This window comes from Phenylobacterium sp., from assembly GCF_041913825.1.
In the GTDB taxonomy this organism is placed as follows: Bacteria; Pseudomonadota; Alphaproteobacteria; order Caulobacterales; family Caulobacteraceae; genus Phenylobacterium.
This window is the reverse complement of record NZ_JAYSEO010000015.1, coordinates 1-110312: the sequence shown is the minus strand read 5'-3', so window position 1 is coordinate 110312 and position 110312 is coordinate 1. Positions and strand designations below refer to the sequence as shown.

Annotated in this window: 100 protein-coding genes and 2 tRNA genes (1 of these 102 running past the window's edge); 54 read left to right on the top strand and 48 right to left on the bottom strand. The window is 70.8% G+C overall.

Annotation, left to right across the window (positions count from 1 at the left end; all coding sequences use genetic code 11):
* The 7 genes from ACE3Q8_RS14355 to ACE3Q8_RS14325 all read right to left on the bottom strand — a co-directional run.
* Nucleotides 1–654, bottom strand: partial view of a TonB-dependent receptor plug domain-containing protein gene (locus ACE3Q8_RS14355; RefSeq protein ID WP_374470966.1) — the 5' portion only. It extends 2010 nt beyond the left edge of the window; the window shows 654 of its 2664 coding nt (coding positions 1–654); the start codon lies at nt 652–654; the stop codon falls past the left edge of the window.
* Between the two features lie 583 nt (nt 655–1237).
* A complete protein-coding gene (locus ACE3Q8_RS14350; protein WP_374470965.1) occupies nt 1238–1564 on the bottom strand; it encodes a copper-binding protein in 327 nt (108 codons plus the stop codon).
* A gap of 26 nt (nt 1565–1590) precedes the next feature.
* Complete coding sequence (locus ACE3Q8_RS14345; RefSeq protein ID WP_374470964.1) at nt 1591–2709, bottom strand: copper resistance protein B; 1119 nt, start codon at nt 2707–2709, stop codon at nt 1591–1593.
* Entirely contained in the window at nt 2706–4448 is a 1743-nt protein-coding gene (locus ACE3Q8_RS14340) for a copper resistance system multicopper oxidase (protein WP_374470963.1), read from the bottom strand. Before ACE3Q8_RS14340 ends, ACE3Q8_RS14345 begins: the two co-directional genes overlap by 4 nt.
* A 127-nt stretch (nt 4449–4575) precedes the next feature.
* Nucleotides 4576–5151, bottom strand: a complete 576-nt coding sequence (locus tag ACE3Q8_RS14335) for an RNA polymerase sigma factor (RefSeq protein ID WP_374470962.1) — start codon at nt 5149–5151, stop codon at nt 4576–4578.
* Nucleotides 5148–5588: a Spy/CpxP family protein refolding chaperone gene (locus tag ACE3Q8_RS14330; RefSeq protein WP_374470961.1), complete on the bottom strand. Its 441-nt coding sequence runs from the start codon at nt 5586–5588 to the stop codon at nt 5148–5150. The genes ACE3Q8_RS14335 and ACE3Q8_RS14330 overlap by 4 nt, the downstream gene beginning before the upstream one ends.
* Nucleotides 5585–5908, bottom strand: coding sequence for a hypothetical protein (locus tag ACE3Q8_RS14325; RefSeq protein ID WP_374470960.1), 324 nt, complete (start codon nt 5906–5908; stop codon nt 5585–5587). Before ACE3Q8_RS14325 ends, ACE3Q8_RS14330 begins: the two co-directional genes overlap by 4 nt.
* 74 nt (nt 5909–5982) lie before the next feature.
* Between ACE3Q8_RS14325 and ACE3Q8_RS14320 the strand changes: the two genes are divergently transcribed.
* From ACE3Q8_RS14320 to ACE3Q8_RS14305, 4 genes are all read left to right on the top strand, one after another.
* The gene (locus tag ACE3Q8_RS14320; RefSeq protein WP_374470959.1) at nt 5983–6453 is read left to right on the top strand and encodes a DUF411 domain-containing protein; all 471 of its coding nucleotides are present in this window, start codon (nt 5983–5985) and stop codon (nt 6451–6453) included.
* 287 nt (nt 6454–6740) lie between these two features.
* The gene (locus ACE3Q8_RS14315; protein WP_374470958.1) at nt 6741–7010 is read left to right on the top strand and encodes a hypothetical protein; all 270 of its coding nucleotides are present in this window, start codon (nt 6741–6743) and stop codon (nt 7008–7010) included.
* Nucleotides 7011–7122: 112 nt separating this feature from the next.
* Nucleotides 7123–8103: a tyrosine-type recombinase/integrase gene (locus ACE3Q8_RS14310; RefSeq protein WP_374470957.1), complete on the top strand. Its 981-nt coding sequence runs from the start codon at nt 7123–7125 to the stop codon at nt 8101–8103.
* A gap of 88 nt (nt 8104–8191) precedes the next feature.
* Nucleotides 8192–8806: a hypothetical protein gene (locus ACE3Q8_RS14305; protein ID WP_374470956.1), complete on the top strand. Its 615-nt coding sequence runs from the start codon at nt 8192–8194 to the stop codon at nt 8804–8806.
* Nucleotides 8807–9195: 389 nt separating this feature from the next.
* On the opposite strand, the gene ACE3Q8_RS14300 is transcribed toward ACE3Q8_RS14305, so the two are convergent.
* The gene (locus ACE3Q8_RS14300) at nt 9196–10110 is read right to left on the bottom strand and encodes a 3'-5' exonuclease (RefSeq protein WP_374470955.1); all 915 of its coding nucleotides are present in this window, start codon (nt 10108–10110) and stop codon (nt 9196–9198) included.
* Nucleotides 10111–10245: 135 nt separating this feature from the next.
* On the opposite strand from ACE3Q8_RS14300, the gene ACE3Q8_RS14295 reads away from it, so the two are divergent.
* Entirely contained in the window at nt 10246–10548 is a 303-nt protein-coding gene (locus ACE3Q8_RS14295) for an excalibur calcium-binding domain-containing protein (RefSeq protein ID WP_374470954.1), read from the top strand.
* A 94-nt stretch (nt 10549–10642) separates the two neighbouring features.
* Here the strand turns inward: ACE3Q8_RS14295 and ACE3Q8_RS14290 are convergent.
* Nucleotides 10643–10716, bottom strand: a tRNA-Gln gene (locus tag ACE3Q8_RS14290).
* Between the two features lie 142 nt (nt 10717–10858).
* On the opposite strand from ACE3Q8_RS14290, the gene ACE3Q8_RS14285 reads away from it, so the two are divergent.
* The 3 genes from ACE3Q8_RS14285 (at nt 10859) to ACE3Q8_RS14275 (ending at nt 14324) form a co-directional block, all read left to right on the top strand.
* Nucleotides 10859–10935 (top strand) — tRNA-Pro (locus tag ACE3Q8_RS14285).
* 121 nt (nt 10936–11056) lie between these two features.
* On the top strand, nt 11057–12829 hold the full coding sequence (gene sppA, locus ACE3Q8_RS14280; protein ID WP_374470953.1) for a signal peptide peptidase SppA: 1773 nt from the start codon (nt 11057–11059) through the stop codon (nt 12827–12829).
* A 10-nt stretch (nt 12830–12839) separates the two neighbouring features.
* Nucleotides 12840–14324, top strand: coding sequence for a putative 2OG-Fe(II) oxygenase (locus ACE3Q8_RS14275; RefSeq protein ID WP_374470952.1), 1485 nt, complete (start codon nt 12840–12842; stop codon nt 14322–14324).
* Between the two features lie 108 nt (nt 14325–14432).
* Here ACE3Q8_RS14275 and ACE3Q8_RS14270 read toward each other — a convergent pair whose 3' ends face one another.
* The 3 genes from ACE3Q8_RS14270 to ACE3Q8_RS14260 all read right to left on the bottom strand — a co-directional run bounded on the left by ACE3Q8_RS14270 (nt 14433) and on the right by ACE3Q8_RS14260 (nt 22110).
* Nucleotides 14433–17465, bottom strand: coding sequence for a TonB-dependent receptor plug domain-containing protein (locus ACE3Q8_RS14270; RefSeq protein ID WP_374470951.1), 3033 nt, complete (start codon nt 17463–17465; stop codon nt 14433–14435).
* Between the two features lie 336 nt (nt 17466–17801).
* The gene (locus ACE3Q8_RS14265; RefSeq protein WP_374470950.1) at nt 17802–18974 is read right to left on the bottom strand and encodes an aspartyl/asparaginyl beta-hydroxylase domain-containing protein; all 1173 of its coding nucleotides are present in this window, start codon (nt 18972–18974) and stop codon (nt 17802–17804) included.
* 154 nt (nt 18975–19128) lie between these two features.
* Nucleotides 19129–22110 (bottom strand): TonB-dependent receptor plug domain-containing protein, encoded by a 2982-nt coding sequence (locus tag ACE3Q8_RS14260; protein ID WP_374470949.1) that lies wholly within the window; start codon nt 22108–22110, stop codon nt 19129–19131.
* Between the two features lie 328 nt (nt 22111–22438).
* Between ACE3Q8_RS14260 and ACE3Q8_RS14255 the strand changes: the two genes are divergently transcribed.
* From ACE3Q8_RS14255 to ACE3Q8_RS14240, 4 genes are all read left to right on the top strand, one after another.
* Nucleotides 22439–22978, top strand: coding sequence for a hypothetical protein (locus tag ACE3Q8_RS14255; protein ID WP_374470948.1), 540 nt, complete (start codon nt 22439–22441; stop codon nt 22976–22978).
* A 72-nt stretch (nt 22979–23050) separates the two neighbouring features.
* Complete coding sequence (locus ACE3Q8_RS14250; RefSeq protein WP_374470947.1) at nt 23051–23458, top strand: TIGR01244 family sulfur transferase; 408 nt, start codon at nt 23051–23053, stop codon at nt 23456–23458.
* Nucleotides 23455–24348 (top strand): MBL fold metallo-hydrolase, encoded by an 894-nt coding sequence (locus ACE3Q8_RS14245; RefSeq protein ID WP_374470946.1) that lies wholly within the window; start codon nt 23455–23457, stop codon nt 24346–24348. The genes ACE3Q8_RS14250 and ACE3Q8_RS14245 overlap by 4 nt, the downstream gene beginning before the upstream one ends.
* A complete protein-coding gene (locus ACE3Q8_RS14240; protein WP_374470945.1) occupies nt 24345–24503 on the top strand; it encodes a hypothetical protein in 159 nt (52 codons plus the stop codon). The genes ACE3Q8_RS14245 and ACE3Q8_RS14240 overlap by 4 nt, the downstream gene beginning before the upstream one ends.
* 38 nt (nt 24504–24541) lie before the next feature.
* Here the strand turns inward: ACE3Q8_RS14240 and ACE3Q8_RS14235 are convergent, their stop codons facing one another.
* From ACE3Q8_RS14235 to pdxH, 3 genes are all read right to left on the bottom strand, one after another.
* Nucleotides 24542–26188 (bottom strand): long-chain-fatty-acid--CoA ligase, encoded by a 1647-nt coding sequence (locus ACE3Q8_RS14235; RefSeq protein ID WP_374470944.1) that lies wholly within the window; start codon nt 26186–26188, stop codon nt 24542–24544.
* 86 nt (nt 26189–26274) lie between these two features.
* Nucleotides 26275–27762, bottom strand: coding sequence for an AAA family ATPase (locus tag ACE3Q8_RS14230; RefSeq protein WP_374470943.1), 1488 nt, complete (start codon nt 27760–27762; stop codon nt 26275–26277).
* Nucleotides 27759–28424, bottom strand: coding sequence for a pyridoxamine 5'-phosphate oxidase (gene pdxH, locus ACE3Q8_RS14225; protein ID WP_374470942.1), 666 nt, complete (start codon nt 28422–28424; stop codon nt 27759–27761). The genes ACE3Q8_RS14230 and pdxH overlap by 4 nt, the downstream gene beginning before the upstream one ends.
* Before the next feature lie 80 nt (nt 28425–28504).
* Here pdxH and ACE3Q8_RS14220 point away from each other — a divergent pair, with 80 nt between their 5' ends.
* Genes ACE3Q8_RS14220 through ACE3Q8_RS14210 form a run of 3 tightly spaced genes read left to right on the top strand, consistent with a single transcriptional unit; the run spans nt 28505 to nt 30647 of the window.
* Entirely contained in the window at nt 28505–29203 is a 699-nt protein-coding gene (locus ACE3Q8_RS14220; protein WP_374470941.1) for a DnaJ domain-containing protein, read from the top strand.
* A 48-nt stretch (nt 29204–29251) separates the two neighbouring features.
* Complete coding sequence (aroC, locus tag ACE3Q8_RS14215) at nt 29252–30376, top strand: chorismate synthase (RefSeq protein WP_374470940.1); 1125 nt, start codon at nt 29252–29254, stop codon at nt 30374–30376.
* Nucleotides 30377–30434: 58 nt separating this feature from the next.
* Nucleotides 30435–30647 (top strand): hypothetical protein, encoded by a 213-nt coding sequence (locus ACE3Q8_RS14210; protein ID WP_374470939.1) that lies wholly within the window; start codon nt 30435–30437, stop codon nt 30645–30647.
* On the opposite strand, the gene queD is transcribed toward ACE3Q8_RS14210, so the two are convergent.
* The 3 genes from queD to queC are packed head-to-tail and all read right to left on the bottom strand — an operon-like array spanning nt 30644 to nt 32425.
* Entirely contained in the window at nt 30644–31018 is a 375-nt protein-coding gene (queD, locus tag ACE3Q8_RS14205) for a 6-carboxytetrahydropterin synthase QueD (protein WP_374470938.1), read from the bottom strand. The two genes, ACE3Q8_RS14210 and queD, sit on opposite strands and share 4 nt — an antisense overlap.
* Nucleotides 31019–31049: 31 nt before the next feature.
* Nucleotides 31050–31682, bottom strand: coding sequence for a 7-carboxy-7-deazaguanine synthase (queE, locus tag ACE3Q8_RS14200; RefSeq protein WP_374470937.1), 633 nt, complete (start codon nt 31680–31682; stop codon nt 31050–31052).
* The gene (gene queC, locus ACE3Q8_RS14195; protein WP_374470936.1) at nt 31679–32425 is read right to left on the bottom strand and encodes a 7-cyano-7-deazaguanine synthase QueC; all 747 of its coding nucleotides are present in this window, start codon (nt 32423–32425) and stop codon (nt 31679–31681) included. The genes queE and queC overlap by 4 nt, the downstream gene beginning before the upstream one ends.
* A gap of 336 nt (nt 32426–32761) precedes the next feature.
* On the opposite strand from queC, the gene ACE3Q8_RS14190 reads away from it, so the two are divergent.
* The 6 genes from ACE3Q8_RS14190 to hisC all read left to right on the top strand — a co-directional run bounded on the left by ACE3Q8_RS14190 (nt 32762) and on the right by hisC (nt 44614).
* Nucleotides 32762–35305 (top strand): TonB-dependent receptor, encoded by a 2544-nt coding sequence (locus ACE3Q8_RS14190; RefSeq protein ID WP_374470935.1) that lies wholly within the window; start codon nt 32762–32764, stop codon nt 35303–35305.
* Between the two features lie 272 nt (nt 35306–35577).
* Nucleotides 35578–38418 carry a TonB-dependent receptor gene (locus tag ACE3Q8_RS14185; protein WP_374470934.1) on the top strand — a complete coding sequence of 947 codons (2841 nt, stop codon included), beginning with the start codon at nt 35578–35580 and terminating at the stop codon, nt 38416–38418.
* A gap of 361 nt (nt 38419–38779) precedes the next feature.
* A complete protein-coding gene (locus tag ACE3Q8_RS14180) occupies nt 38780–41266 on the top strand; it encodes a TonB-dependent receptor (RefSeq protein WP_374470933.1) in 2487 nt (828 codons plus the stop codon).
* Nucleotides 41267–41418: 152 nt separating this feature from the next.
* Entirely contained in the window at nt 41419–42528 is a 1110-nt protein-coding gene (locus tag ACE3Q8_RS14175) for a response regulator (protein ID WP_374470932.1), read from the top strand.
* A gap of 99 nt (nt 42529–42627) precedes the next feature.
* The gene (locus ACE3Q8_RS14170) at nt 42628–43434 is read left to right on the top strand and encodes a chorismate mutase (RefSeq protein ID WP_374470931.1); all 807 of its coding nucleotides are present in this window, start codon (nt 42628–42630) and stop codon (nt 43432–43434) included.
* Between the two features lie 49 nt (nt 43435–43483).
* Nucleotides 43484–44614, top strand: coding sequence for a histidinol-phosphate transaminase (gene hisC, locus ACE3Q8_RS14165; RefSeq protein ID WP_374470930.1), 1131 nt, complete (start codon nt 43484–43486; stop codon nt 44612–44614).
* Here hisC and ACE3Q8_RS14160 read toward each other — a convergent pair.
* Together ACE3Q8_RS14160 and ACE3Q8_RS14155 are read right to left on the bottom strand one after the other, a co-directional pair.
* Nucleotides 44601–45347, bottom strand: coding sequence for a prephenate dehydrogenase/arogenate dehydrogenase family protein (locus ACE3Q8_RS14160; RefSeq protein ID WP_374470929.1), 747 nt, complete (start codon nt 45345–45347; stop codon nt 44601–44603). The genes hisC and ACE3Q8_RS14160 overlap by 14 nt on opposite strands.
* 40 nt (nt 45348–45387) lie before the next feature.
* Entirely contained in the window at nt 45388–48192 is a 2805-nt protein-coding gene (locus ACE3Q8_RS14155; RefSeq protein WP_374470928.1) for an ATP-dependent DNA helicase, read from the bottom strand.
* A 188-nt stretch (nt 48193–48380) separates the two neighbouring features.
* On the opposite strand from ACE3Q8_RS14155, the gene ACE3Q8_RS14150 reads away from it, so the two are divergent.
* Nucleotides 48381–49292, top strand: a complete 912-nt coding sequence (locus ACE3Q8_RS14150) for a hypothetical protein (protein WP_374470927.1) — start codon at nt 48381–48383, stop codon at nt 49290–49292.
* Between the two features lie 3 nt (nt 49293–49295).
* Here the strand turns inward: ACE3Q8_RS14150 and ACE3Q8_RS14145 are convergent, their stop codons facing one another.
* The 4 genes from ACE3Q8_RS14145 to ACE3Q8_RS14130 all read right to left on the bottom strand — a co-directional run bounded on the left by ACE3Q8_RS14145 (nt 49296) and on the right by ACE3Q8_RS14130 (nt 52357).
* A complete protein-coding gene (locus ACE3Q8_RS14145) occupies nt 49296–50198 on the bottom strand; it encodes a methyltransferase domain-containing protein (protein ID WP_374470926.1) in 903 nt (300 codons plus the stop codon).
* 73 nt (nt 50199–50271) lie between these two features.
* Nucleotides 50272–51432, bottom strand: coding sequence for a P1 family peptidase (locus tag ACE3Q8_RS14140; protein WP_374470925.1), 1161 nt, complete (start codon nt 51430–51432; stop codon nt 50272–50274).
* Nucleotides 51433–51475: 43 nt separating this feature from the next.
* Entirely contained in the window at nt 51476–51676 is a 201-nt protein-coding gene (locus ACE3Q8_RS14135) for a hypothetical protein (RefSeq protein WP_374470924.1), read from the bottom strand.
* A gap of 129 nt (nt 51677–51805) precedes the next feature.
* Nucleotides 51806–52357, bottom strand: a complete 552-nt coding sequence (locus ACE3Q8_RS14130) for an OmpA family protein (RefSeq protein ID WP_374470923.1) — start codon at nt 52355–52357, stop codon at nt 51806–51808.
* Between the two features lie 160 nt (nt 52358–52517).
* On the opposite strand from ACE3Q8_RS14130, the gene ACE3Q8_RS14125 reads away from it, so the two are divergent.
* Both ACE3Q8_RS14125 and nhaA read left to right on the top strand, forming a co-directional pair.
* Nucleotides 52518–53294: a hypothetical protein gene (locus ACE3Q8_RS14125; RefSeq protein WP_374470922.1), complete on the top strand. Its 777-nt coding sequence runs from the start codon at nt 52518–52520 to the stop codon at nt 53292–53294.
* A gap of 154 nt (nt 53295–53448) precedes the next feature.
* Complete coding sequence (nhaA, locus tag ACE3Q8_RS14120; RefSeq protein WP_374470921.1) at nt 53449–54675, top strand: Na+/H+ antiporter NhaA; 1227 nt, start codon at nt 53449–53451, stop codon at nt 54673–54675.
* Nucleotides 54676–54685: 10 nt separating this feature from the next.
* Here nhaA and ACE3Q8_RS14115 read toward each other — a convergent pair whose 3' ends face one another.
* Both ACE3Q8_RS14115 and ACE3Q8_RS14110 read right to left on the bottom strand, forming a co-directional pair.
* Nucleotides 54686–55282: a carbonic anhydrase gene (locus ACE3Q8_RS14115; protein WP_374470920.1), complete on the bottom strand. Its 597-nt coding sequence runs from the start codon at nt 55280–55282 to the stop codon at nt 54686–54688.
* 281 nt (nt 55283–55563) lie between these two features.
* A complete protein-coding gene (locus ACE3Q8_RS14110; protein WP_374470919.1) occupies nt 55564–55839 on the bottom strand; it encodes a hypothetical protein in 276 nt (91 codons plus the stop codon).
* Nucleotides 55840–56134: 295 nt separating this feature from the next.
* Between ACE3Q8_RS14110 and ACE3Q8_RS14105 the strand changes: the two genes are divergently transcribed.
* The gene (locus ACE3Q8_RS14105; RefSeq protein WP_374470918.1) at nt 56135–57094 is read left to right on the top strand and encodes a hypothetical protein; all 960 of its coding nucleotides are present in this window, start codon (nt 56135–56137) and stop codon (nt 57092–57094) included.
* Between the two features lie 187 nt (nt 57095–57281).
* A complete protein-coding gene (locus ACE3Q8_RS14100) occupies nt 57282–57716 on the top strand; it encodes a helix-turn-helix domain-containing protein (protein WP_374470917.1) in 435 nt (144 codons plus the stop codon).
* On the opposite strand, the gene ACE3Q8_RS14095 is transcribed toward ACE3Q8_RS14100, so the two are convergent.
* Both ACE3Q8_RS14095 and ACE3Q8_RS14090 read right to left on the bottom strand, forming a co-directional pair.
* On the bottom strand, nt 57713–58423 hold the full coding sequence (locus ACE3Q8_RS14095; protein WP_374470916.1) for a class I SAM-dependent methyltransferase: 711 nt from the start codon (nt 58421–58423) through the stop codon (nt 57713–57715). The genes ACE3Q8_RS14100 and ACE3Q8_RS14095 overlap by 4 nt on opposite strands.
* An 86-nt stretch (nt 58424–58509) precedes the next feature.
* Nucleotides 58510–60825: a TonB-dependent receptor gene (locus tag ACE3Q8_RS14090; RefSeq protein WP_374470915.1), complete on the bottom strand. Its 2316-nt coding sequence runs from the start codon at nt 60823–60825 to the stop codon at nt 58510–58512.
* Between the two features lie 285 nt (nt 60826–61110).
* On the opposite strand from ACE3Q8_RS14090, the gene ACE3Q8_RS14085 reads away from it, so the two are divergent.
* Both ACE3Q8_RS14085 and ACE3Q8_RS14080 read left to right on the top strand, forming a co-directional pair.
* On the top strand, nt 61111–62370 hold the full coding sequence (locus ACE3Q8_RS14085; protein ID WP_374470914.1) for a hypothetical protein: 1260 nt from the start codon (nt 61111–61113) through the stop codon (nt 62368–62370).
* A gap of 13 nt (nt 62371–62383) precedes the next feature.
* Nucleotides 62384–63514, top strand: a complete 1131-nt coding sequence (locus tag ACE3Q8_RS14080; RefSeq protein WP_374470913.1) for a DUF892 family protein — start codon at nt 62384–62386, stop codon at nt 63512–63514.
* An 18-nt stretch (nt 63515–63532) separates the two neighbouring features.
* On the opposite strand, the gene ACE3Q8_RS14075 is transcribed toward ACE3Q8_RS14080, so the two are convergent.
* Complete coding sequence (locus tag ACE3Q8_RS14075) at nt 63533–64684, bottom strand: trans-acting enoyl reductase family protein (protein WP_374470912.1); 1152 nt, start codon at nt 64682–64684, stop codon at nt 63533–63535.
* Between the two features lie 108 nt (nt 64685–64792).
* On the opposite strand from ACE3Q8_RS14075, the gene ACE3Q8_RS14070 reads away from it, so the two are divergent.
* Both ACE3Q8_RS14070 and pdeM read left to right on the top strand, forming a co-directional pair.
* Nucleotides 64793–67258, top strand: a complete 2466-nt coding sequence (locus tag ACE3Q8_RS14070) for a ligase-associated DNA damage response DEXH box helicase (RefSeq protein WP_374470911.1) — start codon at nt 64793–64795, stop codon at nt 67256–67258.
* Between the two features lie 20 nt (nt 67259–67278).
* A complete protein-coding gene (gene pdeM / locus ACE3Q8_RS14065; RefSeq protein ID WP_374470976.1) occupies nt 67279–67983 on the top strand; it encodes a ligase-associated DNA damage response endonuclease PdeM in 705 nt (234 codons plus the stop codon).
* On the opposite strand, the gene ACE3Q8_RS14060 is transcribed toward pdeM, so the two are convergent.
* Genes ACE3Q8_RS14060 through ACE3Q8_RS14050 form a run of 3 tightly spaced genes read right to left on the bottom strand, consistent with a single transcriptional unit; the run spans nt 67980 to nt 72529 of the window.
* Complete coding sequence (locus tag ACE3Q8_RS14060) at nt 67980–68735, bottom strand: TIGR02186 family protein (RefSeq protein ID WP_374470910.1); 756 nt, start codon at nt 68733–68735, stop codon at nt 67980–67982. The genes pdeM and ACE3Q8_RS14060 overlap by 4 nt on opposite strands.
* A complete protein-coding gene (locus ACE3Q8_RS14055) occupies nt 68735–69658 on the bottom strand; it encodes a sulfite exporter TauE/SafE family protein (protein ID WP_374470909.1) in 924 nt (307 codons plus the stop codon). The genes ACE3Q8_RS14060 and ACE3Q8_RS14055 overlap by 1 nt, the downstream gene beginning before the upstream one ends.
* A gap of 36 nt (nt 69659–69694) precedes the next feature.
* A complete protein-coding gene (locus tag ACE3Q8_RS14050; RefSeq protein WP_374470908.1) occupies nt 69695–72529 on the bottom strand; it encodes a peptidoglycan-binding protein in 2835 nt (944 codons plus the stop codon).
* A 168-nt stretch (nt 72530–72697) separates the two neighbouring features.
* Here ACE3Q8_RS14050 and ACE3Q8_RS14045 point away from each other — a divergent pair, with 168 nt between their 5' ends.
* Nucleotides 72698–72901, top strand: coding sequence for a hypothetical protein (locus ACE3Q8_RS14045; RefSeq protein ID WP_374470907.1), 204 nt, complete (start codon nt 72698–72700; stop codon nt 72899–72901).
* Here ACE3Q8_RS14045 and ACE3Q8_RS14040 read toward each other — a convergent pair.
* Complete coding sequence (locus tag ACE3Q8_RS14040) at nt 72898–74568, bottom strand: GNAT family N-acetyltransferase (protein ID WP_374470906.1); 1671 nt, start codon at nt 74566–74568, stop codon at nt 72898–72900. The genes ACE3Q8_RS14045 and ACE3Q8_RS14040 overlap by 4 nt on opposite strands.
* A gap of 136 nt (nt 74569–74704) precedes the next feature.
* On the opposite strand from ACE3Q8_RS14040, the gene ACE3Q8_RS14035 reads away from it, so the two are divergent.
* The 4 genes from ACE3Q8_RS14035 (at nt 74705) to ACE3Q8_RS14020 (ending at nt 79743) form a co-directional block, all read left to right on the top strand.
* Nucleotides 74705–75919 (top strand): acyl-CoA dehydrogenase family protein, encoded by a 1215-nt coding sequence (locus ACE3Q8_RS14035; RefSeq protein WP_374470905.1) that lies wholly within the window; start codon nt 74705–74707, stop codon nt 75917–75919.
* Nucleotides 75920–76003: 84 nt separating this feature from the next.
* Entirely contained in the window at nt 76004–77209 is a 1206-nt protein-coding gene (locus ACE3Q8_RS14030; protein ID WP_374470904.1) for an acyl-CoA dehydrogenase family protein, read from the top strand.
* A gap of 163 nt (nt 77210–77372) precedes the next feature.
* Nucleotides 77373–78581: an acyl-CoA dehydrogenase family protein gene (locus ACE3Q8_RS14025; RefSeq protein ID WP_374470903.1), complete on the top strand. Its 1209-nt coding sequence runs from the start codon at nt 77373–77375 to the stop codon at nt 78579–78581.
* A 73-nt stretch (nt 78582–78654) separates the two neighbouring features.
* On the top strand, nt 78655–79743 hold the full coding sequence (locus ACE3Q8_RS14020; protein ID WP_374470902.1) for an acyl-CoA dehydrogenase family protein: 1089 nt from the start codon (nt 78655–78657) through the stop codon (nt 79741–79743).
* A 377-nt stretch (nt 79744–80120) separates the two neighbouring features.
* On the opposite strand, the gene ACE3Q8_RS14015 is transcribed toward ACE3Q8_RS14020, so the two are convergent.
* Entirely contained in the window at nt 80121–81152 is a 1032-nt protein-coding gene (locus ACE3Q8_RS14015) for a LysR family transcriptional regulator (protein ID WP_374470901.1), read from the bottom strand.
* A gap of 62 nt (nt 81153–81214) precedes the next feature.
* Here ACE3Q8_RS14015 and ACE3Q8_RS14010 point away from each other — a divergent pair, with 62 nt between their 5' ends.
* The 3 genes from ACE3Q8_RS14010 to ACE3Q8_RS14000 all read left to right on the top strand — a co-directional run bounded on the left by ACE3Q8_RS14010 (nt 81215) and on the right by ACE3Q8_RS14000 (nt 83386).
* A complete protein-coding gene (locus ACE3Q8_RS14010) occupies nt 81215–81544 on the top strand; it encodes a nuclear transport factor 2 family protein (RefSeq protein WP_374470900.1) in 330 nt (109 codons plus the stop codon).
* Nucleotides 81541–82329 (top strand): SDR family oxidoreductase, encoded by a 789-nt coding sequence (locus ACE3Q8_RS14005; RefSeq protein ID WP_374470899.1) that lies wholly within the window; start codon nt 81541–81543, stop codon nt 82327–82329. Before ACE3Q8_RS14010 ends, ACE3Q8_RS14005 begins: the two co-directional genes overlap by 4 nt.
* 310 nt (nt 82330–82639) lie before the next feature.
* Nucleotides 82640–83386 carry a hypothetical protein gene (locus tag ACE3Q8_RS14000; protein ID WP_374470898.1) on the top strand — a complete coding sequence of 249 codons (747 nt, stop codon included), beginning with the start codon at nt 82640–82642 and terminating at the stop codon, nt 83384–83386.
* A 12-nt stretch (nt 83387–83398) separates the two neighbouring features.
* Here the strand turns inward: ACE3Q8_RS14000 and ACE3Q8_RS13995 are convergent, their stop codons facing one another.
* Both ACE3Q8_RS13995 and ACE3Q8_RS13990 read right to left on the bottom strand, forming a co-directional pair.
* Nucleotides 83399–85027 carry an ABC-F family ATP-binding cassette domain-containing protein gene (locus tag ACE3Q8_RS13995; RefSeq protein WP_374470897.1) on the bottom strand — a complete coding sequence of 543 codons (1629 nt, stop codon included), beginning with the start codon at nt 85025–85027 and terminating at the stop codon, nt 83399–83401.
* A gap of 137 nt (nt 85028–85164) precedes the next feature.
* Nucleotides 85165–85356: a hypothetical protein gene (locus ACE3Q8_RS13990; protein WP_374470896.1), complete on the bottom strand. Its 192-nt coding sequence runs from the start codon at nt 85354–85356 to the stop codon at nt 85165–85167.
* Between the two features lie 134 nt (nt 85357–85490).
* Between ACE3Q8_RS13990 and ACE3Q8_RS13985 the strand changes: the two genes are divergently transcribed.
* On the top strand, nt 85491–86630 hold the full coding sequence (locus ACE3Q8_RS13985; RefSeq protein ID WP_374470895.1) for a zinc-binding dehydrogenase: 1140 nt from the start codon (nt 85491–85493) through the stop codon (nt 86628–86630).
* A gap of 85 nt (nt 86631–86715) precedes the next feature.
* Nucleotides 86716–87177 carry an FKBP-type peptidyl-prolyl cis-trans isomerase gene (locus tag ACE3Q8_RS13980; protein ID WP_374470894.1) on the top strand — a complete coding sequence of 154 codons (462 nt, stop codon included), beginning with the start codon at nt 86716–86718 and terminating at the stop codon, nt 87175–87177.
* Here ACE3Q8_RS13980 and ACE3Q8_RS13975 read toward each other — a convergent pair.
* From ACE3Q8_RS13975 to ACE3Q8_RS13945, 7 genes are all read right to left on the bottom strand, one after another.
* Entirely contained in the window at nt 87174–87563 is a 390-nt protein-coding gene (locus ACE3Q8_RS13975; protein ID WP_374470893.1) for a hypothetical protein, read from the bottom strand. The genes ACE3Q8_RS13980 and ACE3Q8_RS13975 overlap by 4 nt on opposite strands.
* 86 nt (nt 87564–87649) lie before the next feature.
* Complete coding sequence (locus ACE3Q8_RS13970; RefSeq protein WP_374470892.1) at nt 87650–88447, bottom strand: polysaccharide deacetylase family protein; 798 nt, start codon at nt 88445–88447, stop codon at nt 87650–87652.
* Between the two features lie 62 nt (nt 88448–88509).
* Entirely contained in the window at nt 88510–88698 is a 189-nt protein-coding gene (locus ACE3Q8_RS13965) for a DUF3606 domain-containing protein (protein ID WP_374470891.1), read from the bottom strand.
* Nucleotides 88699–88756: 58 nt separating this feature from the next.
* The gene (locus ACE3Q8_RS13960) at nt 88757–89890 is read right to left on the bottom strand and encodes an NAD-dependent epimerase/dehydratase family protein (RefSeq protein WP_374470890.1); all 1134 of its coding nucleotides are present in this window, start codon (nt 89888–89890) and stop codon (nt 88757–88759) included.
* A gap of 462 nt (nt 89891–90352) precedes the next feature.
* Nucleotides 90353–90661 (bottom strand): hypothetical protein, encoded by a 309-nt coding sequence (locus ACE3Q8_RS13955; protein WP_374470889.1) that lies wholly within the window; start codon nt 90659–90661, stop codon nt 90353–90355.
* A gap of 69 nt (nt 90662–90730) precedes the next feature.
* Nucleotides 90731–90928, bottom strand: coding sequence for a hypothetical protein (locus ACE3Q8_RS13950; protein ID WP_374470888.1), 198 nt, complete (start codon nt 90926–90928; stop codon nt 90731–90733).
* 112 nt (nt 90929–91040) lie between these two features.
* Nucleotides 91041–91286: a hypothetical protein gene (locus ACE3Q8_RS13945; protein WP_374470887.1), complete on the bottom strand. Its 246-nt coding sequence runs from the start codon at nt 91284–91286 to the stop codon at nt 91041–91043.
* A gap of 89 nt (nt 91287–91375) precedes the next feature.
* On the opposite strand from ACE3Q8_RS13945, the gene ACE3Q8_RS13940 reads away from it, so the two are divergent.
* Nucleotides 91376–92149 carry a DUF2243 domain-containing protein gene (locus ACE3Q8_RS13940; protein WP_374470886.1) on the top strand — a complete coding sequence of 258 codons (774 nt, stop codon included), beginning with the start codon at nt 91376–91378 and terminating at the stop codon, nt 92147–92149.
* Here ACE3Q8_RS13940 and ACE3Q8_RS13935 read toward each other — a convergent pair.
* Nucleotides 92130–92750: a hypothetical protein gene (locus ACE3Q8_RS13935; protein ID WP_374470885.1), complete on the bottom strand. Its 621-nt coding sequence runs from the start codon at nt 92748–92750 to the stop codon at nt 92130–92132. The genes ACE3Q8_RS13940 and ACE3Q8_RS13935 overlap by 20 nt on opposite strands.
* Nucleotides 92751–92851: 101 nt before the next feature.
* On the opposite strand from ACE3Q8_RS13935, the gene ACE3Q8_RS13930 reads away from it, so the two are divergent.
* Nucleotides 92852–93040, top strand: a complete 189-nt coding sequence (locus ACE3Q8_RS13930) for a hypothetical protein (RefSeq protein WP_374470884.1) — start codon at nt 92852–92854, stop codon at nt 93038–93040.
* Nucleotides 93041–93149: 109 nt separating this feature from the next.
* Nucleotides 93150–93437, top strand: coding sequence for a hypothetical protein (locus ACE3Q8_RS13925; protein ID WP_374470883.1), 288 nt, complete (start codon nt 93150–93152; stop codon nt 93435–93437).
* A gap of 40 nt (nt 93438–93477) precedes the next feature.
* On the opposite strand, the gene ACE3Q8_RS13920 is transcribed toward ACE3Q8_RS13925, so the two are convergent.
* Nucleotides 93478–94374: a type I secretion C-terminal target domain-containing protein gene (locus ACE3Q8_RS13920; RefSeq protein WP_374470882.1), complete on the bottom strand. Its 897-nt coding sequence runs from the start codon at nt 94372–94374 to the stop codon at nt 93478–93480.
* A gap of 113 nt (nt 94375–94487) precedes the next feature.
* Between ACE3Q8_RS13920 and ACE3Q8_RS13915 the strand changes: the two genes are divergently transcribed.
* The 9 genes from ACE3Q8_RS13915 (at nt 94488) to ACE3Q8_RS13875 (ending at nt 104050) form a co-directional block, all read left to right on the top strand.
* On the top strand, nt 94488–95282 hold the full coding sequence (locus ACE3Q8_RS13915; protein ID WP_374470881.1) for a CAP domain-containing protein: 795 nt from the start codon (nt 94488–94490) through the stop codon (nt 95280–95282).
* A 36-nt stretch (nt 95283–95318) separates the two neighbouring features.
* The gene (locus ACE3Q8_RS13910) at nt 95319–97013 is read left to right on the top strand and encodes an amidohydrolase (protein WP_374470880.1); all 1695 of its coding nucleotides are present in this window, start codon (nt 95319–95321) and stop codon (nt 97011–97013) included.
* Between the two features lie 261 nt (nt 97014–97274).
* A complete protein-coding gene (locus tag ACE3Q8_RS13905) occupies nt 97275–97820 on the top strand; it encodes a DUF4402 domain-containing protein (RefSeq protein ID WP_374470879.1) in 546 nt (181 codons plus the stop codon).
* A gap of 88 nt (nt 97821–97908) precedes the next feature.
* Complete coding sequence (locus tag ACE3Q8_RS13900) at nt 97909–98187, top strand: hypothetical protein (protein ID WP_374470878.1); 279 nt, start codon at nt 97909–97911, stop codon at nt 98185–98187.
* Nucleotides 98188–98261: 74 nt separating this feature from the next.
* The gene (locus tag ACE3Q8_RS13895) at nt 98262–99581 is read left to right on the top strand and encodes a SulP family inorganic anion transporter (protein ID WP_374470877.1); all 1320 of its coding nucleotides are present in this window, start codon (nt 98262–98264) and stop codon (nt 99579–99581) included.
* 56 nt (nt 99582–99637) lie between these two features.
* Nucleotides 99638–100135: a pyridoxamine 5'-phosphate oxidase family protein gene (locus ACE3Q8_RS13890; protein WP_374470876.1), complete on the top strand. Its 498-nt coding sequence runs from the start codon at nt 99638–99640 to the stop codon at nt 100133–100135.
* Between the two features lie 296 nt (nt 100136–100431).
* On the top strand, nt 100432–101124 hold the full coding sequence (locus ACE3Q8_RS13885; RefSeq protein ID WP_374470875.1) for a Crp/Fnr family transcriptional regulator: 693 nt from the start codon (nt 100432–100434) through the stop codon (nt 101122–101124).
* 110 nt (nt 101125–101234) lie between these two features.
* On the top strand, nt 101235–103364 hold the full coding sequence (locus tag ACE3Q8_RS13880) for a M13 family metallopeptidase (RefSeq protein ID WP_374470874.1): 2130 nt from the start codon (nt 101235–101237) through the stop codon (nt 103362–103364).
* Nucleotides 103365–103603: 239 nt separating this feature from the next.
* A complete protein-coding gene (locus ACE3Q8_RS13875) occupies nt 103604–104050 on the top strand; it encodes a hypothetical protein (protein WP_374470873.1) in 447 nt (148 codons plus the stop codon).
* Here the strand turns inward: ACE3Q8_RS13875 and ACE3Q8_RS13870 are convergent.
* Nucleotides 103983–104450: an NUDIX domain-containing protein gene (locus ACE3Q8_RS13870; protein ID WP_374470872.1), complete on the bottom strand. Its 468-nt coding sequence runs from the start codon at nt 104448–104450 to the stop codon at nt 103983–103985. The genes ACE3Q8_RS13875 and ACE3Q8_RS13870 overlap by 68 nt on opposite strands.
* Before the next feature lie 166 nt (nt 104451–104616).
* Here ACE3Q8_RS13870 and ACE3Q8_RS13865 point away from each other — a divergent pair, with 166 nt between their 5' ends.
* Entirely contained in the window at nt 104617–104937 is a 321-nt protein-coding gene (locus tag ACE3Q8_RS13865) for a UrcA family protein (protein ID WP_374470871.1), read from the top strand.
* Nucleotides 104938–104976: 39 nt separating this feature from the next.
* Here ACE3Q8_RS13865 and ACE3Q8_RS13860 read toward each other — a convergent pair whose 3' ends face one another.
* Nucleotides 104977–105456 (bottom strand): RidA family protein, encoded by a 480-nt coding sequence (locus ACE3Q8_RS13860; RefSeq protein WP_374470870.1) that lies wholly within the window; start codon nt 105454–105456, stop codon nt 104977–104979.
* A 21-nt stretch (nt 105457–105477) separates the two neighbouring features.
* The gene (locus ACE3Q8_RS13855) at nt 105478–107085 is read right to left on the bottom strand and encodes a flavin monoamine oxidase family protein (RefSeq protein ID WP_374470869.1); all 1608 of its coding nucleotides are present in this window, start codon (nt 107083–107085) and stop codon (nt 105478–105480) included.
* A 581-nt stretch (nt 107086–107666) separates the two neighbouring features.
* On the opposite strand from ACE3Q8_RS13855, the gene ACE3Q8_RS13850 reads away from it, so the two are divergent.
* Nucleotides 107667–110183 carry a TonB-dependent receptor plug domain-containing protein gene (locus ACE3Q8_RS13850; protein ID WP_374470868.1) on the top strand — a complete coding sequence of 839 codons (2517 nt, stop codon included), beginning with the start codon at nt 107667–107669 and terminating at the stop codon, nt 110181–110183.
* Nucleotides 110184–110312 lie beyond the last annotated feature (129 nt).

The window sequence follows — 110312 nt, the reverse complement described above, 5'->3', positions numbered from 1 at the left end:
CACCGCATCGGTCTTCTGCCAGGTGCCGGCGAGCGCGATGCTGCCGCGCTCGAACTGCCGGCCCCAGGAGACGTCGACCGTGCGGTCGTCGCCGTCCCACTCGTCGGAGATGGCGTAGCGGGCGCTGACCTCCAGACCGTCGAAGTTGTCGCGGGTGATGATGTTCACCACGCCCGCCACGGCGTCGGTGCCGTAGATCGCCGAGGCGCCGTCCTTCAGCACCTCGATCCGGCCGATGATGGCGGTGGGGATGGTGTTGAGATCCGGGGCGCTGTTCGCGCCGGTGCCGCCGTTCACCAGGCGTCGGCCGTTAAGCAGCACGAGCGTGCGATTGATGCCAAGGCCACGCAGGTTGACCGTGGCCGTGCCCCAGCCGCGCGAGCTCCAATAGGCGTTCGTCTGGTTGCCCCCGAACCCGGCCGCGGCCGGCAGCCGCTGCAGCAGGTTCTCGACGTTGACGATGCCCGTGGCGGCGATGTCCTTCTCCTGGACCACCGTCACCGGGCCGACGCCGGTGATGTCGGCTCGCTTGATCCGGCTGCCGGTGACGATGACCTCGTCGACGTCCCCCGCCTCCTGGGCCATGGCCTGGCCGCCCAGGGCGACCGTGGCGCAGGCGCCGGCGAACAGGAGCTGTTTGGTGAACCGCTTCATACCTACCCCCTCGTATCCCGCGACGAGGCCGGTGCGTACGCGGCGCGCCGGTCCTCGAGCGACACCACGTCCCGACCGGCGTCGGCTGTCAATAATGTCTAGACAAAAACAACCTGGCTAAAGGGGCGCCGGATTCCCGCCGACGCCGGAGAATGCCGCCTTATGGCACGAGATTCTCTGTTGCGCGGGTGAATCTTTGCGAGTTGGCCGCGTCGGCAAGCATACTCGTGGTTATTTTTAGTCACGACCGCCTCATCCGGAATCAAACGTTTCCGAGCAGCAGACGCGGGCAAGTGCGCAATTCATGGTCACGCCGCGATTCGGCACGCCTAGACGAATTGGCGCAGCTTATCTCCAGTAGCGCTGCGTCTGGATACAATCCTTGATCGCGAGGATGCGCTTGCCGCATCGGCGGAGACAGCCGACATCGCGGCACAGCGGCTCGCTGTTCTTCCGATTAAACAGCGACAGGCCGCTGACGCGCCGGCGCAGCGGTTGGGGCGGGCCCATCGTGATGGCGGCCCTCGTCTTGCGATACGCACCGGGGCGCTGCGCCCCTCAGGAATTCCGCGCGCCGATGTGCTCAGCGCTTCTTGAGCGCGACCACCCGGCCCCCCTTCAGCTCGAAGGCGACCTTGTCGCCGACGGCGGCGGCCTTCAGCAGCGCGGGGTGGGCGACCTTGAACGGCATGGTCATGGCGCCCCAGTTCAGGGCCGGGATGGGGTCGTGGGCGATGGTCACCGCGCCGCCGCGGGCGTCGATCGCCTTGAGCACGCCCGTGCCGCGCACCGACTGGGCGGCGGCCGCGGCCGGCGCGGCGTGGGCGCCGTGACCTTCGTGCCCGCCGTGCTGGGCGACAGCGGGGGTGGCGAGAGCCAGGGCGGCGGCAAGGACCGGCAGGAACTTCATCGGGAACTCCATACGAACAGCGACGATCAGAACCAGGCGCGCACGCCGACCACGAAGCGGGTGTCCTCCACCGGCTCCCCGGCCGCCCGGGCGAAGTCGGCCGTGTCGCCGAACTTCCGCTCCCAGTTCACGCCGACGTAGGGGGCGAAGGTCGGCTGGACCGCGTAGCGGAGCCGCAGGCCGAGTTCGAGGTCGCGAAGTCCCGAGCCCTCTCCCAGAGCCCGGTCGGCGCTGGCCGCCAGGTTCGCTTCGGCACGGGGCTCCAGGATCAGGCGCTGGGTGAGGCGGAAGTCGTAGGACCCCTCCACCCGCGCCGACAGGTCGCCCTCGTCCGAGAGGAAGAGGGCGCCTTCCACCTCGAACCAGTACGGCGCGACGCCGTCGACGCCGACGGTCGCGTAGGTCCGCCGCGGCCGAGGCTCGAAGTCCTGCCGCACCCCGGCGTTCAGGTTGAAGTAGGGCCCGATAGCCCGGGAGTAGAGCGCCTGGACCTCGGCCTCGTGCAGGTCGCCGTCCTCCAGCTCCCCCTCGGTCTTGAGGGTGAAGCGGTTGATATCGCCGCCATAGGAGGCGGCGCCCTCCCAGGCGACGACGTCGCCGTCGTCGGAGGGCCGCAGCTCGAAGGTCTCGGCCATCACCTTGGACCAGCGGATGTCGCCATGCTCGTGCCGGAGCTGGGCGCGGGCCGCCGCCATCTCGCCGGTGGGGAAGAACCGTTCGGCGGCATGGTCGGTAGGGGCCGGCGGCGCCGGCTCCGATCCCACAGCGACGGGCGCCATGTTGTGGCCGGCGTGCGGGTCGGCCTGCGCCGGGCCATGACCCGCGTGCGGACCGGCCGGGGCTGCGGGCATGGCGTGGCCGGCATGAGGGTCCGCTGGCGCCGCGGGCATCGCGTGGCCCGCATGAGGGTCCGCTGGCGCCGCGGGCATCGCGTGGCCGGCGTGCGGGTCAGCGGGCGCCGCAGACATCGCGTGACCGGCGTGCGGATCGGCGGGCGCCGCAGGCATGGCGTGACCGGCGTGCGGATCCGCTGGCGGTTGGGCCGCGGCAGGCGCCGGCGCATGGTGGTGGGCGTGCGGGTCCTGGGCGAACGCCGGGGCGGCGATCGCCAGCGGGGCGGCGGCGATCATCAGCAGGCGCTTCATGCCGCAGCTCCTTCCAGCGGACGCACGGTGACGACACGGAACATGCCGGCGTGCATGTGCAGCAGCATGTGGCAGTGGAAGGCCCAGTCGCCGGGCGCGTCGGCCACCAGGTCGAAGCTCGCCTTGCCCCCCGGCAGCACGTTGATGGTGTGCTTCAGCGGCTGATGGTCGCCGTGGCCGTTCACCAGGCTCATGAAGTGGCCGTGCAGGTGAATAGGGTGCGCCATCATGGTGTCGTTCACCAGGGTCACGCGGACCTTCTCGTTGAGCCGGAACGGGATCGGCCTGGTGTTTTCGGAATACTTCTCGCCGTCGAAGCCCCAGATGAACCGCTCCATGTTGCCGGTCAGGTGGATCTCCAGGCTGCGCGACGGCGCGCGCCTGTCCGGGTTCGGCTGGGTGGCGACGAGATCGGCGTAGGTGAGCACCTTGTGCGGGACGGTCTCCAGGCCAGTCGGACGGTCGGCGACGCGGTCCACCGGCATCGGCGAGATCATCTGCACGCCGGGCGTCAGCTTCACCTGCGGGGCGTTCTTCGGGTCGCGCATGGCCATGGAGCCGTGATCCATGGGCTGGCTCCCGCCGCCGTGGCCGGCGTGCGCGCCGTGGCCGCCGCCGCCCATTTCGCCCATGCCCATGTCCTTCATGGTGAGGATCGTGCGTTCGCGCAGGGGAGGGACCGCGGCCGCCATGCCGGGCCGGGGCGCCAGCGTCGCGCGCGCCAGGCCCGAGCGGTCCGAGGACTCGGCCACCAGGGTGTAAGCCCGGTCCTCCGCCGGCTGGACGATCACGTCGTAGGTTTCGGCGTTCGCGATCTGGAACTCGTCCACCTCCACCGGCCGCACATCGACCCCATCCGCCTGGACCACGGTCATCCGCAGCCCCGGGATGCGGACATTGAACATGGTCATGGCCGCGGCGTTGACGAACCGCAGCCGGACGCGCTCGCCCGGCCGGAACAGGGCCGTCCAGTTGCTCTCCGGCCCGTGGCCGTTGATCAGGTAGGTGTAGGTGGAGCCCGTCACGTCGGCGATGTCGGTGGGGTCCATCAACATCCGGGCCCACGCGACGCGGTCCTTCAGCGGCTGGTCGCGGCCGGCGAGCAGGCCGGCGATGGTCTGCTTCTGCTGGTTGAAGAAGCCCGGCTGCTGCTTCAGGCGCACCAGCAACTGGTGCGGGTGCATGAAGCTGTAGTCCGAAAGCACGATGACGTGCTCGCGATCGTAGGGATTGGGTTCGGCGCCGGCCGGGTCGATGACCATGGGCGCGTAGTGGCCCATCAGTTCCTGAAGGCCGGAGTGCGAGTGGTACCAGTAGGTGCCGGCGTGCTTCACCGGAAACTCGTAGGTGAAGGTCTGGCCTGGCTTGATCCCCGGGAAGCTGACGCCCGGCACGCCGTCCATCTGGAACGGCAGGAGCAGGCCGTGCCAGTGGATCGAGGTGTCCTCGTCCGGCAGGTTGTTGGTGACGTGCAGGCGCACGTTCTGCCCTTCGCGCAGGCGGATCAGCGGGCCCGGCACCGTGCCGTTGATGGCGATGGCGTGGCCCGGGCGGCCATCCACCTGGAACGGCGCATGACCGATGGTCAGGCGAATGTCCTCGCCCTCGAGCGCGCTGGGACGGGGCGGCAGCCCCAGGGTCTGGCTGCGGGCCCAGCTCGGCAGCAGGGCGGCGGCGGCCGAGACGCCGCCGGCGGCTGCGGCGCGGCGCAGCATGGCGCGGCGTGTGAGGTCGTTCATGCGCGAACGCATCGCAGGATGGGTCCCATTCTCGTGTAATGGCGCGGAGGTGATGCGCCTTCCCATCGTGGGAAGGTCAACGGCCTATCGGTCCTTAGGCGGGATACGCGCCAGCCCGGACGATCCCTCACCGCCGTTCAGGCCGGGCGAGGATTTCCGTGAGCTGCAGGCGCGCGCGGTAGACGCGGGTCTCCACCGCCTTGACGCTGACGCCGAGCAGGCCGGCCGCCTCCTGCTGGCTCAGCCCCTCGAACAGCGTCAGCAGCAACGGCTCCTTGAGCTTGGCCGGCAGCCGGGCGATGGCGCGGTCCAGCCGGCGCAGGTCCTCGCGCTCGGCCAGCGAGGCCTCCGGCGTCGGCGCCGGGTCGGCCCGGCGCTGCGCCTCGGGACTGTCGAGGTCGCGGTCGCCCAGGATGGCGCGGCGCACGGCCAGGCGGCGGCCGCGGTCGCGGCACTTGTTCAGCGCGATGGCCCGCAGCCAGGTGGCGAACGGGCGGCGACCGTCGAAGCGGCCGAGCGCCTTCCAGGCGGCGACGAAGCTCTCCTGCACGACCTCGTAGGCGGCGTCGGGCTCGCCGACGTAGCGGCGCACGAAGCGGTAGAGCCCCTCCTTGTGCCGGCGCATCAGGGCCGTGAACGCGCGCTCCTCCCCGGCCGCCGCGCGCCGGGCGAGGTCGAGATCCTCGCCGTCGGCGAGGTTCACGGCGTGGGTTCGGTGAGGGCCTCGGCCACGCGCGCGTCGAACTTCGTCGCCTGTTCCGGCGTCAGCACCCGCCGCACCTCAAGCACGTGGACGATGGTTTCCTTCTGGAGCTCGCCCATGGCGTGGTGGAAGCGTTCCACCGAAGCCTGGACCTCGGGCGAGTACTCGTGGCGGGCCTGGATGGCGGCGGCGAGTTCGGCGTTGGCGGCGCGCAGCTCCGCCTCGCGGATCCGCCTGCGGACGGCGAAGGACTGCTCCAGCGGGGCGAGCTTCGCCTCCTGCTGCGGGGTCAGGCGCAGCTCCTTGTGCACGAAGTCCTGCAAGGACGGCGGCGCGCGCCGGGCGTCCACGTAGCGGACCGCGCCCCAGGCGCCCACGGCGCCGGCGATCATGGTCAGGACGAGCGTCAGGAGCAGCCCGCGGCCGGGCCCCCTCATCCGCGGCCCTCGAGGAGGGTGGACGGCGCGAGCTGCGGCCCCACGGAGAAGACCGAGATCTCGCTCTGGCGCACATGGGCGGAGGCCGCGCCCAGGCCGCCGGCGGCGACGCCCAGAAACAGCGAGCCGACCACCGCGGCCACGCGCACCACGAAGGCGGCCCCCGCGGCGCGGCCGGCGTCCGGCGACTCGTCCGCCGCCGCCCAGACCCGCGGCTCGAGCTGGTCGAGCCGGCGGTCGGCAGGCTGGTCCTTCAAGGCCAGCAGGAGGTGGTCCAGCCGATCGGCCACGTGGTTCTCCGTCAGACGTGCGTCCGTCATCATATACGCAACCGCCGGCGCGGTCCCTCAATCTCAGGGGTGCGCCGGGTGGCCACGTATCCTCCCATAGAGCCATGACCGAAGCCCGACACGCCCTGCCCCGCCGCCGCCTGCTCCTGGCCGCCCCGGTCCTTCTCCTGCCGGCCGGCTGCGCCCGCGCCGCGCCGCGCGAGCTCGCCGTCTTCAAGACGCCGTGGTGCGGCTGCTGCAAGGGATGGCTGGCGCACATGACCCGGGCGGGCTTCACCGCCCAGGTGACCGAACTCGAGGACCTGGCGCCGGTTCGCGAGCGCTACGGCGTGCCCTTCCAGCTCTCCTCCTGCCACACAGCGGTCATCGGCGGCTATGTGGTGGAAGGCCATGTGCCGCCCGCCGACGTGCAGCGCCTGCTCAAGGAGCGGCCGAAGGCGATCGGGCTGACGGTCCCCGGCATGCCCCTGGGCTCGCCTGGGATGGAGCTTCCCGACGGCACGCGCGAGGCGTTCGAGACCCTGCTGCTGCTCGACCGCCAGGGCCGAACGGCGGTGTTCGCCCGCCACGCCTGAGGCGGCGCGGCTCGCCGATGCTTCGGGATGTCGGGGGAGAAAGTGGCTGGGGAACTAGGACTCGAACCTAGAATGACGGTACCAAAAGCAAGATCTACCTACAGACTAACGGGACGATAGACAGACAAACGACCTATACGTCGCAGACACGATTTCAACGGGTTAGAGCGTCGTCTGAAATCGCGAAATCGGATACATCAAACGCACTTCCATGTCAGCCCGATCGGCGCCATTCTGGCCGAGCACAACTGACATTTCGCGACTGACGATGCCGGCCAACGATAACCATGGCTCGCCCCTTGGACCGACCAATAACTCCACGCCTGCTCACTGCGAGCGAAGCCGCGGCCTACTTCCGCCTGCCCGTCACGCGGTTCAGGCGCCTGCGCCTGGGCGAGGTGAGCCTCGGCTCGAAGGTGCTCTATGACCGTCACGCCCTCGACGCCTACCTCGACCGGGTCAGCGGCCTGGACGCCGCCGGCCAGCCGGCCAGCGAAGCGGACGCCGCGCTCGCCAGGTTCGTTGCGCGTCCGCAGCGCGCTCCCCGGGATCCATAGGGTTCGCCGCCTCCGAGCCGATGGAAGCGTTGCGGAGTACTGGTATGCCTGGCGCGGCGGTCCTCGGATCCTGCACGCCTGGGCCGCCAGCGATGCGCTGCTCGACCGGGAGGTGGCCAGAGCCTTCCCCGAGGCCGCGGCCGCCTACGCCCTGCGCCACAGCGACCGGAAGGCGCCTGACCGGGCTTCGCTCTATGGCCTGATCACCCGCTACCTGCAGAGCCCCGAGTTCGCCCGCGCCGCGCCTCGCACGCGGAAGGACAGGCGAACCCTGCTCGACCGGGTGCGCAATGATCTGGGCGAGATGGAGCTCCGCGCTCTCGAGGCCCGCGGCGCACGCGCAGCCCTCCTCGCCTGGCGCGACCGCTATGCGGGCACACCGAAGACCGCGGACGAGCTCGCGGGGGTGGCCTCGAAGGTGATGCAGTGGGCGGTCGACCGTGGCGAGCTCCAGCTCAACCCGCTGGCGGGCTTTCCCCGCCTCTACCGTGTCAACCGGGCCGAAGCGGTCTGGGAGAGCCACCACCTCGCCACCCTGCTCGCCCATGCGGCGCCCGAGTTCGCCTTCGTGGTGCGGCTGGCGGCGCTCAGCGGGCTGCGGCTGGGCGACCTGATCCGCCTGCCCTGGGCCGCAGTGGGCGAGCACGCGATCGTCTGGCGGACGGGGAAGAGTCGCGGCCGCACCACCGCCGTGATCCCCATCTACGACGAGCTTCGCGAGCTGCTTGCGGAGATCCCGCGCGGCCACAGCCCCACTGTCCTCAACTCGGCGCGCGGCCGGGCGTGGACGGCGCCGGGCGTCGAGTCCGCCTTCCGGCGCGCGAAGCTGGAGGCGGCGAGGCACGCCCGCCAAGCCGGGGACGGAGCCGACGTCAGCTCCGGCATCGAACACCTGCGTTTCCACGACCTGCGGGGCACGGCGGCCACGAACTTCATCCGCGCCGGCCTCGAGCTGGACGACGTCGCCACCGTGCTCGGCTGGGTGAAGGTCCGCGTGGAGCAGATCGCCGCGCGCTACGTCACCGGCGAGGAGATCGGGCTGGCCATGGTCCAGCGCCTGCGCCGGGCGCGGGCGGCGGACGCGAGGGCCTAGGGCGGCCGCACCTCGCCCGGCGCGGGCGACAGGGCGGCGGGCGGCTTGCTACCGTCCACGACGAAGCCAAGCCCGAGGGGGAAAGACCATGGATCCTGATCGCCGCAGGGCGGCCGCGCAGCAGCCTGCCTTCGACTATCTCTTCCTGCGCGGCGAGGCCGACGCGGAGGGCGTGGCGCAGGGCCTCGCTTCGGCCGGCGCCACGATCGTCGGCCGGTTCACGCCCCAGCTGGGTTGGGCGAGCGACGAGGCCGCCCTGCTGATCGGCTGGCCTGGCGGCGCGTCCCCGGCGGTGGAGCAACGCCGCGCCGCCTGGGCGGGCGAGAGGCTGGAGCACCATGCGCTGACCCCGACCGCCCGCCCGACCCATCTCGCGCCGGCGACGCCCGGCGGCATCTATGTCCACCGCTGGTTCACGGTGCTCCCGGACGCCGTGGACGAGTTCGTGGCGCTCTCGGTGGAGGGGTGGCGGGACTTCGAGACACGCTTCGAGGCGTCCATCCATGGCCTCTTCCTCGCATCCTCGCAGGCGGCGGGCGCGCCGGCGGGCGCCCGAAACCTGCTGCTCCTGACCCGCTACGCCAGCCATCAGGTCTGGGAGGCCTCCCGGGACCCCACGACCGCGGCCATGGCGGCGTTCCGCCGGCGCCGCGCGCTCACCCTGCGCACCTGGGCGGCCAGCACCCTGCTGGCGGCGGGCTGATGCAGGCTGCAGGAGGCTGGGGCGGGCGCGGTGCGGCTATCGCTCCGCGCGCGAGCGTGCCGGCCGGCTCTGCGAGCGCGTCAAGGCCGGCTTCGCCGCCGCTTCGCGGTGGCGCCTGGCGGCGCCAGCCCTGACCCGCTCCCGCCGGCCGGCGCTGGCTCGGCGTGTCGCGAAAGCCTCTTCCCCTTCGTGAACGAAGCGGCTGCGGCGGCGGCTGGTCCCGTGATGTGGGTTGTTGCGGCTGGCGTTTTCGTCCGCCGCGGGACCCTGCCCCGTTCCCGGGTCCCGCGAAAACCTCAACACCCACAGCCGCCTGGGACCGCCAGGTCCCGCGGCCTTTCATCTTGCCCTGACCGGGTGTCTGGCTCCGTCGCAGGTCTGGCGGCTTGTCACCAACGGTCGGAGAAACGGTCGTAGGCGTCGATGCGGCGGCAGGCGATCTCCAGCTCCCGCTGGTAGATCTCGGCCTGCAGCCAGGCGAGCTCGGCCTCGCGCCCGGCTTCGGGGACCTCCGTCCACCAGGCCCTGGGCGCGCCGTTGTCGTCGCCGTTCCAGCGGTAGTTGCGCGCCTTCAGGAGGTGCTTCAGGTCGTAGGGCGCGCCTTCCGCCCAGATGCGCCAGCTGGGCGCCCTCGCCCGTTCGAGCAGCTGGGCCAGCGCCGGGCGGCCGCTTCTGGGCAGGGGGCGGGCCAGGAGCTCGATGGCGGCGTGGCAGTCGTGGGTGGCGCGGTGGCGTTCGTAGAAGAAGCCGGCGGCGCCGGCGAGGTAGGCGAGCTTGGCGCCCTCGTAGCCTTCCGCGGCCCAGTCCACCTGGCTCATGGAGCAGGCCCAGGCCTTGGTGGTGAAGCTCGCACAGAAGCGTTCGAGGAATTTGCGGTCGAAGGCGGCGTTGTGCGCCACCACCAGGTGGGCGGGCGCGACGAAGGCGGACACCGCGTCCGGATCGATGGCGTGGCCCAGGACAGCGGCGTCGTCGATCCCGGTGATGGCGGTGATTTCCGGCGGGATCGGATGCGAGGGCTCGCGCAGGCCGTGGAAGGGCTCGCCGACGGACAGCACCTGGCCATCCAGGCCATAGGTGAAGGGGACCATCGCCAGCTCGATGATCTCGTGGCGGCCGGGCTCCAGGCCGGTGGTCTCCACGTCCACGTAGAGCCCCAGGCGCGTCGGGCCCGCGGCGGCGGCGGCGGCGGCGGCGCGCGGCCGGAGGCGACGCAGCACGCGGTAGCGGCCGCTCGCCTCGAGCAGGGCCGCCATGGCCTCCAGCTCAGCCTCGTCCGGCTCCCGGGACCCCTCGCGACTCATGCGGGAATGATGGGCCTGCGCGCGATCTCTCACCAGGGCGGCGCGGGGTCGCGTTCGCCCGGGCGGGGTTGCGCGGGCGGTCGGACACCTGCCTCATGCCGGCGGGCGGGGAGAATTCTCATGGGACGAGGGCTGATGGCGGTCGCTGCGGCGGCCTTGGCGCTGGGCTGGGCAGGACCGGGCGCGGCGCACCCGGGCGGCCTGAACGCGGAGGGCTGCCACAACAATCGCAAGACGGGGGACTATCACTGCCACAGGGCTCCGCGGCCTGCCGAGGGGCGCGAGTCGTCTCGTCCGCAGGGCGTTCTGGGGGCCGGCGGCGGCGCATTTCGCAACTGCGCGGCGGCCCGGGCGGCCGGCGCGGCGCCGCTGCGGCGGGGCCAGCCGGGCTATGGGCCGCACCTCGACCGCGACAACGACGGGGTCGCGTGCGAGTAGGCGCGCGCGGGGCGCTGTAAATGAAACTGTAAAATGACGCTGTGGCGCGCTTGCCGCTCCGGCGTCATCCTATTGATTTCATTGAGGAAGAAAGTGGCTGGGGAACTAGGACTCGAACCTAGAATGACGGTACCAAAAACCGCAGTGTTACCATTACACCATTCCCCAGCAGGAACGGCGAAGAGGGGTGTCCCCTCGCGAGAGGCGGTGAGATAGCGCAGGACCTTGCGGGATGCAACGCCCCGCATCGAACCTTTTCCACCCCGCTTGCGGGGGCCGAAACACTCCCCTATAAGGCCGGCCTCCAAGTCGGAGTGTGGCTCAGTCTGGTAGAGCACCGCGTTCGGGACGCGGGGGTCGCAGGTTCGAATCCTGCCACTCCGACCATCTTCTCCCGACACCTCGAACCTCCCCATTCCGCGGCCCTTCCCGCGCGCGGGATTGTGTGCGAGAGGCCGGAGGCGCAGCCCCTCCCCGACCGCTGCGCTCGAGGTTCGATCGCGGTCCCATGAAGCAGTTCCTGATCACCGCGGCCGGCGTGTTCGCCGGCCTGATGATCTTCCTGGTGGGCGTGCCCATCGTGCTGGTCGCCATGGCCGCCAGCGCCACGGGCGGGGCGACCGTGCCGGCCCGGGCGGTTCTTGAGCTCGACCTGCGCGATCCGCTCACCGACCAGACGCCGCAGAACCCCTTCGCCGGCATCGGCCGCCGCTCGCAGTCGGTGATGTCGATCATCGAGGGCCTGCGCCGGGCCGCCGCCGACGACCGGGTCAAGGGCGTGCTGATCCGCCTGCCCGAGGATGGGCTCGAGCCGGCGGCGGCCGACGAGATCCGGCTGGCGGTCAAGCATTTCCGCGCCTCCGGCAAGCCGGTGATCGCTCACAGCCAGGGGCTCTATCCGGCCGGGGTGATCTCCTCGACCTACATGCTGGGCGCCGCGTCCGGCGACCTGTGGATGCAGCCGGGCGCCTCGTTCCAGGTGACGGGGCTGGCCAGCGAGGACGTGTTCTTCAAGCGGCTGTTCGACCGCTACGGGGTCTCGCCGAACTTCGAGCAGCGGCGCGAGTACAAGAACGCGGTCAACGGCTTCCTCTACGACGACTACACGCCAGAGCACCGCGAGGCGCAGCTCTCGTGGATGACCTCCGTCTACGAGACCGGCCTGGCGACGGCCGCGGGCGACCGGAAGACCGACGCCGCCGCGCTGCGCCGCACGCTAGAAGCCGGCCCCTACCTGGCCGAGGAGGCGCAACGCCTGCGCCTCGTCGACAAGCTCGGCCACGTGCGCGAGGCGCAGCTTGCCTTGCTGCGCCGGGCCGGCGGCGACGCCGAGCTGATGGACTTCGAGGACTACGCCCAGGGCCGGCGGGAGCGCCGCGGGCGTGGCGACACCATCGCGGTGATCGAGGGTGAGGGCCCGATCGTCACCGGGCGCGACGGCGGCGCGAACCCGTTCTCGGCCAGCGGCGCGATCTATTCGGACGACGTGTCCGAAGCCTTCCAGGCGGCGATCCGCGCGAAGGACGTCAAGGCCATCGTCTTCCGGTTGAACTCGCCCGGCGGCTCCGACACCGCGTCCGAGCAGATCCTGGCGGCCATCCGGTCCGCCAAGGCGGCCGGCAAGCCGGTCGTGGTCTCCATGGGGACCTACGCGGCGTCCGGCGGCTACTGGGTCTCGTCGGAGGCCTCCGCAATCGTCGCCGAGCCCTCGACGCTGACCGGCTCCATCGGAGTCTATGGCGGCAAGTTCGCACTCGGGGAGGCGCTGGGCCGCTTCGGGGTCGACCTGCGTCAGCTCGAGGTGGGCAGCCCCTACGCCGGCGCATTCGGCGTGTCGCGCGACTTCACCCCGGAAGAGCGGGCCGCCTTCGCCCGTTGGATGGACCGCATCTACGAGACCTTCATCACCCGCGTGGCGACGGGGCGGAAGCTCGCGCCCGAGCAGGTGCGCGAACTGGCGCGCGGCCGCGTCTGGACCGGCGCCCAGGCCCAGCGCCTGGGCCTGGTGGACGAGCTGGGCGGCTTCTATCAGGCGGTGGATCGCGCCAAGCGGTTGGCCAAGATCGAGGGCGAGCCGGCCCTCCGCCGCGTCGGGCCCATGGCTTCCCCGTTCGAGGCGCTGGAACGGATCCTGGGCGTCCAGGCGACCTCCGCGCGCACCCTTGCGGCGGCAGCCTGGGTGTTCGGCGACCCGCGCGCCGAGCGGGTGATGGACGAGATCGCGGCTCAACGGCTGCGCGAGAAGGGGGCGGCGGTGCTGGCCCCCACGCCGGCGTTCTGAGGTCCCGCCCTTGCCGCCCGCTGACCATCGGCAGGCCTACGAGCTGATCCGCCAGGGCGACGTGGAGGGCGCGCTCCGGTTCACGGCGGCCCTCCTCGCCGAGCCCGTCCCGAGCCAGGGCGCGTTCGCCGCCCGGGCGGCGGCGCTGAAGGCGGCCGGGCGCAAGCCCGAGGCGCTGGATGTGAACCGCGCCACCCTCGCCCGGTATCCCAACAGCGCCGTCGCCTGGCACAACCTCGCCTCCACCCTGGGCGATCTCGGTCAGGCCGAGGAGGCGGAGAGCGCCGCGCGTCGGGCGGTCGAACTCGGCCTGAACGCGCCGGAGACCCGGCTCGTCCTCGCCCGGGCGCTGCAGGCGCAGAACCGCTTCGACGAGGCGGAGGCCGCCTTCCGGGCCGCCCTCGACGCGCGGCCGGCCTACGAGGAGGCGCAGACCGAACTCGCCCAGCTCATCTGGATGCGCACCGCCGATCGCCGCGCGGCGCTGGCGCGCCTCAGCCGTGCAGCCGCCGAGCATCCCGGCCATCCGGGCCTGTCCTACGCCCTGGCGGTGGCCCAGGAGTTCACCGGCCAGCCGGAGGCGGCGCGCGCCACGGCTGAAGCAGGGCTCGCGGCGGCGCCGCAGGACCGACGGCTGCTCGGCCTGGCCGTGGAGCTTTGTGGCAAGCTTGACGATCCGGAGGCGGCGCTGCGCTGGGCGCGCCTGGGCGCCCGTGACGACGCGGCCGGCCGGGCGGTCCTCGCCCAGGCGCTGCTGGCGGTGGGCGACGGCGAGGGGGCCGTGGCGGCGGCGGCCCGCGCAGTGGCCCTCGCCCCGCTCGACCAGTATGCGCTGGCCCTGCTCACCACGGCGTGGCGCCTGACCGGCGATCCGCGCTACCGCCAGACCTGTGACTACGACCGGCTGGTGGCGAGCTACGACATCGTCGACCCGGACACGGCCGAGGGCGCGGGGTTCCTGGAGGAGCTGCGCGCCGCGCTGCGGCGGCTGCACCGGTTCACCACCCATCCGTTCGCCCAGTCGGTCCGGCAGGGAAGCCAGGCGCCCCTGCGGCTGGACGGGACCCACGAGCCGGTGATCGAGCGCCTGCTGCAGATGCTGCGCGAGACGGTCGCACGGCGTATCGCCGAACTTCCGCCGGGGGATGACGCCTTCGCCCGGCGCAACACCGGGCGCGCGGAGATGACCGGCGCGTGGTCGATCCGGCTGGGAGCGTCCGGCCACCACGCCGACCACGTGCACCCGATGGGCTGGATCTCGTCGGCCTTCTACGTCTCGACGCCTGACGACACGGCCGACGCCGAGGCCAGGAGCGGCTGGATCGGCTTCGGCCATCCGGGCGTGCGGACGCGCCCCGAGCTGCCGGCCGAGCGCTTCGTGCAGCCGCGGCCCGGCCGCCTGGTGCTGTTCCCGTCCTACATGTGGCACGGCACCGTGCCCTATGCCTCCGACCAGGAGCGGATGACGGTCGCCTTCGACGCCGTCCCGGCCTGACGCCTCGCCGCGGCGCCCGCAGGACGCGCCGCGCTCCAGACAGCCACAAAGAAAAAGGGCGGCGACCGAAGTCGCCGCCCTCCTCAGGCTTTGGTCTGCCGTGCGGGCTTAGAAGTCCGCGCGCAGGCCCACGAACAGGTACCGGCCCAGAGCGTCGTAGGTCTGGGGATAGGTGTTCCCGTTGCAGGGGCCCGACGGGCAGTTCGACTGGCTGACCAGCGGCGGCTCGTTGTCGAGCACGTTGTTGACGCCGAACCGCAGGGTCATGTTCTCGCGAACGCCCCAGGTGCCGGCCAGGTCGAAGTAGTTCTTGTCGGTCAGCTTCGCGTCGCGGCCGTTGTAGGTGCCGCCATCGATGCGCGCGTCGCTTTCCACATCGCCGACATAACGCCAGGTGGTGGACAGCTCGAAGTTCCACGGGGTCCGCCAGGTCATGCGGGCCTTGTGGCGCCACTTCGGCATCGGCGCCGAGGCCGGCGTCGCCGAGCTCGTGCAGGTGCCGCCGTAGTAGCCGGCGCAGTCGAAGGGCTCGTCGCCCGGCAGGGTGGTGACGAGGTAGTGCTCCAGGTAGCTGCCCTGCAGGTTGAAGGACAGGCCGCCCATGCCTTCCAGCGCGCTGGTGAAGCCGAAGTCGGCGAAGTCGAAGCGGTAGTTGGCTTCGACGTCGATGCCTTCAACTTCCAGGCCGCCGGTGTTGAAGGTGGTGTCGGTCACGTAGCCGTTCTGCGACAGCCACAGCGAGCCGGTGCCCGGCGCGCGGTTGATGAGGCCGCAGAAGAAGGCGTCGCCGGTCAGGGCGCAGCGCTCGAGCGTCACGTCCTGGCCGATCTGGCCGATCCGGTCCTTCAGCTTGATGTTGTACCAGTCGACCGACGCCGAGAAGCCCGGGATGAAGGTCGGGGTGAACACCACACCCAGCGAGTAGGTGTCGGAGGTTTCCGGATCGAGGTCCGGGTTACCGCCGGTCTGGCCGTTGTACTGCGCGGCCAGGTTCGGGACGATCCGGCCGTACTGCGCCGCGGTCACGCCCGTCAGGGCGCACTGGGCGGCCGTGAACTCGGGGGTCGCGCCTTCGCAGGGGTCGACCGTGCCGTTCAGCACCACGTTCAGGGTGGCGAACAGTTCCACCACGTTCGGGGCGCGGACGGCGCGGTTGTAGCTGGCGCGGAAGCGGAAGTCGTCGGTCGGCGACCAGTCACCCGCGATCTTGTAGGTGTCGGTCGAGAAGCCCAGCGAGTAGTCCGACCAGCGGTAGCCGACTTCCGCCGACAGGTTCTGGAAGAACGGCATGTCCTGGACCAGCGGGATCCGCGCTTCGCCGAACAGTTCGTACACGTCGTACGAGCCGTTGGACGGCAGCGTGGCGCCGCCTTGGCCGGCGAGGTCGCCGGTCTGGTAGGACAGGTCGGTGTTCAGGTCGAGCTTCTCGCGGCGGTACTCGGTGCCGAGCGCGAAGCCGACGCCGTCAGCGGCCCACGGAGCCTTGACGCCGTACTGGCCGATGTCGCCGGTCAGCGAGGCGGTGACCACCGTCTGGGTGTACTCGCCGTTCTGGAAGCCCGGCGTCTGGATGTAGTTGATCGACTCCTGCGAGGGGCCGGCCGCGCTGAAGATGTCGTACGGACGGCAGGCCGGGTCGAAGTTCGGGCCGGCGAGCGACTGCACGGCGGAGCGGCAGGCGGCCAGGCCGGTGTTCGGGTCGGTGACCACGTCCAGGGCGCGGGCCGAACGGACCAGCGAGAAGTCGTTGTAGTAGACGTTCTGGTAGACGACCACGCCGTGCTGGGCGGAGACGTCGTACTGGAAGCCGTTGGCGATCTGGCCGCGCATGCCGATCACGCCGCGGTAGTCGGTGTGGCGCAGGTCGGAGACCCGGCCGCCGCCTTCCACGTTACGACGCAGCACCGTCACCGAGGCCTGCTGGCCCGGGGTGGTCGGGTCGGCGTCGCTGTTCACGCCGAGCGTGAACGGGTTGGCCGGATCGTCGGGCAGCTGGTCGATGGTCGGGGCGCAGAACACCGCCGCCTGGGACGCCGTCAGGAACGGGTTGCCCGAGCAGTTGATGTTCATGTTCTGGCCGAAGATGCCCGACGGCGCGATCTGGGCGACCGTGTGGTCGTCCATGAACATGAGCTGGGTGTAGACCTCGGCCGCGTCGTTGAACTTGTAGTTCGCGAAGGCGCCCAGGACGTAACGCTCGTCCGGACGCTGGTAGTAGTTGTAGGGGCCGAAGTTGAACGCGTCGCGCGCGCCGACGTAGTCGCGGAAGCCGCGGCCGCCCGGAGCGCTCGGGTCGATGGTGACGTAGTCGTCACCGGCGCCGCCGCCGCTGATGAAGCCGCCCGGCGCGGTCGTGCCGGAACCCGAGCAGTTGAAGCCGCCGCCGGCCGTCGGGGCGTTGGCCAGCGTACAGGACGAGTAGTCGCGCGCGTCCTGGGTGACGCCCTGGACGTTGCGGTAGCCGACGTAGGCGGTGACGTTGCCGTTGCCGTCCGGCGAGTTCATGCCGACGACCAGGTTCAGGTCGGTGGTGCCGCCGTCCCACACGTCCTTTTCCGGAGCCGCGAAGGCGGCCGGATTGGAGGCGGTGGCCGCGCGGCGCTCGAGGATCGAGCGGACGGTGTCGTTGTTGTTGGTGTGCTGGTACCCCGAGTACTGCGCGTCGAGACGCACGCCCTCGAAGTTCTTCTGCATGATGAAGTTCACCACGCCGGCCACGGCGTCGGCGCCGTACACGGCCGAGGCGCCGCCGGTCACCACTTCGACGCGCTCGATCAGCGCGGCGGGGATGAAGTTCAGGTCAGGGGCGGTGTTGTTGGCCGTGGCGGCCGGGGTGCCGGGCTGGAGGCGACGGCCGTCGATCAGCACCAGGGTGCGGCTCGGGCCGAGGCCCCGCAGGTCGACGGTGGCGGTGCCGGTGGCGCCGTTGGCGTAGGACGAGCCCTGGGCGGCGAACACCTGCGGGAGCTGGTTCACCAGGTCTTCCGACCGGGTCACGCCGCGGGTGACGATGTCCTGGGCGCCGACGACGGTCACCGGGCTGGCGCTGGTCAGGTTCGGCTGCGGGATGCGCGAGCCGGTGACCACCACTTCAGAGACTTCGCCGGCCTCTTGGGCCGCCGCCTGCGTGGACAGGCCCAACAGGGCTGCGCCACAGATCATCGAAGACGCCAAAAGGCGTTCCCGCATGGAGATGAATTTCACGGTTTGGATCCTCCAGCGAGCCGTCGAGACGACGGCCGCTCCCCACAACAGAAAGGTCCCGGCAACAGGGCTGTCCCCGGTTACGGCGGAGTTACGAGGCTAACCAACCCAGGGTCAACGACCATTACTCGCGGATCACACTGGCGACCCGAACGTGTCGCATTCTGGTCACAGATGCCCAAGCGAGCCGCATAGCGTGCATCAATCTTGCCGCAGCCGCAGGGCTTGGCGGGGATTCACGCCTGGAGCCTTGCGCCGGCGGCGGGCCGCTGTCTACGGCGCGTAGAACCGATTCCGCGCCGTCAGGAGCTGCTTGACCAGTTCGAGCTCGCCGGGCTCGAGCAGCGGATTCCATACGTCGATGATCAGGATCACCCGCAGCGCGTCGGCGTCGTTCCAGGCCTCGTGCTCGATGGTGTCGTCGAACACCCAGGCCTCGCCGAGCTTCCACTCGCGGGTTTCCGCGCCGACCCGGAAGCGCGCGGGGCCCGGCAGCACTAGCGGCAGGTGGGCGAGCAGCCGCACATTGGTGGAGCCGGTGTGCGGCGGGATGTGGGTGCGGGCGTCCAGCGCCGAGAACATGGCCGTGGGCGCGAAGTCCGGCGCATGCGCCATCGGAATGGCGTCCAGCAGGGCGGCGGTGCGGGGGCAGCTCTCGCAGACCAGGTCCTGCCGCACGCCGTCCTTCCAGAGGAAGAGCGAGCTCCAGCGCCGCGAGTGGTTGAGCTCGCCCCACTGGTTCACCGGCACATCCGGTGGGAAGGCGATGTAGGGGGCGAACGCGTCCATGCGCCCGGAGAGCAAGGCGGCGAGTTCTTCCTGGATCGCCGGCGTGGCGGCCTCCAGCTCGCCCAGCCAGGGGAAGAGCTCTCGTGGGTAGAAGGGAATAGCCGGCAGCCGGGGATAGTGCAGGAGCAACGGCTCCTGATTGTACACACGCCGACGGCCCGAATAGATGCCGATCGCCTCGTCGATGCGCTGCACGGCCTGATCCGTTCCGGCGGTTTCCACCGGGCCGAGCTGGGCGCGGAGGAAGGCCTCCAGCTCCGCCTGGGTCCGGGCCACCACCTCCCGGGCCCGCGCCACCGGCGCCTGGAGCTGCGGCGGAAGCTTGTCGGCGTCGGGCGCGAGCTTCAGAGCGTTCTGGTAGATCCGCGCGGCCGCGCGCTCGCCGGAAAGCTTCTCCACCACCGCCCCTTTCGAGAGCAGCGCCAGGAAGTTGTACGGGTCCAGCGCCAGCGCCTCGTCAAGCGCGGCCACGGCCTGCGAGAAGGCGCCGGCCATCCGGTGGACCAGCGCGCGCTGCATCTTCAGGTTCGCATCGTGAGGCGCCATGGCCTCGGCCCGCAGGATCAGCCCAAGGGCCGTGCCGCCGTCGCCACGGCGCACGGCGGCCATGGCGTCGGCGAGCAACTGCTCGGGGGAGGACTGGACGCCGACGACCATGGGCACACCTTCGACTCGTGGAACGGGGTGGGTAACGCCGCGCTGGGAACCGTGAAATGCCGAAGGTCAAAACACAATGCGGCCGGCGCCCTTTCAGGCGCCGGCCGCATCGGGAAACTCAGAGAGGGCGGCCGCCAGGCCGCCCTGCCCGCTCCTAGAACCGCATACGGACGCCGGCGTAATAGCGGCGGCCGACGGCGTCGTAGACATCGGGGTACGTGGTCCAGCCGGTGGTCTGGCCCGGGACGAGGCCCGAGGTGCCGCCGACGAACTGGTACTCGTCGAAGATGTTGTCGACGCCGAAGTAGACGTTGGCCTTGTCCGTCACGTTCCAGCGGATCTGGGCGTTGTGGAAGGTCTTCGCCTCCAGCGGGACGTTATAATAGAAGTCGTTCACGTCCTTGGTGACGACCACGTCGCCGATGTACTGCGTCGTCCAAGCGAGCTGCACCGGGCCGTTCTGGTAGACGAGGCCCAGGGTCCACTCGTTGGTCGGCGCGCCCACCGTCCCCGCATCGCGGATCAGGTCGGCCGGATCGGCGCCTTCGTACGGGGTGGTCGTCAGCTTCTCGAGGTTGCCGTAGGCGATGCTCGCCGAGAGCTGACCCTTCTCGCCGGCGTAGACGCGGTCGAGGAAGCCGAGGTCGTTCAGGTCCTGACGGTAGCTGACCTGCACGTCCCAACCGCGCGTGTCGGTCTCGGCGAAGTTGTCGTAGACCTGGTTGACGAAGTTGAGGGCGCCGAGCTGCGGGCCGGTGCCGAAGCGGCCGATCGCCGAGCAGAACGGGTTGTCGGCGTTGAAGCCGGCCGGGCCGTAGCAGCCCGTCAGCAGCCGGTCTTCGCTGATGGTCGTGATCCGATCCTTGATCTTGATCACGTAGTAGTCGACCGACACCGACAGGTTGTCGAGGAAGCCCCAACCGCGCGGGTTGAACAGCACGCCCACGGTGTAGCTGTCGCTCTCCTCCGGATCGAGGTTCGGGTTGCCGCCGTCAAAGCCGGTGACGCCCTGCTGCTCGATCTGGGTGATCGCGAAGCCGCCGTCCCGCGCCACACGCGCCGCCACCGCCGGATCGGCGAGGCAGGCGGCGGCGGCCGCGTTGCCCACCGTGGCGGCGTTGACGCCGCTGGCCAGCACCGCGCTCGGGTCAGAGATGTTCGTGCGCGTGTTGAAGAACGCCGCCTGGCCGGAGGCTGTGCGGGTCACCCCGGCGCAGGGGTCGTTCACGCCGGGGAAGTCCTGCGAGGCCGGCGAGAACAGTTCGGAGATGTTCGGCGCGCGGGTGGCCTTGGCGTACTGCGAGCGGAACTTCAGCCACGCGAACGGCTGGTACTCGAGCGAAGCGGCATAGGAGTAGGTGTCGCCGACGGTCGAGTAGTTGGAGTAGCGGCCCGCCAGGTTCAGGTCGAGCGATCGGGCGAACGGCATGTCCGCCAGGATCGGCACGCGCACTTCGCCGTAGAGCTCGGCGACGTCGAACTTGCCACGGGTGGCCGGGGTGGCGTTGCCCGAGGTCTGGCCGAGCTGGGTGAGCAGGTCGGGGACGTCGTGCGAGCGCTCGCGGCGGTACTCGGCGCCGGCGGCGTAGCCGACGGGGCCCGCGGGCAGGGTGAACAGGTCGCCGCGCAGGAAGCCGGAGACCACCAGTTGCTCCACGAAGGCGTCGCGCGAGGTCGGGACGCTGACGTAGTCGGCGGCCTGGCTCGAGATCGCGCCCTCGCCGAACAGGTTCAACGGCACGCAGCCGGCGGCGCGGGCTGCCGGGTCACGGCAGACCACCTGGCCGTTCTCCACCACCGCGTCGAGCGCGTTGCGGAACTTCACGGCGTCGATATCGCCCGACGACTTCTGGCTGTCCTCGGTGCGGCCGTAGTTGATGGACAGCTCGTAGCTGTGGCCGCCGCCGATGTCGCCGGTGAAGCCGGTGACCACACGGAAGGTGTCGCGGTCGATGTCGTTGCCGCGGAACCCGATCTCGTTCAGGCGGCGGCGGAAGCCCACCACCAGGTTCTGATCGGCCACGCCCGGGGTGGCCGCACGGGCCGCGGCGCGGACCGACTCCGGCACCACGGCCGAGAGGATCGGCACGCCGTTGGAGCAGGTCCCGTCCTCACAGAAGGCGAAGGCGCCGTAGACCTGGTCGGAGCCCAGCGGGGTGGCCTCGATCTGGGAGGTCAGCTTGCTGCTGACGTAGTTCACCTCGGCGAAGAACTTGGCCGACGGGTTGAACTCGTAGTCGAGGTAGCCGGCGAAGTTCACCTGCTCGAGCGGCACCTGCAGCAGGCGCGCCGACTGGCGGTTGTAGCCGAGGGCGCCGGTGTACGGCACGAGGCCGCCCGGGGTGACCACGCGCAGCAGGTTGGAGCCGCCCGCCGCGGTCGGGATCTCGATCACGCCCGCCGGGGTGTAGGACGAGTAGAGACCCGCGGTCTGGCTGCGGATCAGGTCGTAGTTGGCGGGATCGCCGTCGTAGTCGTCGACCGCGTCGTAGGCGAGGCCCTGGTCCTCACGGTCGCGCGCCCAGATCGAGCCGATTTCCTGGTAGCCCAGCGAGGCGACCACCGAGCCCTTGCCGTCGTGGAAGGTCTTGCCGGCGGTGACCGAGAACTTGATCCGCTCGTCGTCCTCGCGCTCGGACAGGCCGTACTGGCCGTTCACGATCACGCCGTCGATGTTCTTCTTGGTGATGATGTTCACCACGCCGGCCAGGGCGTCGGAGCCGTAGGTGGCCGAGGCGCCGCCGGTGACGACGTCGATGCGGTCCACCAGCTCGGTCGGGATGGTGTTGAAGTCGACGACCTGGGTGCCGACGAGGCCGGCCACGAAGCGGCGCCCGTTGACCAGCACGAGCGTGCGGTCCTCGCCCAGGTTGCGCAGGTCGACGGTGGTGATGCCGTTGGAGGCGGTCTGGAAGCCCGAGTTGGTCGGCGTGATCGACGAGACGCCGGCGGCGGGAAGCTGGCGGATGATGTCGCCCGTGTTGACGGCGCCGGTCGCCTCGATGGTGCGCGTATCGATCACCGAAACCGGGGTCGGCGCATCGAGATTCGGACGCGCGATACGCGAACCGGTAACAACGATTTCGTCAACATTCACGTCCTGGGCAAGAACCGGGCTCGCCGAGAGCGCTGACATAACGCCGATCATCATCGACGAGGCCAACAGATACTGCCGCCGCAATTTCATCTTCTACGCCTAAGCTTGATCTGACCTGGAAGCAGGGTCGCGCGGACGTAGTTTCCTCGGGCGAGGCAACGTCAATTCACAGGTAACGAATGGCGCCAGACGTAACGTGGTGTGTCACATCTGCGTCACAGTTTGGGCCAGATCGACCGGGTGCGGCGAGGAGTCCCGGACGCCGCCGTTCGCCGGGCGCCGGTCGTCCGGGACCGTCGCGTGCGGGACGTTGCGCCGCCGGCCGGGCGCCGCTTGAATGCGCGCCTCATCGAGAGGGGTGCGACGCATGACCATCCACCGCGCGCGGACGAGCCTGGCCGTCCTCGCAGCCTTGGCCGTGGCCGCCGCCGGCGCGGCCTCCGCGCAGCCGAAGCCGGAGGGCCGCGCCGGGGCGCTCCAGCGGCTGACCGACTGTCGCAAGATCACCGACGGCGCGGAGCGGCTGGCCTGCTACGACGCCGCCGCCGCCGCGTTCGAGAGCGCCGAGGCCAAGGGCGACGTGGTGGTCGTGGACCGCGAACAGGCCCGGGAGGTCCGCCGCCAGGGGTTCGGCTTCCAGATCCCCTCCCTCGCCATGTTCGAGAAGGGCGAGAGCAAGGAGGAGGTGGAGAACGTCACCGGCCAGGTGGCCTCGGCCCGGATGAACGGCGCCGGCAAGTGGGTGGTCCAGCTCGAGGGCGGCGCGGTCTGGCTGCAGATCGACACCAACGAGCTGTCGTTCGGCCCCAAGCCAGGCGACCCGGTGAAGATCCGCCGCGCCACCCTGGGCAGCTACCTGATGAGCGTGAAGGGCCAGCGCGCCTTCCGCGTGAAGCGCCAGGAGTAGTCGCGCGGCTCCGGCGTTGCGCAAGCGCGCCTGCGACCCGATGATGCCCGGAGCAGTCCGGGAGCTTGAGCCATGGCCGATATTCGCCGCGTCACCGACGACCTGTCCGTCGCCCCGCAGATCAGCGTGGCCGACGTGGCCGAGGCCGCGCGCCTCGGGTTCAAGACGATCATCAACAACCGGCCCGACAACGAGGAGCCCGGCCAGCCCTCGGGCCACGAGATCGAGGCGGCGGCCCAGGCCGAGGGCCTGGCCTACGTCCACCTGCCGGTGCGCGGCGGGCCCACGCCGGAGCAGGTGGAGACCACCGCCCGCATTCTGGCCGACGCCGACAAGCCGGTGCTGGCCTTCTGCCGCTCGGGCACCCGCTCCATCGTCACCTGGGCGATCAGCGAGGCGACCTCCGGCGCCCGTGGCCGCGACGAGCTGAAGGCGCTCGGGCGGGCGGCGGGCTACGACCTCTCCGGCGTGCTGGGATGATCCCCTACGTCCGGGACATCGCCTTCGAGTACGGCCGCTGCGACCAGGTCAGCCCACTCATCCGGCGGGTGATCGCCAACAATCCCGGACCGTTCACCTACGTGGGCACCGGCACCTACATCGTCGGCCGGGACGAGGTGGCGGTGATCGACCCGGGCCCTGACGACCCGGCGCACCTGGACGCCATCCTGGCCGCCATCCCCGGCGAGCGGGTGACACATATCCTCATCACCCATCACCACGCCGACCACTCGCCGCTCGCGCGCCCGCTGCAGGCGCGGACCGGTGCGCCGATCCTGGGCTGCGCGGTGGCCGGCGGCGACGCGGACGACGGCGGGGTGAAGATGGAGGCGGGGCACGACGCGGACTTCCGCCCGGACGTCAGCCTCTGCGGCGGTGGCGAGGTGGCGGGGCCGGGCTGGACGCTGGAGGCGATCCCCACGCCCGGCCACACCTCGAACCATCTGTGCTTCGCCCTGAAGGAGGAGAACGCCCTCTTCTGCGGCGACCACATCATGGGCTGGTCGACGACGGTCATCACCCCGCCCGACGGAGACATGACGGCCTACCTGGAGAGCCTGGCGCTGATCCGCGAGCGGGGCTTCTCGACGCTTTGGCCGACGCACGGCGCGCCGGTGACCGAGGTTCGCCCCTTCATCGACGCCTATCTGGAGCACCGCCAGGAGCGGATGGACCAGATCACCGCGGCCCTGAGGGCCGGTCCCGCACGAATCCGGGACCTGACGCCGAGGCTCTACGCCGACGTCGACCCGCGGCTGTGGCCGGCCGCAGCCCGCTCTATGCTGGCGGCGATGATCCACCTGGCACGCCAGGGCGTGCTCGTCACCGACGGCGAGCCGGGCCCGGACAGCGAGTACCGCCTGGGATGATCCTTTGGGAGCCGCTCACCGCCCAGTACGGCGACCTGACGTACTGGGGCGAGTGGATCCTCCACGGCGAGACCGTCCACGTCCGCTGCGATCACGGCTCGGCCAAGGCGCCGGTGGATTTTCGCAATCCCCGAGCATGGCCGAACGGCTGCTGATCGAGCTCCTGCGGTCTCGCGGCCAGCTTTGACGCGCGTCAGGCCGTCGCCGCCTGCCTGGCGGTCGGCAGGACATAGCCCTCCATGCGCTGGCGGATCAGCTTCTTGTCGATCTTGCCGGTGGCGCCGAGCGGGATGTCGTCGACGAACACCACGTCGTCGGGCGTCCACCACCTGGCGATCTTGCCCTCCAGGTGCTGCAGGAACTCCTCCTTGGTGGCCGCCTGCCCCTCCTTGAGCTTGACGAGGAGGACCGGCCGCTCGTCCCATTTCGGGTGCGCCGCGCCGATCACGGCGCAGAGCGCCGCCTTCGGGTGGCCCATGGCGATGTTCTCGATCTCGATCGAGCTGATCCACTCCCCGCCGGACTTGATCACGTCCTTGGCGCGGTCGGTGATCTGCATGAAGCCGAACTCGTCGATGGTGGCCACGTCGCCGGTGTCGAAGTAGCCCTCCTCGTCGAGGATCTCACCCCCGTCGCCCTTGAAGTACTCGCCGACCACGAACGGGCCGCGGACCATCAGGCGGCCGAAGGTCGTGCCGTCATGCGGCAGGCGCTCGCCCGCGTCGTTGACCAGCTTCAGCTCCACCGAGACCGGCGGACGTCCCTGCTTGAGCGTGAAGCGGAGCTGCTCCTCGTCGCTCATCATGGCGATGGCGCGGGTCGGGTTGGCCAGGGTGCCGAGCGGCGAGGTCTCGGTCATGCCCCAGGCGTGGGTCACGGAGACGCCGAACTCGTCACGGAAGCCGCGGACAATGGCCTCGGGCACCGCCGAGCCGCCGATGACCACGCGCTTCAGCGTGGTCAGCTTGCCCTTGGTCTCGCGCAGGTGGTTGAGCAGCATCTGCCAGACGGTGGGCACCGCCGCGGAGAAGGTGACGCCCTCGGTCTCCAGCAGCTCGTGCACCGAGGCGCCGTCGAGCTTCTGGCCCGGCATGACGAGCTTCGCGCCGACGGCGGGCGCCGAGAAGGCGATGCCCCAGGCGTTGGCGTGGAACATCGGCACCACCGGCAGCACCACGTCAGTGGCCGAGAGGCCCATGACGTCGCGGCCCATGGTGACCAGGGTGTGCAGGAAGTTGGACCGGTGGGTGTAGAGCACGCCCTTCGGATTGCCGGTCGTGCCCGAGGTGTAGCAGAGGCCGGCCGGGAGGGTCTCCTCGAAGCCGCCCCAGGCGCAGTCGGCGGAGTTCTGCTCGACGAGATCCTCGAAGCAGAGGGCACCCGGGAAGTCGACGCCCTTCATCCCCTCGCGGTCGGTCATCACCACGAAGTGCTTCACCGTCGGCATGTTGGCGCGGTTGGCCAGCAGGATCGGCAGGAAGGTGAGGTCCGTGAAGAGGACCTTATCCTCGGCGTGGTTGATGATGTAGCAGAGCTGTTCGGGGAACAGCCGCGGGTTCAGGGTGTGGCAGACCGCCCCGATCCCCATGATGCCGTACCAGGCCTCCACGTGACGGCCGGTGTTCCAGGCGAGCGTCGCCACGCGATCGCCCTTGCCGACGCCCAGAGCCTTCAGCGCGTTGGACAGACGCTTCGCCCGGTCGTGGATCTGGGCGTAGGTGGTGCGGACGATCGGGCCCTCGACCGAGCGGCTGACCACTTCGATCCCGCCGTGCCAAGCCTTGGCGTGGTCCAGGATCCGGTCCACGGTGAGCGGCCAATCCTGCATCCGGCCCTGCATCGCACATCCTCCCAACTGACGCTTGTTAAGTTGGGGATACGCTAGTTTCTCAAGCCCTTGGACGCAAACGGAGTCGGCGCGGCGGCTCAGGAAAGCCCGGCAGCCCAGCCCTCGGCGGCGGCGGCCGCGGGCTGGGTGGCGTCGACGCGGCGCCAGCCGATGTCCATCCCCTCGACCCGGCGGAGCTGATCGCGCAGCACCTCCACCGTGGCATCGGAGGCGTCGCCGGTGCGCGCGGCGACCCGGGCCTCCAGAACCTCGGCCGGCGCCTCCAGCCAGGCCCCGTGGAAAGGCACGCCGCAGTCCCGCGCCACGGCCTCCGCCCGCGCGCGCAATGCGGGGTCGATGAAGGTGGCGTCCAGCAGGACCGAGCGGCCGGCCCGGAGCATGGCCCCGGCGTGGCCCATGAGCGCGTCGTAGGTGCGGGCATAGGCCTCGGGCGTGTAGATCGCCGGGTCCATGCGCTGGGTCGGCGGCGCGCCCAGGAGCCGCTTGCGGATCTCGTCGGTGCGCAGGATCACCGCGCCCGGCGACGGAGCAATCCGGCCCGCCAAGGCCCGGGCGAAGGTGGACTTGCCCGAGCCCGACAGGCCGCCCACCGCGACGAGCCGCGGCGGCGCGGGCGACAGGTGGGCGATGGCGGCGTCCACGTAGCGGCGCGCCGTTTCCGCGTCGGCGCTGTGCGCCAGCACGTGGGCGCGGACACCGGCGCGCACCGAGAGCATCAGCGGCAGGGCGGCCAGGCCGTCCCAGAGCTCCGGCGGGAAGCTGCGCGCCGCCTCGTCAAGGTAGGCCGACAGAACCCGCACCGCGGCGCCGCGGCGGCCACGGAACTCGAGGTCCATCAGCAGGAAGGCCAGGTCGTACTGGACGTCGAGGTCGGACAGCAGGTCATTGAACTCGATGCAGTCGAAAAGCACCGGCCGGCCATCCTCCACCAGGATGTTCCCGAGGTGCAGATCGCCGTGGCACTGGCGGGCGAAGCCGGTGGCGCTGCGGTGCGCCAGCAGCGCCGATTGCCGCTCGAACTCGGCCTCCGTCCGCGCGACGAGTTCCTCGACGCGCGCGGCGCCCAGTTCGGGTGCGAGTTCGCGCAGGAGCTGGGCGTTCGAGCCGACGGTGAAGGCCAGCGCGGTGAGCCCGCCCTGGGGCTTCAGCGGCGCCTCGCGGTGCACCCCCGCGATGGTTCGGCCCAGCGCCTCGGCCATGTCGCCGTCGAGGCGTTCAGGGCTCTTCGACAGCACCGCCTCGTCGTCGAAGCGGCGCATTTCCAGCGCATAGTCCACGACCTCGCCCGGCCCCTCCCACTCGAGTCCGCCGCCGGCGGCGCGGGTGATCGGGCGTAGGCGCCGGTAGATGTCGCAGGTGCGGGCGTTGAACGCGAGCTCGCGCTCCAGCGCCCAGAGCCGGCGCTCGGCCGTGCCGAACTCGACGTAGCCGAGGCTGACATGCCGCTTGAGCTTGTAGGCCAGGGTCTCGCCGAGGAAGACCCGGGAGATGGCCGTCTCGATAGGCGGGCCGATCTCACCCGACAGCCAGCGCACGACCTCGGCCTCGGCGCCATCGCCGCTCAAGGATAGAGCCTGTCGGTGGTCCAGCCCGCGCCCGCGCGCGTGAACACCAGCCGCTCGTGCAGGCGGAAGGGCCGGTCGCGCCAGAACTCCATGGTCAGCGGCGACAGCCGGAAACCCGACCAGTGCGGCGGGCGCGGCACCTTGCCCAGGCCGAACTTGAGCCCGACCTCGGCGATCTTCTTCTCAAGCGCCAGCCGCTCGCCCATCGGCCGCGACTGTTCGGAGGCCCAGGCGCCGATCTGGGCCGGCCGGGCGCGAGTGGCGAAGTAGGCGTCGGCCTCCTCGGACGTCACCGGGGCGACGGTCCCGCGGACGCGGACCTGGCGGCGGAGCGACTTCCAGTGGAACAGCAGCGCCGCGCGCGGATTGACGGCGAGCTGCCGACCCTTGGCGCTGCCGAGGTTGGTGTAGAAGACGAAGCCCGCGGGATCGACGTCCTTCAGCAGGACCATCCGGCTGTCCGGCAGGCCGTCGGCATCCACGGTCGACAGCGCCATAGCGTTGGCGTCGTTCGGCTCCTTGGCCAGCGCCTCCTTCATCCACTCGCCGAACAGGGCGAACGGGTCCTCCTCCGAGAGCAGCGGCGGCGGCTCGGCGGTGGTCACCTGCCGGACATAGTCGTCCTCGCTGGGCGACGGCGGGATGAGGCTGTTGTCGGTCATCGGCGCGGATATAGCGCGACCGCGGCTCGGCGCGCGAGCCGTAACGGGGCGTTCACCATGTTCGGGTGTGCTGGCGCGCCATGGCCCAGCCTTCCCGACAGATGAGCGTCCGCGGGGCGCGCGAGACCCTCGGCGTCGGGCCGCTGGCGGGGCCGGGCGAGGTCCGCCGCGCCTTCCGCGAGGCCGCCAAACGCGCCCACCCCGACCGCCCGGGCGGCTCCGCCGAAGGTTTTCGCGAGGTGGTGGAGGCCTATCGCGTCCTGCAGATCGCCCTGCGACCGCCCGAACGGATCATCCAGCCGCCGGCCAGACGCGAGGCGCCCGCGCCCGAGCTCTCCATTCCGCCGCTGGTGGCGCTGAAGGGCGGCGCGGTGGACCAGCGGCTGCCCGACGGCCGCACCATTCGCATCCGGCTGCCCGCAGGGCTGCGCACGGGCGACACGGTGCGCGCCGGCGAAACCGAGCTGCCGGTGGTGGTGCGCAGCGACGGCGACATGATCCTGCGCGGCGACGACCTGTGGGTCACCGTGAGCGTGGCTCCCCGCATCCTGGCCGATGGCGGGCGCGTGGCGCTGGAGACGCCGGTCGGCCGCCGCGTCGTCTGGGTCACCAAGAAGGCCGGCGAGCGCGGGCTCGTGCGGCTGGTCGGCCAGGGCCTGCCCGCGCGTGGACGCCATGCCCAGGGGCACCTCTTCCTGCGCCTGCGGCCACAGCAGAGCTCGACAGACAGCGCCGCCCGGAGCCTCCTGCGCCGGTTCGCCGCCGCGTGGGCCGCCTAGACGCCGGCCCGTTTGGCCGAAGGTCCACTTCACGGTAGAAGCGCCGCCATGTCGCACAACACCTTCGGCCACCTGTTCCGCGTGACCACCTGGGGCGAGAGTCACGGGCCGGCGCTGGGCTGCGTGGTCGATGGCTGCCCGCCCGGGATCCCGCTGACCGCGGAGGAGATCCAGGTGTGGCTGGACCAGCGCCGGCCGGGCCAGGGGAAGTTCGTCACCCAGCGGCAGGAGCCGGACGCGGTGCGCATCCTCTCCGGCGTGTTCCAGGACGAGCGGACGGACGGCCAGGTCACGACGGGCACGCCGATCTCGCTGATGATCGAGAACGTCGATCAGCGCAGCAAGGACTACTCCGAGATCGCCCAGGCCTTCCGGCCGGGCCATGCCGACTACGCCTACTTCGCCAAATACGGGGTGCGGGACTATCGCGGCGGTGGTCGCCAGTCGGCTCGCGAGACGGCGGCGCGCGTGGCTGCGGGCGCCATCGCGCGCAAGGTGATCGAGGGCGTACGCGTGCGCGCCGCGGTGGTGCAGATCGGCCCGCATGCCGTGGCCGAGGACCGCATCGACTTCTCCGTGACCGGCGACAATCCGTTCTGGGCGCCCGATCCCGAGATCGTGCCGGTCTGGGAAGAACACCTGGAGAAGGTCCGCAAGTCGGGCTCGTCCACCGGCGCGGTCGTCGCGGTCGAGGCCACGGGCGTGCCGGCCGGCTGGGGCGCGCCGGTCTACGGCAAGCTCGACGCGGAACTGGCCGCGGCGCTGATGTCGATCAACGCCGCCAAGGGCGTCGAGATCGGCGCCGGCTTCGCCTCGGCGGCCCTCTCGGGCGAGGCGAACGCCGACGAGATGCGGATGGGAAACGGCGGCCCGCTCTTCACGTCGAACCACGCCGGCGGCGTGCTGGGCGGCATCTCCACCGGGCAGCCGGTGACCGCGCGGGTCGCGTTCAAGCCGACCTCCTCCATCCTGACGCCGCGCAGCACCCTGAACGAGGCGGGCGAGGAGATCGAGTTGCGGACCAAGGGGCGCCACGATCCCTGCGTCGGCATCCGGGCCGTGCCGGTCGTCGAGGCCATGGTCGCCTGCGTGCTGGCCGACGCCTTCCTGCGCCACCGGGCGCAGACCGGCGGGGGCGCGTTCCAGCCGGGCGCTGCGAAAGGCCGCAGTTAGCCGCCATCTTTCCGGCGGCCCGGTCGGGCAGACTGTCCGGCAGATCCGGGGAATTCCAATGACCGCCGCCAAGTTCGCGTCCCGCGCCGCCCTTCTCGCCCTCGCCGCCGTCAGCCTGTCCGGCTGCCTGGCCGCCGCCGCCACCGGCGCGGTGGTGGGCACGGCCGTGGGAGTCACCGGGGCGGCGGTGAAGACCACCGCCAAGGGGGCGGGCATGGTGGTGGGCGCGGTCGTGCCCGGCGGCGGGGACGCCGAGCGGGAGGAGCGCTAGGCGACCCGCAGCGCGCAGCTCTCGCCGATGGTCGGACGGGAGACGACGATGCGCGACAGGCCGGGGAACTGCGGCTTCAGGCGCTCGGCGAAGTACAGGCAGATGTGCTCCAGCGTCGGCCGCTCCAGGCCCGGCTTGTCATTGAGCAGGCCGTGGTCGAGCTCCAGGGCGACGGCCTTCAGCGACTGGTCGAGCTCGGCGAAGTCCGCCACCCAGCCCACCGGCTCCTGCGTCGGGCCGGCGACGGTCGCCTCCACCTTGAACGAATGGCCGTGCAGGTTCGTGTAGGGCCGGTGCTCCGGCCCATCGGTGATGTAGTGCGCCGCGTCGAAGGTCGCGGTCTTGGTGATCTCGAAGATGGGTGCGGTCATGGATGCTCGGGCCGGGCCCGGCTGTGAGGCCTCAGGCGATGCCCAGGTATTTGTGGGTCTGGACGCTTAAACGCCAGCGAGGGTGCGCAAGGCAATAGGCGATGGCCGCGCGGGTGTTCGCCTCGCGGTCCGGGCCGTCCATCGGCTGCAGCAGGAAACGCTCGAAATCCAGGTGCTCGAACCGCGCCGGATCGATGCCGGGCTGCGGGTAGACCAGCTTCAGCTCCTGGCCCGAGGTCTGAACCACCGGCGCGTCCGCCTTGGGGCTGACGCAGATCCAGTCGACGCCGGCCGGCGCGCTGAGCGTGCCGTTGGTCTCCAGGGCCACCTGGAAGCCGCGGGCGTGCAGGGCCTCCAGCAGCGCCTCGTCCACCTGCAGCAGGGGCTCGCCGCCGGTGAGCACTACGAGCCGGCTTTCCGCGCCGCCGGTCCAGGCCCGCTCGACAGCGGCGGAGAGATCTTCCGGGCCGGCGAAGCGGCCGCCCCCCTCCCCGTCCATGCCCACGAAGTCGGTGTCGCAGAAGGTGCAGACGGCATGCGCGCGGTCCTGCTCACGGCCGCTCCACAGGTTGCAGCCGGCGAAGCGGCAGAACACCGCCGGCCGGCCCGCCTGGCCGCCTTCGCCCTGCAGGGTGAGGAAGATCTCCTTGACGGCGTAGCTCATGCCGGGGCGGCTCCCGGGCGCAGCACCGGACGGTCCTCGGCCACCCAGCCCTCCCAGCCGCGGGCACGGAGCTCGCAGGCCGGGCAGGTCCCGCAGCCGTAGCCCCAGGCGTGGCGCTCGTCGCGATCGCCGCGGTAGCAGGTGTGGCTGTCCTCGACGATCAGCTCGACCAGCTCCTCGCCGCCGAGCCCCTTGGCCAGGGCCCAGGTCTGCGCCTTTGTCAGGTACATGAGCGGAGTCTCGACGCGGAAGTCCTGGGCCATGCCGAGGTTCAGCGCCCGCTCCATGGCGTCGATGGAGTCCCGCCGGCAGTCGGGATAGCCGGAGAAGTCGGTCTCGCACATGCCGCCCACCAGAGCTTGCAGCCCCCGCCGGTCGGCGAGCGCGGCGGCGTAGGTCAGGAAGACGAGGTTGCGGCCAGGGACATAGGTGGAGGGCAGGCCCTTCGCGGTGATCTCGAACGCCCTCTCGCCGGTCATGGCGGTCTCGCCGATGTCGCCGAAGCCGCGCATTTCCAGCATGTGGTCAGGCCCGAGGCGGTTCGACCAAGCCGGGAAGTCCTCCGCGATCCGGGCTCTCACCCGCGCCCGCGCCTCGAGTTCGACGCCGTGCCGCTGGCCGTAGTCGAAGCCGACCGTCTCGACGCGCGGAAAGCGGTCGAGGGCCCAGGCCAGGCAGACGGAGGAGTCCTGCCCGCCGGAGAACAGCACGAGGGCGCCTGTGGTCTCGGTCATCGGCCCCATATGCGCGCTCGGCGGCCCCTAGGGAAGGGACCCGCCGCTCCGCAGCCGAGGCGATGCGCCTGCTGCGCGTGAGTGAACAAGAATCACTTCCGGGTTGCGCAAGCTCAAGCAAGGTGCAGCCATCCGCAGCGTCCAGATCCGCCGGTCGTAGATTTGGCAGAACGGCGTTTTAACAGGAAACCGGCCCTCCATTTGTCTGGAATAGGGCGATCCGCTCCCGCGCGATGCTTGGATTCGCGCGCACCCCCGTTGACAGAACCGCACTATCGGCTGAGCTTCTGAAGATCGGCGAAACCGGGCCTTCGAGAACCCGGCGCCCTGGGAGGAAAAATTCGGATGTCCAATACTTCGCACCTGCGGAGCCTGCTTGCTGCTGGCGTCTCCGCCGTGTCCCTGGCCGCCATCGCCGGCCCCGCCCTCGCCCAGACCGAGATCGAGGAACTGGTCGTCACGGCCGAGAAGCGCGAACAGTCGTTGCAGGACGTGCCCGTGGCGGTCACCGCCTTCACAAGCGAGCGGCGCGACGTGCTCGGGGTCAACACGGTGGAAGACCTGGCGCGGATCACCCCGTCGCTCAGCTACACCAACAACGATCGCCTCTCGATCCGCGGCTTCGGCCGCCTGACGAACTCGATCGGCACCGATCCGTCCGTGGCGCTGTACTCGGACGGCATCTTCTCGAACTCCATGGCGGACGCCTCGACGCCGCCGCTGTTCATCGAGCGCACCGAGATCCTGCGCGGCCCGCAGGGCACCCTTTATGGCCGGAACTCCATCGGCGGCGCGATGAACGTCATCGCCAAGCGCCCGACGGAGGACTTCAACGCCGAGGTGCGCGCTCAGGTCGGCAACTACGACTACTACCGGATCGACGGCCTGGTCCGCGGCCCGATCGCGCCGAACCTGCGCTTCCTGCTGGGCGGCTCGGTCGAGAAGCGCGGGGAAGGCTTCATCAAGAACATCGGGCCGGCCCGCGACACCGCCGAGGTCGACCGCTGGATGGTCGAGTTCCAGGTCGAGGCCGACCTGGGCGAGAACACCGTCGCCCGCCTGCGCTATTCCAAGTTCGATTGGGACGACAGCTACGGCGTCGGCAACACCCTCAACAACATCATCTCGCCGTATGACGCCACCTCGCCCACCGGCGTGGGCACCTCGGCGCTCTACTACAACACCGCGCTCGGCTACGCCGGGCCCAATCCGGCGGTGAACGATCCCTACCGGATCAACACCAACGCCAACGCCTACGGCTCGCTGGACAACCACCACCGGGTCCACCTGGACGTCACCCACGACTTCGGCTGGGGCACGCTGAAGTACCTCGGCGGCTACCAGCAGTACGACTACAACACCTCGTCGGACAGCGACCTGACGCCGCGCGTCGGCCCGCAGAACATCCCGCTGCCGGACCTGGACGGCCCCGGCCCGCTGACCGCCTTCACGGCGACCAACGTCTCCACCGATGCGCGCACCTTCTACGAGGAGCGGCAGAGCTGGTTCTCCAACGAGATCAACCTGTCGTCCAACGGCGAGGGCCCGCTGAACTGGATCGTCGGCGTGTTCCAGTACTATCAGGAGTACGACCAGCCGCAGGGCATCCGCGTGGTCGGCGACCCGGGCATGTTCACCCCGCTCGCGCTCACCGGAGGCCTCGCTGCGCCGAACCCGCGCGGCGCCTTCCTCTACGTGGACGGCCACCTGGAGACCAAGTCCTACGCGGCCTTCGGACAGGTGGACTGGGAGTTCGCTCCCACCCTGACCCTGACGGCCGGCCTGCGCTACACCTATGACGAGAAGGACGGCTACGACATCGCCCGCTACGTGGCGCGCCTCCCGGCGGCGGCCCTGCTGACGCCGCTCGTCGCCGCGGGCCTGCCGCTGCAGGCGGCCCAGGCGGCCTCGCTGGACCTGACTACCTTCCAGGTCTGCGGCGGCTTCACGCTGGCGGCCTGCGCGGCCAATCCGCTGACGGCCGACCTGTTCCCGAACCCGAACGGCGGCCTGCGCCGCAACCTTGCGGGGGACTGGGACGCGCTGACCGGCACGCTCAGCCTGCAGTGGGAGCCGGATCCGGACACCAACCTCTATGCGCGCTACAGCCGCGGCTACAAGTCCGGCGGCTGGCTGGGCTCGAATGGCCTGACGCCGAGCCCGTACGCCGATCCGGAATACGTCAACTCGTACGAGCTGGGCGCGAAGAAGAACTTCGGCCGCACCCTGCAGGTGAACACCGCCCTGTTCTTCTCGGACTACAAGGGCTTCCAGACGCCGCTGACCGTCGCCCTGGGCAACATCACCGGCAGCCGCTTCCTCAACCTCGACGCCGAGGTCTGGGGCGCGGAGCTCGAGGCCCAGTGGTCGCCGATCGACAACCTGCAGTTCCTGCTGAACTACGCCTACCTCAACGCCGAGGTGACGGAGGGCTGCTGCTTCGTCGACACGCCGGACCCGCGCGCCCAGGCCCCGGGCGCGCGGCCGTTCGGCCCGGCGCTGCCCAACGGCAGCCAGCCGCAGACCCTGGTGGGGAACCGCCTGCCGCTCGCCCCCGAGCACAAGGTCACGGTGGGGGCGACCTACACCTGGGAGTTCGGCGCCGGCAACCTGACGGCCAGCGGCACCTACACCTGGACCGACGACCAGCAGTCCACGATCTTCGCCAACCCGGGCTACACCTCGCCCGCGTTCGAGATCGCCGACTTCCGCCTGCTGTGGAAGGACGCGGACGACCGCTACACCCTCATCGGCTACGTGAAGAACGCCTTCGACGAGGTGGGCTACCAGAACTCCACCCTGGGCTCGCCCACGGCGGTGGGGCCGCGCCAAACGGTCATCCTGAACTTCCCGCGCACCTACGGCGTGGAACTGCAGTACCGCTTCTGAGCCAAGGCTTCGGCCAAGGCGGAAGGGCGGCGGGGCGACCCGCCGCCCTTTTTCCATGCCCGCCGGGTTTCCGCCCCGTCAGCATAGGTCGCCTATTTGCCACAGAGGCATTCATTACCGCTGTTCACCTAACGTCGTTCTGTTGACAGACTCCCGACGCTGCCGCCTGCTTTACCTCTGCTGTCGGGGGAACCGCCGCACCCTCAGCGGATCAACGGGCGGCGAAGCGACACCAACGGGCCATCAGAGCCTGAGCGTGTTGGGAGGAACAGATGGATCACGCAACGACCTTGCGTCGCCTGCTCGTGGCCGGCGCATCCGCAGCCGCCCTGGCCGCCGCAGCGGCCCCGGCCGCAGCCCAGCCCGGCTCGGGCAACGTCATCGAAGAACTCGTCGTCACCGCCCAGAAGCGCGAGGAAGCGCTCCAGGACGTGCCGATCGCGGTGTCGGCGTTCAACCAGGAGACCCTCGAGCGCGCCCGGATCGAGGGCGGCCCGAACCTGGTGCTGGCCGTGCCGAACGTGCAGTTCTCCAAAGGGAACTTCACCGGCTACAACTTCCAGATCCGCGGCATCGGCTCGAAGCTGGTGGCGGCCTCCGGCGACGCCGGCACCGGCATCCATCTGAACAACGCGCCGCTGATCGCCAACAACCTGTTCGAGACCGAGTTCTACGACATGGAGCGCGTCGAAGTGCTCCGCGGTCCGCAGGGCACCCTCTATGGCCGGAATGCCACCGGTGGCGTGGTCAACCTGATCACCGCAAAGCCCACCGACAGCTTCGAGGCCGCCGCCCGGGCCGAGTACGGCAACTACAACTCGGTGAAACTGCGCGGCATGGTCAACATGCCCCTCGGCGACATGCTCGCCCTGAGGGTGGCCGGCAACTACCTGAAGCGGGACGGTTACGGTGAGAACATCGCCACCGGCAACGACGCCGACGATCGCGACCTGTGGGGCGCGCGCGCGACGCTGTCGTTCACGCCGAGCGAGCGGTTCCGCACCTGGCTGCTGTTCGACCACTTCGAGGAGGACGACAACCGCTCGCGGATCGGCAAGCAGTTCTGCACCAAGGATCCCGGCCCGGCGAACATCGGCGGCCTCGGCTACTCGGCGATCCCGCCCGTGGGTCAGATCCAGCGGGGGCTGTTCAGCCAGGGCTGCCTGCCCACCTCGCTCTACGACCCGAGCGCCCTCGGAACCGTGAACTCGCAGGCCACGCTGGGCGGCCTGTTCGGCGCGCTCGGCGGGTTCCAGACGGGCGACGCCTACGCCGGCAAGATGCAGACGCCGGACGTCCGGGACATCGAGTCCCTCTTCGACCCGATCTACAAGTCGAAGACCGACATCTACGAGTTCAACGCCGAGTTCGACGTGACCGAAAACGTCACGATGAACTGGCTGTCGGCCTACACCTACTACAAGCTCTACACACGGCAGGACTACAACCGCTACCTCCCGTCCACCACCTTCAACACCACGCCGAACCCGGTGAACGCCTTCGCCGCCGTTCCCGGCTACGCGGCGATCTATGCCAGCCTGTTCCCGGGCGGGGTCATCAACGACCCGCAGAACGGCGCCCGCAACCGCTTCACGACGAGCGACATCTCCTCGGGCTACACCGAGCAGTGGAGCCACGAGGTGCGGTTCCAGTCGAACTTCGAAGGGCCGTTCAACTACAACGTCGGCGCGATGATCACGAAGTACAAGTCGACCGGCGATTACTACGTGATGTTCAACACCGGGACGGGCTACTACCAGATCAACAACCTGCTGCAGACCGGCAACCCGAACTGCGTCGGCCCCGCCCCCTGCGTCTCGGTCGATCCGAGCGCCGATCCCACCCGGGTGGGCCACAACTACTATGACAGCTACGGGCCCTACCGGCTGCTGTCCTACGCCGCCTTCGGCGAGCTCTACTGGAACATGACCGAGAACTTCAAATGGACCCTCGGTCTCCGCTACACGGTCGACGACAAGCGGGTCACCGCCCATTCGGTGGCGCTCGGCGTACCGGGCCGCGGCCCCGTTCCGGTCGGCCTGCAGGAGGTGAAGTTCAAGGAGCCCACCGGACGGATCGGCTTCGACTGGCAGCCCGACCTCGGCTTCACCGACGACACCCTGGTCTACGCCTTCTATACCCGCGGCTATAAGGGCGGCGGCCTGAACCCGCCGTTCAGCCCGGGGATCGGCGTGGTCCCGGTGCCGGAGACCTTCGAGCCCGAGTTCATCAACGCCTACGAGATCGGGACGAAGAACACGCTCCTGGGCGGCTCGCTGGTCCTGAACCTCACCGGCTTCTACTACGACTACAAGGGCTACCAGGTCTCGAAGATCATCAACCGCACCTCGATCAACGAGAACATCGACGCCAAGGTCATGGGCCTCGAGTTCGAGAGCATCTGGCAGCCCATCGAGGGCCTGCGGCTGAACGCCCAGATCGGCTGGCTGGACACCGAGATCAAGAACGGCAGCTCCATCGACACCTTCAACCGGACCCAGGGCGCGCCTGGCCTCACGCTGGTGAAGTCCAGCACGGCCTCCAACTGCGTCGTCTCAACCGCGGCGGCCCAGACCGCGCTCGCGATCTCCAACGGCCAGGTGCCGGGCTTCACGCCCAACCCGTTCAACCTCCTGGGCGTCTGCACCCTCGCTTCGGCGGCAGGCGCGGGCACCAACATCGGCGGGACGGGGGCGATCGCGGCGGGCACCAACGCCTTCGGCGGGCTCGTCTCGGAAGGCGTCCCGGTGGACCTGGACGGCAACGAGCTGCCCAATTCCCCGCACTGGACCGTATCGCTGGGCGCTCAGTACACCATGAACCTGGGCGACTGGCAGGCCACCCTGCGCGGCGACTACTACCGGCAGACGAAGACCTTCGCCCGAATCTACAACAGCGAAGCCGACCGGATCCGGAGCTGGGAGAACGTCAACCTGACGTTCACGGTGGAGCAGCCGGACAGCGGCCTGGAGGTGGGCGCGTTCGTCAAGAACGCCACCGATGAGACGGCCATCACCGACTTCTACCTCACGGACGACTCCTCCGGCCTGTTCAGGAACGTCTTCTACACCGAGCCGCGCACCTACGGCGTGTTCGTGGCCAAGCGCTGGTAGCGTCTTACAAGCAGCCTAACGGCCAGGGCGGCGGGGTGACCCGCCGCCCTTTTCTTTGACCCGCGACTCAAAGAGTCGAAGATACGGTATGTGCGTCTGGAATTTCGCGGCCGCGTCAAAACCTAGCCACGTAGGCGTTCGCTGACCTGCGTTCGGTTTTGAGCGCACCATTCGAAACTGCGGTATTTCCGCCACGCCAGGGCGAAAGTTGACTTGAGCGGCGATAACTTATCGACGTCCAGTTGACCTGCCCCCTCCTCGGATCAACGGTCCACGCCCTCCGGGCGCCTCCCCGCGCCCGTCCACCGCATATGAAAACAAGCGTCGCCGCAGCCCCCTGCGCGCGTCGTGGGAGGAGTTCATGTCCAAGACCACACTGCGGTTCCGCAGCCTTCTCGCCATGGGCGTTTCCGCCGCCGCGCTCGGCGCGCTGGCCCAACCCGCCGCCGCCCAGCAGGCCCCCGCCACCCAGGGCGTCGAGCTTGAGGAGCTCGTGATCACCGCCGAGAAGCGCGAGCAGTCCCTGCAGGACGTGCCGGTCGCCGTCTCGGCCTTCACCTCCGAGCGCCGGGACGTCCAGGGCATCACCGGCATCCAGGACTTCGTGAACTTCACGCCGGGGATGAACTATTCCGGCACCGACCGCGTCAGCCTGCGCGGGGCCGGCCGCAACACCTACTACATCGGCAACGACCCGGGCGTGGCGAGCTACTCCGACGGCTTCTACTCCGCCTCCTCGTCCGAGCTCTTCAAGACGCCGCTGTTCATCGAGCGGACCGAGATCCTGCGGGGCCCGCAGGGCACGCTGTACGGCCGCAACGCCATCGGCGGCGCGATCAACCAGATCTCCAAACGTCCGTCGCAGGAGTTCGGCGGCGAAATCCGGTTGATGGGCGGCAACTACGACCGCACCCGCGTCGAGGGCGTGGTCTCCCTGCCGGTGGCCGAGAACCTGCGGTTCAAGGTCGGCGGCAGCCAGGACTGGCAGCGCGAGGGCTTCATCAAGAACATCGGGCCGGCCAACGAAGGCGGGACGATCAAGCGCACCTACTTCGAAGCGCAGGTGGAAGCCGAGCCGACCGAAGACCTGAGCATCTTCGTCCGCTACAACCGCACGAGCTGGGACGACACCACGGGCGTGGGCGACCGCCTCGCCAACCTGGTGACGCCCTACGACACCACCCTGCCGTTCGGGCCGATCGGCCAGCTCGTCCCCAACGCCCAGTTCGGCTACACGACGCCGAACCCGGGGGTCGAGGACCCGTACGTCCAGAACACCAATACCGACGGCTACGGCCAGCTCCGCGGCAACCACGTGCTGGTGGCCAATGTCAGCTACGACCTGGGCTTCGCCACCCTGAAGTACATCGGCGGCTTCCAGCAGTACAACTACCAAACCGGCGGCGATTACGATCAGACGAGCCGGACTGCGGCGATCAACATCCCGGGCCTCGGCGCGCCGTACTTCCCGACCACCACCACCGACTTCGACGAGCACAAGCGGTACTTCTCGAACGAGATCAACCTGACCTCGAACTCGGACGGCCCGCTGCGCTGGATCCTCGGCCTGTACCAGTACAACGAGGAGTACCGTCAGCGCATCCAGCTCGCCAACCCGAACCAGGTGCAACTGGCCCAACCGGTGAGCCAGCTCGGCGGCCTCGCCGCGCCGAACCCGAGCCGGAACTTCTTCGACGCCCAGGCGACTCTCGACTCCAAGGCGTGGGCCGCGTTCGGCCAGGCGACCTACGAGCTGAACGACCAGTTCGCGATCACCGCCGGCCTCCGCTACACCAAGGACGAGAAGGAAGGCTGGGAGTCCCAGCGCCTGGTCATCTACTCGCCGGCGGTGGCCGGCGGCCTCGCCGCGGTGGACGTCTCCACCGACGCCGACGGCAACCGCGCCAATGGCATCCAGAACTTCCGCACCATGTCGCGGAGCTGGGACGCGGTGACCGGCACGGTGAACCTCGACTGGACTCCGGACGAGGACACCCTGGTCTACGCCAAGTACAGCCGCGGCTATAAGTCGGGCGGCTTCCTGCTGGGCACCCTGGCGCCCGATCCGGAAGCCGACCAAGAGCAGGTGGACGCCTACGAACTCGGCCTGAAGAAGACCTTCAGCCGGCGCTTCCAGCTCAACGCGGCGGCGTTCTTCAACGACTTCAAGGACCTGCAGCTCAACCTGGCGCAGCTCAACACCGCCGGCACGGCGGCGTCGAACAACTTCGTCAACGTCGACGCCGAGACCTACGGCGTCGAGGTCGAGGCCCAGTGGCGGCCGATCCGCAACCTCGACCTGTCGGCGACCTACGGCTACCTGCACACCGAGATCACCAAGGGCTGCTGCTTCTACGATCCGGCGGATCCGGGCGCGCTCGACCCGAACGCCACCCCGTCGGGCGGCTCGGTGGTTTCCAACGGCACCCGGCTGGTCTTCCAGACCCTGGAAGGCTCGCGCATCTACCAGTCGCCGAAGCACAAGTTCGCCGGCAACGCGAACTACACCTTCAACTTCGGCGCGGGCGACCTGATCCTGTCGGCCACCTACACCTGGACGGACGAGACCTACTACCAGCCGTTCAAGAGCGCGCCGAACAAGGTGCCGGCCTACGACGTCGCCGACTTCCGCGTCCTGTGGAACGACGGAGACGAGCGCTACACCCTGATCGCCTTCGTGAAGAACGCCTTCGACAACCGCGGCTACACGTCGAACGGCTCGAACGCCCCGGCGGCGATCTTCGACCTTCCCAATCCCGGTCCTGGCCTCGTGCAGACGCGCACCGCGATCACCCGCGGCCTGATCCAGCCCCGCACCTATGGGGTGGAGCTGCAGTACCGGTTCTAGAAAGGCGCGTTTCCTCCCAAAGCGCCATCTCGGGCGGCGGGCGAGACCCGCCGCCCTTCTTTTTTTGGCCGGAGCGCAACGCCCGGTAGACTTAACGTCCTCGCAAAACCTTGCGGGCATGATCTGCCGGACTTCCTCCAGCCGCGGCCCCCATGTCCCTGCCAGCGTTCTTCTTCGACCGCGTCAGCGCGGAGATCCGCCAGCAGATGGACGACGTCCTGGCGCTGGCCGACCAGCTCGCGCGCCAGCGGCTCGCGCCCGACGCCCAGGCCTGCGTCGCCGGCGTCGCCGACGCCGCCGCCGGCGTTCGACGGATGCTCGATAACGCACTCGACCTGAACGCCCTCACCTCCGGCGGGCTCGCACTGCAGCCCGCGCCGGTCAGCCTGCGCGAGCTCGTGGACGGGGTGCAGGACCGGTGGGGCGAGCGAGCCCGGCAGTGCGACGTGACCCTGCTGGTCTCCTACGCCGGCGCCCCGGACGCCCGGGTGCTGGGCGACGCCGGGCGGCTGCTGCAGGTGTTCGACGGCTTCCTCGGCGAGGCCGTGGCGAGTTCCGCCCGGGCGGCCGTTGAGGTCAGCCTGCAGGCGACGCCGGTCGCCGACGGGCTACGGCTGACCGGCTGCGTTCGCGGTGCGCGCAGCGAAGCCTGGACCGGCGAGGACGCCGAGACCCGCGTGCGGCGGATCGCCGACCGGCTGGGCCTGGAGGTCGCGCTCGGCCTGGTGCTGGCCCGACGGATCGTCGCCGGCCACGAGGGCCGCGTGAGCGAGCAGCCCGGCCCCGGCGCGGCTCACACCGTCGCTTTCGAGCTCGTCCTGCCGGTGGCCTCTGACTCGCCTGCCGCCCCGGCGCCGGCGCATGCGGCCGAGCGCCCGCCGCACATCCTGATCGTCGACGACAACGCCACCAATCGGGTCGTCGCGCAGGCGCTTTGCGAGATGTTCCAGTGCACCACCGAGACCGCAGAGGACGGGCTGCAGGCGCTGGAGGTGGCCCGGAGCGGCCGGTTCGACCTGATCCTCATGGACATCCGGATGCCCGGCATGGACGGGGTGACCGCCACGCGCGAGATCCGCGCCCTCCCCGGCCGCGCCGGCGCAACGCCGATCATCGCCCTGACCGCCAATGCCGATCCGGACGAGGCGGACGGCTATCTGAAGGCCGGTATGCTGGGCGTTATCGAGAAGCCGATGAAGGCCGAGCACCTGCGCGCCGCCCTGGCGACCGCCCTGGCCGACGGCGACGCCCAGGCGGCCTGACCGACATCGTATCGGCTGCAACTTTTTTGCGGGCAAGCGGCCTATTGCGCCCCTGCGAGCAATGACCTAGGTCGCCACCTCGGGTTTCCGGGGGAGAAAATGGCCGAAGCCGGCGCCAAGTCCCAATCGCCCTCGCTGGACGAGGTCCGCGCGCGCATCGACGTGATCGACGCCGAGCTGCTGAGGCTGCTCGACGAGCGCGCGGGGCTGGCGAAGGTGGTCGCGGCCGCCAAGGCCGCCGCGGGCGAGGCCGGGCGGTTCGGCCTGAAGCCCGGTCGCGAGGCCCAGGTCCTGCGCCGGCTCCTGGCTCAGCCGCGCGCCGGCGCCTCGGCCGCGCTCGTGGTCCGCGTGTGGCGCGAGATGATCGGCGAGTCCCTGAAGCTGCAGGGCCCTTTCCACCTGGCCGTCTGGGGCGGGCGGGATCCCGGCCGGGCGGTGGAGCTCGCGCGGCTGCGGTTTGGGGCCGCCCCGCCGCTCCGCCAGGTCGGCAAGCCCGAGGAGGCGATCGCCCAGGCCAGGACCCCCGGCGGCGTCGCCGTCGCGGCCCTGACGCCGGACAACGCGTGGTGGGGGCGGCTGCTCGCCGAGCCCAGGCTGCGCGTCTTCGCCGCCCTGCCCTGCCTCGCCGCCTGGGGGCCGATGTCGGCGCTGGCGGTCGGCGAGGTGGAGGTGGAGCCCACCGGCGATGACGTAACCTTCTGGGTCACCGACGCGCCGCAGTCCGCCGCCGCCGTCGAGGAGGTCCTGAGCCGGGATGGCGCCGCGGCCACCCTGCTGGTGGAGACTGGCGGGCTGAAGCTGTTCATGCTGGCCGGCTACTACCAGGCCGAGGACCCGCGGCTCGCCCGCGCCCCGGGCCGGCTGTCGGGAGTCATCGGGGCTGCGCCCGCGCCGCTGGACGTGTAAGAGGCGCGCGTCCCGGCCCCCTGGGCCAAGCTGCAACTCCGACGGTCCGATGTCCGACGACGCCCCGCTGAACGATCGCGCCCGGGCGGCGCGCCCGCTGCCCAAGCCCGGGATCATGGACATCCACGCCTACGTGCCGGGCAAGGCCAAGGCAGAGGGCGTCGAGAACCCCATCAAGCTGTCGGCCAACGAGAACATCCTGGGCTGCAGCCCCGAGGCGCGCGAGGCCTACGCCGGCGCCGCCGACCAGTTGCACATGTATCCCGACAGCCGCACCAGCCTGCTGCGCGCCGCCGTGGCCGAGCGGTTCCGCCTGGAGCCCGAGCGGCTGATCTTCGGCCAGGGCTCGGACGAGGTGTTCCAGCTCCTCAACCAGACCTTCCTCGAGCCGGGTGACAACATCGTTCAGGGCGAGTACGGCTTCGCCGCCTACGCCATCGGCGCCTACGCCTGCCAGGCGGAGGTGCGCCGCGCCAGGGAGCCGAACTACACCATCTCGGTGGACGAGGTGCTGAAGTGCGTCGACGACCGCACGCGGCTGGTGTTCATCGCCAACCCGGCGAACCCCACCGGCACTTGGATCCCGTTCTCGGAGATCGAGCGGCTGCACGCCGCCCTGCCGCCCTCCGTGGTGCTGGTGCTCGACGGCGCCTACGGCGAGTTCTGCCTGGATCCCGCCTTCGACGACGGGCTCGACCTCGCGCGGACGGCGGAGAACGTGGTCGTCACCCACACCTTCTCCAAGCTGCACGGCCTGGCGGCGCTGCGGGTGGGCTGGGGCTATGCGCCCGCCGAGATGATCGCAGCCATGGACCGCATCCGCCTGCCGTTCAACATCTCGATCCCGGGGCAGGCCGCCGCCATCGCGGCCCTCGCCGACGAGGACTTCCAGAAGCGGTCGATCGACCACGTGGAGCAGTGGCGGCCTTGGCTCGCCCAGCAGCTCGGCGGCGCGGGCCTCGAGGTGGTGCTGCCGTCCGCGGCCAATTTCCTGCTGGTGGGATTCCCGGCGACCCCCGGCAAGACGGCGAAGGATGCCGAGGCCTACCTGGCAGCGCGCGGCCTGCTGGTGCGCGGCGTCGGCAACTACGGCCTGCCCGGCCACGTGCGGATCACCATCGGCCTGGAAGAGCACAACCGCGCCGTGGCGGACGCGCTGGTGGCGTTCATGACGGCCTAGGCGCGGTCTCGACCTTCTCCAGCAGGTCCTGGGCCTGGGCGACGAAAGCCCGCACCACGTCCGGCGCGTACGGGTTCTGCGTCTGTATGGCGGTGAACAGCTCGAAGGTGTCGGCGCCGATCAGGCCGCAGAGCTCCAGCAGATGCTGGTACGACTGGGTCGCCAGCCGCTCGTCGGGGATGCCGAGGTTCACCAGGCTGCGACCGATCAGGTGCGTCAGGGCCTGGACGTAGGCCATCTCCTGGTCGTGCTCCTCGGGAGTCGTGACGGTCACGGCCAAGCCGAGCTCGCGGCCATAGGCGGCGACCTTCTCATGGCCATCGCCGCGGATCGGGCAGACCACGAAGCGCAGGCCCGGCAGGCCGTCGCGCGCGACGCTCTGCGGCCCGAACAGCGGGTGGGTGGCGACGATGTCGACGCTGTCCGGCAGGAGCTCGGTCATCCAGCGCGCGGGCAGCACCTTCACCGAGCCCACGTCCACCACCAGGGCGCCGGGCTTCAGGTGCGGCGCGATGGCGGCGAACACCTGCCGCATCGCCGGCACCGGCACAGCCACCACCACGACCTCGCGCGCGGCGGCCGCCTCCAGGGTCCCGAAGCCCACGCCGAGGGCGACGGCGCGAGCCTCCGCGTCCGCGGCCTTGTCGGCCACGAGGACGTCAAAGCGGGCCTTCAGCACTCCGGCCGCGAGCTGGCCGAACTGGCCGAAGCCGATGAGACCCAAGCTTTTCATGCCCGCTCAGTAGCCGGGCGGCCGCGTCTCCGCAAACCGCTCAGGCGGCGGGCTGCACGGCCAGGAACTCGGTCGTCTTCTCGATGGCTTCCACGAGGCTGATCCGCTGCAGCTCGACCCCCTCCGGCAAGGCGGAGAACAGGCGCGTCGGCGCGGCGGCGTCGAGCATGACGAACACGCCTTTGTCGTCGGCGCGGCGGATCAGCCGGCCGAAGGCCTGGGAGATGCGGCCGCGGGCGATGGCGTCGTCGTAGCCCTTGCCGCCGAAGCGCGCGCGGCGCGCCTTGTGCAGCAGGTCGGGCCTGGGCCACGGCACCCGGTCGAACACCAGGCAGCGGAGCGAGCGGCCGGGCACGTCGACACCGTCGCGGACCGCGTCGGTCCCGAGCAGGCAGGCGTCCTCCTCGGCGCGGAAGATGTCCACCAGCGCCCCAACCTCGAGCGGGTCCACATGCTGGGCGTAGAGGGCGAGGCCCTTGTCGGCGAGCGGCGCGGCGATGCGCTCGTGCACCGCCTTGAGACGCCGGATGGCGGTGAACAGCCCGAGGCCCCCGCCGCCGGCCGCCAGGAACAGCTCGCGCATGGCCGCCGCGATCTGGCGGGGGTCGTCCTTGCCCACGTCGGTGACCACGAAGCAGCGGGCCTGGGCGGCGTAGTCGAACGGGGAGGTCAGCCGCAGCGTCTTCGGTCTGTCCGGCAGGCGCGCGGCGCCCGTGCGCATCTCGGCCAGGGCGAAGGGGTCGTCCAGCGTCTGGTCGGCGAGCGTCGCCGAAGTGACCAGCACGCCGTGGGCGGGCGCGATGACGGCGTTGGTCAGCGGCTCGGTCGGGTCGACCCAATGCCGGCGGCAGGCGGCGTCCACCACCCGGCCGTAGAGGAAGGTGGCGTCGAACCAGTCCACGAAGTCCGGGTCGTCCTCGGCGTCCTCGTCGATGGCGCGCAGCATGGAGCGCCAGGCCGGCAGGGTCATCCTTGCCCGGCGGTCGAGGCCGCGGAGCGCGCCTTCGATCCGCGCCCGCTCGGCGGGCCCCAGGGTGGCGGCCTCCTCGTCCAGCACGTCCTCGAGTGCGCGGGCGAGCGCCAGCAGCGGCGCCTCGATCCGCGCCAGGGCGGCGGCCGCCTCGCGGGCGGTGTCGCGCACGAGGTCGAGCGCCGGGCGGGCGGCGCACTCCATGCCCACCTCGGACGGGGCGGCGCGGGCCCGGAGCTGTTCCAGCACGGCGACCAGGAACTGCTCGACGGGCCCTATCGGGTTCACCTCGCCGTTCGGCGGCGCGATGCGGCCGGACCAGCCCTCGCCTGGCAGGGCGGCGGCCGCGTGGGTGGCCTGGACCAGCGCCTGCTTGGCCTCGTCGTGATCGCCCAGCACATCCAGCAGCCGGGCTTCGAGGCCCCGTCCGCGACGGCCGCGCCCCTCCGGCCCGCGGATCCAGCGGCGCATCTCGGCGCTCTCGGCCCCGGACAGCGCGGCGGAAAACGCGCTGTCGGCCGCGTCGAACAGGTGGTGGCCCTCGTCGAACACGATGCGCTTGAGCTGGGTGGTCTCGGCGTCCGCCTTCGAGCCCCGCGCGGCGCGAGCCCCGTCGAAGGCGGCCTGGGTCATGACCAGCGCGTGGTTGGCGATCACGATGTCGGCGCGCCGCGAGCCGCGGATCGCCTTCTCCACGAAGCAGGTGCGGTAGTGCTGGCAGCCGGCGTGGATGCACTCGCCGCGGCGGTCCACCAGATTGGCGGCGCTGGCCTGCGCCGCGGGCGAGACGGCGAACAGGGTGGGCAGCCAGGCGGGGAAGTCGCCGCCGGTCATGTCGCCGTCGCGGGTCGCCCGCGCCCAGCGGGCGGCCAGTCCCATGCCGACCAGATCCGCGCCGCCGAGCTGGGCCTGGTTGGCGTGGTCCTGGAAGTTCAGCAGGCACAGGTAGTTCTCGCGTCCCTTGCGGACCACCGCCTTCTTCGCCCGCACCTTCGGGTCCGGGAACACCGAGGCGCTCTCGCGCTCGATCTGCCGCTGCAGGGCGCGGGTGTAGGTGGAGACCCAGACGGACGGGCCATTGCCCTCCGCCCACAGCGAGGCGGGGGCGAGATAGGCGAGCGTCTTGCCGGTGCCGGTGCCGGCCTCGGCCAGCATCATCCGCGGCTCGCCCTCGCGTTCGCGCGGCAGGAAGGCGAAGGCCGCCTCGGCGGCGAACTCGGCCTGGGCAGGCCTGGCCTCGTCCAGGCCGGAGCGGTGCAGCAGCTCCTTCAGGCGCTGGGCGGCATGCTCGGCCCCGACCGGCTTCGAACCCGCCTCGCCCGGGGGCGCCTCGGCCTCCCACTCGATCATCCGGGCCCAGACATCGAGCCCCGACGAGCGGAACATGTTGCCCACGGGGGCGGTGCGGAGCGCCCCGACGGCCGCCTGCCCCCAGGACCAGCCGGCGCGGGCGAGCGTCTCGGCGAGCGCCAGCGCCTCTTCGCGCGAGGGCTCGGGCGCGGCGGCGAGCTCGGCCAGGAGAAGGCGGCAGGCGTCCCGGAGCGTGGACGCCTGAGCCTCCGCCCCGCGAGGCTCGGGCAGGCCCAGCGCCTGGGCGAGGCCCGCCGCCGACGGCGCGCAGAACCGCGCCGGCCGCACGAAGGCGAAGAGCTCCAGCGCGTCGAAGATCCGCGGGCTCCGCGGCGGGGCGTTGTTCCCCAGCCGCCGCGCGGTCATCGCCGCGTGCGCGAGCAGCACCGGCGCGCTCTCCAGCAGGTCGCGGGCTTCCGGGGCGCGGATGGTGCGGGCGCCGACCGCATCCGCCACCGCCGCACGGGGTCCGGGCAGCACCACCAGGGCGGGGGCGAGGTCGAGGCTGACAGGGAGCGCGGTCACCGACGGAGTTTAGCGGAGTCGGATCGGAACGGAAGCGGAACCCCGCCGCTGGGCGGCGATGTCGCGGGCGGTCGCGCGCACGCGCCGCGCGAGCCGCGGCGGCCGCCGCCAGCGGGGCGTGCGGCCCAGCCCCAGTTTGGGTGACGAGCCATTGTCTCGCGGGATGAAACCCGCCTAGTGGTTCGTCCGTGTCCTATGTGTCTCCTCAACTGGCCTCGATCCTGCGCGAGCGGGTGATCGGCGATCTCTCCCTCGATTTCCTCGTGGACGTCGCCTCGCTCGGCATCGCCGACCTGGACAGCGCCGACGCCCTGCTGGTCATGGCCATCAACCAGGCCAACATCCTGCCTCTGACGCAGGACCCCGCGGCCCGCCGGCGCTACGGCGACCTGGCCGCCCCGGCGCCCGACGACGAGCGACGCCCGGTGAGCATCAGCGCCATTGCCCTGTCGCTGGGCCTGCCGTTCGAGACCGCCCGGCGGCACATCCACCGGCTCAGCGCGGCCGGCGTCTGCGCCATCGAGGAGCGCGGCGTGATCGTGCCGGCCGCCTTCCTGTCCTCACCGGCCTACCTGGGCTCGGTCATGCAGATGTACGGCCGCCTGCGCAGCTTCCACGACGAGCTGCAGGCGTACGGCCTGCTGAGGCCGCTGCCCGAGCGAGCCTTCCCGGCCGAGGGCGAAGGCCTGATGCGCGGCGCCGCCCGCCTGGTGAGCGACTATCTCCTGCGGGTGTCGGCCGGCGTGGTGCGGATCGCCGGGGACCGGATGTCGGCGCTCGCGCTGCTCGGCGCGGCGGCCGGCGGCACAGACGCCCCGACCCTGGCCGGCGACGGCCAGGTGCGGCCGGGCGTGCGGCGGCCGGTGCGTCCGGCCGAGCTCTCGCGGCGGCTTCGCCTGCCGGCCGAAACCACGCGCCGCCAGCTCCTGCGGCTGACCGAAGAGGGTGTGGTCGCGCGCACCGAGCTCGGCTTCATGGTCACCGAGGAAATGCTGGCGAGCCGTCCCTGGCGCGCTGTGCTGAAGGCCAACGCCGCCGACGTGCAGCGGCTGTTCGACGGCCTGGCCGTCCGGGGCGTCGTGGCGCTCTGGGGCGACTGAGCCTCAGGCGGGCTTGCGCAGCAGGCAGGCGACGGCGTCCGGCAGCACGGCGCTGACCGGCGTGGCGGCAACGGCGAAGCCGTAGGCCGCGAGCGACGCAGGCAGCGAACCGCCCTTCACGAAACGAATCCGCTGCCACAGGCCCGCGATGTCCACCGTGCGCAGCGGGACCTCGCCCAAAGGCGTGAAGCCGGCCCGGGCGCCCGCCCGCCGCAGGCCGTCGGGCGTGAAGTACCAGACGTGCGGCGACGGCAGGCCCTTCTGCCAGAGCCGGTCATAGGGCCCCGAGACCCCCAGGCGGTCGAGCGCGGCGGCCGTCCGGAAGAAGAGGCCGCGCCGGTCCGGGCAGTTCAGACAAAGCACGCCGGCCGGCGCAAGGTGACGGAAACTCGCCTCGAGCGCCGCCGCGGCGTCGGGCACGTGCTCCAGCACGTCGTTGAAGACGATCAGGTCATAGGAGGCGCCGGGGTCGAGCGCGTCGGGAAAGTAGCCGTGGCGGACGGCGAGCCCCTGACCGCGGGTGGCGGCGATGACGTTGGCGTCCGGCTCCACGCCTTCTGCCTGGAAGCCGCGGGCGGCGGCCTGGCGCAGGAGGAAGCCGGGTCCGGAGCCAACGTCGAGCAGGCGCCGGCCGGGCAGCCCGGCCCGCTCCACAGCGTCCAGCAGCACGGCGTTGTTGCGTTCGCGCAGGGCGGCGAGGCCGGCCTCGCGGGCGGCTTCGTCGATCAGCGCCTCGCTGGGCGTGTCCGGGATGGCGATCTCGAGCAGGCCCCGTAGCGTGCCGCAGCCTTCGCACCGTCGCAGCCAGTCATGGCGGAAGCGGGCAAGACGGCCGCCGCAGACCGGACACGCGGACGCGGGCGCGGGCTCCGGGCCCACGTCTCGGGCGAGGGCGTCGGCGGCCATTCGGGAACTCCAGCATGCGGACAGGAAACGGCGCGCACCGTGATGCGCCGGGGGGTCCAGGGCAAGGGCCGCGTCATGACCGCGGGCGGAGCGCCCTGCGGTCCAGGGCCTCGCCGCGGACCGGCTTGCCGTCGAGGTCGCGGCTCTCGATGGTGCGGGCCATCAGCAGCGAGTTGTAGATCGCCTCCTCCGTGGCGTCGGCCACGGCCACGAACAGCGGCGAGACGGCGTCGTTCGGCAGCTCCTCCACCTGGGCGACGGCTGCGCGGCGCGCCGGCGTGCGGCGGACGGAAGGGGCGGTGGAGAAGGCGATGGCGTAGTCGCCCGAGCCGTTGGTGAAGGCCGAGCCGGTCCGCGCCAGGCCCGCGAAGCTGCGCTCCGCCAGGCGGCGGAGGTTGCGGTCGCCGAGCGGAGCGTCGGTGGCCACGACGATCATGATCGAGCCGTCGGCGGTGGACGGCTCTCGGGGCGCCGGCGCGTGTTCCTGCAGATAGTGGCGGCGCAGGCGCAGCCCGACCGGATCCCCTGCCATGGTGAGGGTCCCCCCGTAGTTGCTCTGCACCAGCACGCCCACGGTGTAGCCGCCCAATGCCGAGGGCAGCCGTCGCGAGCTGGTGCCGATCCCGCCCTTCCAGCCGAACGCCATGGTCCCGGAGCCCGCGCCTACCGCGCCCTCCGCCACCGGGCCGGGCTTGGCGTCGGCCAGGGCCTTCAGCACGTCGTCCGGGCCGATCACCCGCTTGCGGATGTTGTTGAGGTAGCCGTCGTTCGTCTCCCCCACCACCGCATTGACCGAGCGGACCTGCTCGTTGCCGGGCTGCGCCAGGGTCCAGCCGATCAGGGCGTCGGCGGCGCGCGGCACGGCGAGGGTGTTGGTGAGCGCGATCGGTGTCTCGATCTCGCCCAGTTCCGCGATCTGCGTCGCCCCCATCAGCTTGCCGAAGCCGTTGGCGACGGCCAGCCCAGCGGGGACCTTGTCCTGGAAGAGGTTGCCCTCGTGCGGGAGGACGACGGTGACGCCGGTGTGGATGTCGGGCTCCTCGTGTCGGGTGAGGTGGCCGACCCGGACGCCGGAGACGTCGGTGATGGCGTTCAGCGGGCCGGGCGACAGGACGCCCGGGGTGATCCCCAGCTCGCGCGCGCGGGCCGGCTGGGCCACGGCGTCGCCGGTCCCGGCTCCGGCCGTCAGGGCGGCCGCGGCCAGGGCGCCCAGCGTGCGTTTCGGTCGGCTCATGCGTTCCCCCGGCTAGGCGGCGCGGCGCGCCGACGGCGGGAGCTTAGTGCGACAGGACCCACTCGGCCACGTAGGCCTGCGCCTTACGGGCCAGGACGGGCGGGCCGGAAAAGTAGAATTCGCTTCCGAACAGGCTGCGGCGCTCACGCCACGCGAGCGGTCCGGTATCCTCAGTCTGAAGGATCTTGCGCAGCTCGTCCCTGTGCTTGGACGGGACGAAGGCGACGTAGGTGGCGTCAGGCATGGCTCGTCTCGTTTTCCAGCGCCCCTCTCCAAGGACTAGAAGCCGTGAGTCGCCCCTTCCGGAAAGTTAACCCTAAGTCTTTCCACAGGAACGGAGGCGGCGGCCCGCGTAGGGCCGCCGCCGTCCGGCCTAGCTCAGCACGACGATGGCGACGCGGCGGTTCTGCGACCGGCCGTCGGGCGTGTCGTTCGGGGCGACCGGCGCTTCCTCGCCATAGGAGATGGTCGCCATGCGGTTCAGCGCGACGCCCTTCTGGCTGAGGTACTTGCGGACGGCCTCGGCCCGGGCCTCGCCGAGCTGGTCGTTGTAGGCTTCGGGTCCCGACGCGTCGGTGTGGCCCTGGATCTCCAGGTAGACGTTCCGATTCTCGGCCATCAGACGCTGGGCGAGCTCGTCGAGGCGCGCCTGGGCCTCGGGCGACAGGGCGTGGCGGTCGACCGGGAACTTCACCGAGTCGTCCGACAGCACCACCTGGTAGAGGAACTTGCCCTCCGCCAGCTTGTGGGCGGCGTTGGCGCGCGCCAGCGCTTCGCCGGCAGTGCCTTCCACCTGGGTCACCCGGGTGTCCACGACGGCCACCTGGTCGCGCACGAACCGGTGGCTGGCGCAACCCGTCGTGACGAAACCGGCCGCGAGCACGACGCCAGTCACCGCCACCATCCTCATCTTCGAATTCTTCAAGTCACGTTCCTCTCTCTCCGGGCCCCCGCCCGGGCGCTCTCGCCGCTGCCAAGGTGCAGCAGCTCAGGTGGCGGCGTGATGACGCGAGCGTGGCCTAATTCCGGCAGCTTGGCCGTGGCGGCGCCACGATCCTGACGCGAACGCGGGCTTGGTTCGGCCGATGGCGAGGAGAGGTGAGGAACGCAGGCGGCGCACGATCGCCGTGGCGGTGAGCCTGGGGGCGCACCTCCTGATCCCCCTGGCCTTCCTCTCGGCCCAGCCCGAGCCGGCGTTCAAGACCTACGAGGAGCCGCCGTTGGCGGTGACCCTGCTGGCGCCGCCGCCACCGATCCCGCCGCCCACGCCGCCGCCGGGCCCGCCGCTGGACGACGAAGCCGCGCCCGCCCCGCCCGCGCCGCCGAAGCCCACCCCATCCCGCCCGGCGCTGCGCGTACGCCCAGCCCCGCCGTCGCCCACCGTTCCGCCTCTGGTGGCGCAGGTCACCGAGACTCCGGCGCCCGTGGCCCTGGTGACCCTCGGGGACGCCGAGCTGGCTGGCGCGCGCACCGTCGGCGCCGGATCTGGCGACGGCTCCGGCACGGGGGCAGGCGGCGGCGGGCAGCCCTGCGACATGGTCCGGCGGCTGCAGGCGGCGCTGCGCCGCGATCCTGAGGTCCGCGGTGCGGTCGCTCGGGCCAACGTGGCCACCGGCCGCGCGATCCTGGTCTGGGACGGCGACTGGCTGCGCAGCCCAGGCCAGGAAGGCAAGGGCCTCGCCGGCGTCCGCCAGGCCATCGTCATGGAAGTGGCCTTCGCGCCCGAGCACTGCCGGGACGACCCCGTGCAGGGGCTGGTGCTGCTGTCGCTCGGCGACCATCCGGGAGCGGGGCGCGTGGTGCTGGGCGGCGGCGCCTGGCGTTGGACCGACCTTCTGGGCGCGCGCCGGCGCGGGGGCTGAACAGGAGCCGTGTTCCTCCCGGTTCTTTGAACCCAGCGCGGCGCGGTTTAAGGCATAGGTTGCTTGGAGGTTGGCCGGTCGCGATCCGTCCTTCTGAGCAGAACCTTGCCGCCCGACGGGATGTTCACCCCGGAGCACCGAGGAGCCCCATCGCTTGACCGCACTTCGCCTTCGCGCCCGGCTTCGCCGCCGCCGTTCCGCCATGCGCGCCTTCCTGACCGGGGAGGCGCTCGGCGGGCTCGTGCTGATGGGCGCCGCCGCCGCGGGCCTGATCATCGCGAATTCGCCGCTGGCGACGACCTACTTCAACGTCCTGAAGGCTTACGTTGGGCCGCTGAGCCTGCTGCACTGGATCAACGACGGCCTGATGGCGGTCTTCTTCCTGATCGTGGGCCTGGAGGTGAAGCGCGAGCTGGTGGACGGGCAGCTCTCCACCTGGCCGAGACGGATCCTGCCCGGTCTGGCGGCGCTCGGCGGCATGGTCGTGCCTGCGCTCATCTATGTGGCGATCACGCGCGACACGCCCGAGGCCCTGCGCGGCTGGGCCACGCCGGCGGCGACGGACATCGCCTTCACCCTGGGCATCCTGGCCCTGCTTGGCCGACGCGTGCCGATCTCGCTGAAGATCTTCGTCACGGCGCTGGCCATCGTCGACGACCTCGGCGCGGTGCTGATCATCGCCCTGTTCTACACGGCCGAGCTCGCCCTCCCCTGGCTGGCCGCCTCGGCCGCCGTGCTGGCCGCCCTGGTGGCGCTGAACCGGTTCAAGGTGATGGCGCTCTGGCCCTATCTGCTGGGCGCCGCGGTCCTCTGGGTCTGCGTGCTGATGTCAGGCGTACACGCCACCCTGGCCGGCGTGGCGGCGGCGTTGACGATCCCGCTCACGCCCTCACCGGCCAAGCCGGACGCGTCCGGGTCGCCGCTGCACCGGCTGGAGCATGGCTTGCATCCGTGGAGCGCCTTCCTGGTGGTGCCGGTGTTCGGCTTCGCCAACGCCGGCGTGCCGCTGGGCGGCCTGCCAGCCGACGCCCTCTTCGCGCCGGTCACGCTGGGGGTCGCCATGGGCCTTTTCCTCGGCAAGCAGATCGGGGTCTTCGCCTTCACCTGGCTCGCCGTCCGGCTGCGCTGGGCCGACTGTCCCGAGGACGCGAACTGGGCGCAGGTCTACGGCGCCAGCATCCTCTGCGGCGTGGGCTTCACCATGAGCCTGTTCATCGGCCTGCTGGCCTTTCCCGCCTCACCAGTGCTGCAGGGGGAGGTGAAGCTGGGCGTGCTGACCGGCTCGCTGCTTTCCGCCGTTCTGGGCGCGGCGGTGCTGGCCCAGGCCTGCCGCGCGCAGGCGCGCGCCCTGGCGCGCACCGCCCCCGCCACCGGCGCCTGAACCGATCGGCTCAGACGATGTCGCGACCGCCCCTGGCGGGCGTGACCCGGCCGTCGTCCAGGTCGTAGCGCGCCGCGACGATCTTGAGCTGCCCGGCCAGCACGCGGGTGCGCAGCGGCTTGGAGCCGGCGAAGATCTCGGCCGCCGCCTGAGCGGCATTGAGCGACACGGCCGCATCGACCCGGTCCGTGGCGTCCGACGGCACCGCCCGCACGGCCGGCGCGATCAGGGCCGCCAGCGCGCCGATCTTGGTGTCGGCGTCCTCGGGCGAGGGATGGCCGTCCAGCGCTTCGGCGGTCGCCTTCACGGCGCCGCAGCGCTCGTGCCCCAGCGCCATGATCAGGTTCGATCCGAGGTGGATCACCGAGTATTCGATCGAGGCGAGGACGGCGTCGTCCACCACGTTTCCGGCCACACGCACCACGAACAGGTCGCCCAGGCCCTGGTCGAAGACCAGCTCCGGCGCCACCCGGCTGTCGGCGCAGGCCAGGATAGTGGCGAACGGATGCTGGGCGCCGGCCACCAGGCGGCGGCGCGCGGCGTCGCCGTTGGGGTGCGTCGCCTTGGCTGCCACGTAGCGGGCGTTGCCGGCCATCAGGCGGGCCATGGCGGCCTCCGGTGAGGGCGCGGCCTCGCCCCCTGCGGCGTGCCCGGAGCCGGCAGCCGGCGGAGCAGCGGGGCGAACGCGGTGCGGCTGGGCCGCGAAGGCGGACGGCGCGGACACGAGACCGGCCCCGGCGGCGAGGATCAGGCTCCGGCGCGAGAGCCGGCCGGCCGCACTCAGGTGACGCATCTTTCGTTCGCCCCCCCGGGCGCTTTTGAGAAGTCCCGGGCAGGAAAGGGTAAATTCCCTAAGATGCGGTGGAGAGCGGGCGCGGCGGCCCTGCGTCAGTGCGGCGCAGCCTCGACCTTCCGCTCGGCTGTCGCCGCGGCGGAGGCCGCGGTCGCCCCAGCGTCGTCTTCGCCGGGCGACTTGGCCCCGGCGGCGTCGGCGGCGGCGGCGGCCTCGACCGCCGCGGCCTCCGAGGCTGCCTCGCCCGCCGCTGGGGTCGGTGTCGCGGCGACGCCCGCGGGCGTGGCGTCGGCCGCGCGATCCTCGGGATCCGGAGAACAGGCGGCGAGCGCAAGGGCGACCACGGCGGCCGCAGGCAGGGTCAGGCGCATCGGGGTCTCCCGTGTTCGAGGCGGCGAGCCTCGTCCATCGCGATGGGCTTGCCAATAGTTGGGGAGCGCCGGGAACGGCCTCCCCGCATCGGCGTTCTGCCTCCCGACCGCACGAAGCCCCCCGATCGGTGCGGTTGGAACGGCCGGCTCCGCCACACCCCTGGCATCCCCCCTACTGCCCCTGCGGGGCCGGCCAACTTCCCCTCTCACGCGATTTTCGCCCAGGTTGCATAACCCTGGTTGCATACAACCCGCGACGGTAGGACGTTGTCGGCGCCGTTCCGTCAGCACACCCATGCAACAGCCCACGTCCCTGCCCTTGCCCCTTCCGAGGCTCAGGCTCGCCGGCCGCGTCGGCGCCGCCTTCTTCCTGGACCTCGTGGCGCTCGGCCGCGGACCGCTGGACCTCCTGGACTCGCTGATCCTTATCGCCATCGTCCAGGCGAACGTCTCCACCCTCACCCGCGACCCCGACGTGGCCGTGACCTATGCGGACTACGATGCGGTGCCGCCGGACGACCTGCGCCGGCGGGTGAGCGTCAGCGCCATCGCGCACTCGCTGCGCCTTCCCTATGAGACCGTCCGCCGTCGGGTGGCGCGGCTGGCGGGCTTCGGCGCCCTGGTGACCACGCCGACCGGGGTCTACGTTCCCGGCGTCCTGCTCCACTCCCCGGCGCACCGGGACAACACCCTGGCGAGCTACGCCGCCGTGCGCGACTTCTACTACAGGATGCGCGACCTGGGCGTGGCCACCGGCCTGCCCCGCCCCGATCGGGCGGCGGCGGCGGCCCCGCCCGTGCCCGTCCGGGCCGTGGTGCGGATCGTCTCCGACTTCGCCTTGCGCACCGTCGACCTGCTCACTGCCCATGTGGGCGACCTGGTGCGAGGCCTGATCTTCCTGACGGTGCTCCGTTGCAATACCGAGCACCTGCCGGACGAGGAGTCCGGCACCGACGACGACGGTGCGGCCGGCTTCGTCTCCGACGGGCTGCGCCGGCCAGTGCGCTTCGTGACCATCAGCGAACGGCTGGGCCTGCCGGAGGAGACGGTGCGGCGTCACGCCAACAAGCTGGTGAAGGACGGGCTCTGCGTCCGGCAGGCCGAGGGGTTGGTGGCGCCCGCCGCCGTGCTCGCTCGGCCGGCCTTCCAGCAGTTCATGACCGACAACCAGATGAACATCCGCCGGATGTTCGAGGCCATGGCGCGGCTGGGCGTGGTGGCCGAATGGGATCGGATGGCCGCCGAGTCGGCCTGATCCCGGCCCGGTCGGCGCTCCCGCATGGCGCGAAGATGCGGCGGCTGGCCGCACTTCTCGGGCGAGCGCCCCAAAATGAGTATCGCCGGACTTCAACCCTCAGTTGGCTTGGTGTTCCTAAGGCTCAGGTCGAGCCGCGCTGGGGCCGCCGCTCGGCGACGAACGACAACTACGGGGCGACACTCTCATGACCAAGCCGATCAAGGCGAGCCAGTTGGCCGCCGCCGTTCCCACCGATCCCGACGCGCATCCGGTCGACCGGCACGTGGGCCTGCGCATCCGCATGCGGCGCAAGGAGCTCGGGATGAGCCAGGATCGCCTCGCCGACGCCCTGGGCATCACCTTCCAGCAGATCCAGAAGTACGAGCGTGGCGCAAACCGGGTGAGCGCCTCCAAGCTGTGGGAGACCGCGCACGCTCTCCAGGCGCCGATCAACTACTTCTTCGAGGGCCTGCCGGAGAATGGCGAGAGCCCTTCGACCGCCGGCGCGCACGACTTCCTGCTGACGCCCGAGGGGCTCGAGCTCGCCGCGGCCTTCCCGCGGATCGCCGACCCGCGCGTTCGCCGCAAGGTCGTGGAGCTGGTCCGCTCCGTGGTCGACTCCGATCCCGAGATCGCCTAGGCGCGGCAGGGACGGATGGCGCCCGGGGCGGGTCTCCGCCCCGGGGCGGGCGGCGCGAAGACGGCCAGGTAGCCGCCTCCGCCGCTCAGGGTGACGAGGTCCACCTGGCGGTAGCCCACGGCCTCGAACTCGCATTGCAGCAGGGCTGGCGGCGTGCCGTGCCGCGGCGTCGGCCGGTCGAGGTCGATGACGCCCACCCGGGCGTCCGGCTTCAGCGATCCCGCCAGGTTCCAGAGCAGCGCATAGGGGTTCTCGACCTCGTGGTACATGTGGACCAGCACGGCGCGATCGACCGGAGCCGGCAGCTTCGGATCGTCGGGCGCGCCCACCACCAGCTCCACATTGGCCAGGCCCCGGCGCTCGACCTCGGTCCGCAGGTCCGCGAGGTAGTCCGGCATGATGTCCTGCGCGTAGACCCGGCCGCTCGGCCCCACCACCGGCGACAGCCGGATCGTGTGGTAGCCCGAGCCCGCCCCGATGTCGGCGACGCTCATCCCGGCGGTGATGCCCAGCCCGCGCACGAGCTGCCCCGACTCGTCGGCCTTGTCGCGGTCCGGCCCGCTGGACCACACCGGGCTGACGATGTCGGCGACGGGCCGGTCGGGCTTCGGGAACGCCTGTGACGCGGCCGGGGGCGGCTGGGCGTCGGTGGGCTGCGAGCAGGCGCTGAGCGCGAGCGCGGCGAGGGCGAGTAGGCCGGCTTTCATGCGGTCAGCATCCTGCCGGGCGTCGGGCGCGGCAATCCCAAAGAGGAAGGGCCCGGCGCGAGGCCGGGCCCTCGAGGCTGAGGGGATCAGAAGGACTTGCGGAGCGTCGCGAACACCTGGCGCGGCGCGCCGACCAGCAGGGTCTGGCTGTCGCCGCGCAGCGGGAAGCCGTTCGAGCCCAGCGTCGAGACGTATTCCTTGTCGAACAGGTTGGTGACGTTGAGCTGGGCCTCCAGCCCCTCCAGCCACGGCGAGCCGGCGAAGCGGTAGCCCACGGCGAGCTCGGCCAAGGTCTGCGACGGAACGCTCTGGTCGTTCTCGTAGGTGAAGTAGCGCTTGCTCAGATAGGACACCGACAGCCGGCCGAAGAAGGCGCCGTCATCGTAGCCGAGCTCGGCCTTGGCCAGGTGCTCGGGCGTGTTCACCGTGGTCTTCCCCGAGGTGCGGGCCACCAGCACGCCGTTCCCGTCGAACGTGTCGTCGTCGTAGGTGCTGTCGTTGTAGGCGTAGGAGCCGAACAGCGACCAGTTGTCGGCGAACGCCCAGGAGCCGGCCGCCTCGAAGCCGGTGGCGGTGACGCCGCCGACGTTGGACAGCGCCGCCGGGTTGCCCTGGATGCCCGAGCCCACCGGCACGGCGAAGAGCCGGTCCTTGAACTTCACGTGGTACACGGCGAGCACGCCCTGGAGGCTGGAGGCGCGGAAGCGCCAGCCGGCCTCGAAGGTGTCGGAAATCTCCGGCTTCAGGTCGTCGCGGATGGCGTCGAAGCCCGCGCGGGTGGTGGAGAACGGCCCCTCGGTGCCCGAGCTCGCGAAGGCGCGCATGTTGCGGGAGTAGGCGGCGAACAGCTCGCTGTCGGCGCTCAGCTCGTAGCGGACACCGGCCTGCGGCAGGAAGTTCTCCTTGGCCTCGATCACACCGTTCTTCTCCGCCGCTGGGGTGCGGGCGAAGACCGTCCGGCCCTCGTTCTCCACCGACAGGGAGGCGAAGCCGAAGTTGACCGTGAGCTGGTCGGTGACCGTCCAGGTGTCCTGGACGTGGAATTTCCAGGTGGTGGTCGAGAAGTCGTACTCCCAGTCGGTGCGGAAGGCGCCCGACTGCATGGCCAGCGGATCGCGCTGCGGCGCGGCGCGGTTCAGGCCGTAGTAGCGGCGGGCCTGGTTGAACTCGTTGTTCTCGTACCAGACGCCGGCGTTGATGACGTGGGCGCCCAGCCGGAGCGTCCCGGAGCCGACGAAGCCGTAGCGCTTCAGATCGTACTCGGTGGTGCGGATCGAGATCGGCGCGTCATTGGCGGTGGCGCCCGCCACGCCGTAGTTCGGCGAGGGGACATAGGGCGTGTACCAGAGGCCCTGGCCCTCGTTGTCGTGGCCGTAGAGGGTGGCGCGGTACTCGAAGTTCTCGCCCACCGGCATGGCGAGCGTGATGGCGCCCACCACGTCATCGCGCAGGCCGGCGGCGTTGAAGTAGGCGTCGTCGACCGTCAGGAACGGGGCCGGATAGGTGGTCCCGGCCGACGGTAGCGCCGGCGTCACGCCGGTGTCGCCGCGGTTGTTGGCGATCTCGGCCAGGCGGACGGCCAGCGCCCAGTCGCCCGAGATGTTGTCCCAGCTCCAGCCCAGGCGGTCGATCATGGCCAGGGACAGATCCTGGTAGTCGTTCTCGCGACGCTTGGACCAGTTCACCCAGCCGGTCAGCGAGCCTTCGCCCAGCGGCTGCACGCCCTTCACATTGATCTGCTGTTGCCGCTGCTCGCCCACGCCCTTCCACTTGTCGGCCGTGCCGTAGGAGTAGCTGGCGTAGCCGCGGAAGCCGGTGGCGAGCTCGCCCGTCTCCAGCCGGGCGAACCCGCGAAAGGTCGAGTCGCTGCCGCCGGTGAGCGCCACGAGCCCGCCGAACTCCGCCTGCGGATCGTGCGAGACGTACTTCAGCGTGCCGCCGAGGTTGTTGGCCGAAGCCGTGTCGAGCGCGCCGGCCCCCTGGGCCAGTTCCACGGCGGCGACGTTCTCGCTGGCGATGGCGCGGCTGATGTGCAGGCCGTTGTGGGCCGCGTAGCTCATGTCGCCCAGCGGCGCCTCGTCGAGGGTGAAGCCGAGCTGGCTCTGGTTGAAGCTGCGGATGCTGATCCGGGTGGCCCACTCGTAGCTGCCGAAAGGGTCGGCCGCCTGGAAGTTCACGTTGGGCAGCTTCTCGACCATCTTCAGTGGGCTGGCGCCGGCCACTTCGAGCTGCAGCTCCTCGGCGCTCACCGTCTGGACCTGACGAGCCTCGCCGCGGCCCAGCACCACGATCTCCTCGACCGTGCCTTCGGCGCTCGCGACGGTCTCCTCGGCGCGGGCCGCGCCCGCCATCCACGAGGTCATGGCCAGCGCCGCGGCGCCCGCCCAAAGCAACTTCTTCATCTGATCCATCCCCCGCCGACCTGCGGCACGGGCCGGGGACTAGCAGCGGCGTTCTACAGCCGAGCTACGGTTCGATGACCGATCGTTGACGGTCGGCGCGACAGGGATCGCCACTATTCGCAGGCAACCAGATTAGCATTTCGGAAGATCATCATGCCTGTTGGACTGATATCTCCTCACGATTTCGAGATTTTGCCCCGTAGTCGCCAGATAAGCCTACGGCCGAGTTGAACAAATATCCGCACCTTGCGGTTGCAGGGTCAGCAACTCCAGGCGGGACGTCCCATGACCTTCAATCCCTTCAACGAGCGGGGCATCCCGCTCGACAGGCAGCTTCGCAATTGGTCCGAGCTGAATGTGACGCCGTACCGGAAGGAGGAGATCCACCCGTTCAGCCGCGCGCGGGCGATCCTGGCCAACGGCGTCGAGGTGGAGTCGATCCTCTTCTCCCACAACATGGCCCGCAACACGCTCGATCCCGACGTGAAGAAGCAGCTCGCCTTCGTGCGGCGCATCGAGTCGCAGCAGCAGAAGGCGATCAACTGGATGATCCCCGGCGACGAGACCACGCTGGAGGTCACGCTAGGCTACGAGCAGATCGCCGTGGAACTCACCGCCTGGGTCGCCCAGAACGAGCCGGACCCCTATCTGCGGCAGTGCTATGAGTTCGGCGTCCTGGAGGACTTCGACCACCTCTACCGGTACGCCAACCTGTACGAGATGATCGAAGGCAAGAAGGCCGAGGACATCGTCGGTCACCTCACGGAGATCACGCCCGGTCGGCCCACCGTCTTCGAGCACCGGCATCCTTACGACGAGATCCGCCGGCCGATGACCACGCTGGCCGCCGACCCGCAGTCGCTGGTTAACGCGCTGACCGTGCTCTGCGCCGAGCAGCAGGTGGTCAACTACTACATGAACATCGGCAACCGCTTCCAGGAGCCGATCGCACGCGGCCTCTACGCCGAGATCGCGATGATCGAGGAGCAGCACGTCACCCATTACGAGTCGATCCTCGACCCGACGGCCACCTGGCTGGAGAACTGGGTGCTGCACGAGTTCAACGAGTGCTGGAACTACTACTCCTACCTGCAGGACGAGGCGGACCCGCAGCTCAAGGCGATCTGGGAGCTGCACCTGGCCCAGGAGCTCGAGCACCTGCGCGTCGCGGCCGACATGATGCGCAAGATCGAGAAGCGCGAGCCCGAGGCCCTGATCACCGCCGGCGAGATCCGGCCGCTGCAGATCCAGGAGAACAAGGCCTGGCTGCGGCACATCCTCGGGACTCAGGTGGACCTGACCTCCAAGGACTCCAACTTCGTGTCGGTCCGCGAGCTGCCGTCCGAGGACCGCTATTTCGCCTACAACCGCCAGGTCAACGGCGACTGGGTCCCGAGCGAGGCGGTGATCCAGGAGCATCGGCAGGCGCAGGGCGGCGAGTACCGCGACGAGACAGACGGACCGAACCCGGTGCCCGGCCTCAGGGAAGACCGCGACGGCGCGACGACGGGCTACGCCGAGCGCGTCCAGCCGTCGTCGTTCTGAGGCGGAGGCCGGCATGCGACACGAGAAGATCATCGTTCCTGACCGCGGGGCGGCCGAGCCGATCTCCGCCGGCGCCGCGATCATGGCCGGCAAGAAGGTGGCGCCGGACGCCATCAACCTGCTGATCATGGACCACCTGGAGGCTCGAAGCTTCTTCGCCTGGTACCAGGAGGCGACCGACGAGGCCGAGAAGCTGAAAGTCGCCCACAAGGCCATGACGGCGCTCACGGTCCACATGCAGGTGGAGGAAGAGCTCTTCTATCCCGCCGCCCAGGCCGCCAGCGGCGACAAGCCGAAGACGGACCATGCCCGCGAGGAGCACGGCGAGGCCAAGCTGCTCATCCGCCAGCTCCGCGAGCGGACCACCGTCGACGAGAGCTACGACGCGCTGTTCCTGAAGCTGGCCCAGGCCATCGAGCACCACGTCCAGGAGGAGGAGACCTCCTATTTCCCCGAGGTCCGGCGCACGGACCTCGACCTCTACGAGCTCGGCCGCGCGGTCGCCGCGCGGCGCGTCGAGCTCCTCTTCGAGATGACCGGCAGGACGCCGCAAGGAGCAAGCGAGATGGCGAGCGAGATGGACGTGGCGATGACCGGCAACCTGGGCACGGAGACCATGGCCGTCCCCGTCGATCCGGACGAGGCCCGCAAGCTGTTCCTGGTGGGGCTGCGCAACGCCCACGCCACCGAAATGAACTGCCGGACCATGGTCCAGCGCCAGCTCGACCGGCTGGAGAACTATCCGAAGCTGAAGGCCCGCCTGGAGCAGCACCTCGGCGAGGTGGAGCGCCAGATCGAGCGGCTGGACCAGATCCTGGCGCAGCAGGGCGAGAGCTCGTCGGCGCTCAAGGATGCGGCCATGCAGATGTCGGCCAACATGAGCGCCATGATGAACGCGGCGGCCGGCGACGAAATCCTCAAGAACAGCATGGCCAACGCGGCCATGGCGCAGTTCGAGATCACCGCCTACCGGTCGCTGATCCTGATGGGAGAGGCCTGCGGGGAAGGCGCGGCCGTCCGGCTGCTCCAGCAGTCGCTCAGCGAGGAGCGGTCCATGGCCGCCTGGCTCGAGGAGAACCTGCCGGGCACGGTGATCGCCCACATGCAGCTTCGCGGGCAGAGCGGGGTGGACGCGAGCCACTGAGGCCCGCGTCCCTCCGGATCAGTCCTCAACCATGAAGGTCAGGCCGGCGTGGGCCTGCAGGCGCTCGATGAGCTTCGTCTGCATGGCCGCGCCCGGCGTCCACACGCCGCCGGGGACCTCGGGGCATTCTTTCACCAGGCAGATGGCGGACTCGGCCAGCATCTTCGACGTCGAGCCGTAGCCCGGGTCGCGGTCGCCCTTCACCGAGACGCGGACCTTCCGACCGTCCGCCGCGATGCCGATCAGGAGGACGTCGAAGAAGCCGCTCTCACGCTCCTCCTTGGTGGGCCCCTCGCCGGGCTTCGGACCGGCCTGTCCCACAGCCGTGAACTCGGTGGGCGCGCCCGGGACCAGGATCGACATCTCGTCGTACTGGAAGTCGCGGCCGTAGGGGTGGCCCATCAGGAAGTTCGAGCGGTGCACGTTCTTGGTGTTGATCACCGCCATCATGAACGGACCCACGTCGGCGCCCACGTCCTCGTCGTGCTGAACCTGATTGCCGGGCGGCTGGGCCGGTCCCTGGAAGCCCGGAGTCAGGGCGAAGTCGTTCATCATCACGGCCAGTTGGGACGGGTCCTTCTGGATCGCCGCCATGGTGGCCGCCCCGCTGGCGGCGGTGCCGCCCGAGAGCCCGCCCCTCATCGCACGGAGGCGCGCCTTCACCCGCGGGACGGGGCCGCCCAGCTTCTGCTTCGCCGTCTCCTCGCAAAACAGCACGCCCAGTTCGAACGGGATGGAGTCGAAGCCGCACGAGTGGCAGAGCCGCGCGCCGGTCTTCTGCGCCGTCTCGTGGTGGGCCGCGATCGTGCGGGCCATCCAGTTCGGCTCGCCAGTGAGGTCCAGGTAGTCCGTGCCGGCCGCGGCGCAGGCGGCGATCACCTTGTCGCCGTAGAGCTGGTAGGGACCCACCGTGGTGATCAGCGCCTTGGTGCGTCGGACCATGGCCTCCAGGCTGGCGGGGTCGTCGGCGCCGGCGACCACCAGCGGCGTGCCCTGTGGCGCGCCGATCTCGTCGCGCACCTGCTCGAGCTTGGCCTGGCTGCGGCCGGCCATCGCCCACTTCACCTCGCCCCCGACGCCGTAGCGCTGCGCGAGGTGCTCGGCCACCAGGCGGCCGGTGTAGCCGGTGGCGCCGTAGACGATGATGTCGAATTCCGCGGCCGGGTTCATGGCGGCTCCTCCCTTGCTCGAAGCGGCGCACCATGCCGTCCACTTACAGCGTAAGCAAGTGCGCGCGGCGGCTCGTGAAACGGAACGGGAACATGCTATAGGCGAGCGATGGCCGACGCCGCGGTCCCCGCTTCCGACCTGCTGCCGCCCCGGTTCGCCGACTGGTTCGCGAAGCGGGGCTGGTCGGCGCGCGCCCACCAGCTCGGGATGATCGAACGCGCCCAGGCCGGCCGCGACGCCCTGCTGATCGCGCCCACCGGCGGCGGCAAGACCCTAGCCGGCTTCCTGCCCAGCCTGATCGAGCTCTCGCAGCGCCCGGCCGCGAACGCGCCCACCGGCCTGCACACTCTGTACATTTCGCCGCTGAAGGCGCTGGCGGTGGACGTTGAGCGGAACCTGAACGCGCCCATCCTGCAGATGAGCCTGCCGGTGGTGGCCGAGAGCCGTACGGGGGACACCGGGGTCAGTCGCCGCCAGCGGCAGCGCCTGAAGCCGCCCGACATCCTGCTGACCACGCCCGAGCAGCTCGCCCTGCTCTGCGCCTGGGAGGGCGCACGGACCTTCTTCGAGAGCCTGAGATGCGTAGTGCTGGACGAGATCCACACCCTGCACTCGTCCAAGCGCGGCGACCTGCTGGCGCTGGACCTCGCCCGTCTGCAGCAGTTCGCGCCCAACATGCGCCGCGTCGGCCTCTCGGCCACCGTGGACGATCCCGAGGTGATCAAGCGCTGGATGGCTGGCCCTGGCGGCCCCGGCAGCATCGACCTCGTGCTGGGTCCCGGCGGGGCGGAGCCGGTGGTCGACGTCCTGCTCTCCGAGGGCCGCGTGCCGTGGGCCGGCCACACAGCCCAGCACGCCATGGCCGAGGTCTACGAGGTCATCAAGAAGAGCCGCACCGCGCTGGTCTTCGTGAACACCCGCTTCCAGGCGGAGTTCGCCTTCCAGGAGCTCTGGCGGCTGAACGAGGACAACCTCCCCATCGCCCTGCACCACGGTAGCCTCGCGGCCGAGCAGCGGCGCAAGGTGGAGGCGGCCATGGCCCGCGGCGAACTCCGCGCCGTCGTCTGCACCTCCACCCTCGATCTCGGCATCGACTGGGGCGACGTGGATCTGGTCATCCAGCTCGCCAGCCCGAAAGGCGCATCGCGGATGGTCCAGCGGATCGGCCGCGCGAACCACCGTCTCGACGAGCCGAGCCGCGCGATCTTCGTCCCCGCCAACCGCTTCGAGATGCTGGAGTGCCAGGCCGCGCGCGAGGCGATCGCCGAGCACCGGCTGGACGGCGATCCGCCCCGGGTCGGCGCGCTCGACGTGCTGGCCCAGCACGTCATGGGCTGCGCCTGCTCCGAGCCCTTCGACATGCTGGAACTCTACGACGAGGTGACCACCGCCGGCCCTTACCGGGAGCTCGCCTGGGAGGACTTCGAGCAGGTGGTGGATTTCGTCTCCACCGGCGGCTACGCGCTGAAGACCTACGACCGCTTCCGCCGGATCGTAAGGAGCCAGGACGGCCGCTGGCGCGTCCGGGACATCGCCACCGCCCAGCGGCACCGGCTGAACGTCGGGGCCATCGTCTCCCCGGCCGTGCTGTCCGTCCGCATCGCCGGCCGGGGCGGCCGCGGCGGCCGCAAGATCGGCGAGGTCGAGGAAGGCATGCTGGAAATGCTGGAGCCCGGCGAGACGTTCGTCTTCGCCGGCCAAGTCTGGCAGTTGGAAGGCGTCACCAACCTCGACGTCCTGGTCCGCCCGGCCAACGACAAGGACCCGAAGATGCCCTCCTGGGGGGGCTCGAAGTTCGCGCTCTCGACCTACCTCGCCAAGCGCGTGCGCCAGCTCATGTACGACCAGGAGCACTGGCGCGTGCTGCCCACCGACGTCCGCGAGTGGCTGGAGGCCCAGCGCGATCGGTCGGTGATACCGGCCGAGGAGGAGATGCTGCTGGAGACCTTCCCGCGCGGGAAGCGGCACTTCATGGTCTGCTACCCGTTCGACGGCCGGCTCGCCCACACCACGCTCGCCATGCTGCTCACCCGTCGGCTGGAGCGCGCCGGCGTCGGACCGCTCGGCTTCGTGTGCAACGACTACGCACTCGCCGTCTGGTCGCTGAAGCCCATGGACGAGCTCGACTTCGACGAACTGTTCGCCGAGGACATGCTGGGCGACGACCTGGAGGACTGGCTGGCCGAGAGCTTCATGATGAAGCGCGCCTTCAAGGGCTGCGCGATCATCGCCGGCCTGATCGAGCGGCGCTTCCCGGGCGAGCAGCAGAAGACGGGCCGGCAGATCACCTTCTCGACGGACCTCATCTACGACGTCCTGCGCCGGCACCAGCCGGACCACCTGCTGCTGCGTTGCGCGCGCGAGGATGCGGCGACCGGCCTCATCGACGTCGCCCGCCTGGGCGGGATGTTGGCGCGCATCCGCGGCAGGATCCGCCACGCCGCGCTGGACCACCTCTCCCCCTTCTCCGTTCCGATCCTACTTGAGATCGGCAAGGAGCGGTCGCCGGGCCACGCGGGCGAGATGATCCTGGCGGAAGCCGAAGAAGACCTGATCGCCGAGGCCCTGAGTTGAGTACGCCTGCCGCCGTCCACGTGTACGACTTCGCCAACAGCCCCTGCGGGGCGCTGCGGACCCGCGTCGGCCGGGCCGAGGTGATGCTGCGGCCATCCGGCGCCATGTGGATCGAGGCCGCCCGCACCCTGGTCGTGGCCGACCTCCACTTGGAGAAGGGCTCATCCTATGCGGCGCGCGGCCAGATGCTGCCGCCGTACGACACCCGCGAGACACTCGACCGGCTGGAGGCCGAGGTCGTCGCCCTGTCGCCAGCCGCGGTGATCCTGCTGGGCGACACCTTCCACGATCGCCGCTCCGAGGACCGCCTGGCCGCGGACGACGCCCAGCGCCTGCGGGCGCTGTCGCTCGGCCGGCGGCTGATCTGGGTCGTGGGCAACCACGACGCCGACGGCCCGCAGCGGCTGCCCGGCGAGACGGCCGACGAGCTGGAGCTCCACGGCCTGATCCTGCGCCATGAGCCGCAGGGCGGCCTCCAGCCTGGCGAGGTGGCCGGTCACCTCCATCCTGCGGCCAAGGTGCGCGCCACCCGCGGCACGGTGCGGCGCCGCTGCTTCGTCACCGACGCCGAGCGGGCGATCCTGCCGGCGTTTGGAGCCTACGCCGGCGGTCTGAACGTGCGCGACAAGGCGTTCAGCGGGCTGTTCGCCCGCCCGCCCCTGGCGGGCGCGCTCGGCCGCGGCCGGGTGCACGCGGTGGGCTGGCGTTCGCTCGGCCCGGACTAGTCGCGCCGGAAGACCAGGCTCGCCCCCCAGCCGGCGGCCAGCGCGAAGGCCATGGAGACCAGGCCGTAGGTCCACGGCCGCTGGTGCGCCCAGAGATAGAGGGTGCGCTCGATGCCTACCTTCTCGACCGTCAGGGTGCGGGTCTTCACCGACACCGGCTCCCCGTCCTGGAAGAGCAGGATGTCGGCCTCGTAGCGGCCGGTGGGCGCCTGGGCCGGCAGGCCGATCTCGGCGCGGAACAGGCCCCGGTCGACGAAGCGGACGCCGTGCTCGTCGGCGGCATAGAGCCCGGCGTTCTCCTTAAGCCGCACCACCGCCTGGCGCCACAGGAGGTAGTCGGGCCCAAGGCTCGAGACGACCACGTCGCGCACTCCGTAGCGGGTCTCCACGCGCTGCTCGGCGGGCGCGCGGATCGGCAGGTGGTCCACGCCGATGTTGCGCTCCCGCAGCGTTCGGAACCGGGCGATGTCGTCCAGCGGCCGCGTGGAAGCGGCGATGTAGAAGCCGGGCGCGCCGTGGAACACCACCGGGCGGCTGTTCAGCCAGAGCGGCCCCACCTTCACCTTGCGGGCGATCCGCACGGGCTGCTCGGGGCCGCGGACGATGACCACCACGTCGCTGGGCCGCCGCTCTGGGTCGAAGACGGCGCCATAAAGGACGATCCGCGCGCCGCGGAAGCTGGACGAGACCTGCACCTCGGTCTCGGTGAGCGCCGCCGAGACGGCGGCGGGGGGCGCGGAGTCCACGGCCATCAGCCGGCCATCCCCTGCATCAGAACAAAGGGCTCGTTCGGCCGCACGAACAGGCCCAGGCCCATCCGCAAGCCCACCGCCAGGACAATCAACGCCAGGATCGCGCGAAGCTCCTCGGCGCGGAAACGTGTGGAGGCGCGGGCCCCGTACTGGGCGCCCAGCACGCCGCCGATCAGCAGCAGGGCCGCCAGCACAATGTCGACGGTTTGGTTGCGGCCGGCCTGCAGCACGCCGGTCAGCGCGGTGGTGATGATGATCTGGAAGAGGCTGGTGCCGACCACGATGCGCGCCGGCATCCGCAGGATGTAGACCATGGCCGGGACCAGGATGAAGCCGCCGCCGACGCCCATCACGGCCGACAGGACGCCCACGAACCCGCCCAGCACGAGAGGCGGGATCACGCTGATGTAGAGCCGCGAGCGCGGGAAGCGCACCTTGAGCGGCAGGCCATAGAGCCAGGGCGGGCGGCGGTCGCGTCGAGGCGGAGCCGGCTCCCCGCGCCGGCGCCGCAGGATGGCGCCGAGCGACTCCGTCAGCATCAGGGCGCCGATCACGCCCAGGAAGATCAGGTAGGAGAGCGCCACCACGAGGTCCGCCTGGCCGAGCAGGCGCAGCCACCGGAAAAGCTCGACACCAGCGATCGCGCCCAGGATGCCGCCGGCCGCCAGGACGCCGCCCATCCGCCAGTCGACCGCCCGGTTGCGGCCGTAGGCCACGACGCTCGACATCGATGACGCGGCCACGTGGTTCGACATGCTGGCCACGGCCACCGCGGGCGGAATCCCGAGGAAGACGAGCATCGGCGTCATCAGGAAGCCGCCGCCGATCCCGAACAGGCCAGAGATGAACCCCACCAGGGCGCCCAGCGCCACGATCAGCGGCGCGTTCACCGAGACCTCGGCGATGGGCAGGTAGATGTCCAATCCTCAGCGCCTCATGGCTGGCGCCGCCGGAGCCGGTCAGCGCGTGAAGACGGAGAGCCGCTGGGCGGTGCTGCGGTCGAGCTGGCCGGTGGCGGCCAGACCCTGATCGCGCTGGTAGGCCGAGACCGCAAGGGAGAAGTCGCGCGACGCCGCTCCGTTGGCCGGGCCCTTGTAGTATCCGAGGCGGCCGAGGATCCGCTGCGCGGCGGCGAGCGACACCGGCTGGCCGGCGCTCGCCTGGGAAGCCGCGCCGGAGGGGCGGAACGCTGCGGCCGCCTGGTCGGCCGCAGCGAGCTGGCTGGCCGACAGCTTCTTCTCGAGATCGATGGCGCTGGCGCGGGCCGCCGCGTCCCCGCCTTCCGCAGCGATGGCGAACCACTTGTAGGCCTCGGCCAGGTCGCGCGGCACGCCGCTGCCGGCCTGGTAGAGGAGACCCAGGTTGTACTGGCTGTCGCCCACCCCGGCTTCCGCCGCCTTGCGGAACCAGCGCGCCGCTGACGACAGGTCCTGCGGCCCGCCGGTGCCCTCGAAATAGTAGAGGGCGAGGTTGTGCATGCCGCGCGGTTCGCCGTTCAGGGCCGCCCGCGTCGTCCATTTCCGAGCTTCGACCAGGTTCTTCACCACGCCGCGCTGACCGGTCTCGTAGAGCTTGCCCATGAAGAACTGAGCTGGTGCGTAGTCGGAATCCGCCACCGCCTTCATCTTGCCCAGCCCGCCGGGCTCACCACGTTCGACGGCGCGCAGCGCCTCCAGGTACTGGCTGGACAGGGGGACGGCGGCGCCCGGCGCGGGGGCCGTCTCGACGGGCTTCGCCTCGGCGGCTTGCGGCGCGGCGGGACCGATCGGCTGCGGGGCGATGGCCACCGCCGCCCGGGGCGGCGCGCCGAACGGCGAGGCCTCGACCACCTCGCGCGAGCCGGCGCCGTTCATCAGCACCATGCCGGCCGCGCCGACGCTGAGGAAGGCCGCGCCGCCGGCGATCATGAAGGCCGTCTGCAGCGTGGAGTTGGCGCGCGGCCGGGCGACCGCCTTCGGCGGCATCGGCGGCTTGGGCTGGGCGCGCCAGTTGGCGCGGGCCTTCACCTGCAGGCGCGGGCGACCGGCCTCGGCGGCGCGGGCGGCGGCGCGGGCCTGCTCGATCACCTCGCGGGTGGACAGCGGACGCGGGTCCTCGGCCGAAGGTTCGACCGCGGCGGCGGCTGGCGGCTCCGGCTGGTCGAGGCCGAATAGGTCCTCCTCCGGCTCCGGGATGGGCGCGAAGTCCGCGGCCTCCATCTGCGGGGCTGGCGCCGCGGGCGCGACGGTTTCATCCAGCGGCTCAAGCGGCTCCGCGCGGGAGAACAGCTCCGGTCCGAAGGCGGCGGTCGACTTCAGCGGCTCGTCGTCCGCCACAGGCGCCGCGGCGTGCGGCCGGGCGACGGTCAGCTTCTGTTCCAGCCGCTCGTGAGCCTCGTCCAGCAGGCGGGCCGTGCGCTCCTCGCTCTGGCGCAGGCGCTCGGCGATATCGCTGGCGGCGCGTTCGTGACGCTGCTCGATCCGCTCGGTGACCCGGCTGACCTGCTCGCCCACGTCGTCGATGGCCTGGGCGGCGCGGCGCTCCGACTGCAGCATGCGGTCGGTCAGGCGCTCGGTGATCCGGCCGATCTCGGCGGAGAGCTTGTCCAGCGCATCGGCCTGGGCCTGCTCGGCCGAGCCGAGCCGCTCCTCGACCGCGCCCGCGATGCGGGCCATCTCGCCCCCCACCTTGGCGATGGCGTCGGCGCTGCGGGTCTCGGAGGCCTGCAGGCGGCGGTTGAACGCCTCGGCGATGCTGATCACCTCGCGGCCCATCCGCTCGATCGCCTGGGCCGAGCGCTGCTCTGCGGCCTGCACCTGGCGCGACAGCTCCGCGAACCGTTCGTCCACACGCCCGTTGGCGGTGTCCTTCAGCTTCTCGGCGATCTCCGCACGGGCGGCCTCGACGCGCGCGCTCAGGCTCGCGGCGAGCGCCTCCAGCTTACGCTCGGCTTCCCCCGTCGGTGCGCCCTCGACGACGCCCAGGCGGCGGTCGAGGGTGGCCAGCGACCGCCGCAGGCTTTCCAGGGCGTCGGCCGTGCGGCCCTCGGCGTCGGCGAGGCGCTCGCCCAGCCGCCGCACGACCTCGTCGATCAGCGGCGCGGGATCCGGCGCGGCCTGAGCCTCGGCCCGCGCGACACGGGCCTCGATGGCGGCGAGCTGTTCGCGGGTGCGCGCTTCGCCCGAATAGACGTGGTCGGCCACGCGGCTGACGGACTGCTCCAGCAGACGGATCGCCTCGGCGGAGCGAGGGCCCGCGGCCTCGGTCTCCAGCCGGCGCAGGCGCTCGGCCACGCGGCCCTGTTCGGAACCGACGTGCTCCACGGCCCCCTCGAGCCGGGCGGCGACGGCGAGGTGCTCGCGCTCGCCGGCCTCGATCCGGGCGACGGCGGCGCGGACGGAGTGCTCGACGCCCGAGATGGCGAGGCTGGTGCGGGTCTCGGACGACTCGATCCGGTCGGTGAGCCGGTCGAGGGCGTAGGCGATGCGGGCCAGGTCTTCGGCGCGGGCGGCGGCCTCGATCCGGGCGGCGGTGTCGGCATGGGAAGCGGGCTCGGCGCGCGGCGCGGGAGCCGGCGGCGGCGCGGCCGGCGTGCTGGCCACCAGGCGCGGCCGGGGCGCCTCGGGCGGCGCCGGACGCGGCGGCGGCTCGGAGAAGCGGTCCTCGGAGCTCACGTCCTCAGGTACATCATCTTCGAGGATGACGCGATTCAGCCACTCCCCCAGGGTCATGCCCGAACGCCGGGCGAGGTCCTTCGCGACCTCCCGGGCCTTCGGGTCGATCCCCTTAACGCTCCAGGGCGCCCCCGCCGTCATAGAATCGTTCTCCAGGTACTGAGCGGAGCGTACGCACCGATTCCTGGGGGTGTAAACGCGACCTTAACGCTACATATTGCGTCCGGAGCGCCTCTCCTGTGGATGTTCCGGCGCCGTCCGAGAGGCGGACTTGGCTCCTGCCGCAGGGCCTGCGATATCCGGTCGCAGATGACGCTCCCCCTCACTCTCGGCCTGGCCGCCGGCTTCCTGGCGCTGGCGCTTTTCGCCGGCTGGCGCGGCGCGCGGCCGCCCAATCCCATGAAGGGGCCGCGGTTGATCCCGTGGCGGCCGATCATGGTGGGCGCGGCCCTGGGCCTGATACTGATGCTGGTGCACGCCGTGAACCTGCTGGGCGTGCAGACCGGCCGCTAGGCGGCCTGGGGCAACTCCCGAGGCGCTTCCTTCTTCGGCCGCTTGGCGAGGTTGGCGATGCCGCCGGAGGACAGCAGGCCGACGTCGGCGAGCAGCAGGGGGATGGCCCAGCGGTGTGGCGCCGCTACGTAGCGGGGCTGCCAGAGGGGGTCGTACTTGTCCTTGTACCGGCGCACGCCTTGGAAGTTGTAGATCTCCTCGCCGCGCTCGAAGAGCAGGCGGCCCACGCGGGACATCATCGGCGCGAGCGGGCGGTCGTCGAGGCCCGCGAGCGGCGCCATCCCGAAGTCGAAGGCCTCGTAGCCCTCCGTCCGGCCCCACTCGATCAGCTCGACGAACAGGTAATCCATGACGTTCCGCGGCGCGGCCTCGCCGTAGCGCATGAGATCCATGGAGAAGGAGCTGCGCCGGGCGGTGGTCCAGAGCGTCGCGAAGGCGACCGGCTGTCCGTGGAAGAACACCACGGCCACTGGGAACTCGGCCACATAGGCCGGGGTGAAGCCGCCCATGGAGAAGCCCTTCTCGCCGCCCGCGTGGCGGGAGAGCCAGTCGTCGGAAATCGCCTTCAGCGCCGGCATCAGGGCGCGCACATTGTCCCCACGCAGCACGGCGAAGGTGCAGCCGTCCTCGGCCGCCTTACGCCAGGCTCGGCGCAGGTTGCCCCGCTTGCGCCCCTCGATCGAGAAGGTCTCAAGCGGCACCAGCGCGGCCTCCCCGACCTTCTGGATCGAGAACCCGAGCTCGACGATTTCCGGGAGGTCATCGGCGGTGAGGCCGTAGAAGCCCGGCCGGGCGGCGTTGGCGTCGGCGAGTTCGCGGAACCGCCAGACCAGCTCCTGGCGCTCATCGTACCGGCCGACGGGCGCCCCCAGCGCCATCCAGCTCCGGCCGCGGACGCCGAACATAAGGAAGCTGCGGCCGCTGGCCGAGAACAGGAAGCGCTTGTCCCCGAGCAGCGCCAGATTGGAGCCGGGCTCGGCGATCTCCGCCGCAGCGAGGATCTCCCGCACGCGGTGGAACTCGGGGTCCGTGTCGCCCACCACCGGCGGCTTAGCGGCCGTGCCGAACAGCCGCCAGAGCCCGAAGGCCAGTAGCGCGATCGCCGCGCCGGCCCAGGCGCGGACCGAGCGCGCCGCGTCCTCGTCGGCCATCACCCGCCACCATGGAAGCTCGCCGTAGTCCGCGTGCTCGTAGGACCAGAGTCCGAGCAGGCCGGCTCCGGCCACTGCGCAGAAGGCCGAGACCAGCCAGCCGGGGGTGACCTCCATCCGGGTGAGCCTCGCGGTCCGCGGGAAGGCGCCGCGGAACGGCGCCAGCAGGACGGCGACGGTCACCAGCGCCACTGTCTCTTCCCAGTTCAGCCCCTTCAGCAGCGAAAGCGAGGCCGCCGCGAGCAGCAGCACCATGGTGGCCGCCCAGGCGGCGTCCAGCCGCGCCCGCAGGCCGAAGGCCACGAGGACCAGCGCCAGGCCCAGCACGCTGTCGATGAAGTGGCTGACCTCGATGAGGTAGACCGGGGTGATCTCCATCAGCCGCACGAACCGGAACGGCTCAGAGGGCATCGCGCCCGAGGCCAGGAGCATGACGCCCGCGGCCATGGTGAGGATCGCGGCCGTCCATGGCGCAGCGGCGAAGGCGGCGGGTTTCAGGTCCCGGAGGAGGCGCATCACGCGCTTATACCACCGCTCGCGCGCGGCGCGTGGGACGGTTGGTCTCAAACAACTGTTCGGTTCCGCTTGCCGGACCTGCGCCGGGCGCTAAGGTGGCGGCCTGGGTTTCGAACGAAGAGTTTGGGAGGACGCCATGGCCGATTTCGGCGGGGGCGAGCTGGACACCTTCCGCGCCGAGGCGCGGGCTTGGCTGGAGGCCAACTATCCGGCGGAGCTGAAGGACCCGAACGCGAAGACCGACCCGGAAGCGGTGTGGGGCGGCCGTCGCTTCGAGGGCGACTCGACCGATCCGCAGATCGTCTGGCAGCGCCGTATGGCGGAGAAGGGCTGGACCGCCCCCACCTGGCCCAAGGAGTACGGCGGCGGCGGGCTCAGCCCGGCCGAGGCCCGCGTGCTCGACCAGGAGCTGGCCCGGGGCCGCTATCGTCCGCCGCTGCTGTCCTTCGGCATCTGGATGCTCGGTCCCGTGCTCCTCGAGTACGCCAACGAGGAGCAGAAGAAGGAGCACCTGCCGAAGATCGTCCGGGGCGAGATCCGCTGGTGCCAGGGCTATTCCGAACCGGGCGCCGGCTCGGATCTGGCAAGTCTTGCAACGCGCTGCGAAGACAAGGGCGACCACTGGCAAATCGACGGCCAGAAGGTGTGGACGTCCTACGCTGACAAAGCCGACTGGTGCTTCTGCCTGGTTCGGACGGACACGTCGAAGAAGCACGAGGGCATCTCGTTCGTTCTGATCGACATGCGGAGCGAGGGCGTCGAGACGCGTCCGATCCGGCTGATCAGCGGCGAGAGCCCGTTCTGCGAGACGTTCTTCACAGGGGTCAAGGTTCCGAAGGGCAACCTCGTCGGCCGGCTGAACGGCGGGTGGGAGATCGCCAAGCGGCTGCTGCAGTACGAGCGGCAGAACATCTCGGCGGGCTTCGGCGAAGGCGGCTCGGCCGGCGGCGCCGCGGGGGACCTGGCGCAGATCGCCAAGCAGTATGACGCCCTCGCCTACGACGGCGGGGAATTCCGCACACGGATCACCCGCAACAAGATGGACTTCCAGGCGCTGCGGCTGACCATCGCGCGGTCGGCCGCCGAGAGCCGGGCCGGCAACGGGCCGAGCGCCGCCACCTCGATCATCAAGTACGCCGCGGCCGAGCTGGCCAAGGAGCGGTCCGAGCTGATGATCGAGGCCATGGGGAACCAAGGCCTCGGCTGGGGCGGCGAGGGCTTCTCGACGCCGGAGCTGACGGCGGTTCGCGGCTGGCTGCGGACCAAGGCCAACTCCATCGAGGGCGGCACCAGCGAGGTGAACCTCAACGTCGTGGCCAAGCGCGTGCTTGGCCTGCCGGACCCGAAGTAGGAGGCCGTTCCCGGCCTCGGCGGAGGCGTGCTACGATAGATCCAAAATAATTATAAGATATTGGATTCATTGGGAGGATTGGTCATGGCGGACTTCGGCGGCGCCGATCTCGACGCCTTCCGGGCGCAGGCCTGCGCCTGGCTGGACGAGAATTTCCCCAAGAGCCTCGCGGCCGACACCGACGGCCAGCAGCTCGCAGCCCAGAGCCCGCAGGCCCCCACTGGCGACTTCGCCGTGTGGAAGCAGCGGATGGCGGAGAAGGGCTGGGGCGCGCCCACCTGGCCCAGCCAGTACGGCGGCGGCGGGCTCTCGGCCGCCGAGGCCCGGGTGCTGGCCGACGAGATGAACCGGATCGGCGCGGTGAACCCCATCGCCGGGATGGGCATCTCGATGTTCGGCCCGACCCTGCTGGAGTACGGCGACGAGGCGCAGAAGCAGCGGCACATCCCGCCCATCGTGCGGGGCGAGATCCGCTGGTGCCAGGGCTTCAGCGAGCCGGGCGCGGGCTCGGACCTGGCCTCCCTGCAAACCAAGGCGGTGGACGCCGGCGACCACTACATCGTCAGTGGGCAGAAGATTTGGACGAGCGGCGCCCAATATGCCGACTGGTGCTTCTGCCTGGTGCGCACCGACACGACCCGCAAGCACGAGGGCATCTCGTTCCTGCTGATCGACATGAAGAGCCCCGGCGTCGAGGTCCGGCCGATCCGGCTGATCGCCGGCAACAGCCCGTTCTGCGAGACCTTCTTCACCGAGGTGAAGGTCCCCAAGGAGAACCTCGTCGGCCCGCTGAACGGCGGCTGGACCATCGGCAAGCGGCTGCTGCAGTTCGAACGCAACGGCATGGGCAACCGGCAGAACGGCCCCGCGCCGGCCGCCGTCCACGAGATCGCCAAGCGCTATGTGGCCACCGACGCCAGCGGGCGCCTGGCCGACCGCGACCTTCGCAGCCGGATCGTCCAGCACGAGATGGAGACGAAGCTCGTCCAGCTCACCGCCCGGCGGATCGCCGTGGAGGCCAAGGGCAACCAGGGCCCGTCGGCCGCCACCTCGATCATGAAGAACGCCTCGATGAAGGCCGGCCAGGAGCGGCAGGAGCTGCTGGTGGAGATCATGGGGTCGCAGGGCCTGGGCTGGGAGGGCGAGGGCTTCACCCAGGACGAGCTCGGCGCCATGCGCGCCATGCTCTCCACCAAGGCCTTCACCATCTTCGGCGGGTCCACGGAGATCCAGAACAACATCATCTCCAAGCGCATCCTGGGCCTGCCGGAGACGACACAGTCGAGGTAGGGTGCAGCTTGGGTGATCAAGGATCACTCGTCATGGCCGGGCCTGCCCGGCCATCCATGGGCTCCGAGCCGGGAATTGACCTGGTGCGGCGGCGATCATGGCCCCCCGGGACAAGCCCGGGGATGGCGGGGGCGGGAAACAATTTTCAGGAGACCTTTTTCAGATGGCGGATTTCGGAGGCAGCGACCTCGAGGCCTTCCGGGCGGAAGCCCGGAGCTGGATCGAGGCGAATTTCCCGGCGAGCCTGAAGGGCCAGCCGAACCCGATGATGCGCGAGGAGCGCACCAAGCCCACGGCCGACCAGGACGCCTGGCGCAAGGCCATGGGCGAGAAGGGCTGGGGCACCCCCACCTGGCCCAAGCAGTACGGCGGCGGCGGGCTCTCCCCGGCCGAGGCCCGGGTGCTGCAGCAGGAGCTGAACCGCGCGGGCGCCTACAACCCGATCGGCGGCATGGGCGTGATGATGTTCGGCCCGACCCTGCTGGAATACGGCAACGAGGCCCAGAAGCAACAGCACATCCCGGCCATCTGCAAAGGTGAGATCCAGTGGTGCCAAGGCTTCAGCGAGCCCGGCGCCGGCTCTGACCTTGCCTCTTTGCAGACACGCTGCGAGGATAAGGGCGACCATTACCTTGTGAACGGCCAAAAAATCTGGACGAGCGGCGCCCAATACGCCGACTGGTGCTTCTGCCTGGTGCGCACCGACACCAGCAAGAAGCATGAGGGCATCAGCTTCGTCCTGTTCGACATGAAGACGCCGGGCGTCGAGGTGCGGCCGATCAAGCTGATCAGCGGCAACAGCCCGTTCTGCGAGACCTTCCTCACCGACGTGCGCGTGGAGAAGGACCAGCTCGTGGGCCCGCTGAACGGCGGCTGGACCATCGCCAAGCGCCTGCTGCAGCACGAGCGCAGCGGCCTGTCGGGCGCCGGCGGCGGCGGCCGCATGGGCATGGGCCGCGGCCCGGTCCAGCTCGCCAAGGAGTACGTCGGCGTCGACGACACCGGCCGGATCTCCGACCGCGACCTGCGCGCCCGGATCATCCAGAACGACATGGAGGCCCGCGCCTTCCAGCAGACCGCCGTGCGCGCCATGCTGGAGAGCAAGGGCAACGCCGGGCCGAGCGCCGCCACGTCGATCATGAAGAACGCCGGCACCAAGGTGATGCAGGAGCGCGCCGAGCTGGCGCTGGAGATCATGGGCTCGCAAGGGCTCGGCTGGGAGGGCGACGCCTTCACGGCCGAGGAGCTGCAGGCCGTGCGCGGCTGGCTCGCCGGCAAGGCCACCACGATCTACGGCGGCAGCCACGAGGTGCAGAACAACATCATCTCCAAGCGCATCCTGGGCCTGCCGGACCTGACGCAAGCGAAGTGAGCCGCACGCGCCCTTCCCTCCCGCGGCGGAAGGGCGCCACACCGACAAAGACTATTCGAGGAAAGACACCGATATGGCCGTTCTGAACGAAGAACAGAGCATGCTGAAGGACGCGGCGAAGAGCTGGGTCCAGGAGAAGAGCCCGGTCACCGCCTTCCGCAAGATGCGCGACAGCGGCGTGGAGCTGGGCTACGACGCCGCCGCCTGGAACGAGATGGCCGAGATGGGCTGGGCCGGGGTGATCATCCCGGAAGAGTTCGGCGGCTCCAACTTCGGCTACCTGAGCCTGGGCCTGATCCTGGAGGAGCTGGGCCGCACGCTCACCGCCTCCCCGCTGCTGGCCTCCGGCCTGGCCGCGGCCTCGGCCCTGATCCTGGGCGGCGACGACGCGCAGAAGGGCGAGTGGCTGCCGAAGATCGCCGCCGGGGAGGCGGTCGGCACCCTGGCGATCGACGAGGGCCCGCACCACAACCCCGAGAAGGTCGAGGCCACCGTCTCCGGCGGCAAGCTGACCGGCAAGAAGACCTTCGTGCTGGAAGGCATGGCGGCCAACCTGTTCGTCGTCTCCGCCAAGGAAGGCGGCGAGGTCGGCCTCTACCTGGTCCGCGCCGAGGGCCCCGGCGTCACCCGCCAGCGCCTGGCGCTGGCCGACAGCCGCGGCGCGGCGAACGTCAGCTTCGATGGCGCGCCGGCCGAGAAGCTCGCGGGCGGCGCCGCCCTGGTGGAGAAGGTGCTGGACCGCGCCCGCGCCGGCCTCTGCGCCGAGATGCTGGGCGCCGCCACCCAGGCGTTCGAGACCACGCTGGACTACCTGAAGACCCGCGTGCAGTTCGGCCAGGTGATCGGCTCCTTCCAGGCCCTCCAGCACCGCGCGGCCAAGATGTTCACCGACCTGGAGCTGGCCCGCTCGGCCGTCGAGGCGGCGCTGGCGGCCATCGACAACGACACGCCGGACGTGCCGGAGCTGGTCTCCCTCGCCAAGGCCAAGATGGGCGACACCTTCCACCTGGTCTCGAACGAGATGGTCCAGATGCACGGCGGCATCGGCATGACCGACGCGCACGACGCCGGCTTCTACCTGAAGCGCGCCCGGGCCGCGGAAGCCGCCTTCGGCAACCAGGCCTACCACCGGGACCGCTACGCCAAGATCCAGGGCTACTGAGCCCAGACCGGGCTTTCGGCCCGCGCGGCAGCGTGCGGGCCGAGGGGCTTGGGAATGCGAGAACCCCTCCGCCAGCGATGGCGGAGGGGTTTTTTCGTTGGCGGCGCCGGAAGCTGGCAGCAGGGCGTCAGCTATGGGTGGAGTGCGGACGTCGGCTCGCTGACTGGACAGCGGCCGTTCCGAACCGCGGCCACCTTCGCGTGAACCGATGCAGAACAACGTCGCCGGATTGCCGGCGGTTCTGGTTCCTGCGCGTCGGGCTGATGGGCGGGGTCTTGATCAACCGCGGCCCTGTCGGGATGACTTACACCCTGTCTGGGCCCCGACGTTGTCATGGCGTTCGGCAGCTAGCTGATCCCTCTGGCCTTCCTGGAGGTCTACCGGGCCGACAACGGTGCGTCGGTCGTCTCTGACTCAGGCGTAGATCCATTGCGACGAAGCGAACGGCCGCGCGCGGCTGCGCCTTGCCGCCGTGCGAAGTCTATGAACGCCTTGAACGCGGCGGTCGGGTTGCGCCGGCTTGGATAATAGAGGCTCAAGGGCGGCAGCGTGGGCGTCCAGTCCTCCAGCACAGTGACAAGGCGACCCGCATCGATGTCGTCGCGCACGTCGGACTCCATCGCCAGCGTAAGGCCGACGGACTCCAGCGCTGCGGTGCGGGCGAGGCTCGCTTCGTCAAGCGTAAGGCCGCCGTCCACGTCGATATGGATCGACTCCCCATCCTTCTCGAACGGCCAGCGGTAGATCGCGCCGTTGGGAAGCCGGACGCGAAGACAGCTGTGTGCGGCGAGGTCCTGCGGAACCCGCGGGGTCCCGCGCGCCTCGAGATAGCCCGGCGCGCCGACCACCACATTGCGGCGAGGGCCGCCCAGCGGCAGGGCGATCATGTCGACAGGCACCAGGTCTTCGCTGCGCACGCCAAGGTCGAAGCCGCCCGCAACGATGTCGACCAGTCGGCCCTCGGTGACGATGTCGATGTGGACTAGGGGATGCAGGCGCTGGAACGGCAGGACGAGGGAGGAGAAGATCTCGCGCGCCGCGGTCGGGAAGGCGTTGATGCGCAGTGTACCCGACGGGGTCGCCTGCTGAGTTCGGGCCGCCTCCATCGCCTCATGAATGTCGCGGACGGCAGGTGCGACCTGGTCGACGAACCGCTGGCCGGCTTCGGTGAGGGACACGCTTCGCGTCGTGCGGTTGAAGAGTCGCACGCCGAGCGCTCGCTCCAGCTTTCCGACTGCATTGCTCAGCGCCGTCGTCGAGACGCCGAGCTCAAGCGCCGCTGCGCGGAACTTCCCACGGCGCGCCACCATGAGAACGGCGTCCAGTTCAGTGAGGCTGTGCTGCGGCATTGTCCTGATTTTCGTGACAAGTCGTTCCGTTTTGTCCTGATTATGGAGAACCCTGTCCATGGCTAACTTCGCTGGGAAGCGCACCCGCCCCCGCGGCAGCGCCCCCAAGCAGGACAGGACCTATGTCGCTCGAACTTCCATCCCCGATCACCGCGTATGTGGCGGCCAACGCCCAGCTTGACCTTGACGGCATGCTCCAGCCGTTCGCGGAGGACGCCATCCTTCGTGACAACGGCGTGGTCTTCAAAGGACACGCTGAGATCCGCCGCCTGCTCGAAGAGGCGGTCGTTCCCGCCAAGGCGATCTTCACGCCCGACACCTCACGCGTCGATGGCGGTCAGGTTGTCGTCGAAGGCCCCGCCCATGGCGACTTCCCGGGCAGCCCGATCCGCTTCACCTACCGCTTCACGCTCGAGCGTGACGCGATCAAAGCCGTGGAGATCACGGGATGAACAGCAGGATCGACCCCGCCGAGTTCGCCGGAAAGCGGGTGCTCATCAGTGGCGGCACCAAGGGTCTGGGCCGCGCCACCGTCGACCGCTTCCTGGCCGGCGGCGCCCGGGTCATCACCTCCGCGCGCGGTCAGCTTGAGCCCATCGACGGGGTCGAGTTCGTCCAGGCGGATCTGACGACCGCCGAAGGGGGCGACACCCTGGCGAAAGCGGCGCTCGATCGCCTTGGCGGCATCGACATTCTCGCCCATGTCCTCGGCGGTTCGACCGCCCCGGGCGGCGGCTTCGTCGCCCTGACGGACGACCTCTGGCTGTCCGAGCTGAACCTCAACCTCCTTGCGGCCGCCCGCCTGGATCGCCTGCTCATTCCACAGATGGTCGAGCGGGGCTCTGGCGCCGTGGTGCACGTCACCTCTATCCAGTCGGTCTTGCCCCTTCCGGACGCGACCACCGCCTACGCCTCGGCCAAGGCGGCGCTCCGGACCTACAGCAAGTCCATTTCCAAGGAGCTTGGTCCCAAGGGCGTGCGGGTCAACACGGTCTCGCCCGGCTGGATCATGACCGAGGGAACAGACGTGTTTCTGAAGCGTCTGCAGGACGCCAACGGCGGCACGCTCGAGGACGCCCGCAAGCTCGTCCTGGACGGGCTCGGCGGCATTGCGATCGGACGCGGCGCCGAACCCTCCGAAGTCGCCGAAGCCATCGCCTTCCTGTCCTCGGACCGAGCCGCCTCGATCCACGGCGCCGAGCTCGTCGTCGACGGCGGAACGGTTCCAACCGTCTGATCCTGACCTGCGTCCACGCTCCGCCTCAGGTGGTTGAGCGTGGACGAACACCCGACATCGCCGCGGCCACGAAGGCTCCTTTCGCCGAGAACGCTACTGTCGCTAACCACCCGCAGCGGCATCTTGGAGCGTCCGCTTCCCGGTTGCGCGCAGATGGGCCCCTTGCAGACATTCGACGGGTCTCGCTGCATGTAATCCGGTCGAGAGGGCTGGAGTGCGGTCTCGTGCTTAAGGCCATGGCGGCGAGAGGAGGCGGACGGCGCACCTCGAAACGACCGGGGCTGACGCAGGCGGGGGGCAGGCTGCGGGCATGGAGCAGCATCACACGGACACCTATGGGCCCGACGACCTGGAGGTCGACGGGTGGGGGCGCGGGGCGCTGGAGTTCCCGGAAATGAACCACGCCGGCGGCGGTGTGGAGAGCCGGTACGATCCGGTGATCGCGCGCGAGATCCTGCGGCTGGTGCTGGAGGGCAAGACGGTGAAGGAGATCGCCGAGGATCCGGACCTGCCGTCCTACTCCACCATCTACGTCTGGGTGCGGCGGCACGCGGACTTCCGGTGGCGCTGGCGGGCGGCGCGGCGGCACATCGCCGAAGGGCGGGTGGACCGGATCGACCTGACCTACCGCTCGAAGCGGGCCTGGCACCTGCTGAAGGCCAAGGTGGACGGCGGGCCGGTGCGCGGCCGGGGCGGCCGGTCGACCTACGACCTGAAGACGGCGCGCGCGTTCTGCCGGCGGCTGGAGCGGGGCGAGGCGGTGAGCGCGATCTGCGCCGATCCGAAGATGCCCTCCACCAAGGCGGTGTACGGCTGGCTGCGCCGCGAGCCGGTGTTCCGGGAGATGTTCGTGCGGGCCCGCGGCCTGTGGCTGAGCTGGCTGGAGGAGCTGCAGGAGGAGGCGCTGTCCGAGCTCGCCCAGGGGCCGACCAGCCTGGACCGCGTGCGCGCGGTGCGCCACCGGCTCGCCGAACCGGACGGGCGGATCGGCCGGCTGACGCCGAAGACCTATCGCGTCGGCTCGCTGGGGGAGGACCGGCGGCGGCCGCGGCGCTGAGGCGCCCGCGCGTCAGCCGCCCGGGTGGAGGCCCGGGGCTTCCTGGCCCGTGCGGGCGACGTATTCGGAGTAGCCGCCGCCGTACTGGTGGACGCCCTCGGGCGTCAGCTCGAGCACGCGGTTCGACAGGGCGGCCAGGAAGTGGCGGTCGTGGCTGACGAACAGCATGGTGCCCTCGAAGTTCGCCAGGGCCTGGACCAGCATCTCCTTGGTCGCCATGTCGAGGTGGTTGGTCGGCTCGTCCAGCACCAGCAGGTTCGGCGGGTCGAACAGCATCTTGGCCATCACCAGGCGCGCTTTCTCGCCGCCGGACAGGACGCGGCAGGGCTTTTCCACGTCGTCCCCGGAGAAGCCGAAGCAGCCGGCGAGCGTGCGGAGCTGACCCTGCCCGGCCTGCGGGAAGGAGCTGTCCAGGGACTCGAAGATGGTCTCCTCGCCGTCCAGCAGGTCCATGGAATGCTGGGCGAAATAGCCCATCCGGACACTGGCCCCCAGGCTGACCACGCCCTGGTCGGGCGCGGTGGCGCCGGCCACCAGCTTCAGCAGCGTCGACTTGCCGGCGCCGTTGGCCCCTAGGACGCACCAGCGCTCCTTGCGGCGCACCAGGAAGTCGAGGCCCTCGTAGATGGGCTGGGCGCCGTAGCCCTTGTGGACGCCGCGCAGGCTGATCACGTCCTCCCCCGAGCGCGGCGGGCTCCTGAACTCGAACTGCACCGATTGGCGGCGGCGCGGCGGCTCGACCCGCTCGATCTTGTCGAGCTTCTTCACCCGGCTCTGCACCTGGGCGGCGTGGCTGGCCCGCGCCTTGAACCGCTCGATGAACTTGATCTCCTTGGCCAGCATGGCCTGCTGGCGCTCGTACTGCGCCTGGCGCTGCTGCTCGCTGAGCGCGCGCTGCTGGTCGTAGAAGTCGAGGTCGCCCGAATAGGTGATCAGCGAGCCGGCGTCGATCTCCACCACCTTGCCGATGATCCGGTTCATGAAGGCGCGGTCGTGCGAGGTCATCAGCAGCGCGCCGTCGTAGCTCTTGAGGAAGGCCTCCAGCCAGATGAGGCTTTCCAGGTCGAGGTGGTTGCTGGGCTCGTCCAGCAGCATGGCGTCGGGGCGCATCAGCAGGATGCGGGCCAGCGCCACGCGCATCTTCCAGCCGCCGGAGAGGAGGCCGACGTCGCCGTCCATCCGCTCCTGGCTGAAGCTCAGGCCGGCCAGCACCTCGCGCGCGCGGGCCTCCAGCGCGTAGCCGTCCAGCTCCTCGAAGCGCTCCTGGACCTCGCCGTAGCGCGCGATGACGGCGTCCAGCCGGTCGGCCTGGTCGGGGTCGACCATGGCGGCCTCGAGGCTGGCCATCTCGGCGGCCAGGGCGCTCACGGGACCCACGCCGTCCATCACCGCGGCCACCGCGCTCTGGCCCGACATCTCGCCGACATCCTGGCTGAAGTAGCCGATGGTCATGCCCGGATCGATCGCCACCACGCCGTCGTCAGGCTTCTCCTGGCCGGTGATCATGCGGAACAGGGTGGTCTTGCCGGCGCCATTGGGGCCGACGAGCCCCACCTTCTCGCCCTTCAGGACGCCCATGGAGGCGTCGATGAACAGGATCTGGTGGCCGTTCTGCTTGGAGATGTTGTCGAGGCGGATCATGCGGCGGTCCGCTAACGCGGCGGCGCGGCGAACGCCAGCCTCGTGGACGTCTGGTCGCAGGGATCGAGGTCCGCCGCGCGGCCGGGGTCATGGATGGCCGGGGCAGGCCCGGCCATGACAAGGGGCGTCCTGTAGCGTCAGACGGGGTCGAGGCGGGCGGAGGCTTCGAGCTTGCGCTCGGTGGCGGACCAGAGGTCGAGGTGGGGGGACTGGCCCGGGCAGAGGGCGAGCGCCTGGCCCTGGGCGTCGTCGCGGTTGGCCGCTTCGATCCAGGCGGCCCAGGTGATCACGCCGGCGGCGTCTTGGAGGTAGGCTCGGAAGGTTTGCATCGCCCGATGTAGGGCTTCTCGGCGCAAAGCGCCATGCCGATCGCCGGACTACTCGACCTTTGCCGCCACGGCGCCGGCGTGGCTTGGTAGGAAGGCGCGCGGCGCCGAGGCCGCCGGAAAACCGAGGAAACGACATGACGACCGAGATCCCGCAGAGCGGCCTTGCCATGCGCACCCTGATCACCGCGGCCGGCGCGCTGGAGCTGTCGCTGGTCGACCAGCCGGTGACGCCGCCGGGCCCGGACGAGGTGCTGGTGCGGATCGAGGCGGCGCCCATCAACCCCTCGGACCTCGGCCTGCTGTTCGGCCCCGCCGACGTGTCGGGGGCGGAGCTCGGCGGGACGCCGGAGCGGCCGGTGCTGACGGCGCGGGTGCCGGAGCGGCTGATGCCGGCGGTGCGCGGCCGGATCGACCAGTCGCTGCCAGTGGGGAACGAGGGCGCGGGCGTGGTGATCGCGGCGGGCGAGAACGCCCAGGCTCTGGTCGGCCGCACGGTGGCCGTGCTGGGGCGAGCCATGTACGCCCAGTACTTCACCGCCAGGGCCGCCGACGTGCTGGTGCTGCCCGAGGGCGCGACGGCCGCCGAGGGCGCATCGTGCTTCGTCAATCCGCTGACCGCGCTGGCCATGGTCGAGACCATGCGCGACGAGGGGCATACGGCGCTCGTGCACACCGCGGCGGCCTCGAACCTCGGCCAGATGCTGAACCGCATCTGCCTGCAGGACGGCGTGGACCTGGTGAACATCGTGCGCAAGCCGGAGCAGGCCGAGCTGCTGCGCAGCCAGGGCGCGAATCACGTGGTGGATTCCAGCGCGCCCGGCTTCCTCGCGGACCTGACGGCCGCGCTGGAAGAGACCGGGGCGACCATCGCCTTCGACGCCATCGGCGGCGGCCGGCTGGTGGGCCAGATCCTGAGCTGCATGGAGGCCGCGGCGGTGCGCAAGATGCCGGTCTACAGCCGCTACGGCTCGGACACCTTCAAGCAGGTCTACATCTACGGCGGGCTGGACACCGGCCCGACCGAGTTCAACCGCGGCTTCGGCTTCGCCTGGGCGATCGGCGGCTTCCTGCTGACGCCGTTCCTGATGAAGACCGGACCGGCCCGCGCGCAGGCCCTGCGCGAGCGCGTGGCCGCCGAGCTGAAGACCACCTTCGCCAGCCGCTACACCGGCGAGCTGACCCTGGCCGAGGCGCTGCAGCCGCAGAATGTGGCGGCCTACAACGCCAAGCACACCGGCGAGAAGTACCTGGTGACGCCGAACCGCGGGCTGTAAGCCCGGCGCTTCAGGGACAGACGGGGCCCGGCGGCGGCAGGACCGGCGGGACGAGCCCCACGTCGGCTCGAAGGCGGAGGATCGGATGCGGAGAACGATGCGGGCGCTGGCGGCGACGGTGGCGCTGGGTCTGGCGGCCGGGGCGGCGGCGGCGGCGGAGATGACCCTGCCGGGCATCCGCTACGAGGTGCTGGCGTCGGGGCCGACCACGGGGACGCAGCCCACCCGCGCCGACGGCGTGATGATGCGCTACGTCGGCCGGCTGGCGGAGGGCGGCGCCGTGTTCTCCACCTCGGCGGAGAACGGGGCCGAGCCCAGCCGGTTTGAGGTCCGGACGGTGATCCCGGGCATGAGCGCGGCCCTGCAACTGATGCGGCCGGGCGACCGCTGGCGGATCACCATCCCCGGCTACCTGGCCTACGGGCGGCTCGGCCGCCGCTACACGCCGCCCGAGCCGAACCTCAAGCGGGACATCCCGCCCGACAGCGTGCTGGTCTTCGACGTGGAGCTGGTCAGCGTCGCGCCGCCCGCGCCGCCCGCCCGCTAGCGGGCAGCGGCGGGGCTGGCGGGGCGGGGCGTGGCGCAGCCGCGCAGGGTCTCGCCGCCGACCGTGACCTCGGCCATGATCGGGCCGCGCACCTCGCCCGACGTGCAAGGCGCGAAGGTGAAGCTGACCGCCACGGGCTGGCCGTCGGCGGTGGCGGCGGCCCAGCTCGCCTTGGGCGGGGCGATGGCGGCACCCGGCGCCTGGGCGACCAGGTCCGGTCGGCCGGGACGGCTCAGGGTGAAGGTGTTGTTCGACGCCCGCAGCGTCCACGCGGGATTGGCGCCGCGAGCCTCGAAGTCCTGGGCGAGGTTGATGCTGGCCGCTCCGGCCGGCAGGGCGGCCAGCAGGCCGAGGGTGGCGGCGGTGGCGGCGGCGATCGGGCGCATGACGTCTCTCCTCTTCACGCGTGTCACGCCGCGCGAGAGTGCCGCCGAATGCGCCGCAAGTGAGGCGGCGCGCGGTCCGCGACGGCCTAGCGCCTGTCCTTGGCGCGGGCCTTGGCCTCGGCGTCGGCGCGGGCCCCGTCCATCATCTCGGTGACGGTGATCACGCGCAGGCCCTTGGCCTGCAGGCCTTCCAGCACCTGCGGCAGGGCGGCCCGGGCGGTGGCGTTCGCGGCGTACATGGGATGCATGAGGATGATGTCGCCGGGCTTGGCCTTCTCGACGATCTCGCGGGCGTAGGCGGCCGGGTCGTCGGTCTTGGGCTCCTCGACGCTCCAGGTGACCATGATCAGCCCCTGCTCCCGCATGGAGAGGGCCACGCCGGGCAGCTTCTTGCCGTACGGCGGGCGGAACAGCAGGCCCGGCTCGTCCTCCTGGCGCACCTGGTCGAGCAGGTTCTCGGTCTGCTTCAGCTCGCGATCGTAGAAGGCCTGCGAGCGGAGCAGCATCCGCTGGTGGGAATAGGCGTGGTTGGCCACCTCGTGGCCGGCCGCAACGATGCGGCGGGCGAGCTCGGGCCTCGCCTCCAGCTCGCGGCCGACCAGGAAGAAGGTGGCCCGCGCGCCGTGCTCGCGCAGCACCGGCAGGACGGCGTCGACGCCGAGCGCCGTCGGGCCGTCGTCGAAGGTCAGCGCCACCTCGGGGCGGACGGTCTCCACCTTGCAGACCAGCGGCCCCAGCAGGGCGAAGCAGCGGAGCTTGCTGATCTCGTGCAGGCCGAGGGCGAAGGCCGCCAGGACCGCCAGCACCACCAGCCAGCGCAGCGGCGAGCGGCGGCGGCGGCGGCGCGGGGCGGCGGTCGCGGGCTCGGCGTGGTCGTGATGCACGGACGGAAACTCCCCTCGCCCGGCGCGAATCGCCGGCCGGACGAGGGCAGTCTAGCGCGCGCTCAGTGCTTCTTCAGGCGCTCGGCGGCGGCGTCGAGCTCCTCGCGCTGGTTGCCATGCTTGGCCACCAGCTCTCGGGCCTGGTCCATGCTGATCCCGTGCTTGTCGGCGAAGTAGCGGAGCTCGTAGTCCTCCGAGCCCGAGACCCGGCTGCGGTCCGGCTCGCCCACGTTCTGCTTGTTGTCGGCCATGACGGCGTTCCTTCTGTTGGGCAGGAGGAATCCGGGGCGCGGCCGATCGGTTCCCGCCTCAGGCAGGGCGCGCCTTCCAGGCGGCCAGCAGGGCGGCCTCGCGCTCGGGCGTGAGGCCGGCCCGGAGCTTGGCCTGCCGCTCGGCGGGCTGGGCCTTGAACCAGGCGAGCGTGTCGGCCGCGGTGACCGGCAGCGGCCGGTAGGTGAGCCCCGCGGCCACCGATCGGGCGATGGAGCGGCGGTGGAAGCCGGCGCTCTCCCCCTCCCCCGGAATCCAGACCGGCATGTCGGACCAGGCGTTGATCTTCTGTTCGCGCAGGAACGGCGTCGGGATCCAGGTGAGCTGCGGCTTCACGCCGACGCCCTGGGCGATCCCGGCGAGCATCTGGGCCATGGTCATGGGACGGGCCGGGCCGATGGCGTTAAAGGCGCCGGTGCGGCCGGCCTCCACGAGGCGGATGGTCCACTCGGCCAGATCGCGGGCGTCTATGAACTGGACAGGATCCGAGCCGTCGCCCGGCGCGGCGATCTCGCCGCCGCGCGACAGCCGCACGGGCCAGTAGGAGAAGCGGTCCGTCTCGTCGCCAGGGCCGACGATCAGGCCCGGCCGGACGATGGTGACGGCGGCGTCGCCGAACTGCTTGCGCGCCTCGGCCTCGCTGGCGGCCTTGAGCGGACCATAGAGGCGCATGTCGGCGCGCAGCTTCTCCTGCGTCTCGGCCATGACGTCGGCGCCTTCGTAGCGGGCGAGCGGGGCGCTCTCGTCGGTCCCGGGCGTGGCGTTGCTCTCGTAGGCCGACAGGGTGGAGATGAAGACGTACTGCTTCACCCGGCCCTTCAGCACCTGGCCCACGTCGCGGACCCAGAACGGCAGGGAGGTCGGGTTGTCGATGCAGACATCCCAGGTGCGGCCCTCGAGGGCCTTGAGGTCGCCGGTGTTGCGGTCGCCGGTGAGGTGCTCGACCCCTTCCGGCAGGTCGGCCTGGCGACGGCCCCGGTTGAACACCGTCACCTTGTGGCCGCGGGCGACCGCGTAGCGGACCTGGTGCGGGCCGGTGAAACCGGTGCCGCCGAGGATCAGGATGTTGAGCTTGCGGGCCGGGCGGCCCTGGGCGTGGGCGGCGGGCCCGGCGAGCGCGAGGCCCGCGGCGGCGGCGGAGAGCTGCACCAGCGTGCGGCGGGTGGCGATCATGGTGTTCCCCCCAGTTCGTCCTTGTTCGGAGACGAACACTACTGCCAGGGGCGCGGGAGGCCAGCCCCGTCGGACGCGGGTTTCGTGCGCTTTGCAGATGTCACGCGCACGAAAAACGCCCCGGCGCGTGTGACGGGCGCCGGGGCGGGAAGTGGTCTTGGACGGAGCCGGACTCGGGGGGAGGGGATTTACGGCCCCGCACTCTAAGAACGCGGTTATGTGTTGCGTGTTCCGGCCGCGCCTCGTCAGGCGAGGGGCGATTGGGCCAGGGCGGCGACGCCCACGGCGACCGGCAGAATGGCGGCGATGATGACGTTCGCCAGGCCGGCGAAGAAGGTGTGGCTGCGCTTGGTCATGTGCGAGGTCCTGAAAGGATGAGGCGGGGGAGCGCCGATGAACACCCTTATCCCCGCCTCTCGAACCTGCCGCTGTGACAGCCGTCACCGGCCGTGGCCGGCGCGCCTATTGGGGCGTGGCGGCCCCGGTCGAGGGCTGGGCGCCCGAGCCGGTGGCCGGGCCGGTGGGCTCGGGGCTGACCACCACCGACGAGCCCGCCTGCGGCGTCTCGGCGACCGCGGCGGCGCCCTCGGCGGCGGCCTGGAGCTGGGCGTCGCTGACCTGGCTCTCGGGGAGCTTGGTGGTCACTTCCGCTTCCGCGGCCGGGGTCTCGGCCTCGGCGGAACGCTCGTTGCCGCCGCAGGCGGTCAGGGCCGCCGCGCCGGCGATCAGGGCGGCCGCGGTCAGGCCGACGGAAAGGGGACGTCTGGTCATGGCAAATCCTCGTGAACCGTGCACGAGGCCTTAGCCCGAAAGGGAGCGCTTGGTTCCTTCGGCCGAGGCTCAGGCCTCGTTGGCCGCCCGCCGCTCGCGCCGGGCCTCGTCGGCCAGGAAGACCCACTGCATGGCGAGGTCGAGGTAGGCTTCCTTGACCTCCGCGCCGCTGGCCTTCCACGCCAGGTCGCGGACCTGGTCGGCCATACGCAGATAGCGGCCGGCCCGCTCGGCCGGCGATTCATAGGACTTGCCCGGATTCAGCACGTCGTCTCGCCTGCGGCGGGACGCCCCCTTGCGAAACCACCGCAAGGCGAATCTTTAGCATTTGTAAGCGCGAACCCCAAGAGCTCCACTCAACCCCAGATGAAGGGCCGGCTCAGTCGTCGGATCCGAACGATCGGCGTTCACGCGGCGCCCGCATCGGCGGCAGGTTCATGGGCTTGGGCGGCGGGGTGGCCGGGTTCAGGCTCTTCCCGGCCATGTAGAGCCAGGTCTCGGCCTCCTTGTAGAAGGCTTGGCCGGCGTCCTCGCTGGGCGCCTGCTCGGCCGCGTCGATCGCGGCCTGGGCGCGCTCCATGAAGTAGGCCGCGGCCCGCAGTTGCTCGTCCTTCTTGCGTGCCATCTCTTGAGGCGAACGGCGCGGAACGGCGGCCGGTTCCGGCGCGGTGCGCGGAACGGCGCGACGCCGCGGGGGGTTCTGTCGGAATGGTCATGCAGCCTCGCCAGGGCGACGCCGGACGACCGCGCTTTTCGGGCGCCGGGATCGTGCTGGGCGTGGCGCTGGGCGGCTTCTTCGACGGCATCTTGCTCCACCAGATCCTGCAGTGGCACCACCTGCTGAGCGCGATCCGGCCGGAGGACGCGCGCTTCCAGGTTGCGGCCGACGGCCTGTTCCACGCGCTGATGTACCTGGTGGCCGCCGCAGGCCTCTGGATGCTGTGGCGAGAGCAGCGGTTCGGCCCGTCGGTGAGCGGCCGCGCCCTGACCGCCGGGCTGCTGGCGGGCTTCGGCGCCTGGAACGTCGCCGACATCGTTCTCTTCCACTGGCTGCTGGGGATCCACCGCGTACGGCTCGACACCGCCGATCCGCTGGCGTGGGACCTGGGCTGGCTGGCGGCCTTCGCGGTGGTTCCGCTCGTCCTCGCCTGGGTCGCGGCGCGGCGGCCGCCGACCCTGCGCGGTGGGACCGGGGCTGCGACGGCCCTGGCTGCCCTCCTGACGCTCACCGCGGCGGGTTGGTCCCTGCTGCCGGCGAACGGGAGCGAGTCCACGACGGTGCTGTTCGCGCCGGGCGTCTCGCAGGCGCAGGTGATGCGTGCCGTGGCCGAAGCCGACGCACGGCTGGTCTGGATGGACGCCTCGGGCGAGCTGGTGGTCCTGCGCCTGGCCGACCCCGCGCGCGCACCGGGGCTCTACCTGAAGGGCGCGGTGCTGGTGAGCGGCGCGGGCGCCGCCGCCGGCTGCCTCAGCTATCTGCGGACGTGAGCGGCGCGCGCGAGCGCCAGGCGCGATCGGTCTCCGTGGTGATCCCGCAGAGCTGCAGGAAACTCACCGCCGAGGCCGGCCGGGCGGTGCTGTCCAGCACATGCGTGGGTCCCGCCCTCACCATCAGGGGCAGGACGATCCAGGCGTAGGGAAAGGCGATCAGCTCGCCCGAGGTGTGCGCCTGCAGGTGCGGGCAGTGCGCCGCCGCGCGTCCGGCGCAGGCGAGGTGGCAGGGCGCGATGGCGCCCGCATCGACAACCACGCGGTCGTCCCCGAGCGCTGGCGGGAGCGCCGCGGCGAAACTCCGGGCGCGCAGGATCCCGGCGGTCGTTCGCCGGGCCGTTTGCAGCCAGCGATCGTCTTCCGGCGTAGGCTCTCCGCACATGGGGCAGAGCATCCGCGCCACCGTCAGCCGCTGCCGGCGCAGGTGGTTGCGCGAGTAGTTGGGCCGTCCGAACCCGGGCCGCTCCGCCTGCCGCACGGCCAGCCGGCCGCCCACCGAGGCGCAGGGCCCCACGCCGAGCACGGCTTCTCCGGACCAGCTCGTCACCCAGGGCACATCCAGGCCGACCTTGAGGCGCGACTTGGCGACGTCGTTCATCCGCCCCTCCCCTGGGCGCCAGGGTGGCATGGCGGCGCACCCCCGCATAGCGGGGCCTTGCGGCGTGACGACTCTTTCGGGTTGTGCGAGGGAAGGCGCACATGAGCGAGCGCAATCTGTCCGACCTCGACGTCTACCAGCACCTCACGCGCGTCGCCGCGGAGCTGGAGACGCTGGCGGCCGCGTCCGCGTCGCTGATCGGCGAGACCGCGCTGAAGACCGCCGCCCAGACGGTGCGCGGGATGGCCAACGCGGTCTACGAGCACAGCTTGGCCGACAGCGCGCACTAAGCGTGACCGCGGTCACAATTACGGCGGAACCGTGGCGAGGCTCGGCGATTGTAATTGCCGAGCTTACCCAGTTTGGGCTTGGCTCATGGAGCCTTGGGAGGGCCCCGCCATGAGCAGCATCACCTCGCCCCTGCAGATCGCCACGGTGGCGGCCGCGGTCGCCTGGCCGTTTGCGGCGGGCCTGGGCGTGGTGCTGTGGTCGAAGATGCGCGCTGCGGGCCAGGCGCGGCGGCAGGCGGCCGTCGACGCCGAGCTGAAGGGCCTCTTCCGCCAGGTGGAAGGCCGAGGCGTGCCGCCGAGGCTGGCGCTGGTGGTGGACGCGCTCGAGGAGCACGACGCCCTCGCCGCCGCGGCCGAACGCGCGAAGGCGGGCAGCCGCAGCGAAGCCCCCACCTGACGAGGGGATCCCCTCTCCTGCGCGAGGAGAGGGGCCGCCTTCAGAAGATCCAGTCGCCGCCGGACAGACGCCCGGGCAGGACCGCGTCCAGCGTGACCACCGTCCACGGCGCTGCCGAACCCGCCCCGTCGGGATCGAACATCACCTGGGCGCCGCCCCGGCCGTCGGCCTGCAGGCGCAGGTAGCCGTCCGCCAGAGGGTTCGAACCCGCGTAGCCCACGCCGTCCAGCAGGCCGCCCACGTCGAGGTTGTCGGTCCCCGGCCGGAAGTCGGTGATCCGGCCAGCCGCCCAGGGCGCGGCCTTGAAGACGAAGGTGTCCTCGCCCAGGCCGCCGCTCATCACGTCCGGCCCCTGGCCGGCCACCAGGGTGTCGTCGCCCAGGCCGCCCGAGAGCTTGTCCCCGTAGCGGTCGGAGACGATCAGCTTGCCCTTCACGAAGAAGCCGGTGACGGTGTTCACCACCGAGCCAACCGCCGTCCCCAGGCCGCTGTCGCCGGCGTCCAGCCAGTTGCCCACGGCCTCGATGAGCCCCGGCTTCCAGTTGGCGGCGATGGCGTTGCCGGCCGTCAGCCCCGCAGGCCCGACGCCGGTCAGGGTCACCACCACGCTCGCCGCAAAGCCCGCCTTGGCGCCGTCGGCGTCGTACAGCACCCGCGTCCCGCCCGCGCCGTCGGCCTCGAAGCGCACGAAGCCGTCGCGCACGGGATCGGCGCCCATGTAGTTGGAGCCCTTGAGCAGGGCGGCGAGGTCGAGGCGGTCCGCGCCCACCTGGAAGTCGGTGACGCGGCCCGCTGACCAGGGCGTGCTCTTGAAGACGAAGAGATCGGCGCCGCCGCCGCCCGTCAGCACGTCCGGCCCCTGCCCTGCCACCAGCGTGTCGGCTGAGCCGCCGCCGGTCAGGACATCGCCATATTTCGCGGATGTCAGTACAGCCATGTTGATCAGTCCCTCTCTAGGATCCTGTGCCCGGCCGCTCGAACCACGACCATGACCGCGCTGTTCCAGCTTCACAGGAGATCGTCCGAACCCGGACGGAGGGCTCGCCCGGCATGAAGCCGAGCCGAAGGGTGATCGTGGCCGGCGGCCTGGCGGCGGCCGCCGGTCCTGCGCTGGCCGCGCCGCGCGCCGCAGGCGCCTGGATCGCCTACGAGGCGCGGCTTCGCGCCCGCCTGACGGACGCCGGCGGCGGGCGGTTCGACCCGGGCCTGGCCCGCGGCCTCCTCGACCTGACGAACGGAGCCAGGCGGGCGGCGGGCGCAGCGCCGGTGGCCTGGCATCCGGCCCTGGCGGAGACGGCGCGCGCGCACGCCGCCGATCTTGCCCAGCGCGACTATGTCGAGCACCTGACCCCGGAGGGGTTCGACCCGACCGACCGGCTCGGGCTGCTCGGACGGCGGCTGATCGGCAGCGCGGCGGAGAACATCGCCTATCGCCGGGGCGGGCCGCCGCACACCGCCGGCGACCTGATGGCGACCTGGCGCAGGAGCCGGCCGCATTGGATCAACCTGCTGCGCGAACACCACACGCACGTGGGCTACGGCGTCGCGCGCCTGGGGGAGCGGAGCTACGCCGTCGGCCTCTACGCCGCTCCGGACGGAGAGCTCGCGGCGGACCTGCCGTTCCAGCCGAGGAGCCCCGCGCCGCTGATGGCCGCCATGCAGGGCCTGGGCGACCGCTACATGGGCGTCTGGCTGGACGACGAGCTGAACGACGGCCGGCGCGTGGCGGTGGACGCCGGTCCGCTGCCCCGGGGGGTGTATCGGCTGCGGATCGACAAGCGGATGGGCGGGAGCCTCTACACCTCGCTGTTCGGACCGATCATCGCCTGGTCCGGCGCGGCCTAGTTGCGGGGCGGCGCGGCGGGTGCTCTAGCTTGCCGGATGCGCCGTCCGATCTCCGCCATCGCCGCCTCCGCCGCCCTCGCCCTGCCGGGCCTCGCCGCCGCCCAGCCGGCCGAGCTCGTGATCTGGGGCGGTCCTGTCTACACGGGGGACAAGGCCAGACCGAAGGCCGAGGCGGTGGCGGTGGCCGGCGGCCGGATCGCCTATGTCGGCGCGCGGGCCGGCGCGCAGGCGAGGGTCGGGCCGCGCACCCGCGTCATCGACCTGAAGGGCGCGGCCCTGTTCCCCGGCTTCACCGACGCCCACGCCCACCTGCGCGGGATCGGCGAGCGGGAGCTGACCCTGAACCTGGAAGGCGCGAAGTCGGCCGCAGAGGTCGCCGAGCGGCTGCGCCGGCACATTGCCGAGCGCAGGCCAGCGGGACCGGTGTACGGCCGCGGCTGGATCGAGACCGGCTGGCCGGAGGGGCGGTTCCTGCAGCGGGAGGATCTCGACGCGGTGGCGCGGGACCTGCCGGTGATCCTCGAGCGGGCCGACGGCCACGCGCTGACGGCCAACAGCGCCGCGCTGAAGGCGGCGGGGGTCGATGCGCACACCGCCGCGCCGGAAGGCGGCCAGATCCTGAAGGACGCCCGCGGCGAGCCCACCGGCATGCTGGTGGACAACGCCATGCCGCTGGTCATGAAGCTGGTCCCGCCGCCGGGCGAGGCCGAGAAGCTCGCCGCCTACCGCGCCGCCTTCAAGGTCGAGACGGCCTACGGGTGGACCGGCGTGCATAACATGAGCGTGGACTGGGCGGACGTGGCCCTGCTGGAGCGAATGGCCGAGCGCGGCGAGGCGACCCTGCGGGTCTACAACGCCGTGGACGCCGGCCAGGCCGGACCGCTGTTCGAAGGCGGGCCGCGCAGCGCGGCCGACGGGCGGATCACCACCCGCGCCGTGAAGCTCTACATGGATGGCGCCCTGGGCTCGCGCGGGGCGGTGCTGTTCCGCCCCTACTCCGACGCCCCGCACGTCAGCGGGACCTACGTCACCCGGCCGGAGGAGGCCCGACCGATCCTCGCCCGGGCCCGGACCGCCGGCATCCAGGTCTCGATGCACGCCATCGGCGACAAGGGCAACGCCACCGTTCTCGACCTCTTCGAGGCCGCGTTCCGCGAAGCGCGCCCGAACGCGCCCCGCGGCGCGCCCCGCTGGCGGGTGGAGCACGCCCAGGTGGTCCGCCCCGCCGATCTGCCGCGGTTCGCCCGTGACCGGGTCATCGCCTCGATGCAGCCCAGCCACGCCATCGGCGACCTGCACTTCGCGCCCGCTCGCCTCGGTGACGACCGCCTCGACGGCGCCTACGCCTGGAAGAGCCTTCTGCGCTCCGGCGCCGTGGTCGCCGGCGGCTCGGACGCGCCCGTGGAGCGTGGCGATCCGTTGATCGAGTTCTACGCCGCCGTGGCCCGCAAGGATCTGGCGGGCTTCTCCGGCCCCGAGTGGCGGCCGCAGGAAGCCCTTACGCGGGAGGAGGCGCTGAGGCTGTTCACCGCGAACGCCGCCTTCGCGCGGTTCGCCGAGGACGAGCTGGGCGCGATCCAGGCCGGCAAGCGCGCGGACCTGTCCGCCTTCTCGGTGGACCTGATGACCGCGCCCGCCGCCGAGATCCCGAAGGGCCGCGCCGTGCTGACGGTGGTGGACGGCGACGTCGTCTACGAGTCGCTGAATGGGACGCCGCGAAGCTCGCCCTGACATCTCGAAGTGGGGCACGGATCTACCCCAAAGTTGCAGATAATCCGGCGCATTCATTCGCTGGTTGCAGTTTCGCCGCACGGACACAGCGGTTCCGGGCCAAGCAACGGCGCCGCTGTTGCATCAGCGTGGCCGCAGGGCTATTGCCTGGGCCGACCACTGTTCTGTTCTGACACGCGTCGAGGTCGGGCAGGACGAGGTGTTCGTTCTCGGCCACGCCCCGTCGTCACAGGATCGAACCGGAAAGATCGCGGGAACGAGATGAAGCGCTTCCAGACCCTGGCCCTCGGCGCCGCCGGCGCCTTCGCCGCCGCGGCGATCGCCCCCGCCGCCTGGGCCCAGGCCTCGGCCACCCAGCCGACGACGTCCACGGCCACCATCTTCCAGCCGATCCAGCTCGCCAAGAACACCGACCTGTCGTTCGGCACCGTCGTGCGCCCGATCACCGGCTCGGGGACCGTCAGCATCAGCGCCACAGACGGCCAGCGCACGCCCAGCGGCGGCGTCGCGCTTCTAAACAGCGGCCCCAATGCCCCGGCCGCGCGCGCCACCTACACCGTCACCGGCGAAGGCGGGCAGACGTTCAACGTCAACATCCCGGCCAACTTCTCCATGAGCCGCACGGGCGGTTCGGAGACGATCGTGGTCACCCTGAACATGTCGGTGACCAACCCGCAGACCCTGTCCGGCAGCCTGGGCAGCACGGGCACGCTGCAGTTCGGCGTCGGCGGCTCGATCCCGGTCGCCAGCAACACCCAGTCGGGCGCCTATTCCGGCACCTTCAACGTGGTGGTCGCCTACAACTGAGGCCGTCGCGGCCCGCCCCGCGTCCAACAAGGGGTTTTGCCATCCGCCCGGCCCGGCTAGAGAGCGCCTCTTTCGAACGGGGGCGCAGGTGGCCGGCGGCTGGGTGATCGGAGTGATGGTGGAACAGCCGGGCCAGGCGGCCCAGCGCCACTACTTCGCCGTAGGCCACGAGGATCGCGCCAAGGCCGAGTGGACGGCTGTGGACTGGGCGCTCCGGGAAGGCCAGGTGGCGGCGAGCCCGGTGGGCGGGCTGGAGCCGGTGGAAGCCCTGCGCCAGCTCCCCCCGTCGCGCATGGCGGCGCTCGGCCTGAAGGCCGGCGAGGTTCGGCCGCTCGGCTGGAGGCACCCGCGGCGCTGGCTGAGCTGACCGGCCTCCGTAACCGTACGGACCTTCCCGCCGCCCCGCCGGGGCCGCTAGGCTCCCGGGAGGAAGGCCGCGCCGTGGCGCGCGGCCGCAGCCCGGACCCGCCGATCATGCCCGACGCCGCCGCGCGAACGGCCTCAGCCAAGCTCTACCGGCCCAAGCTCGCCACCACCCTGGCGGAGGGCTACGGGCTCGACCACCTGCGCCGCGACGCCGGCGCCGGCCTGACCGTGGCGATCGTCGCGCTGCCGCTTTCGATGGCCATCGCCATGGCCTCGGGCGTGTCGCCGGACCGCGGGCTCTACACGGCCATCGTCGGCGGCTTCCTGGTCTCGGCGCTGGGCGGCAGCCGGTTCCAGATCGGTGGCCCGGCCGGGGCCTTCATCGTGCTGGTCTCGGCCACGGTGGCGCGGTTCGGGATCGAGGGCCTGATCCTCACCGTCTTCCTCTCGGGCCTGCTGCTCGCCCTGGTCGGGCTCCTGCGCCTGGGCGCCCTGATCCGACACATCCCGCACACCGTGACGGTCGGCTTCACGGCCGGCATCGCCGTGACCATCCTGGCCAGCCAGCTCAAGGACCTCGCCGGCCTGACGCTCGCCGGCCCGGAACCCGGGCCGATGGTCGCGAAGCTGGCCGCCCTGGCCGCCGCCCTGCCCACTTTCAGCGCGGCGTCGGCCGGGGTGGCGCTGACGGTGATCGTCGTGGCGCTGGCCCTTCGCCGCTGGCGGCCGTCGCTGCCGGGAATGCTGATCGCCGTGGCGGCGGCGACCCTGGGGGCGCGCCTGCTCGGCCTGCCGGTGGAGACCATCGGCTCGCGCTTCGGCGGCGTCCCCCACGGCCTGCCGGCGCCCGCCCTGCCCCACGTCACCCCGGAGCTGGCGCTCGCCGTGCTGCCGGCCGCGCTCTCTTTCACCCTGCTGGGCGGCATCGAGTCCCTGCTGTCGGCCAAGGTGGCCGACGGCATGACCGGCCGGCTGCACCGCTCGAACATGGAGCTGCTGGCCCAGGGGATCGCCAACCTGGGCTCGGCGCTGTTCGGGGGGATCGCGGTGACCGGCACGATCGCCCGCACGGCGACCAACATCCGCGCCGGCGCCGTCAGTCCGGTGGCCGGCATGCTGCACGCCGCCTTCATCCTGGCCTTCATGCTGCTCGCCGCGCCTCTGGCCAGCTACGTGCCGGTGTCGGCCCTGGCCGGCGTGCTGGCGGTCGTGGCCTGGAACATGGCCGAGAAGGCGGAGTTCGCCGCCCTGCTGCGCGACCCCCGCTCGGCCGCCGTGGTGCTGGCGACTTTCGCCCTGACGGTGCTGCACGACCTGACGGCCGGGATCGGGGCCGGCTGCGGGCTCGCGGCCCTGTTCTGGGCGGCCGCCCGCCTGCGCCGGTCCCGCGGCTAGGAACCGGCGCCGGAGCGCGGGGTTTCCGGGGCGACCGCAACCGAGGAGCCCCTCATATGGCCCACCACGACCACGACCCCGCCGACGTCGAGAAGATGCTCTGGAAGGAAATCGAGGACGCCCGCACGGGCATGCTCGGCCTCATGCGCGACGACCAGCACTTCCAGCCGATGACCGCCTTCGTCGAGCGCGAGACCAACCAGATCTGGTTCTTCACCTACAAGGACACCGACCTGGCCGAGGCCGCCGGGACCGAGGGCGGCCACGCCATGTTCGTCTACCAGGGCAAGGACCTGCAGGCCTGCATCGGCGGCCGCCTCAGCATCCGCCCGGATCCGGCGCGGATGGAGAAGTACTGGGGCCCGGTCGTCGCCGCCTGGTACCCCGAGGGCAAGGACGACCCGCGCCTGACCCTGCTGTGCCTCGAGTGCCACGACGCGCAGGTCTGGGTCACCGAGGCCGGCCCGGTGAAGTTCGCCTATGAGATCGCCAAGGCGAACGCGTCCAAGGACCGCCCCGACCTGGGCGAGCGGACCAATCTCAACTTCCACTGAAGATCGCGTGGCGTCGAGTAAGGCGACTCGGCGCCACCGCCCATCAAAAGATAGCCGGCGAAGGATTTTTCCTGTCCGAAGGGCTCGCAGATAGAGTTAGGTCGGCCGCCCGACATTCTGATCGGATTGGGAAATCACCAGATATCCACAGCGGCCGGATGATCCGGGCGAATTTTTGCCGTCCAGTCGCCATTAGTGTCGCGTTCTCGACAGTCCGAGGTGTGCCGCGTCGATAACTTGAAACCGAAGCCCTACGGCGTCGTTTCGTCCCCCCGATGCAAAGGCCCGTCACCGCGTTGAGAAACCGTCTTCTGGCGTCGCTCTCTCCCGAGGATTACGGGCTCGTTTCTCCCAACCTGGCGCAGGTGGAGCTGGAGCGCGGCCGGCTGCTCTACGATCCGGGCGACGACATCGAGAGCATCTACTTCCCGCAGGATGGGGTGATCTCGCTGATGACCCTGATGGAGAACGGCGCGGCCATCGAGAGCGCCACCATCGGCCGCGAGGGCGCCCTGGGGCTGATGGCGGCGGTCTCCCCGCGCCAGTCGCTGTCGCGGGCCATTGTCCAGACGCCGGTGCGCGCGGCGCGGATCAGCGCCGCGGCCCTGCACGACGCCTGGGAGAAGAGCGCCGCGATCCGGCATCTGGTGGACCACCACAACGAAGCCCTCTTCGGGCACGCGATCCAGTCGGTGGCCTGCAACGCCCTGCACTCCGTGGAGGCCCGGTTCTGTCGCTGGCTGCTCACCTGCCACGACCGCATCTCCACCGACACGGTGGCCCTGACCCAGGAGTTCCTGGCCGACATGCTGGGCGTGCAGCGGACCACGGTGACCGCGGTCGCCCGCAGCCTGCAGGACAAGGGCGCCATCCGCTATCGCCGCGGCGTGGTGGACATCATCGACCGGGGGGCCCTCGAGCAGCTCGCCTGCGAGTGCTACGGCGCCATCAACCGGACCTACGAGCGCCTGCTGCCGCCGGAACGGTGATCGCCGCCGGGCGGGATTAAGTCCTTGCCCAGGATCGAAATTCCACCTTTCTTGCACGCCGGGGCAGGCCTGACCCTGCCCCTAAGCCTCCACGTGCATTCGAGACGCCGATGACCCCCGTTACGCGAAAGATCCTGCTGTCCGCCGCCGCGCTCGCGGCGCTCTGCGCCGGCCCCGCCCTGGCGGACGGTCACGGCCACGCCTGCGCCGACGCGGCGTGCGAGACCGAACTGCTGTTCGACACGCCCGCGGCCTCGGCCGGCTCGACGGACGCCGCCTCGCTCGCCTCGCCCAAGTACGGGACCTGGGGCTTCGACCTGGGCGGCATGGACCGCTCGGTGAAGCCTGGCGACGACTTCTTCAAGTTCGCGAACGGCAATTGGGACCGCACCACCGAGATCCCGTCGGACCGCGTCCGGTGGGGCAACTTCAACAAGCTGCGCGACCTATCCGACAACCGGATGCACGCGATCCTCGAGGAGGCCCGCGCCGGCAAGCTGCAAGACCCCGACGCCGCCAAGATCGCGGCCGGCTACGCCTCGTTCATGGACGAGGCCCTGGCCGAGAAGCTCGACGCCAAGCCGATCCAGCCGGAGCTGGCGCAGATCCGCGCCGTGAAGACCAAGGCCGACTTCACCACCCTGATGGGCAAGGCGACGACCACGGGCTTCACCACCCTGCTGCCGGTGTTCGTGTCGATCGACGCCAAGGCGCCCACCCGCTATGCGGTGATGGCCGGCACGGGGGGACTGGGCCTGCCCGACCGCGACTACTACCTGCAGGCCGGCTTCGCCGAGAAGAAGGCCAAGTACCAGGCCTACGTCGCCCAGATGCTGACTCTCGCCGGCTGGGAGAAGCCGGCCGAGAACGCCAAGGCCATCGTCGACTTCGAGACCCGCATCGCCGAGGCGAGCTGGAGCCGCATCGAGCGGCGCGACCGCGACAAGACCTACAACCCGGCCACTCCGGCCGAGCTGGCGGCGCTGACGCCGGGCTTCGACTGGAACCGCTACCTCGCCGCTTCCGAGCTGCCGAAGGTGGACCGGGTGATCGTCACCACCAACACCGCCTTCCCGAAGATCGCGAAGATCTACGAGGAGACGCCGATCGAGACGCTGAAGGCCTGGCAGGCCTTCCACGTGACGGACGGCGCAGCGCCCTACCTGTCGGACCGGTTCGTCCAGGCCCACTTCCTGTTCCGCTCCAAGGAGTTGCAGGGGCAGCCCGAGCTGCAGGCGCGCTGGAAGCGGGCGGCCACCTTCATGAACGACGCGATCGGGGAGTCGGTCGGCCGGGTCTATGTGGCGCGCTACTTCACCCCCGACGCCAAGGCGAAGATGGACGACTTGGTGAAGAACATCCGCGTCGCCATGCACGACCGCATCCAGAAGCTGGAGTGGATGGGTCCGGAGACCAAGGCGCGGGCCCTCGAAAAGCTCGCCAAGTTCACCGTCAAGATCGGCTACCCCGAGGAATGGCGGGACTACGGCCGCCTCGAGCTGAAGGCGGACGACCTCTACGGCAACGCCCTGCGCGCCGGCGCCTACGACTGGCGCCGCCGGGTCGCCCGCCTCGACCAACCGGTCGACAAGAGGGAGTGGGGCATGACCCCGCAGACGGTGAACGCCTACTACAACTTCGCCAACAACGAGATCGTCTTCCCGGCCGCCATCCTGCAGCCGCCGTTCTTCGATCCGGGCGCGGATCCGGCCATCAACTACGGCGGCATCGGCGGGGTGATCGGCCACGAGATCAGCCACGGCTTCGACGACCAGGGCCGCAAGTCCGACGGCGACGGCGTGCTGCGCGACTGGTGGACCGCCGAGGACAACGCCAAGTTCAAGGCCCAGGCCGACCGGCTGGGCGCCCAGTACTCGGCCTTCGAGCCCCTGCCGGGGGCGAAGGTGCAGGGCGGCCTGACCATGGGCGAGAACATCGGCGACCTGGGCGGGCTGTCGCTCGGCCTCGACGCCTATCACGCGTCGCTCAAGGGCAAGCCCGCTCCCGTTATCGAGGGGCTCACCGGCGACCAGCGGGTGTTCCTCGGCTGGGCCCAGGTCTGGCGCGAGAAGATCCGCGACGAGGCGCTGCGCCAGCAGGTGGTCACCGACCCGCACTCGCCGGCCTACTACCGCGTCAACGGCACGATCCGGAACATCCCCGGCTGGTATTCGGCCTGGGACGTGAAGCCGGGCGACAAGCTCTACGTCGCCCCTGCAGACCGCGTCCGCATCTGGTAGCCGGACCCGCGTTCTCCGGCTCGCCAGGCGGCGGGCCGGAGAAACGCCGGAATTGAAACCCAAGGACGCGAATCCCCTAAGCCGCGCAATCGCAGAGGTACGGCGCAGCGTCGCTGCCCCCTTCCTGCGCGCGTGCGTGAACCTTCCGCGGCGTAATGAGTTCTGGCCGGCGGCGGAGCCTGATTTGTCGGGTTTCCGACGCCACGTCGGTCCAGGGGTCCATGCGGGTCGCAGCGCTTTTGAGTCTCGTCCTTCTCGCGGGGTGCGCCACTACCTCGACGGTGGACGCGCCCACCGCCCTGAACGGGCGGGAGCTGGACACTGCGCTCAATCTCTACGGCCGCTGGGACGAGCGGATCGTGCTCGCCGGCCAACCGCACTACGTCTGGCGCCGGGCCGTCGTGCTGAACGGCAAGACCTACTACTGCGAGCTGCGCAGCCAGCTCGGCTACCGGAACACGATCAGCTCGGTGGTTGTCGAAGGCTACCCGGCCGCCTGTTCGCTGTTCGAGGTGCAGTACACCACCGCCCAGGACCTGCGGACCGCGCCCGAGCCGCCGCGCACCGAGATCGTCGCCAGCCGCAACTTCCGCCCGGTAGGCGCCCAGGCCGCCAGCGTCAGCCAGTCGGCGGAAGACGCCGCAACGCGTCGTCCAGAATCGGCCGCTGACCGCGGTGGATCCTGATCCGCGCCTCGTCGGGCGTGAACCAGGCCGCCTCGTCCACCTCCGGGAACGCCGCGCGCCGGCCTGAGCGCGGCGGCCATTCCATCTCGAAAAGGTTGCTGCGCAGGGCGGCGGGATCGAAGTCCGCCTCCACCAGCCACGCGTGCACCCACTTGCCGCCCGGCGTGCGGCAGGGCGGCAGGGGCTGGGCCTCCCCCGACACCGCTTGGCCGAGCTCCTCCTCCGTCTCGCGGAGCGCGGCGGCGAAGAGGTCCTCGCCCGGCTCGGCCAGCCCTTTGGGGATGGACCAGGCGGCATCGTCCTTGCCGCGCCAGTAGGGGCCGCCGGGATGCACCAGCAGCACCTGCGGCCCGGCCGGCGTGCGACGCCAGAGCAGCAGGCCGGCGCTCACCTCCGGCACGGAGGCTCCGAGGCAGCTCGAGAGAGGGCGAAAATCATCGGTAGGACGCAGCCCGGGGCTAGATCATGGGCGGCGTTTTTGTACGCCGGCGACTGAATTGCCCCGAAACGTAGCAACCTGCCCCCCGAGCGCCTATCCTTGAGGCAAAGAGCAAGAGGAGGAAGTCATGAAGTCCATTCTGCTCGGCGCGCTGGCCCTCGCCCTGATCGTTCCGGCCGCGGCCCAGGCACGCGAAGAGAGCGTAGCTGTGCGCACCGGCGACCTCTCCCTCAGCCGGCAGGCCGACGCCCAGCGGCTGCTGCGCCGCCTGGACCGCGCGGCGCTCGACGTGTGCGGCGCCTCGATCTCCAGTGTCCGCGAGGTGCAGGCCGCGATCCGCGCCTCCGACTGCTACGCCCAGGCGATGGACCAAGCGGTGGCCCAGGTGGGCTCGCCGGCGGTGAGCGACCTCTACCGGCAACGCGGCCAGGCCTACGCCGCGCGCTGATCCGAGCAGGGGCCGGAAGCGCCGGCCCCTGACGCGGCCCTAGGGCTTCTTGGCGGCCTGGACTTCGATCTCGGCCATCATGCCCGGCGCGACGAGGCCGGCCACCTCCGAGGTGATCCGCGCCGGTTTGTTCTTCAGCGTGCCGTACACGGCGTTGTACGCCTCCATCATCCCCGCGAAGTCCATGCGCCCGCCCTTGGCCGGGTCCTTCACCAGCAGGACGCGCATCATCACCACGTCCTCCCAGCCGTAGCCCTGGCCCTTCAGGATCTCGCCGATCTGGCCGAGGATCGAGGTCACCTGGGTCTTGGTGTCGCCGAAGGTCTGCTGGTCGCGCGGCGCCTGCGGATTGGTCGCCTGCGGGGTGATCCCGCTGACGTAGAGCATCTCCGACCCGGCCGGCACCTTCACCGCCCGCGAGATGAAGCCGTTCGACGGGTTCACGTGGACGTTCTGGGCCTGGGCGGAGCCGGCGGCCGCGAGGCCGAGCGCCAGGGCGGCGAGGACAGTCTTCTTCATTCCCGATGATCTCCGTCGTTGTCAGGCCGCGGCCGGGCGACGGCCGGGCTCCACCGCTACCGTCTGGCCGACGCGGTCGGCGATCAAGCCCACCGCCCGCCAGGCGGAAAGCACCGCGCCTTCCTGCCAGCCGGGCATCTGCGACAGGTGGGCGCCCGAAAAGTAGACGCGGCCGTGCGGCTGGTTCAGCAGCTTGTAGGCCGGATCCTCGATATGACCCTCTTGCCCGCCACGGCCGCCGAAGGCGGGCCATGGCCCGAGGTTGAACGGGATCTTGCTCCAGTTCACCACCGCGGGCTTTTCGAGCTCGCCCTCGTGGCCGGGATGCAGACGGGCGACGACGCCGCGGGCCACGGCCACCTGCTCCTCCAGCGGGCGCTGCGCGAAGCCCTTGGCCGCCGGTCCCGAGCCGTAGCAGGCGAGCAGCATGCCGCGCGCCGAGTGCAGGTCGTTGGACGGGTACCAGACGAGGGTGGTCTCGCCGCCCACGAAGGAGATGCCCCCGTAGATCTGCTGCCTCTCCCAGAAGCGCGGCGCCTCGAAGCCGATCTTGTTGGAGAAGTCGTAGGGCACGCTGGCGATCGCCCGCTTGAGCGGCGCGGCGAAGTTCGAATCGATCTTCGAGAGGATGTTCAGCGGGATGGTGACCACCGCGTAGTCCGCCTGGATCACCTGCCGCGCGCCGCTCGCCCGGTCGCGCCAGGCCACCGCCACACCGGCCGCCAGGTCGCGGATCTGCAGCACCTCGGCGTTGAGGATCAGCGGGCTGCGGATGGCGCGCTGGAAACCGGCGGCGATCCGGTCCATGCCGCCCACCGGCTGGAACATGGTCGCCTGCATGTAGAGGAAGTCCTCGAACAGGGTCGCCGGCAACTGGTCGTTGGCCAGCAGGTCCTTGAGCGGCAGCGGCGGCCGGTCGACCGCATAGGTGTCGGCCGCGCCGGGGACGGAGACGAAGCCCGAGCGCTCGGTGCCCTTGAAGCGCATCTCGCCGTCGAGGTCGCCGTAGACGCGGAGGAAAGGCAGCAGGCGCTGCTTCTCCTCGGCCGTCAGGTCCTGGTCGAGCGCGCCGCGGTTCAGGGCCTTGGCCAGCAGCTCGGAGATGTGGCCGCGGGTGTCGTTGACGCCCTGGCGGAGCTGGATCGGCTTGCCGCCGTTGGAGTCGGCGTCCCAGAAGAAGGCGCTGCGGCTGGAATTGATCTCCACCTCCAGCGGCACGCCCAGCCGGTTGCAGTAGCCCAGAAGGTTCTCGTGGTGGCTCGGGATCCGCGCGGGCCCGGCGTTCATGTAGACGCCGTCGGAGAAGCTGACGGTCTGGGTGGCCTCTCCCACCATCTCGATCCTCGAGCCGTTGCGGAGCGTCCAGTTGCGGCCGCCCACGCGGTCGCGGGCCTCCAGCACAGTGACGTCGAAGCCGGCGCGCTCGAGCTCGTAGGCGGCAGTCAGGCCGGCGATGCCGGCGCCCAGCACCACCACCCGCTTGCCGCGCCCGGCGCCCGGCGCGAACGACGGCGCCTGAGCCCGCGCCGGGCTGGCGAGGAGCCCCATGGACAGCATGGCCGAGTAGGCCGCGCCGTAGCCGCCCACCGCCCCCAGCCTCAGCAGAAACGACCTTCGGCTGACACCCATCACGCCCTCCACGACGACACGCCCCGCCCCGCTGGAACACGTCCGCCCCGGAGCCGGGCTTCAAGCGCGCCAGTGCTCCGGAGCTCGACGCGGCGCAGGAACGATCAATCCGTGGGCGCCGCTGTAGCCAAATCGATCAGATCTCACGGGGAGCGGGAAGTCTTCGGACGTATTTGACTCTGCGCGCCAAATTGACTCCAGAGTCGATTGTTGCGGTTCTGTTTGCAATTTGAGCATACGTCGGTCGGGTGACGTCAAACCCAGCAGATATTCACCGCTACATCCAAATTCATTGACTCCGTTCGCGATCCGTCAGGTGCTGAGACCTGCAAGACGGCGACGCGGGTGGACCTCGACGCACCATCAACTGCAACGCGTACATCGTCTGCTGTGGGATCAGGAAACGGCCCGAGCCGGGGCGCTCTCTCTACTGGGGTGTGCGGCGGATGGACGTTGTCGACCAGCGAGTTTTGTTGAGTAGCGCACTAATTGAAACGGCCGGCGGCGACGTCGGCAGGCGACGGAACGTCCCCGCTCAAGAAAAGCAACAACTCTCTGCAGACAAGAATTGGGGGTATCTCATGCAGACCAAATTCCGGCGCCGGCTCTGGCTGGCCGGCGCAGCGGCCGTCGCCGTATGCAGCGGCGCGGGCGGGGCCTGGGCCCAGAGCACCGACGTGGGCGAAGTCATCGTCACCGGCACCCGCCAGACCGGCCTGCGGGCCGTCGACAGCCCGGCGCCGGTGCAGGTGCTGGACAGCACGGCGCTGGAGCGGGTCGGCCAGACCGACCTGATCCAGGCGATCGCCCAGAACATCCCGTCGTTCAACGCCCAGGCGTTCGGCGGCGACACCGCCAACCTCACCCTGTCAGCCAAGCTGCGCGGGCTCTCGCCGAACCACGCCCTCATCCTGATCAACGGCAAGCGGCGGCACGGCACGGCCAACCTGGCTGTGCTGGGCGGGCCTTTCCAGGGCGGGGCGACCGCGGACCTGAACTTCATTCCGCTGGGCGCCGTCGGCCATATCGAGGTGCTGCAGGAGGGCGCTGCGGCCCAGTACGGCTCGGACGCCATCGCCGGCGTCGTGAACGTGATCCTGAAGGACAACGTCGAGGGCGGCAGCATCGTCGGCTCGGCCGGCAAGTACATGGACGGCGGCGGCAAGACGGCCGACCTGATGATCAACGCGGGCTTCGCGCCGGTTGAGAACAGCTACCTCAACCTGACCTACAACACCCGCTGGCACGGCCACAGCTTCCGCGGCGACGTGGACCCGCGGGTGATCGACACGCCCTACAACACGACGTCGACTTCCCGGCTGTCGCGCTATCCCCAGCTCGCCAGCCACCCGGACTACCCGTACCTGAACCGCATCGCCGGGGACGCGGAGTACCGGCTGCACGTCCTGTCGTACAACGCGGGCTACACCTTCGAGAACGAGGTCGAGCTCTACAGCTTCGGCACCTACGGCAACAAGTACGCCGCGGGGATCCAGAACTACCGCGTGCCCAACCTTGTGGTGGGCCGGGACGGCTCGGTCCCCTTCCCGCTCGGCTTCTCGCCCAAGGAGACCTTCTACGAGGACGACTGGGCGGGCACCCTGGGCGTTCGGGGCGAACTGGCCGGCTGGAGCTGGGACCTGGCCTCGACCTACGGGAAGGACGACATCGACGTCTACAACAAGGGGTCGATCAACCGGTCGCTCTACATCGACACCTCGACCACGACCGCGCCCGGCCAGGCGCCGGTGGACACCTACAACGGCAGCTTCATCGCCACCCAGTGGACCACCCAGCTCGACCTGGCCAAGGACTACGACGTGGGCATGGCCGGGCCGATGACCGTGGCCTTCGGCGGCGAGTACCGGGAGGACTCCTACGAGATCAAACCGGGCGACGCGGCGTCCCGCTACAAGGAGGGCCAACAGGCCTATCCGGGCTTTGCGCTCACCGACGCGGGCAAGCACAGCCGCCACAGCTACGGTGTCTACGCCAACGTCGCGCTGGAGCCCGCCGAGGGCCTGAAGCTCGACCTCGCCAGCCGCTACGAGAAGTACAGCGATTTCGGCGACACCCTCGTGTTCAAGGGGACGGGACGCTACGACTTCAGCGAGGTCTTCGCCATCCGCGGCACGGCCAGCACGGGCTTCCGCGCCCCGACGCTCGCCGAGACCTACTACTCGGCCACAAACGTCTCGCCGACCTCCGCCTTCGTGCAGCTCCCGCCGGGCTCGGCGGCGGCGCGCCTGGTGGGCGTCGACGGCCTGGACGCCGAGAAGTCGCGCAACTTCAGCGTCGGCTTCGTCAGCCACCCCGGCTTCGGGATCACCGCCACGCTCGACCTCTACCAGATCACCATCAAGGACCGGATCGTGGGCTCCGGCTCGCTGTTCGGCTCGGGCGGGTCGAACAACATCCCGGCGGTCACGGCGGCCATCCTGGCCAACGGCAACGTCCTGGACCCGACCGTCACCCAAACGGGCATCAACATCTTCACCAACGGGCTGAACACCCGCACCCGCGGGGCCGAGCTGGTGATCACCCTGCCGTCCGACTTCGGACCCTACGGCTCGGTGCAGTGGGCCCTGACCGGCAACTACACCAAGACCGAGGTGACCAAGATCGCGGCGCCGCCGCCCGAGCTGACCGGCTCGGCCGGCCCGGCCTCGCTGTTCGACCTGACGGCCATCGGCAACCTCGAGACCACCGCGCCCAAGTACCGCCTGGTGGCCTCCGCCCTGTGGACGCTCGGGCCATTGCAGGTGAGCCTGAAGGAGTCGCTGTACGGCCCGTCCAGCCGCTACGACAGCCGCGTCGGATGCCCGCTGCCGCCGGCCACCTCGGCCCGCTGCTACAAGTCGACGATCAAGACCGCCCTGATCACCGACCTGGAGGTGAGCTACGAGGTGCGCGAGGGCGTCAAGCTGACCGTGGGGGCGAACAACCTGTTCAACTACTACCCCGACCGGCTGAACTACAACTACCGGTTCGAATTCCTGACCGGCAACGCCAACGGCTACGTGACCCAGTACCCGACCTGGTCCCCGTTCGGGATCAACGGCGGCTACTACTACGGGAAGCTGGCCTACACCTTCTGAGCCCGAGGGGGGTACGGAGCCTCCCCCGAAGGCGCAGACGCGCCGCCCGCCGGCCTCCCCTTGGCGGCGGGCGGCGCTCGGACGGGCGGGCCGCGAGGCCCGCCCGTTTCGTCGTCAAAGCGCCTTGGC

What these genes read in the sequence shown, in the direction of transcription:
- ACE3Q8_RS14240 (WP_374470945.1), top strand. Translation starts at nt 24,345, where the DNA reads ATGATCCTTTGGGAGCCGCTCACCGCCCAGTACGGCGACCTGACGTAC.
- ACE3Q8_RS14085 (WP_374470914.1), top strand. Translation starts at nt 61,111, where the DNA reads ATGACCTTCAATCCCTTCAACGAGCGGGGCATCCCGCTCGACAGGCAG.
- ACE3Q8_RS14060 (WP_374470910.1), bottom strand. Translation starts at nt 68,735, where the DNA reads ATGGCCGTGGACTCCGCGCCCCCCGCCGCCGTCTCGGCGGCGCTCACC.
- ACE3Q8_RS14170 (WP_374470931.1), top strand. Translation starts at nt 42,628, where the DNA reads ATGGCCGAAGCCGGCGCCAAGTCCCAATCGCCCTCGCTGGACGAGGTC.
- ACE3Q8_RS13850 (WP_374470868.1), top strand. Translation starts at nt 107,667, where the DNA reads ATGCAGACCAAATTCCGGCGCCGGCTCTGGCTGGCCGGCGCAGCGGCC.
- ACE3Q8_RS14040 (WP_374470906.1), bottom strand. Translation starts at nt 74,568, where the DNA reads ATGCGCCTCCTCCGGGACCTGAAACCCGCCGCCTTCGCCGCTGCGCCA.
- ACE3Q8_RS14305 (WP_374470956.1), top strand. Translation starts at nt 8,192, where the DNA reads ATGGATCCTGATCGCCGCAGGGCGGCCGCGCAGCAGCCTGCCTTCGAC.
- ACE3Q8_RS13915 (WP_374470881.1), top strand. Translation starts at nt 94,488, where the DNA reads ATGAAGCCGAGCCGAAGGGTGATCGTGGCCGGCGGCCTGGCGGCGGCC.
- ACE3Q8_RS13880 (WP_374470874.1), top strand. Translation starts at nt 101,235, where the DNA reads ATGACCCCCGTTACGCGAAAGATCCTGCTGTCCGCCGCCGCGCTCGCG.
- queC (WP_374470936.1), bottom strand. Translation starts at nt 32,425, where the DNA reads ATGGGGCCGATGACCGAGACCACAGGCGCCCTCGTGCTGTTCTCCGGC.
- ACE3Q8_RS14115 (WP_374470920.1), bottom strand. Translation starts at nt 55,282, where the DNA reads ATGGCCCGCCTGATGGCCGGCAACGCCCGCTACGTGGCAGCCAAGGCG.
- ACE3Q8_RS14245 (WP_374470946.1), top strand. Translation starts at nt 23,455, where the DNA reads ATGATCCCCTACGTCCGGGACATCGCCTTCGAGTACGGCCGCTGCGAC.
- ACE3Q8_RS14175 (WP_374470932.1), top strand. Translation starts at nt 41,419, where the DNA reads ATGTCCCTGCCAGCGTTCTTCTTCGACCGCGTCAGCGCGGAGATCCGC.
- ACE3Q8_RS13910 (WP_374470880.1), top strand. Translation starts at nt 95,319, where the DNA reads ATGCGCCGTCCGATCTCCGCCATCGCCGCCTCCGCCGCCCTCGCCCTG.
- ACE3Q8_RS14185 (WP_374470934.1), top strand. Translation starts at nt 35,578, where the DNA reads ATGGATCACGCAACGACCTTGCGTCGCCTGCTCGTGGCCGGCGCATCC.
- ACE3Q8_RS14090 (WP_374470915.1), bottom strand. Translation starts at nt 60,825, where the DNA reads ATGAAGAAGTTGCTTTGGGCGGGCGCCGCGGCGCTGGCCATGACCTCG.
- ACE3Q8_RS14010 (WP_374470900.1), top strand. Translation starts at nt 81,215, where the DNA reads ATGTCGCTCGAACTTCCATCCCCGATCACCGCGTATGTGGCGGCCAAC.
- ACE3Q8_RS14315 (WP_374470958.1), top strand. Translation starts at nt 6,741, where the DNA reads ATGGCTCGCCCCTTGGACCGACCAATAACTCCACGCCTGCTCACTGCG.
- ACE3Q8_RS14260 (WP_374470949.1), bottom strand. Translation starts at nt 22,110, where the DNA reads ATGTCAGCGCTCTCGGCGAGCCCGGTTCTTGCCCAGGACGTGAATGTT.
- ACE3Q8_RS13965 (WP_374470891.1), bottom strand. Translation starts at nt 88,698, where the DNA reads ATGGCCGACAACAAGCAGAACGTGGGCGAGCCGGACCGCAGCCGGGTC.
- ACE3Q8_RS13960 (WP_374470890.1), bottom strand. Translation starts at nt 89,890, where the DNA reads ATGATCGCCACCCGCCGCACGCTGGTGCAGCTCTCCGCCGCCGCCGCG.
- ACE3Q8_RS14255 (WP_374470948.1), top strand. Translation starts at nt 22,439, where the DNA reads ATGACCATCCACCGCGCGCGGACGAGCCTGGCCGTCCTCGCAGCCTTG.
- ACE3Q8_RS14105 (WP_374470918.1), top strand. Translation starts at nt 56,135, where the DNA reads ATGCAACAGCCCACGTCCCTGCCCTTGCCCCTTCCGAGGCTCAGGCTC.
- ACE3Q8_RS14235 (WP_374470944.1), bottom strand. Translation starts at nt 26,188, where the DNA reads ATGCAGGGCCGGATGCAGGATTGGCCGCTCACCGTGGACCGGATCCTG.
- ACE3Q8_RS14100 (WP_374470917.1), top strand. Translation starts at nt 57,282, where the DNA reads ATGACCAAGCCGATCAAGGCGAGCCAGTTGGCCGCCGCCGTTCCCACC.
- ACE3Q8_RS14180 (WP_374470933.1), top strand. Translation starts at nt 38,780, where the DNA reads ATGTCCAAGACCACACTGCGGTTCCGCAGCCTTCTCGCCATGGGCGTT.
- ACE3Q8_RS13905 (WP_374470879.1), top strand. Translation starts at nt 97,275, where the DNA reads ATGAAGCGCTTCCAGACCCTGGCCCTCGGCGCCGCCGGCGCCTTCGCC.
- ACE3Q8_RS14110 (WP_374470919.1), bottom strand. Translation starts at nt 55,839, where the DNA reads ATGCGCCTGACCCTGCCTGCGGCCGCCGTGGTCGCCCTTGCGCTCGCC.
- ACE3Q8_RS14125 (WP_374470922.1), top strand. Translation starts at nt 52,518, where the DNA reads ATGGCGAGGAGAGGTGAGGAACGCAGGCGGCGCACGATCGCCGTGGCG.
- ACE3Q8_RS13920 (WP_374470882.1), bottom strand. Translation starts at nt 94,374, where the DNA reads ATGGCTGTACTGACATCCGCGAAATATGGCGATGTCCTGACCGGCGGC.
- ACE3Q8_RS13890 (WP_374470876.1), top strand. Translation starts at nt 99,638, where the DNA reads ATGGCCCACCACGACCACGACCCCGCCGACGTCGAGAAGATGCTCTGG.
- ACE3Q8_RS13975 (WP_374470893.1), bottom strand. Translation starts at nt 87,563, where the DNA reads ATGCGCCCGATCGCCGCCGCCACCGCCGCCACCCTCGGCCTGCTGGCC.
- ACE3Q8_RS14330 (WP_374470961.1), bottom strand. Translation starts at nt 5,588, where the DNA reads ATGAGGGGGCCCGGCCGCGGGCTGCTCCTGACGCTCGTCCTGACCATG.
- ACE3Q8_RS14005 (WP_374470899.1), top strand. Translation starts at nt 81,541, where the DNA reads ATGAACAGCAGGATCGACCCCGCCGAGTTCGCCGGAAAGCGGGTGCTC.
- ACE3Q8_RS13990 (WP_374470896.1), bottom strand. Translation starts at nt 85,356, where the DNA reads ATGCAAACCTTCCGAGCCTACCTCCAAGACGCCGCCGGCGTGATCACC.
- ACE3Q8_RS14160 (WP_374470929.1), bottom strand. Translation starts at nt 45,347, where the DNA reads ATGAAAAGCTTGGGTCTCATCGGCTTCGGCCAGTTCGGCCAGCTCGCG.
- ACE3Q8_RS14140 (WP_374470925.1), bottom strand. Translation starts at nt 51,432, where the DNA reads ATGAGCCGACCGAAACGCACGCTGGGCGCCCTGGCCGCGGCCGCCCTG.
- ACE3Q8_RS14095 (WP_374470916.1), bottom strand. Translation starts at nt 58,423, where the DNA reads ATGAAAGCCGGCCTACTCGCCCTCGCCGCGCTCGCGCTCAGCGCCTGC.
- ACE3Q8_RS14350 (WP_374470965.1), bottom strand. Translation starts at nt 1,564, where the DNA reads ATGAAGTTCCTGCCGGTCCTTGCCGCCGCCCTGGCTCTCGCCACCCCC.
- ACE3Q8_RS14345 (WP_374470964.1), bottom strand. Translation starts at nt 2,709, where the DNA reads ATGAAGCGCCTGCTGATGATCGCCGCCGCCCCGCTGGCGATCGCCGCC.
- pdxH (WP_374470942.1), bottom strand. Translation starts at nt 28,424, where the DNA reads ATGACCGACAACAGCCTCATCCCGCCGTCGCCCAGCGAGGACGACTAT.
- queD (WP_374470938.1), bottom strand. Translation starts at nt 31,018, where the DNA reads ATGACCGCACCCATCTTCGAGATCACCAAGACCGCGACCTTCGACGCG.
- ACE3Q8_RS14015 (WP_374470901.1), bottom strand. Translation starts at nt 81,152, where the DNA reads ATGGACAGGGTTCTCCATAATCAGGACAAAACGGAACGACTTGTCACG.
- ACE3Q8_RS13860 (WP_374470870.1), bottom strand. Translation starts at nt 105,456, where the DNA reads ATGAAGAAGACTGTCCTCGCCGCCCTGGCGCTCGGCCTCGCGGCCGCC.
- hisC (WP_374470930.1), top strand. Translation starts at nt 43,484, where the DNA reads ATGTCCGACGACGCCCCGCTGAACGATCGCGCCCGGGCGGCGCGCCCG.
- ACE3Q8_RS13940 (WP_374470886.1), top strand. Translation starts at nt 91,376, where the DNA reads ATGCAGCCTCGCCAGGGCGACGCCGGACGACCGCGCTTTTCGGGCGCC.
- ACE3Q8_RS13855 (WP_374470869.1), bottom strand. Translation starts at nt 107,085, where the DNA reads ATGGGTGTCAGCCGAAGGTCGTTTCTGCTGAGGCTGGGGGCGGTGGGC.
- ACE3Q8_RS14045 (WP_374470907.1), top strand. Translation starts at nt 72,698, where the DNA reads ATGACGCTCCCCCTCACTCTCGGCCTGGCCGCCGGCTTCCTGGCGCTG.
- ACE3Q8_RS14070 (WP_374470911.1), top strand. Translation starts at nt 64,793, where the DNA reads ATGGCCGACGCCGCGGTCCCCGCTTCCGACCTGCTGCCGCCCCGGTTC.
- ACE3Q8_RS13995 (WP_374470897.1), bottom strand. Translation starts at nt 85,027, where the DNA reads ATGATCCGCCTCGACAACATCTCCAAGCAGAACGGCCACCAGATCCTG.
- ACE3Q8_RS14030 (WP_374470904.1), top strand. Translation starts at nt 76,004, where the DNA reads ATGGCGGACTTCGGCGGCGCCGATCTCGACGCCTTCCGGGCGCAGGCC.
- ACE3Q8_RS13985 (WP_374470895.1), top strand. Translation starts at nt 85,491, where the DNA reads ATGACGACCGAGATCCCGCAGAGCGGCCTTGCCATGCGCACCCTGATC.
- ACE3Q8_RS14300 (WP_374470955.1), bottom strand. Translation starts at nt 10,110, where the DNA reads ATGAGTCGCGAGGGGTCCCGGGAGCCGGACGAGGCTGAGCTGGAGGCC.
- queE (WP_374470937.1), bottom strand. Translation starts at nt 31,682, where the DNA reads ATGAGCTACGCCGTCAAGGAGATCTTCCTCACCCTGCAGGGCGAAGGC.
- ACE3Q8_RS14025 (WP_374470903.1), top strand. Translation starts at nt 77,373, where the DNA reads ATGGCGGATTTCGGAGGCAGCGACCTCGAGGCCTTCCGGGCGGAAGCC.
- ACE3Q8_RS14295 (WP_374470954.1), top strand. Translation starts at nt 10,246, where the DNA reads ATGGCGGTCGCTGCGGCGGCCTTGGCGCTGGGCTGGGCAGGACCGGGC.
- ACE3Q8_RS14000 (WP_374470898.1), top strand. Translation starts at nt 82,640, where the DNA reads ATGGAGCAGCATCACACGGACACCTATGGGCCCGACGACCTGGAGGTC.
- ACE3Q8_RS14340 (WP_374470963.1), bottom strand. Translation starts at nt 4,448, where the DNA reads ATGAACGACCTCACACGCCGCGCCATGCTGCGCCGCGCCGCAGCCGCC.
- ACE3Q8_RS13955 (WP_374470889.1), bottom strand. Translation starts at nt 90,661, where the DNA reads ATGACCAGACGTCCCCTTTCCGTCGGCCTGACCGCGGCCGCCCTGATC.
- ACE3Q8_RS14145 (WP_374470926.1), bottom strand. Translation starts at nt 50,198, where the DNA reads ATGGCCGCCGACGCCCTCGCCCGAGACGTGGGCCCGGAGCCCGCGCCC.
- ACE3Q8_RS14020 (WP_374470902.1), top strand. Translation starts at nt 78,655, where the DNA reads ATGGCCGTTCTGAACGAAGAACAGAGCATGCTGAAGGACGCGGCGAAG.
- ACE3Q8_RS14080 (WP_374470913.1), top strand. Translation starts at nt 62,384, where the DNA reads ATGCGACACGAGAAGATCATCGTTCCTGACCGCGGGGCGGCCGAGCCG.
- ACE3Q8_RS13945 (WP_374470887.1), bottom strand. Translation starts at nt 91,286, where the DNA reads ATGGCACGCAAGAAGGACGAGCAACTGCGGGCCGCGGCCTACTTCATG.
- ACE3Q8_RS14210 (WP_374470939.1), top strand. Translation starts at nt 30,435, where the DNA reads ATGACCGCCGCCAAGTTCGCGTCCCGCGCCGCCCTTCTCGCCCTCGCC.
- aroC (WP_374470940.1), top strand. Translation starts at nt 29,252, where the DNA reads ATGTCGCACAACACCTTCGGCCACCTGTTCCGCGTGACCACCTGGGGC.
- ACE3Q8_RS14035 (WP_374470905.1), top strand. Translation starts at nt 74,705, where the DNA reads ATGGCCGATTTCGGCGGGGGCGAGCTGGACACCTTCCGCGCCGAGGCG.
- ACE3Q8_RS13925 (WP_374470883.1), top strand. Translation starts at nt 93,150, where the DNA reads ATGAGCAGCATCACCTCGCCCCTGCAGATCGCCACGGTGGCGGCCGCG.
- ACE3Q8_RS13980 (WP_374470894.1), top strand. Translation starts at nt 86,716, where the DNA reads ATGCGGAGAACGATGCGGGCGCTGGCGGCGACGGTGGCGCTGGGTCTG.
- ACE3Q8_RS14265 (WP_374470950.1), bottom strand. Translation starts at nt 18,974, where the DNA reads ATGGTCGTCGGCGTCCAGTCCTCCCCCGAGCAGTTGCTCGCCGACGCC.
- ACE3Q8_RS14075 (WP_374470912.1), bottom strand. Translation starts at nt 64,684, where the DNA reads ATGAACCCGGCCGCGGAATTCGACATCATCGTCTACGGCGCCACCGGC.
- ACE3Q8_RS14220 (WP_374470941.1), top strand. Translation starts at nt 28,505, where the DNA reads ATGGCCCAGCCTTCCCGACAGATGAGCGTCCGCGGGGCGCGCGAGACC.
- ACE3Q8_RS14050 (WP_374470908.1), bottom strand. Translation starts at nt 72,529, where the DNA reads ATGACGGCGGGGGCGCCCTGGAGCGTTAAGGGGATCGACCCGAAGGCC.
- ACE3Q8_RS14250 (WP_374470947.1), top strand. Translation starts at nt 23,051, where the DNA reads ATGGCCGATATTCGCCGCGTCACCGACGACCTGTCCGTCGCCCCGCAG.
- sppA (WP_374470953.1), top strand. Translation starts at nt 11,057, where the DNA reads ATGAAGCAGTTCCTGATCACCGCGGCCGGCGTGTTCGCCGGCCTGATG.
- ACE3Q8_RS13935 (WP_374470885.1), bottom strand. Translation starts at nt 92,750, where the DNA reads ATGAACGACGTCGCCAAGTCGCGCCTCAAGGTCGGCCTGGATGTGCCC.
- ACE3Q8_RS14190 (WP_374470935.1), top strand. Translation starts at nt 32,762, where the DNA reads ATGTCCAATACTTCGCACCTGCGGAGCCTGCTTGCTGCTGGCGTCTCC.
- ACE3Q8_RS14135 (WP_374470924.1), bottom strand. Translation starts at nt 51,676, where the DNA reads ATGCCTGACGCCACCTACGTCGCCTTCGTCCCGTCCAAGCACAGGGAC.
- ACE3Q8_RS13865 (WP_374470871.1), top strand. Translation starts at nt 104,617, where the DNA reads ATGAAGTCCATTCTGCTCGGCGCGCTGGCCCTCGCCCTGATCGTTCCG.
- ACE3Q8_RS14320 (WP_374470959.1), top strand. Translation starts at nt 5,983, where the DNA reads ATGACCGAAGCCCGACACGCCCTGCCCCGCCGCCGCCTGCTCCTGGCC.
- ACE3Q8_RS14325 (WP_374470960.1), bottom strand. Translation starts at nt 5,908, where the DNA reads ATGACGGACGCACGTCTGACGGAGAACCACGTGGCCGATCGGCTGGAC.
- ACE3Q8_RS13930 (WP_374470884.1), top strand. Translation starts at nt 92,852, where the DNA reads ATGAGCGAGCGCAATCTGTCCGACCTCGACGTCTACCAGCACCTCACG.